The organism is Streptomyces sp. NPDC088157 (assembly GCF_044741545.1).
In the GTDB taxonomy this organism is placed as follows: domain Bacteria; phylum Actinomycetota; class Actinomycetes; order Streptomycetales; family Streptomycetaceae; genus Streptomyces.
Genome location: NZ_JBIUSU010000007.1, coordinates 57,672 through 152,447, shown reverse-complemented (window position 1 = coordinate 152,447; position 94,776 = coordinate 57,672). Strand labels below are relative to the sequence as shown.

Genomic DNA, 94,776 nt, shown 5'->3' with positions numbered 1-94,776 from the left:
GGCCGCCCCGCGGCCCCCCCCCCCCCCGCCCCCCCCCCCCCCCCCCGCCCCGGCCCCGCGGGGGGCCCCCCCGGGGGGCCCCCCCCCCGGGGGCCCCACCCCTTCGTCACGGACACCGCGCGTCGGCAGGCGTTCCACACCGCCCGCTCACCGCCCGCTCACACGGCCAGGAACGTCGCCGTCAGCAACGCGACCCCCGAACCCGCCAGCACCCAGCCCACCCGCACCCGTCCCAGGCCACCCGCGACGACCACCGACGCCAGCAACAGCGCACCACCCAACGGTACCCACGCGTAGAGGACCCCGGCCGGACCCGACCGCACCACCTCGTCACTGCCCGGCTTGATCACCACGGTGTAGATCCCGCCCTTGCGGACCGCCACCGACTTCTCGATCACCACGCGCGCGCGTGCCGTCGACCCCGCTGACAACGGCGTGTAGGGCCCCGCACAGGTGTCCTCACCGCACCGCGTCACCTCGACGGTGCCCTGCTCCCGGCCCTTCGTCAGCATCACGTGCTGCGCGGAACCCCAGGAACCCCACACCCCCGCGACCAGGATCAGCACGGCGATCACACTCATGGCCGCGACCCGCCCGAACCGCAACGCGGCCGCCGAGACCGAGCCCTTGGCCGAGCCCGAGCCCGGTCCCGAGCCTCTGACCGAGCTCTTGGCAGAGCTCTTGGCCGAGCCCTTACGGGAGTGAGCCCGACGGCGGTGGGACGGGGCTGCTGTGGCAGGCATGGCGGGGATCATTGGCCATGCCTGAACGACACGTCAACCTCGGTGGGTGACAAGTCAGGAGTTGTACGTGCTTTGCGCCCGCTCCAGGCCGTCCAGCACCAGGCCCTCCACCGCGTCCGCCGCGCGGTCCACGAAGTAGTCCAGCTCCTTGCGCTCGGCCGAGGAGAAGTCCTTCAGCACGAAGTCCGCCACCTGCATCCGCCCCGGCGGCCGACCGATCCCGAACCGCACCCGGTGGTAGTCCGCGCCCATCACCTTCGTCATCGACTTCAGACCGTTGTGGCCGTTGTCGCCACCGCCGAGCTTCAACCGCAGCACGCCGTAGTCGATGTCCAGCTCGTCGTGCACCGCGACGATGTTCGCCACCGGCACCTTGTAGAAGTCCCGCAACGCGTTCACCGGACCACCCGAGACGTTCATGAACGACATCGGCTTCACCAGCACCACCCGCCGGCTCCCCGTACCCGGCGGGCCCAGCCGCCCCTCGACGACCTGGGCCTGCGCCTTGCCCGCCCGCTTGAACCTCCCGCCGATCCGCTCGGCCAGCAGGTCCGCCACCATGAAACCGACGTTGTGCCGGTTCATGGCGTACTCGGGACCGGGATTGCCCAGACCCGCGATCAGCCAGGGGGCACTGGCATCGGTCGTCACGTCCATGTCTCCTTGACTCCACGGTGGGACTGCTCGCTGGGACTTCCGGCAGGCACTACACGCAGGCCGCCGCTCCCCGGAGGAAGCGGCGGCCGACGGGATGGGACTTCGGGGATCAGGCCTCGGTGGCCTCGGCCTCGGCGTCCGCCGGGGCCTCCTCCGCCTGGGCGGCCAGGACCTGGAGGACGACCGCGTCCTCGTCGATCGCCAGCGTGGTGCCCTCGGGCAGCGGGATGTCCTTCGCGAGGATGGCGGCACCGGCCGCCAGGCCCTCGATGGAGACGGTGACCGACTCGGGGATGTGAGTGGCCTCGGCCTCGACCGTCAGCGTGCTCAGCACGTGCTCGAGCAGGTAGGCGCCCGGGGCCAGGTCGCCCTCGGTGTGGACGTAGACCTCGACGTTGACCTTCTCGCCGCGCGTCACGAGCAGGAGGTCGACGTGGTCCAGGAAGCCCTTGATCGCGTCGCGCTGCACGGCCTTCGGGATGGCCAGCTGGGTCTTGCCTTCGATGTCCAGGCTGAGCAGGACGTTCGGGGTGCGCAGGGCGAGCTGGAGCTCGTGGCCCGGCAGCGTGATGTGCACCGGGTCGGCACCGTGGCCGTAGACCACGGCGGGGACCTTGGAGGCACGACGGATACGGCGGGCGGCGCCCTTGCCGAACTCGGTACGGGTCTCGGCTGCGAGCTTGACCTCGGCCATGTTCACTCCTCGTAGAACTGGGGAAAGGTGGTCACCCGGCCAAACCATCGGCCTGCTACGAAGAGCGCGTCGATAACGGACCACCGGCACACGCGCGGAACACGTGTACGGCCTCCCTCGCCGAGCAACTGGAGCAGTTTACGCAGCGGGAAGGCCGTACAGGAAATCGATCTAGAGGAGAACCGTCACTGCTCGTCGAAGAGGCTCGTCACCGAACCGTCCTCGAACACCTCACGCACCGCGTTCGCGATGGTCGGCGCGATCGACAGCACCGTGATCTTGTCGACCTCCAGCTCACCCGGCGTCGGCAGGGTGTTGGTGAAGATGAACTCGCTCACCTTGGAGTTCTTCAGGCGATCGGCCGCCGGACCCGACAGCACGCCGTGCGTCGCCGTCACGATGACATCCTCCGCACCGTGCGCGAACAGCGCGTCGGCGGCGGCGCAGATCGTGCCACCCGTGTCGATCATGTCGTCGACGAGGACACAGACGCGGCCCTTGACCTCACCCACGACCTCGTGGACGGTCACCTGGTTCGCCACGTCCTTGTCGCGCCGCTTGTGCACGATCGCCAGCGGCGCGCCCAGCCGGTCGCACCAGCGGTCCGCCACGCGCACCCGGCCCGCGTCCGGCGACACGACGGTCAGCTTCTCGCGGTCCACCTTGCTGCCCACGTAGTCGGCGAGCAGTGGTAGCGCGAAGAGGTGGTCCACCGGGCCGTCGAAGAAGCCCTGGATCTGGTCCGTGTGGAGATCGACGGTCAGGATCCGGTGCGCGCCGGCCGTCTTCATCATGTCCGCGATCAGACGGGCCGAGATCGGCTCCCGACCGCGGTGCTTCTTGTCCTGGCGGGCGTAGCCGTAGAACGGCACGATCACGGTGATCGAACGCGCCGACGCGCGCTTCAGCGCGTCGATCATGATCAGCTGCTCCATGATCCACTTGTTGATCGGAGCCGTGTGGCTCTGGATCAGGAAGCAGTCCGCACCGCGCGCCGACTCCTGGTAGCGCACGTAGATCTCGCCGTTGGCGAAATCGAAGGCCTTGGTCGGGACGACCTCGACCCCCAGCTGGTGGGCGACCTCCTCGGCAAGCTCGGGGTGGGCGCGGCCGGAGAAGAACATCATCTTCTTCTCGCCGGTCGTCTTGATCCCGGTCACAGCACTGTCTCCTCAGAGGTGTCTCAGCTGGGTGTCGAGAAACCTCGCCGCTGGGCGCGACGGGGCCGTCTCAGCTGGTGGGGTGCGGGTGTGCACTTATCACGGTACGCCGTGTTCGACGTGCCCGTTTCCGGTCAGCTTTCGCTTTCGGCCTGGCGGGAGGCCGTCTCGGCCGCCTTCGCCGCCGCGCTGCCCGGACGCTTGCGGGCCACCCAACCCTCGATATTCCGCTGCTGACCACGGGCCACGGCCAGCGAGCCGGGCGGCACGTCCTTCGTGATCACGGACCCGGCGGCGGTGTACGCGCCGTCCCCGACCGTGACGGGAGCCACAAACATGTTGTCCGAACCCGTACGGCAGTGCGAGCCGATCGTGGTGTGGTGCTTGTCCTGCCCGTCGTAGTTCACGAACACGCTCGCCGCGCCGATGTTGCTGAACTCACCGATCGTCGCGTCGCCCACGTAGGAGAGGTGAGGGATCTTCGTCCCCTCGCCGATGGAGGCGTTCTTGGTCTCCACGTACGTGCCGATCTTGCCCTTCGCCCCCAGCCGCGTGCCGGGACGGAGATACGCGTACGGCCCCACGGACGCGTCCGCGCCGATGCGGGCGCCGTCGGACACCGTGTTGATCACCCGCGCTCCCGCGCCGACCACCGTGTCCTTCAGCCGGCTGTTCGGGCCGACCTCGGCGCCCTCGCCGAGGTGGGTCGCGCCGAGCAGCTGCGTACCCGGATGCACGACCGCGTCCTGCTCGAACGTGACGGTGACGTCGACCCAGGTCGTCGCCGGGTCGATGACGGTCACCCCCGACAGCATCGCGGCGGTCAGCAGCCGGTCGTTGAGGATCCGACGGGCCTCGCTCAGCTGCACCCGGTTGTTGATCCCGGCGATCTCCCGGTGATCGGCGGCGACGGACGCGCCGACCCGGTGACCGGCCTCCCGCAGGATCCCGAGGACGTCGGTGAGGTACTCCTCGCCCTGGCTGTTGTCCGTACGGACCTTCTTCAGGGCGTCGGCCAGCAGCTGCCCGTCGAACGCGAACACCCCGGAGTTGATCTCGCGGATCGCCAGCACCGCCGCGGAGGCGTCCTTGTGCTCGACGATGGCGGTGACGGCGCCCGAGGCGTCGTCGCGCACGATCCGCCCGTAGCCGGTCGCGTCCGGCACCTCGGCGGTCAGCACGGTGACGGCGTTGCCGTCCGCGTGGTGGGTGGCGGCGAGCTCCGCGAGGGTCGCGCCGGTGAGCAGCGGGGTGTCACCGCAGACGACGACCACCGTCCCGTCGACACCGCCACCGAGCTGCTCCAGCCCCATCCGGACGGCGTGCCCGGTGCCGTTCTGCTCCTCCTGCACGGCGGTACGCGCCTGCGGGTCGACCTCGTTCAGATGCGCGGTGACCTTCTCGCGCGCGTGCCCTACGACGACGACCAGGTTCTCGGGGTCCAACTCACGGGCCGCGGCCAGCACATGGCCCACGAGTGAGCGGCCGCTGATCTCGTGCAGGACCTTCGGTATGGCCGACTTCATACGGGTGCCCTCACCCGCTGCGAGAACGACGACGGCTGCCGGGCGATTGGCGCTCACGGAAGTTGCCCTTCGGCTGTGGAGTGGGGTGGGACATCCGAAGGATACCGGGGCGTTTCCGGGGGGACATGAGAGTGGGCCCCGACAGTGCTGTCAGGGCCCGAATCGTGTATGGCTCCCCCGCCAGGACTCGAACCCGGACATATGGCACCAAAAGCCACAGTGCTGCCAATTACACCACAGGGGAATGATCCCGACTGAACCGGACAATTGACCCGGCCGCCGAGTGGCGCCTTCTACTATGCCGTACCACCAGCCCCCGATGCGACGGTGTAGGCCGGTGCTCCGGGGTGCGGCTCCCGGAGGCAATCGTGGTGGCCCTCGCCGAGGTTGACGGACTCCTTCCGCCGTGCCGGGAGCGCGGGCGGAATGCACGGTTCCGGACTCGAACGGGCGTGGTTCGGCAGTTCGAGGGATACCGGTGGGTTTCGATGCTGTTCGGTTACGGAGTGTGGTGTGGGCCGGTCGGTGAAACTCGCCGGAAAAGCCGGGGGTCGCGCCCGTAGGCTGGGGGCATGACCACGACGGGGGAAGAGGACACGGCGGCCCGGGGAGGGCCGCTGTGGTGGGCCAGACGGCGGAGCGCGGCGTTCGACTGGAGCCTGGGGTTCGTGTCCGCCGTGGAGTGCGCGGTGGAGGGTGTTCCGTTCGCGCGGGACGCCGGGATCCCGGTGGCGGCGGGGGTGGTGTTCGGGCTGCTCGCCGGTTCGGTGCTGGTGGTGCGGCGGAAGTGGCCCATCGCCGTGGTGCTGGTGGCGATCGCGATCACGCCGGCCCAGATGGGTTACCTGATGGGCATCGTGGGGCTGTACACGCTGGCCGCCTCGGAGCTGCCCCGGCGGATCATCGCCTCGCTCGCGGGGATGCAGTTGGTGGGCACGCTGATCGTGACGTTCGTGCGGGTGCGCCAGAGCATGGACCAGGGCCGGCTGACCATCGGCGACTGGTTCATCCCGTTCGCCGCCATCACGACCTCGCTGGGGCTCACCGCGCCACCGCTGCTGCTCGGGTTGTACGTCGGCGCCCGGCGGCGGCTCATGGAGAGCCTGCGGGAGCGGGCGGACAGCCTCGAGCGGGAGTTGCAGCTGCTCGCGGAGCGGGCGGAGGAGCGGGCGGAATGGGCGCGTGGCGAGGAACGGACCCGCATCGCGCGGGAGATGCATGACGTGGTCGCGCACCGGGTGAGTCTGATGGTCGTCCATGCCGCGGCGTTGCAGGCCGTCGCGCGAAAGGATCCCGAGAAGGCGGTGCGCAACGCGGCGCTGGTGGGGGACATGGGCCGACAGGCGTTGACCGAGCTGCGGGAGATGCTCGGAGTGCTGCGCAGTGGCGGCGCGGGGGAGCGGGCGGTCCCGGCGCCGTTGGTGGCGGTGGGAGTGGCCGCGGCCGTGGTGGTGGAGGAGGGCGAGGGGCCGTGTCTGTCGGAGCTGGAGGAGTTGGTGGGCCAGTCGGCGGCTGCGGGGATGGTGGTGGAGCTGCTGGTGGAGGGGGAAGCGCGGTCGTATGCGCCGGATGTGGAGCAGACGGCGTACCGGGTGGTGCAGGAGGCGCTGACGAACGTGCACAAGCACGCGGGGGGCGCGAAGACGCATGTGCGGCTGGCGCATCGGGTGGGGGAGATCGCGATGCAGGTGGAGAACGGGGCGCCGCCGGAGGTGGGGTCGGTGCTGTCGGCGGGGCTGCCGTCGGGGGGCAACGGGCTGGTGGGGATGAAGGAACGGGTGGTGGCGCTGGGCGGGGTGTTCGTGTCGGGGCCGACCGAAGCGGGGGGTTTCCGGGTGTCGGCGGTCATTCCGGCGTCGTAGGCACTGGAGGGGTGGGGGCTGGGGCTGGGGTTCGGGGGTGGGGCTCTGTGGCCGGTCAGCCGGCGGCGAGGCGGACGGGTTCGATGCCGGCGGTGAGGGCGCCGAGGGCCTGGTCGATGTCGGGGCCGAGGTACCAGTCGCCGGTGTGGTCGAGGGCGTAGACGCGGCCTTCGGCGTCGATGGCGAGGAGGCCCTGGGTGTCGGTCTCGGTGCCGAGCGGGGCGACGTCGGTGTCGAGGGCTCGGCCGAGGTCGGCGAGGGTGCGGGCGAGGTGGAGGCCGTGGAGGGGGTCGAGGTGCAGGGTGGTGGGGGCGACCTGGCGGCCGGGGCCGGTGGGGGTGATCGTGAGGCCGCCGAATTCGGCCCAGGCTTCGACGGCGGCGGGGAACACGGCGTGGCGGTGGCCGGCGGGGGAGGTGTATTCCCGGAGGGTGTCGGCCCAGATCTCGGCCTGCTTGATGTCCCAGCGTCCGGGTTGCCAGCCGGCGGCGCGCAGGGCGGCGTCGACGGGGACGGGGAAGCGGGTGGTGGAGGTGCGGTCGGGGTGCATCGGCCCTTCGTTCGTCGAGCAGGTGGTGCCGGGCCCCGGTGGGGCCGTTGTGCCGTCCTGTGCGGAGGGTGGGGTGGGGGTCAGTCGTCTGCGGTCGACGGGTCGACGACGCGGACGCCGAAGTGGGCGCTGAGGGCGGTGCAGGCGCGGCAGGGGGTGGCGAAGCTGCCGTGCAGCGGGTCGCCGTCCTCGCGGATGCGGCGGGTGGTGAGTTTGGCCTGTCTGAGGGTTTTGCGGGCTTCGCCGTTGGTCATGGGGCGGCGGGCGGCGCGTCTGCTGCGGGCGGCGTCGGCGGCGGTGAGATGGCGGGAGATGAGAAGCGCCTCGGCGCAGCGGCCCGTGAAGCGGTCGCGCTGGGCGCTGGTGAGGGTGTCGAGGAAGTCCTGGACGAGGGGGTGCAGCGGCGGGGCCTGGTCGCCGCGTGCGGCGGTGCTGGTGAGGGTGGCGCCGCGGACGGAGAGGGCGGCGGCGACGGTGGGGAGTATGCCGTCGCGGCGGTGGCGGAGGACCGGGGCGTGGGGGGTCTCGTTGGCGGACCAGCCGATGCGAGGGTCGCCGGACGGACCGGTGTACGGACCGGTCCGCGGATCGCCGGTCCGGCCGGTGTCGTGGGCCGCCGTGTTGCCGGTGCGCAGGTTGTCCGACCTGCCGGTGTGTGACCCCGTCTGTGTCGCGTTCATGATCGTTTCCCCTCCGTGCATCCCCCCGGACGTCACAGAGTGCCAAATGGCGTGGCGGGTGCGGAAGCTGGGGCGGTGCGACACGCCCGGGTTTGGGCGGGCAGTCACGGCGGGGTGACGGCTGGTCACGGAAGCGGAGGCCCGGTGACCGCCGTCGTCGTACCGCATAGGCTGTCGGCACCGTCGGCGCGCGGTTGACGCGCGTTGGAGATTGTTGGAGACAGTCGATACGGGGCGTGGTGGGTGGATCCGGAAGCGGAACCGGCCGCTGCGGGCCGTACAGAGTGCCGCAGGGGGCAACCGCCATGACGACAGGTCGGCTCGGGCAGCAAGCCGCGCCGCCGAACGCGGCCTATGCCGGGCAGGTCGTGCATTTCCCGGATCCGGTCCGGGCGGCACGGCACCCGAGGGGCGTTCGGATGGACGAGCGGGGCTACCCGGACTTCTCGCCGTATGCGCGGGCCGCCGCGGAGATCGCGGATCCGCCGGAGGGCTTCGGCGTCGACGAACTGCGGCTCACGGACTACGTGTCCGCGAACGCGGTCCTGGCGGCTTCGGGGCACGCGTTGTGGGACACCGTGCCGAGTGTGGCGACGCCGCACGGCTGGACGTGGCACCACGTGGTGGGCTCGCGGCGGCTGGAGCTGGTTCCGGTCGAGGTGAAGGCGTTGCTGCGGCATCACGGTGGGGTGTCGTCGGCGGTGGTGGACCAGTCGAAGCGGGGGACGCGGCCGTTGCAGGAGACGCGTCCGGCCCACTTCGGGCTGCCGAAGTCGGGCGTGGCGGTGACGGAACAGCAGGTCCAGGGGGTCGAGGAGGACCTGGGGTACCGGCTGCCGGGGGCGTACCGGTCGTTCGTGAAGGCGGCGGGCGGTTGTGCGCCGGTGGGCGCGGCGCTGGACGCGGAACTGGGGCTGCTGGTCGACCAGCCGTTCTTCACGGTGCGGGACGAGGCCGCGGTCAACGACCTGGTCTACGTGAACAAGTGCCTGCGCGACCATCTGACGAAGGATTATCTGGGCGTCGGGTTCGTGCAGGGCGGGCTGCTGGCCGTGAAGGTGCGCGGCGAGCGGGTCGGTTCGGTGTGGTTCTGCGCCTACGACGATGTGCGGGACGTGGATCCGGGGTGGTCGCCCGCGGAGCGCATGGAGCGGTTGTTGCTGCCGTGCGGCGAGGACTTCGACGCCTTCCTGTCGAGGCTGGCCGGTAATCCGCCGGAGCTGGAGACGGTGGCGAATCTGATGGTGGACGGCGGGTTCGCACGCGCGGTGCCGGCGGCCGCGGCGTCTTCGGCGTCTTCGGTGGGGGAGTGAGCTGGACGATGGTGACGTTCGCGCAGGCGCAGGAGCGCGCCGAAGAGTGGATCAACGGGGACATGCCGGCGTACCAGCACCGTGAGGTGCGGGTGCGGGAGTTCGAGCTCGGGTTCGTGGTGTGGGCCGAGGACCGTGCCGAGGGGCCCCGTTCGGACGGGGGCGCGCAGCGGTTGGTGATCGCCCGGGACAGCGGGGAGGCCACGTTGTGGCCGGCGGTGCCGGTGGGTGAGGTGATCCGCCGGTACGAGGAGGAGTACGGCCGTCCGGACACCCCCGCCGACGCGGTGCCGGCACCCGCGGCGCGGGTGGATCTGAACCAGACGTCGTTCCTGTTGTCGCCGCCGGAGTGGTTGCAGGAGGCGGCGGACAGGTTGGGGGTCGCGGATCGGCGGGGAGCCGATCCGGGGAACGGCGAGGCGTCCGCGGGGGCGGGATCGGGTGCGGGGTCGCGGATCGGGACGGGTCCGGGGTCCGGCGCGGCGTCGGGTCCGGCGTCGGGTCCGGCGTCGGGTTCGAGCGTCTCTGCCGGTGGTGTGCCCGGGGGTGGTGGTCCCTCGCTTCCCCGTACCCAGGGTGGCGTGCCGGGGAGTGGCCTGCCCGAGACGCAGGCGGGGGTGCCCACGGGCCCGGGTGCCCGGCCGGCGCCGGGTACCGGCAGGCCGACGGCTCCTGCCGCCCCCGTCGGGGCGACGCCGTGGGCCGGGACGGACACCAATGCCGACGCCGGTGACGATCGTTCCGTGCCGCTGCCCGCGACCGTGTTCGCCCCGCCGCTGAGCGGCTCCGACGACGAGGCGGCGCCGCCGACGACCGCGCCTGACGCCAAGACGGCGCTGATCTCGGGCGGCAGCCGGCTCCCGCCGACGGCGGTCTCGCCCGCGCTCGACGCTCCGGCGCCGGGTGGTGCGGCGGGGAACACTCCGCCCCCGGCGGCTTCTCCCACTCCCGCGGCTTCTCCGCCGTCCGGCCCGGGTGGCCCGGGCGCTTCGTCCGGTCCGGCCGGTTCGTCGTACGGCTATCCGCAGGGGCCGGGCGCGCCCGGTGGCCCGGGTACGCCGCCCCCGCCCGGCGGGTCCTCCTACGGCTATCCGCAGGGTGCGGGGGCTCCGCCGCCGCCGGCCGGTCCGGGTGCGCCGGCGCGACCGCTCGCGCCGAACGCCGGTGACATCGCCGACGCCGCGACCAGCAAGGCGGCGCCGCCTCCGCGTCGCAACCGGAGCGGAGGGGCGCAGCCGCCGCCTCCGCCGGGTGCGCCGGGAACGCCGGGTGCGCGGCCGGGGAACACTCCCCCGCCGCCGCCTTCCGGCCCGGGTGCGCCCGGTGCTCCGGCGGGCGGTTACGTGCCCACGCAGCTCGTGTCGGCCCTGGGCCCCGACGGACTCGCGGGTCCGGCGGGTCCGGCCGGACCGGGCGCGGGGGGCGCGCCGCAGCCTCCCGGTGCTCCCGGTGCTCCCGGTGGGCCGAACGCGCCCGGCGGTACGCCTCCCGGTGGCGTTCACCATGCCGCGACGATGCTTGCCGACCCCGGTCGGATGGGGCCGGGTGCGCCGCAGTCTCCGGGCGCTCCGGGTGCCCATGGGGCTCCGGGAGTTCCGGGTGGGCCCCATGTGCCCGGTGGTCCGGGCGCTCCCGGTGCTCCGGGTGGCCCCGGTGCACCTCAGGCTCCTGGTGCTCCCGGCTTTCCGGGTGCCCAGGGCGGGCCTGGCGGGCCTGGCGCGCAGGGCCCGGGTGGGGGCGGGCAGGGTGCCGTTCACCACGCCCAGACCATGTTGGCCGGGCCCCCTGCGGGTGGCCCCGGCGCGCCTCCACCGCCGCAGGCCCCTGGTGCTCCCGGTGGCCCCGGCTACCAGGGCGGCCCCGGCGGTCCCGGTTTCCCGAGCGCTCCCGGTGCGCCCGGCGTCGCGCCTCCCGGTTTCCCCGGTGCCCCGGGCATGGCTCCGGCCGGCCCCGGGATGGCTCCGGGTGCTCCCCAGCCTCCGATGCCGCCTCCCGGTGGGCCGGTGCCGGGGCAGCCGCCCGCGTACGGGTATCCGCAGCAGCAGGGGCTGCCGACGGTGGGCCCCGGCTACCAGGCCGTGCTGCGGTTCCGCGCGCAGGACGGCTCGGAGCAGCAGCTGATCCGGCGTTCGGCGCCGGGGACGCCGCACCCGGAGTGGCAGATCTTCCACGAGCTGCGGGCGATGAACGTGCCGCCGGACCAGGTGCTGGAGCTGCACACGGAGCTGGAGTCGTGCGAGCTGCCGGGCGCGTACTGCGCGCGGATGATCCGGGAGCAGTGGCCGCAGGCGCGGATCACGAGCATCGCGGCGTACGGCACGGATCACGCGAGCCGGCAGCAGGGCATGCAGCAGTTGCTGGCGCACCAGGGCGAGTTGCACCAGGTGGCGGACGGGCCGGCGCGTCCGGCGCCCGTTCGTGCGCCGTTGCCGCCGGTCCAGGCGGCGCCGCCGATCCCGCCGGAGGCGATCGGGCAGGAACTGGCGGCGGTGTTCGGGCCGGCGGTGTTCCGCTTCGAGCAGGCCGCGGTGTCCCGGCAGGGAGTGCCGCCGGTCGTGGCGCACATGCTGGTGGTGGCGGGTCTGCCCGCGGACATGGGGCCGTTCTTCTGGGCGCAGGCCCAGCCGGGCAGGCCGGTGCCGACGCTGGCGGAGCTGGCGGCCGAGCGGGGTGTGCAGCCGGCGTCGGACGCGGGCTCCTACCTCGTCATGGGCACCGACTTCGGCAAGGCGATCTGTGTGCAGTACGGGACGGCGAACATCGTCGCCGTGCCCGTGGAGGCGGGGCCGGGCGGTGCGCCCGTACCGCCGCAGTTCGTGAACACCGGACTGCCGGAGTTCGCGCGCTGCCTGGCGTTGCTCGGGCGGATGTGGCGACTGCGGTTCGGTCTGAACCAGGAACAGGCGGGTCGCTGGACCGTCGACTTCCAGGCCCAGTTGGCCTCGCTCGACCCGGCGGCGCTCGGTTCGCCCGAGAGCTGGTGGTCGGTGCTGCTGGAGCAGATGTGGGACGGACTGCTGTGACACGTTTGCCACGCTGACACCCTGTGTGTCGAGGCCGGGCCGGGTTTGTATGACCGGGCCCGGCCTTTTGTGTACTCAAGTGCCCGTGACGTGCGCCCGGAGTGTCGCTTTATGAACACTTAAGCCCGATACATCAAGATATGCCCGAAGTCATCATTTCGCGTCTGTCTGGTGGAGAGGGGCTACAGGATGAGCAGTGCACGGGTGTCACCGCCGGGGTTCGTGACCGTTCTCGGGCGCGGCTATCGGCCCAAAGAGGTCGAGACGTATACCGCCTCGCTCTCCGCCGAACGCGACGCCGCCTGGGAGAGGGTGGCCCGGCTCACCGTGCTCGCCAAGGAGATGGCGGTGGAGGCCGAGCGGTTGCGTGAGGCCGTGAAAGGGATCGCGCCGCAGGCGTACGGCGCCCTCGGGGAGCGCGCACGGCGCGTTTTCGAGCTCGTGCAGGAAGAGGCGGCGGAGGTGCGCGAGCACGCCCGGCACGAAGCGCAGGAGCAGGTCGCGCAAGCCGAGGCGCGGGCTGTCGCCGTGCGCAGGGTGGCACAGGAACAGGCGGACGCGATCCGCACGGAGGCCAAGGAATACGCCCATCGGCGACTGCTCGCCGCGCGTGCCGAGGCGCACGGGATCCGTGTCGGCGCCCGGCGCAAGGTGAAGGAGTTCCGCGCCGAGGCGCTCGCGGCGCTGCGCGAGGTGCGGCAGACCACTGCCGGCCTGCTCGTCGAACCGAAGAGGCAGCAGGCCGAGCAGTGGGCCGCGGCGGAGCGTGAGGAGGTCGAGCGCGCCGCCGCCCTCGACGCGCACCATGCCCGGTTGATGGCCCGTGCCGAGGAGGCCGTGGCCGAGGCGCAGAGGGAGGTCGCCGAGGCCGGGGAGCTGTCCCGTCGGCGCGACGAGGAGGCACGCGTGCGTGCCGCCCAGATCGTCGCCGAGGCTCGCCTCAGGGGAGACCGCATCGCCCAGGAGACGGAACGGGTGCTGCGTAAACACAGCGAACGCTCGGACGAGGTGAAGGCACACATGGACCAGGTACAGGAAAGCCTGGCGGGGCTTACGGGGCGCGCGGTGGAGCAATGAGCTCGTCGGTGACCCACCGTGCGGCGCCGGCCGGGTAGGGCGCCGGCAGGCCGAGGACGATGTGCCGGAAGCCGGCGTCGATCGCGCCGCCGATCGCGTCCCGGGTGACGTCGGGCCGGTCGTAGGAGACGGACACATGCATCGAGCGGGTGATCGAGGCGGGGTCGCGACCGGCCTCGGCGCAGTAACGGTCCAGCAGTGCGCTGCGCCGGACGGCGTCGTCGAGGCCGCCGCCCGGGATGTTCCACAGGTCGGCGTGTTCGGCGACCACGCGCAGGGTCGCCGACGAACGTCCGCCGATGAGGATCGGCGGGTGAGGGCGCTGCACGGGTTTGGGGTTGCCGAACGCTCCGGTGAGGCGGTGGTGGGTGCCGTGGAAGTCGAACGGTTTCTCCTCGGTCCACAACCGCCGGATCACCGTGCAGGCTTCGGCGAGGCTTTCCACGGCGTGCGCGGGGTCGTGGAAGGGCAGACCGTGCGCCTCGTATTCGCGCCGGGCCAGTGGATGGCCGGGGCGTGAGCCGACGCCGATGCCGAAGTCGAGCCGTCCACCGGAGACGATGTCCACGGTCGTGGCGATCTTGGCCAGCATCGCGGGCGGTCGGAAGCGGTTGCTGGTCACCATGACGCCGAGCCGCAGGCGTCGGGTGTGGGCGGCGAGCGCCGCGAGCAGCGTCCAGCCCTCGTGGGCCGGTCCGTCCGGGTCACCGCCGATCGGCATGAGGTGATCGAACAGCCAGGCGTGCTCGATCTGCGGGATCGCGTCCGCCTCGTGCCAGACCCGTAAGACGTCGTGGTAGTCGACCTGCATGGGGGCCGTCATGATCCCGAAACTGGTCCCGGGTGCGGATGACATGAAGCCGTTGCTCCTTTCGGTGGGTTCGGTGGGTTCGGTGGGTTCGGTGGGTTCGGTGGGTTCGGTGGGTGAGCTCGGTGAGCTCGGTGAGTCCGATGAGTCGGGTGAGCTCGGTGAAGCCGCTCAGTCGGTGCGGTCGCCGAGTCGGTGGAGTCGCCGAGTTCCGTGAGGGTCTGTCCCGGGCGGTCAGCGGCGTCGCAGTGACGGGTCCAGCAGCGCCGGCGGCGTGTCGAACTTCTCGTGCGGGGCCAGGTCGGTGCCCGGGGTGACGACCGCGTCGATCGCGTCCAGCACGTCGGCGGAGAGCACGGTGTCCGCGGCGGCGAGCTGCGCGCGCAGGTGGTCCGGTGTCCGGGGGCCGATGAGCGCGCTGGTCACGGCGGGGTGCGCGGTCACGAACCCGAGCGCGAGCTGGATCATCGTCAGCCCGGCCTCGTCGGCGACCGCGGCCAGGTGCTCGACGGCGTCGAGCCGGGCCCGGTTGGCGGGGACGGCGGTGTCGAAGCGCTGCGGCATGAACGTGGAGCGGCTGGTCGTGATGGGCCGGCCCTCGCGGATCGCGCCCGACAGCCAGCCCGAGGCCAGCGGGCTCCACGCCAGGACACCGAGCCCGTACTGCTCGGTCACCGGAAGGACATGGGTCTCGATGCCGCGTTGCAGGATCGAGTAACTGGGCTGTTCGGTGACGTAACGGCTCAGGTGATGCTCGCGGGCGGCCCACTGGGCCTGCACGATGCGGTGGGCCGGGAAGGTGGAGGAGCCGAAGTAGCGGATCTTCCCGGCGCGTTGCAGGTCGGTCAGCGCCGACAGGGTCTCCTCGTCGCCGGTGCTCGGGTCCCACCGGTGGATCTGGTAGAGATCGACGTGGTCGACGCCGAGCCGACGCAGGCTGTTGTCCAGTTCGGTGACCAGCCAGCGGCGCGAGCTGCCCCGGTGATTGCGCTCGTCGCCCATGGGCATGCCCGCCTTCGTGGCCAGCACGATGTCTTCGCGCCGGCCGACGATGGCCTTGCCGACCATCTCCTCCGACTCGCCGTCGCCGTACATGTCGGCGGTGTCGATGAGGTTGATCCCGCCTTCGAGGGCGGCGTCGACGAGGGCGGTGGCCTCGTCCTGCGTGGTGCGCCCGATCCTGCCGAAGTTCATCGCGCCGAGCGCGAGGGAGCTGACCTGCACACCGGTGCGGCCCAAGGTGCGGTACTGCATGAGTTTGTTCCTCCATGGCGGATGGGGTGTGGTGGTGGCGTTGCCTTGTGATGCGCTGCGCTGCGCTGTCCGGCCTGGCTGTGTCATGGCATGGCTGTGTCATGGCCTGGCATGGCCGTCGGCCCGCCGCTCTGACATGATGTTCAAACGGAACACTGTCCCGTTTGAACATACGGAACGTTGTCCCGTTTAGCAACAGACGGCCAGACGGCCAGACGGCCAGACGGCCAGACGGCCGGGTGGCAGTGCAGACAGGCAGCAGGCAGACAGGCAGCAGGCGGACAGCTGGGCAGGCAGTGGCAGGCCGAGCAGCGGAGGAGGCGCCATGACCGACGGCGACCAGGGGGCGGGGCCCGCGGCCCGGCCCAAGCGGGCGGACGCCCGGCGCAACAAGGAGAACCTGCTCGACGCGGCCGCCGCGATCTTCGTCACGGCGGGCGTGGAGGCGCCGGTGCGCGACATCGCGGCCGAGGCCGGTGTCGGGACGGCCACCATCTACCGTCACTTCCCGACGCGGGCGGACCTCATCATCGCCGTCTACCGGCACCAGGTCGACGCCTGCGCCGAGGCCGGGCCGGCCCTGCTGGCGGAGGGCCCGACCCCGCACGCCGCACTGGGGCGGTGGATCGACCTCTTCGTCGACTTCCTGGTCACCAAGCACGGGCTCGCCGCCGTGCTCCAGTCCGACAACGCGGGCTTCGAGGCGCTGCACGCCTACTTCCTCGACCGCCTAGTGCCCGTGTGCACGCAACTGCTCGACGCCGCGGCCGCCTCCGGTGAGATCCGGTCCGATCTCCAGGCCTACGAGCTCATGCGCGGCGTCGGCAACCTCTGCATCGGCGCGGACAGCGATCCCCGCTACGACCCGCGCCGCCTGGTCGGGCTTCTCGTGGCGGGGCTGCGCCGGCCGCGCTGACCGCCGTCGGGCGGGCGGCGCGGGCCGCCCGCGCGGCCCCGCTGACTTCCTCCCGCCCTACTTCTCCCCGCGCACCGCGCCTGCCAGGATCCAGCCCTCCACCGCTTCGTACTGGCGGCGCTGTTCCTCCGCCTTGTGGCGTCCCGAGACGACCGTGCCCAGCCAGCCGAGGGCGAAGCCGAGGGGGACGGTGACGATGCCCGTGGTGGTGAAGGGGAACCAGTTGAAGTCGGCCTCGGGGAAGGCGGAGACGGGCGAGCCCGAGACCAGATTCGTGCCCGGCATGAGGAGCAGGACGGACAGGGTGCCGCCGATGAGCGTGGCGAGGAGGCCCGTGCGGGTGTAGCGGCGCCAGAAGAGGCTGTAGACGAGTGCGGGGGCGAGGGCCGAGGCGCCGAGGCAGAAGGAGAGGGTGACCAGGGGCTGGAGGCTGCGGTGCTGGACCTGGGCGGCGAGCAGGATCGTCGGAACCCCGACGGCCAGCGCGGACAGCCGGGCCAGGAGCATCTCGCGGCGCGGGGCCATCTTCGGGTCGCGTGCGGCGAAGACGTCGTGGGCGAGGGAGTTGGCGCAGGCGAGGATCATGCCGGCCACCGAGGCGAGCACGGTGAGGAAGATCGCCGTCGTGACCGCCGTGAAGAGGAGGGTCTCCGCCGTGGACACCTCGCGGCCGAAGGCGGCCCGGGAGCCGAGCAGGTAGGCGGTGTTGCCCTGCGGGTCCGCCTGCGCGATCACCGCGCGGCCGACGATCGCCGTCGCGCCGAAGCCGACGACCGTCATGACCAGCACGAACAGGGCGACGCCGGACACCGCCCAGGACATCGACCGGCGTACCTGGCGGGCGCTGGAGGCGGTGTACATGCGCATGGTGATGTGCGGCAGACAGGCGCCGCCCAGGACGACCGACAGCTGAGCGGTGATCATGTCGACGCGGGGAAAGGGGCCGTCGGCGAACTCCAGCCCCGAGTGCAGGAAGGCGTCGCCGACACCGCTGCCCTCGGCCGCCGCGTCGAAGAGGGTGCCCGGGTTCCAGTCGAAGCGGTACAGGACGAGCACGGCGATGACGGCGCCGGAACCGAGCAGCATCACGATCTTCATCATCTGGATGAGGGCGGTGCCCTTCATGCCGCCGATCGCCGCGTAGCTGATCATCAGCACGCCCATGCAGATGACACAGCCCGTCTTCACCGAGGCGCCGGAGAACCCGAGGATGAAGGCGAGGAGCTGGCCGGTGCCGGCGAGCTGCACGAGCATCATCGGCAGCAGCGTGGCGAGCGTCACCGCGCACGCCGTGACCCGCACGGCGCGCCCCGGCATCCGGCGGGCCAGCGCGTCGCCCATGGTGAACCGGCCCGCGTTGCGCAGCGGTTCGGCCAGCAGGAACATCAGCAGCATCAGGGAGAGGGCCGTGCTGAGGGCGAGGACGACACCGTCGTAGCCGCACAGGGCGATCACGCCGCCGGTGCCCAGGACGGTGGCCGCCGAGATGTAGTCCCCCGCGATGGCCAGGCCGTTGCGCAGTGGGGAGAGGGAGCGGTAGCCGGTGTAGAACTCGTCGAGGTCGTCGCGGTCGGGTCCGGTCATCACGCACAGCAGCAGCGTGATGGTGGCGATCGCGGTGAACGCCACGAGCGACATCGTCTGCGCGTCGTCGGTGAACTCCGTCATCGTCCGGCCTCCTTGGGGCGGCTTTCGCGCGCGTCCCGCTTCGCGTCGATCTCGGAGAGCTTGCGGATGCGGTCCGCGAGGGGGTCCACCTGGCGGCGGGCGGTCCGCTCGTACAGGACGACCGCCAGCAGGGTGACCGGGAGCTGGATCAGGGCGAGCAGCAGTCCCGCGGGGAGTCCGGTGGCGACCGTGCCGGCCATCAGGGACGGTGCGAACGCCGACAGGACCAGGAAGACGACGAAGTAGCCGAGTGCGGTGAGCGTGGCCACCCGCCGCTGGCGGCGGTAGGCGCCGCGCAGGACCCGCAGGTCGCTGTGTCGGCCCAGCGGGGTGTGGTCGGCCGGGCGGCGCCGTGGCGGCTCGGGCGGCCCGGGTGGCGGCTGCCATGGGTAGGTGGGGGTGGGGCGTGACGGGTCGTGGGACATCCCGTGCTCCTTGCGTGGCTCGGGTCCGTGGCGGCGGACCGCAGGGAGTGGGGGGTGCGGTGGCGCGAGGGACGCACGTTACTCGGGAGTACGTCGACTGCGAAGGGTTTTCACCAAACTGAGTGGTCGGTATGCGCTTACTGCGCGAAATGCCCGCTGACCTGGGGTGTTACCCGGGTTAACAGAACAGCTGTGCGGGTACTGCGTGGCATCGAACACTCCCTGTGACCATGCCGCTCCCTTGCCCCTCGGGGTCCGTCGGCCTCTCGGGGTCCGTCGGCCTCTCGGCCTCTCGGCCTCTCGGCCCGTGAGGGCGTCAGGCCGGCAGGCCGTCATTCCGGCACGCCGTCATTCCGTCAGTACGGGGAACCGCCGTGGTGCCACGCACAGCAGGACCAGGAAGGCGAGTGCCGCCGCGCAGGCCGCGCCGAGGTAGACGGCGTGCACGGCGCTCGCGATGGCGTGCCGGGTGGCGTCGGGTGCGGTGCCGGCGTCGAGGGCGCGGGTGACGGAGTCCAGATCGCCCGCGCCGCCCAGCCGCGCCGCCAGTACCCCGTTGGCGACCGCGCCGAACACCGACGCGCCGATCGTCTGCCCGGTCTGGCGGCAGAACAGTACGGACGCGGTCGTGGTCCCGCGTTCCGACCACCCCACCGTCGACTGCACTCCGACCAGGAGCGGGAGTTGGAAGAGGCCCAGCGCCGCGCCCAGCAGCAGCATCAGCAGAGCCGGCTGCCAGGCGGCGCCGGGGTAGGGCAGGAACGGGAACGCGAACAGGATCAGCGTCGCCGTGCCGATGCCCAGCAGCGCGGTGTCGCGGAACCCGATGCGCCGGTAGACGTGCTGGCTGAGGGCCGCGGAGAGCGGCCAGCTCAGGGTCCAGACGGAGAGCACGAACCCGGCGGCCACCGGCCCCAGGCCCAGCACCGACTGGGCGTACGTCGGCAGGAACACCGTCGGGGCCACCATCAGCAGACCCAGCGCGCCCAGCGCGAGGTTGACCGCCGCGATCGTGCGGCGCCGCCACACCCAGCCGGGGATGATCGGTTCCGTGGCCCGGCGCTCGATGACGACGACGAGCCCGGCCAGGGCCAGCCCGCCGGCGAACAGGGTGAGTGACGGCCCCGACAGCCAGGGCCACGCCACCCCGCCCTGCACCAGCGCGACCAGCAGCACGCCGCCGCACACGAACACCGCCAGCGCGCCCGCCCAGTCGACACGCGCGCGTGGACGCGACCCGCCACGCGCGCTCGGGCGGCGCGATCCGCCACGCGCGCGTGGACGCGACCCGGCACGCGCGCGTGGGGGCGATTCGGCACGCGCGCGTGGGCGCGGATCCTGTTCGGCCTGCGACGACTTCCGCTGCGGCTCGTGCAGGTGACGGACGATCAGCCACAACGCGACAGCCCCGATGGGCAGGTTGACGAGGAAGATCCAGCGCCAGTCCGCGTAGGCGGCCAGGATCCCGCCCAGGCCGGGTCCCGCGACCGCCGAGACCGCCCACACCGTGGACAGCTTCGCCTGGATCTTCGGCCGCTCCTTCAGCGGGTACAGATCGGCGGCGAGTGTCTGCACCGTGCCCTGCAAGGCCCCGCCGCCCAGGCCCTGCACGACGCGGAAGGCGATCAGCGCCCCCATGTTCCAGGCCAGGGCGCACAGCAGCGAGCCGAGCAGGAAGAGGGCCGCCCCGGCGATCAGCACCGGCTTGCGGCCGAAGGTGTCGGACAGCTTGCCGTAGACGGGCAGGGTGACCGTCACGGCGAGCAGATAGCCGGAGAACAGCCAGGAGAAGACGGAGAACCCGCCCAGGTCGCCGACGATCTGCGGAACGGCCGTGGAGACGACGGTGGAGTCGAGAGCCGCCAGCGCCATGGAGAGCATCAGGGCGGCGACGACCGCTCCCCGTCCGCGCGGTGCGGTCGCCCGCGCGGCCTCGCGTGTCGCCGGCTGGATGTCCCCCATCTGATGCCCTTCCCCTAGCTCCCGTGCCCCTTGCACCTAACTGGCGGAAGTCAGCTTCCCACTTGCCCCTCACGTGGCGGGAGGGTGAAGCATGGCCGGGCCGGAGGGAGCCGGCGGGGGCCGCAGGGTGGAGGGAACCCCGAAGAAGACTCCACCCGGCGGTGGACAGCCCCTAGGGGTATCTCCGTACTACGGCTGGGGGAGGGTTCGTACCGTCGGAGGAGGAGAAGGGCCGGGTCCCGTCCTTAACCTGGCTTTATGCCGCTGGGGGGGCGGCAGGCACCACTTCCGGGGGGTGGGGTTAACCCCCCGGGAAGACGGGCCCGAGCACCAGCGCGCGGGACCACCTCCCGCCGACAGACTCTTCGACGTGGCGCCTCGCACCATCCCTTGCTCATCCGATGCGCTGCTCATCCGTTTCTGACGTCCGACATAGACATAGGAGATTCACCGTGACTTCGGCTGTGACCATTCCCAGGCACGGGGGCACTGGAGGGCGTACGGCCGTAGCCGCGCGGGCGCGGCAGGTCGTCAAGGCGTACGGGTCCGGTGAGACCCGTGTCGTCGCCCTCGACCACGTCGACGTGGACATCGCCCGCGGACAGTTCACCGCGATCATGGGCCCCTCAGGGTCCGGCAAGTCCACGCTGATGCACTGCCTCGCCGGTCTCGACACCGTCTCGTCCGGGCAGATCTACCTGGACGAGACCGAGATCACCGGGCTGAAGGACAAGAAGCTCACCAAGCTGCGCCGGGACCGGATCGGGTTCATCTTCCAGGCGTTCAACCTGCTGCCCACGCTGAACGCGCTCGAGAACATCACGCTGCCGATGGACATCGCCGGCCGCAAGCCGGACAAGGCGTGGCTGAACCAGGTCGTGGAGACCGTCGGACTCGCCGACCGCCTCAGGCACCGGCCCACCCAGCTCTCCGGCGGTCAGCAGCAGCGCGTCGCCGTGGCCCGCGCCCTCGCCGCCCGCCCCGAGATCATCTTCGGGGACGAGCCGACCGGAAACCTCGACTCGCGCGCGGGCGCCGAGGTCCTGGGCTTCCTGCGCCGCTCGGTGGACGACCTGGGCCAGACCATCGTCATGGTCACGCACGACCCGGTGGCCGCCTCGTACGCGGACCGGGTGCTGTATCTCGCGGACGGCCGGATCGTCGACGAGATGTTCAAGCCGACCGCCGAGACCGTCCTGGACCGGATGAAGGACTTCGACGCGCGGGGGCGTACGTCATGACCGTCATGAAGACCTCGATGCGCAACTTCTATGCGCACAAGGGACGCATGGCCCTCTCGGCCGTGGCGGTCCTGCTGTCGGTGGCGTTCGTCTGCGGGACGCTCGTCTTCACCGACACGATGAACACGACCTTCGACAAGCTCTTCGCCGCCACCTCCTCCGATGTGACGGTGAGCGCGAAGGGCGCCTCGGACACCGGTGAGACGACCTCCGACAACGGAAAGCCCCCGGTCATGCCGGCCTCCGTGCTCGGTCAGGTCCGCAAGGCGGACGGGGTGAAGTCGGCGGAGGGGACCGTCTTCTCGACCTCCGTGACGGTGGTCGACGCCGACAAGGACAGCCTGTCGCCCTCCAGCGGCGCGCCCACCATCGTCGGCAACTGGAACGCCAACGAAGCCCGCACCATGAAGATCACCGACGGAGCGGCGCCCAAGAGCTCCGACCAGGTCATGGTCGACGAGGACACCGCCGACAAGCACCACCTGAAGCTCGGCGACGAGATCGGCGTGATCAGCGCGGTCGGCACGCACACCGCGAAGATCTCCGGCATCGCCGCCTTCCAGGTCACCAACCCCGGCGCGGCGATCTTCTACCTGGACACGAAGACCGCCCAGGAGACCCTGGTCGGCGAGTCGAACGTCTACACGAACGTCAACGTCACGGCCGCGTCCGGGGTGAGCGACGCTCAGCTGAAGCAGAACGTGGCGGCCACGATCGGCGCCGACTACAAGGTGCAGACCGCCAAGGAGACCGCGGACGCCAACCGCCAGGACGTCGGGAGCTTCCTGGACGTGATGAAGTACGCGATGCTCGGCTTCGCCGGGATCGCCTTCCTCGTCGGCATCTTCCTGATCATCAACACCTTCTCCATGCTGGTCGCCCAGCGCACCCGCGAGATCGGCCTGATGCGGGCCATCGGCTCCAGCCGCAAGCAGGTCAACCGGTCCGTGCTCGCGGAAGCCCTGCTCCTGGGCGTGGTCGGCTCGCTGCTCGGCGTCGGCGCGGGCGTCGGCATCGCGGTCGGTCTGATGAAACTCATGGGCATGACCGGCATGAACCTGTCCACGGACGACCTGACGGTCGCCTGGACGACCCCGGTGGTCGGCATGGTCCTCGGCATCGTCGTCACGGTGCTGGCGGCCTACCTCCCGGCCCGCCGTGCGGGCAAGGTCTCCCCGATGGCCGCGCTGCGCGACGCCGGCGCCCCGGCCGACGCCAGGGCCGGCGCGGTACGGGCCGTCATCGGTCTCCTCCTCACCGGTGCCGGCGGCGCGGGCCTCTACCTCGCCTCCGCCGCCGACAAGGCCGCGGAGGGCTCGCTCTGGCTGGGACTGGGCGTGGTGCTGAGCCTGATCGGCTTCGTGGTGATCGGCCCGCTGCTGGCGGGCGGGGTGGTCCGGGTGCTGGGCGCGATCGTGCTCAGGGCCTTCGGTCCGGTCGGACGGATGGCGGAGCGCAACGCGCTGCGCAACCCGCGCCGTACCGGCGCCACGGGCGCGGCCCTGATGATCGGCCTCGCGCTGGTCGCCTGTCTGTCGGTGGTCGGCTCCTCCATGGTCGCCTCCGCGACGGAGGAGCTCGACAAAAGCGTCGGTACGGACTTCATCATCCAGAGCGACAGCGGTCAGCTGATGACCTCGCAGGCGGTGCAGGCCATCAAGTCGACGCCGGGCCTGGAGCGGGTCACGGAGTACAAGTGGACCGAGGCCGACTTCACCACCCCCGACGGCAAGAAGCTCGACAAGACGGCGATCACGGCGGCCGACCCGACCTACGCGACCGACCTGCGCGTCGAGACCGTCGCCGGCGACCTCGCCGACGCCTACCGTCCCGACTCGATGTCCGTCCACGACGAGTTCGCGAAGGACCACGGGATCACCGTCGGCTCCAAGATCTCCGTCGCCTTCAAGGGCGGTTCCACGGCCGGCCTGACGGTCCGCGCGATCACCAGCAGTGACGCCGTCATCGACCAGGGCGCGATGTACACCTCCATCGACACCCTCAAGAGGTACGTCCCGGCCGACAAGCTGCCGCTGGACCAACTGGTCTTCGCCACGGCGAAGGACGGACAGCAGGACGCCGCGTACACGGCCCTCAAGTCCGCGCTGCACGACTACCCGCAGTACAGCGTCCGCGACCAGACCGACTACAAGCAGCAGCTGAAGGACCAGATCGGACAGTTGCTGAACCTGATCTACGGCCTGCTCGCCCTCGCGATCATCGTCGCGGTCCTCGGTGTGGTGAACACCCTCGCCCTGTCGGTGGTGGAGCGCACCAGGGAGATCGGCCTGATGCGGGCGATCGGCCTCTCCCGCCGCCAGCTGCGCCGCATGATCCGCATGGAGTCGGTCGTCATCGCCCTCTTCGGCGCCCTCCTCGGCCTCGGACTCGGCATGGGCTGGGGCGCCACCGCCCAGCAACTCCTCGCACTCCAGGGCCTGGACGTCCTCGAGATCCCGTGGCCGACGATCATCGGCGTGTTCATCGGCTCCGCGTTCGTGGGCCTGTTCGCCGCACTGGTCCCGGCGTTCCGCGCGGGCCGCATGAACGTCCTCAACGCGATCGCGACGGACTAGCACCGCGGAACCAACGGGGGCACACGGCCCGGCATCGAGGAGGACGGGGGTCTTCTCGATGCCGGGCTCATCGGCGCTCTCAGCCCGTCCGGCGCTTGAGGACGCGGCCCTTTCAGGGCCGAAACGGGGGGGGTGCGGGCGGCAGCCCCGGGGACGGGAAGGGAAGGGGCGGCGGGGGCGAGGACCGCGGCGGAAGCCACGTCCACCCCGGGGGTTGTCCACAGCCCCCGGCGAACGTCACCGCCCCGACGTACTCTGGACACCCCCGGCCCGTGAGACGCGTCGGGCCCTTCGCGTTGCCCACCCCGGACCCCGGTACGCCGCACCCCGGACGCACCCCGGCCCCTCGGACGGAAAGCCCAAGCCCTCCATGAGTCTGCACGGTCTGCTCGACGCCGTCGTCAAGGACACCGCCCTCGCGGAAGCGATCCCCGCGGCCGCCGACGGCAACCGCATGCACATCGATCTGGTCGGCCCCCCGGCGGCCCGCCCCTTCGCCATCGCGGCCCTCGCCCGGGAGACCGCCCGCACGGTCCTCGCTGTGACGGCCACCGGCCGCGAGGCCGAGGACCTCGCCGCCGCGCTGCGCTCGCTGCTCCCGCCGGACGGCGTGGTGGAGTACCCCTCCTGGGAGACGCTCCCGCACGAGCGGCTCAGCCCGCGCAGCGACACCGTCGGCCGTCGCCTCGCCGTGCTGCGCCGACTGGCCCACCCGCGCCCCGACGACCCGGAGACCGGCCCGGTGTCGGTAGTCGTGGCACCGGTCCGCTCAGTGCTCCAACCGCAGGTCAAGGGCCTCGGCGACTTGGAACCGGTGGCCCTGCGGACCGGCCGGACGGCCGACCTGAACGAGATCGTCGAAGCCCTCGCCGCAGCCGCCTACGCGCGCGTGGAGCTCGTCGAGAGGCGTGGCGAGTTCGCCGTACGGGGCGGCATCCTGGACGTGTTCCCGCCCACCGAGGAACACCCCCTGCGCGTCGAGTTCTGGGGCGACGACGTGGAGGAGATCCGCTACTTCAAGGTCGCCGACCAGCGTTCCCTGGAGGTGGCCGAGCACGGCCTGTGGGCCCCGCCCTGCCGCGAACTCCTCCTCACCGACGACGTACGCGCACGCGCGCGCGCCCTCGCCGAGCAGCACCCCGAGCTCGGCGAACTGCTCGGCAAGATCGCCGAGGGGATCGCGGTCGAGGGCATGGAGTCCCTGGCCCCGGTGCTGGTCGACGACATGGAGCTGTTGATCGACGTCCTGCCCAAGGGCGCGATGGCCGTCGTCTGCGATCCGGAGCGGGTACGCACGCGTGCCGCCGACCTCGTGGCGACGTCCCAGGAGTTCCTCCAGGCGTCGTGGGCGGCCACCGCAGGCGGCGGGGAGGCGCCCATCGACGTCGGCGCGGCCTCCCTGTGGTCCATCGCGGACGTCCGTGACCACGCGCGCGAGCTGGACATGATGTGGTGGTCGGTGTCGCCGTTCGCGGCCGACGAGGAACTGGACGCCGGCACGCTGAAACTCGGCATGCACGCCCCCGAGACCTACCGGGGCGACACCGCGAAGGCGCTGGCCGACACCAAGGGCTGGCTGGCCGACGGCTGGCGCGTCGCCTTCGTCACCGAGGCGCACGGCCCGGCGGCCCGCACGGTCGAGGTGCTCGGCGGCGAGGGCGTCGCGGCCCGCCTGGACGCCGACCTGAGCGAGCTCAGCCCCTCCGTCGTCCACGTCTCCTGCGGCTCGATCGACTACGGCTTCGTCGACCCGGCGCTCCGCCTGGCCGTCCTCACGGAGACCGACCTGTCCGGCCAGAAGGCGGCCGGCAAGGACGGCGCCCGGATGCCCGCGCGCCGCCGGAAGACCATCGACCCGCTCACCCTGGAGGCGGGCGACTACATCGTCCACGAGCAGCACGGCGTGGGCCGCTACATCGAGATGGTGCAGCGCACGGTCCAGGGCGCCACGCGCGAGTACCTGGTGGTGGAGTACGCCCCCGCCAAGCGCGGACAGCCCGGCGACCGCCTCTACATCCCCACCGACCAACTGGAGCAGATCACCAAGTACGTCGGCGGCGAGGCCCCCACGCTGCACCGGCTCGGCGGAGCCGACTGGACGAAGACCAAGGCGCGCGCGAAGAAGGCGGTCAAGGAGATCGCCGCCGACCTGATCAAGCTGTACAGCGCCCGGATGGCGGCCCCCGGGCACGCCTTCGGCACGGACACCCCCTGGCAGCGCGAACTGGAGGACGCCTTCCCCTACGCGGAGACGCCCGACCAGCTCACCACCATCGCCGAGGTCAAGGACGACATGGAGAAGACGGTCCCGATGGACCGCCTGATCTGCGGCGACGTCGGCTACGGCAAGACGGAGATCGCCGTCCGGGCCGCCTTCAAGGCCGTCCAGGACGGCAAGCAGGTCGCCGTGCTCGTGCCCACGACCCTCCTCGTGCAGCAGCACTTCGGCACGTTCAGCGAGCGGTACGCGCAATTCCCGGTGAACGTCAGGGCGCTGTCCCGCTTCCAGACGGACACGGAGGCGAAGGCCACGCTGGAGGGGCTGCGCGAGGGCGCGGTGGACATCGTCATCGGCACCCACCGGCTGTTCTCCTCCGAGACGAAGTTCAAGGACCTGGGCCTGGTCGTCGTCGACGAGGAGCAGCGCTTCGGCGTCGAGCACAAGGAGCAGCTGAAGAAGCTCCGCGCGAACGTCGACGTCCTGACGATGTCGGCGACCCCGATCCCCAGGACCCTGGAGATGGCGGTGACGGGCATCCGTGAGATGTCGACGATCACCACGCCCCCGGAGGAGCGCCACCCGGTGCTCACCTTCGTCGGCCCCTACGAGCAGAAGCAGATCGGCGCCGCCATCCGCCGCGAACTGCTGCGCGAGGGCCAGGTCTTCTACATCCACAACCGGGTCGAGTCGATCGACCGCGCGGCGGCGAAACTGCGCGAGATCGTGCCCGAGGCGCGCATCGCAACCGCCCACGGCCAGATGTCGGAGACGGCGCTGGAGCAGGTCGTCGTCGACTTCTGGGAGAAGAAGTTCGACGTGCTCGTCTCGACGACGATCGTCGAGTCCGGCATCGACATCTCCAACGCGAACACGCTGATCGTGGAGCGGGGAGACACCTTCGGCCTGTCCCAGCTGCACCAGCTGCGCGGCCGGGTGGGCCGGGGCAGGGAACGCGGCTACGCCTACTTCCTCTACCCCCCGGAGAAGCCCCTCACCGAGACCGCCCACGAGCGGCTCGCCACCATCGCCCAGCACACCGAGATGGGCGCGGGCATGTACGTGGCCATGAAGGACCTGGAGATCCGGGGCGCCGGAAACCTGCTCGGCGGCGAACAGTCCGGCCACATCGCGGGCGTGGGCTTCGACCTGTACGTCCGTATGGTCGGCGAGGCCGTCGCGGACTACCGGCGCCAGCTGGAGTCCGGCGGGATCGAGGAGGAGCCGCCGCTCGAGGTCAAGATCGAGCTGCCCGTCGACGCGCACGTCCCGCACGACTACGCGCCCGGCGAGCGGCTGCGCCTCCAGGCCTACCGGGCCATCGCCTCCGCCAACTCGGAGGAGGACGTCAAGGCCGTCCGCGAGGAACTCGTCGACCGCTACGGCAAGTTGCCCGAACCGGTGGAGAACCTGCTGCTGGTGGCGGGGCTGCGGATGCTGGCACGCGCGTGTGACGTCGGCGAGATCGTGCTCCAGGGCCCCAACATCCGCTTCGCGCCGGTGGAGTTGCGCGAGTCGCAGGAGCTGCGCCTGAAGCGGCTGTACCCCGGGTCCGTCATCAAGCCGGCCGCGCACCAGATCCTCGTACCCCGCCCGAAGACCGCGAAGGTCGGCGGCAAGCCGCTGGTCGGGCGGGAACTGCTGGGCTGGGTGGGCGAGTTCCTGGCGACGATCCTGGGGTCGTAGCCGGGTTGGCCGTCCGGGGGCCTGCGGCCATGCGCGGGTCCTCGGGCGGCGTATGCCCTCGGGGCAGTTCCGTACCGGCGCCGGCCGACGTGGCCGCAGTTGCCTACGGGCGACGGCCGCCCTGGCCGCGGTTGCTTACGGCCGACGGCCGACGGCCGACGTGGCCGCAGTTGCGCACGGGCGACGGCCTCACGACCTGGCCCGCAGCGCCGTATCGGAGACGGCCGCCGGCCGCCTCGGCGAGCAGGGCGAAGCCGTCCGCGGCGGGCTCGCTCTTCCGCGGACGGTCTCATGTGCCGGGTGGTGTCGGTGGCTCGCCCCGTGACTCTCCGGGGGTCGGGCTGCGGCCGAACCAGATGCCGAATCCGGGGGTCGGGCTGCGGCCGAATCCGATGCCGAATTCGCGGCCGGGGTGAGCCGAGGGGCGGCTATGGCTGTTCGGGCGGCCGGTCCTCGTCCATGCCCATCCGCTCGTGCATCTTCTGCTGTGCGGAGTCGACCTGGGACTCGTACTTGTTGCCCGTCTTCTCGTTCGCCTTGCGCTCCGCGACGTCGGACATGTCCCTGGCCTTGTCCTGTGCCGCCTTGTTGCTCTTGAACCTGTCGAAGATGCCCATCCAGAGCTCCTTCCGGGGATGACTCTCCACCGACGATATTCCCGTGATGTGCGAAATGCCCACTTGAGTCGGTTGTGGTCTGGACCTCCCGGTCGCTCCCGAACGCCCCCTCGCTACGGTGTGTGCCAGTCCCCGTCAGGGGAAACCGCCCTGTGCGGGGTGGGCAGCGGCCAGGCGAGGGGAGGGGCGCGTGAGGCGTCCGAGGGGTGGGGCGGCGGTCGCCGTCGTGCTGATGTGTGCCGTGACGGTGGCGGGCTGCAAGGAGCAGACCACCGGCTCGGGTTCCGACGCGGGTTCCGGCGGGGCGGGGGCGACGGCGGGCGGTGGAGCGGGGAGTGGCGGAGCGGCGCTCGCGGCGGCCGAGTCGCTGAGCGTGAAGGGGCGGGCCCCCAAGACCGGTTACGACCGGGAGAAGTTCGGCTCCGCGTGGGCGGACACGGACTCCAACTCCTGTGACACCCGGGACGACATCCTCAAGCGCGATCTTGAGGAGGTGAAGTTCACCGGCGGCGTCTGCAAGGTGTCCTACGGGGTGCTGGAGTCGGACCCGTACTCCGGGAAGGACGTGACGTACCGGCGTGGCAGCAGCAAGGTCGACATCGACCACGTCGTCGCCCTGTCCGACGCCTGGCAGAAGGGCGCCAAGTACTGGGACGCGGGCAAGCGGATAGCTCTCGCCAACGATCCGCTGAACCTGCTGGCCGTCGACGCGAGCACCAACCGTTCCAAGGGGGACGGCGACACGGCGACCTGGCTGCCGCCCAACAAGGCCTACCGGTGCACGTACGTCGCGGCACAGGTCGCCGTGAAGAAGAAGTACGAACTGTGGGTCACCGCGGCGGAGAAGTCCGCGATGGAGAAGGTGCTCGAGACCTGCCCCGACCAGAAACTCCCCACCGGGGGCAACCCCACGAAGGCGCCGGGGCGATTCCACGCGGGGTAAAGGAGGGGCGGGGGCGGGGGCTCCTCGCCTACCGTGACCCCATGGAACTGAAGGTGTCCAGCCTCGCCGACCGTCCCGACATGCTCGGCCCGGTCCAGGACATGCCCGACACCTGGCCGGAGTTCGCCGCACAGGACCTGGTGGGCAACGCGCACTACGGCCGGATCCCCGTCGAGTTCCCGGAGCATGTTCTGTTCGCGCAGGACGAGCGGGGGCAGGTCGTCGCCCATGCCTACAGCGTGCCGTTCGCCCTGCACGCCGACGGCCGTGGCGTGTTGCCCGCGCGGGGCTGGGACCAGGTGCTCGTCTGGGCCTTCGCCGACCGGCGCGGCGGGGTGCGGCCGGACACGGTGAGCGCGATCTCGATCGTGGTCGCCCCGCACGCCCAGGGCCTCGGCCTGTCAGGGCGGATGCTCGCGGCGATGCGGGACGGCGCCCGGGCGATGGACTTCGCCGAGGTCGTGGCCCCGGTCCGGCCGAACGCCAAGCATCTCGAACCGCGCACCCCCATCGAGGAGTACACGTACCGGGTGCGGAAGGACGGGCTGCCGTACGACCCGTGGCTGCGGGTGCACGTCCGGGCGGGTGCGAGCATCGAGGGGGTCGCGCCGGCGTCGATGACGATGGCGGGCTCACTGGCGGAGTGGCGCCGCTGGACCGGGCTGCCCTTCGACACCCGGGGCGACATCGAGGTGCCCGGTGCGCTGGTACCGGTGAGGTGCGAGCCGGAGCGGGACCACGCGGTGTACGTCGAGCCCAACGTGTGGATGCGGCACTCTCTCTGACGGGGCCCGGGCATCGTCTCACCGCCGTGACCCGGGTGACCGCATGGAGCGCGGTGAGCGCCGTGATCGAGATGTTCCGTCCATGACATCACCCGAAGTGTGAAGTCCCGGTCCGGTTCGACCGATGTGTTCGCAAAGATCCACACCGGCCCTTAACGGATGTGCGGCGGCAAATCGGTCGGATTCAAAAACGGCTGGTCAAGGCGGCTACAAGAACTCACCGGGAAACTTTTCACGGGTGATTCACAGCAGGCAGGATCGGCGGGCTTCTGTGTCGCTTTCCGATTCGTTGGAGTCCTGCCGTGCTGCCTCCCCGGCCGCTGAGCCGTCGCCCGCGCCGTGCGTCCCGCGCCGGCCGTACGTCCCGCCTGCGCGGCACGCTCCGACGTCGCCCTGTCAGACGGTCGAGCGGGGCGTTCCGTTCCCGCGGAACCCTGCGCGGACTCGCCGCGCTCCTGCTGACCGCGCTCGCGCTCATGCTGACGACCGACCAGGCCGTGGCGGAGGGACTGGAATTCGGCAGCGTCGATCTGCCGAGCATGAGCCTGGCCTCCCTCGCCTCCTGGTTCACGGACCCGCAGTGGGGCAAGCTGCCGCACCAGCAGTCCGGCACCGCCGCCGGTCACCGGCACCAGGTCGACGCCGACGCCACCACCGCCCACCGCGGCGCGGGCCACGCCCCCGGCAAGGGCAAGGGCGAACTCCCCGCCTACCAGGCGCACAAGCCGGCCACGCAGGCAGGCCGCAGCGCCGGCGGCGCCGGCTTCGACGCTAAGACCAGCAAGCGCAGCGCCACCCAGTCCACGCGCACCGAGACCGTCTTCGACAACGCCGACGGATCCATCACCCGCCGGATGTCCCCGAACCCTGTCAACTATCAGGTCGGCAAGGGTAGATGGGCGCCCATCGACGTGGATGTGCGGGCCGGGCCGGACGGGCGCTGGTACGAGGCGGCCAACTCCGTCGACGTCGACTTCGCCGCCCGGGCCACCGACCCCGCGCTGACCTCCCTCGCGACCGACACGAAGCACCGCGTCGCCTACGGCCTGAAGGGCGCCGCCCCGGTCAAGGGCACCGCCGACGGCTCGACCGTCACGTACGACCAGGTTCTCCCCGGCACCGATCTGAAGCTTGCGCCGACCGCCACCGGCGTGAAGGAGTCCGTCGTCCTCGACTCCGCCGACGCGGTCAACACCTGGACCTTCCCCCTCACCCTCCAGGGCCTCACCCCGGTCCGGAGCACCGCCAACGGCTGGATCGATTTGCGGGACTCCTCCGGCAGGACCGTCGAGAGCATCCCCCCTTCGTACGCCTACGACTCCAAGGTGGACCCGCGCTCCGGCGACCCGGCCACCACCCACGCCGTCACCACGGAACTCGTCAGGAACGGTGACGGCTACGCGCTCGAGATCACCCTCGACAGCGCCTGGCTGCACAGCGCCGACCGCGTCTTCCCCGTCACCGTCGACCCCACCGTCACGGACGGCTGGACCACCACGTACGCCGAGTCCGGTACAGGCAACAACATCGACCACTCCTACGAGCAGACCATCAAGGTCGGCTCCTACGACTCCGGCGCCCACGCCGCCAACAGCTTCGTCAACCACTGGGACACCGCCTGGGACGGCAGCGGCGCCACGGTCACCGCCGCGAGCCTGCACCTGTTCGACACCTGGGCCTCCACCTGCACGGCGGAACGTTTCGACGTCGCGCTCGTCACCGGCGCCTGGACCCCCGAGGGTGTCACCAGCTACCCGGGCCCGGCCATGGGCGCCTCGATCGGCAGCGCGACCCCGACCGTCCCCAACGCCTGCGCCAACACGAACGCCGACCGGACCGTGGGCGACTCGGTGACCGTCCCGCTGTCCACCTCCGCGATCCAGGGCTGGCTCAGCGGCACCACCGCCGACCACGGTCTCGCCGTCTACGCCTCCACCTCGGACGCGCTGCACTGGAAGCAGTTCGGTTCGTTCAACGACCCGGGCAAGGGCCCGTACATCACGGTCACCTACACCGGCAACACCGCCCCGCAGCTCTACGAGCAGTTCCCGGCGGACAACGCGGTCGTCGGCACCACCACACCGGAGTTCACGGCGTGGGCGGGCGGCGCCAACTCCACCTCCGGCAGCACCAACAAGTACCTCTTCCAGGTCTTCGACGCCGCCGGCACCAAGGTCGCCGACTCGGGCCTGGTCGCGACGGGTGACTGGACGGTCCCGGCCGGCAAGCTCGCCTGGGGGAAGAACTACAGCTGGACCGTCCAGGCGTACGACGCGACCACGGCGCTCTACTCGCCCGCCGACCCCTACGAGATATCCATCCAGGTCCCGCAGACCGTCATCACCTCGGGGCTCTCGCAGAACAGCAGCGACCACGGCTTCGACGCGTCCATCGGCAACTACACCACCTCCGACACCGACGCCTCCATCTCCACCGTCGGCCCGTCCCTCGACGTCGACCGCGACTACAACTCCCGTGACCCGCGCTGGACGGGCGCGTTCGGCTCGGGCTGGTCGAGCATCTTCGACGCGAGGGCGACCGAGCAGTACACGGCGGCCGGCGCGGTCGCGAGCGTGCAGGTCACCTACCCCGACGGCTCCCAGGCGGGCTACGGCAGGAACAGCGACGGCACCTTCACCCCGGGCAACGGACGGTTCGCCTCCTTCAAGACGGTCACCGGCGGCTACACGCTCACCGACAAGGACGACACGCTCTACACCTTCACCCAGTCCCTGGGCTCCGGCGCCTACGGACTGACCTCGGTGACGGACGCCAACGGCCGGGCGCTGAACCTCACCTGGACCGGCACCCCCGCCCACATCACCAAGATGACCTCGGCGGTCTCCGGCCGCACGCTGAGCCTCACCTGGTCCACCCCGCCCGGCGCGCTCGCCGCGCACGTGACGACCGTGGTCACCGACCCGGCCACGGCCGGGGACTCGGCCACGGTCCAGACCTGGACGTACGGCTACACCGGTGACCAGCTCACCAAGGTCTGCACGCCGCTGTCGACCACCAAGTGCACGGTCTACGGCTACACCACCGGCTCCGGCTACCAGAACGCGGCGCTCGACCTCGACCCGCACACCTTCTGGCCGCTGTCGGAGACCTCCGGCACCAGCGCCAAGGACGCCGTCCTCGCCAACGAGGGTACGACGAACGCGACGTACGAGAACGTCACCGTCGGCCAGAGCGGCGGTCCGCTGACCGGCTCCTCGTCCAAGGTGGCCACGTTCAACGGGACGACCTCCGACGTCTCCCTGCCGAAGAACCTCGGCAACGACACCGTCTCCGGCGCGCTCTCGCTCTGGTTCAAGACGTCCGCCGGGCCCGGTGTCCTCTACTCCTACGCCTCCCAGCCCATCGGCTCCGGGCAGGCGGCGGGCTTCTACACGCCGTCGATCTACGTCGGCAGCGACGGCAAACTGAACGCCGAGTTCTGGTACAGCGGCGGCATCAACCCGATCGTGTCGGCCGCGTCCGTCGCCGACGGCAAGTGGCACCACGTCGTGCTGTCCGCGGCCGGCAACTCCCAGAGCCTGTACCTGGACAGCGCCAAGGTCGGCTCGCGCACCGGCACCGTCTCCATCAAGAGCGCGACCGCCTTCGGCAAGAACCAGTCCTTCAACTACCTCGGCACCGGCTTCCTCGGCGGCGACTGGCCCGACCACCCGTCGTACACCGACGACGCCGGCCATGCCACGTACTTCAACGGCTCCATCGCGGACGTGGGCTGGTACAGCCGCCCGCTCGTTGCCGCGGACGTGAGCGCGCTCTACACGTACGGCACGCACAGCGAGTCCCTGCTGACCTCGGTCAAGCGGCCCTCCGGCAAGACGTACGCGGCCATGACGTACGACATCAACTCCACCGTGCTCACGCAGATGACGGACGAGAACGGCGGGACCTGGGCGCTGGGCACCCCCACCGTCTCCGGATCGAGCGACACCTACCGGGGCGCGGTCCTCGGCGGGGCGCCGAGCGAGTACTTCCGGCTCGGCGAGGCGGCGGGCGCGGCCACGGCCGTGGACCAGGTGCGGGGCGGGAACGCCACGTACAGCGCCGTCACCCTCGGCGCCGCGGGCCCGTTCACCGACCAGAAGGCCGCGACCTTCGACGGGTCCACCTCCTCGCTGACCCTGCCCAGCGGTTCGCTGCCCGGCTCGGGCGCGGAGTCGACGAGCATGTGGTTCAAGACGACCACGGCCAACGGTGTGCTGCTCGGCGCGAGCAAGGACCCGCTGAGCGCGGGCACCACCGCCACCAGCTACACACCCGTCCTCTACGTCGGCACCAGCGGCAAGCTGCACGGCGAGTTCTACTTCTCCGGCGGCTCCACCAAGCCGCTCGTCTCGGCCGCCGCCGTCACCGACGGCAAGTGGCACCAGGCCGTCCTCTCCACCGGCGCCACCAGCCAGTCCCTCTACCTCGACGGCGTTCTCGTCGGCACCCAGACCGGCACCGCCGCGATGACCGGACAGCCGTACACCTACGTCGGCGCGGGCTTCAACGGCGGCAACTGGCCGGACGAGGCCCACACCAGCTCCACCTCCAACACCGGGTACGCGACCTACTTCAAGGGCTCCATGGCCGAGGTCGCCCTCTTCCGCTCGCAGCTCTCCGCCGCGGACGTGGCCCAGAGTTACGAGGCCGCGAAGAACTCCACCGGCCTGCTCCCGGTCGAGACGGTGTCCGTCACCTCCCCGACCACCGCGACGCTGAAGTACACATACGACGTCACCAACGGCAACCGCGCTCTCACCGAGATCGACGGCCTCGGCAACAAGACCAGCTTCGGCTACGACTCGGCCGGTTTCGAGCACACCGTGACCGACCCGAACGGCGCGATGACCATCACCGGTCACGACGTGCGCGGCAACGTGGTGTCGTCCACGTCCTGCCAGGACCAGGCCGCCAACAAGTGCAACACCGAGTACTACGCCTACTACCCCGACGACACGACGGAGCAGCTGACCACCGCCGACCCGCGCAACGACCAGCTCCTGACCGAGCGCGACGGCCGCTCGGCGTCGGCCACCGACAACACGTACCTCACCTCGTACACCTACGACACGGCCGGCAACCAGACCGCGATCACCGGTCCGGCCGTCCCCGGCTTCCCGGGCGGGCGCTTTACGACCACCGTCTACAGCGACGGCACCAGCACCTACCCGTCCGCCGACGGCGGCGTGGTCCCCAAGGGACTGCCGGTGCGGACCGTCTCACCGGGCGGCGCCGTCAACCAGGTGTCGTACCTCAAGAACGGTGACGTGGCCGCCACGACGGACGCCGCCGGGCTCGTCACCTCGTACACCTTCGACGGTCTCGGCCAGGTCCTCACCGAGAAGGTCGTCTCCGACGCCTACCCGGCCGGCCTGGTGACGTCGTACGAGTACGACACCGCGGGCCAGGTGCTCGAGGAGCATGACCCGCAGCTCACCGACCGGGTCACCGGCGCCACCCACGCCGCCGTCACCACCTCCGTGTACGACGACGACGGCGACGTCACCTCGCAGACGGTCGCCGACGGCAGGGGCGGTGACCACTCCCGCGCCCAGGACTGGACCTACGACGCCTACGACCGGGTCCTGACCGAGTCCGACGCCAACGCGGCCGAGGGCGCGGGCAACGGCAACACGACGACGTACACGTACGACACGTCCGGCAACAAGACCAAGGAGGTGACGACCGCCGGCACCGAGACCCGGTACACGTACAACGACAACGGCGACCTGCTCACCCAGGGCCTGATGTACACGGGCGACCCGGTGAACCCGCAGCCGGCGGCGCTCCTCACCGAGTCCTCGCGGGCCTACGACCCCGCCGGACGGCTCGCCTCCATCACCGACGCGATGGGCAACACCACCGCGTACACCTACACCGACGACGGTCTGACCTCGACGGTGAAGCGGACCAGCGCCGACGGCAACAGCACCTACACGCTGGAGTCGGACGTCTACGACGCGGCCGGCGACCTCACCCAGTCGACCACCGACAACGGCGAGACGGTCACCAAGTACACCGTCGACGCGGCCTCCCGGACCACGTCCACCGAGCTGGACCCGAGCGGTGTGGACCGGGTGACGACGGTGTCGTACACCCCGGACGACCAGGTCGCCTCCGAGAACGACCACGACTCCTCCGGCTACGACCGCACCACCACCAACAGCTACGACGACATGGGTAACCTGCTCGCCGAGACGCTGTACGGGGACGCCTCCGGCCACCCGGCGGGCTGGTGGAGGCTGAACCAGACGTCCGGCCGCTCGGTGACGGACTCCTCCGGCACCGGCAACACGGCCACCGCCGGCCCGGGGGTCACCTGGGCGGACGACGCGGCCAGGTTCGCGGGCACGACGACCGGTACGGGTGACGTCGTCGCCACCAACAGCCCGGTCCTGGACACCACCGCCTCCTACACGGTCTCCGCGTGGGTGAACCTCGCCGACGCCTCCACCTTCCGGACCTTCGTCGCCCAGGGCGGCACCAACCGGGCCTCCTTCTACCTCCAGTACAACAAGACCGCCAACGCCTTCCGCTTTCACGCGGCCAACGCGGACGTGGCCTCCCCGTCCGCGTACTACGACGCCCAGGCCACCACGGCCGCCCCGCTCAACACCTGGACCCACCTGGTCGGCGTCTTCGACGCGAGCAACGGCGCCATGAAGCTGTACGTCAACGGCGCACAGGCGGGCTCCGCGACCGACACCTCGCCGTGGACCGGCACCGGGCCGCTGTCCGTCGGCGGCACGAAGACGGCGGACAGCACGACGTCCGACGTCGTCAACGGCGAGGTCGGGGACGTACAGGTCTACCAGCGGGCGCTCTCCGCGACCGACGTGACCTCCCTCTACGGCAAGGGCCGCAGCGGCGGCACGGTCGGCTCGTCCGACGCCCAGACCACCAAGTACACCTACGACCAGCGCGGCCTGCCGACGTCCATGACGGACGCCGAGCAGCACACCACGGACTACGCCTACGACGAGGCCGGCAACCTCGCGGTCACCACCGCGCCGGCCGTCCAGGCGGAGCCCGACGGCATCACCGCGTCCACCGTCCGCCCGGTCACGACCAGCGGCTTCAACACCTTCGGCGAGGCCGTCGAGGAGCAGGACCCCGACGGCCTGGTCACGACGACCGTCTACGACGCCGAGGGCAACAAGGTCTCCGAGACGCTCCCCTCGTACACCCCGGCCGGCGCGTCGAGCCCGAACGCGGGCACGACCGTGTGGACCTACGACAGCGACGGCAACCAGACGTCGGTCACCTCGCCCGGCGGGAAGACCTCCTCCTACCTCTACGACCAGCTCGGCGACATCGCCCAGGTCACGGACCCCGACGGCACCACCACGCACGCCGTCTACGACGCCGACGGCGACCAGCTCTCCGCGACCGACGGCACCGGCGCCCAGGCGCAGGCCACATACGACTACCTGGGCCGCCAGGTCACCTCGACGACGATGGAGCGCCGCCCGTCGACGAGGACCCTGACGAGCACCACGTCCTACGCGGTCACCACCGGCAACCCCTACGGGGCGCACGCCTCCTCGACCACCTCGCCGGGCGGGGTGACGTCGTCCTTTGGCTACAACCGGGCCGGTGACGTCACCTCGGCCACCGATGGGGCGGGCAACACCACCCGCTACACCTACGACTTCGAGGGCAACCAGCAGAAGACGATCCTCCCCGACAACACCTGGACCCAGACCGACTACAACGCCGCCGGCGACCCGACGACCACGCGCGCGTACGACGCGAACAGCGTCCAGCTCTGGTCGACCTCGCAGCAGTACGACGGCGTCGGCAACATGACCGCCGCCACCGACGCACGCCAGCACACCAGCCACTTCACCTACGACGCGGCCGGGACGGTCACCCAGGAGATCCAGCCGGTCGACGCCTCGACGTCGATCACCACGACCTTCGGCTACGACGCGGCCGGCAACCGCACCCGCTTCACCGACGGCCGCGGCAACTCCTGGCGCTACGCGTACACCCCGTGGGGCCAACAGGAGAAGGTCACCGAACCGACCACGGCCCAGTACGGCTCGGCCGCCGACTCGACGACGACGTTCGCCTACGACGCCGACGGGCAGCTGACGAACGCCACCCTCCCGGGCGGCACGACGACGTCGATGACGTACGACAACGTGGGCCAACTGAAGTCGATGTCCGGCACGGGCGCCGACGCGGCGACCGCGAAGCGCAGCTTCACCTACGACGCCGACGGCCGCGTCCTGTCGGCCGACACCGACGAGGCCGGGATCGCCGGCGCTGTCGACCACCAGGACGCCACGCACGACGCGTTCACCTACGACGACCGCGGCGACCTGCTGACGACGTCGGGTTCGGCGGGCACGTCGAGCTTCGCCTACAACGACGACGCGAACGTCACCTCCCGCACCGACGCCGCCGGCACGACGACGTACGGCTACGACACGGCGGGCCGCCTGGCCTCCCTGAACGACCCGGCCACGGGCAACCAGCTGACGTACACCTACGACCAGCTGAACGACCTGAAGACCGTCAAGTACGGCTCGACGGGCCAGACCCGCACCTTCAGCTACAACAGCGCGCACCAGCTGACCAACGACGTTCTCGTCCAGGGCGCCTCGACGATGGCGAGCTTCGCCTACGGCTACGACGAGAACGGCAACCTGACGTCGAAGACGACGACAGGCGTCTCGGGCGCGTCGTCGAACACCTACGGCTACGACTGGGCCAACCGCCTGACCTCGTGGAACAACGGCACGAACACCACCTCGTACGCCTACGACGCGGCGGGCAACCGCATCCGCAACGGCGCCGACGTCTACACCTACGACGAGCGCGACGAACTCACCTCGGACGGCACGCACACCTACTCCTACTCGGCGCGCGGCACGATGAGCCAGGAGTCGTCGACGGCAGGCGGCACGGTCGCGTACAGGACGGACGCGTTCGGCGGGCAGATCGTCGCGGGCGAGCAGTCCTACACGCTGGACGCGACGGGCCGCAACATCACGGACCGCGTCACCTCGACGGGGGCGACGCGCACCTTCGCCTACTCGGGCGCGGGCAACACGATCGCCTCCGACGGCGACGACACCTACACCTACGACCCGGGCGGCGGCCTCGTGGGCGTCAAGGACACCGGCGGTTCTGCGGTCCTGGCCCTCACCGACCAGCACAACGACGTGGTCGGCTCCTTCACCTCGGGTGCGACGACCCTGACCGGCTCGGCGTCGTACGACCCGCTGGGCAAGGTGGTCTCCCCGACGGACACCGTCGTCGGTCACCTCGGCTTCCAGTCGGGCTGGACCGAACCCGGCACGGGTGACGTGGGGACGGCGTCCCGCTGGTACGACCCGGACACGGGCGTGTTCCTCAACAAGGACAGCGTGTCGCTGAACCCGGTCCCGAACTCGGTGTCGGCGAACCCGTTCGCGTACGTCGACGACAATCCGATGGCGGGCACGGACGAGTCGGGCAACTGCTCGATGTGGGACCTCGTCTGCGGCGCGAAGAAGGCCGTCCACAAGGTCAGCCACGCGGTGAAGCACGCGGCGCACAAGGTCTACCACGCGGTCAAGCACGTGGCCCGCAAGGTCGTCCACGCGGTGAAGCACGCGGCGCACAAGGTGGTCCACCACGTGCGGGACGTGTACCACGCGACGGTGCGGGTGGTGCGGCGCGTCTACCACTACACGGCACGGAAGGTGAAACGCGCGGTCCACCGGGTGGTCCACGCGGTCCATACCGCCTATCACAAGGCGTCGAAGGTGGTGCACCGCGTCGTCCACACCGTCAAGAAGGCGGCGAAGAAGGTCACGCACGCGGTGAAGAAGGCGGCGCACGCGGTCGCCTCCGCGTCGAGGACGGCGTACCACGCCACGGTGAAGGCGGCGAAGGCCACCGCGACCTACGCGAAGCACCACGCGGCGGCGATCACCTCGTTCGTGGTCTCGACGGCGGTCTTCGCGGGGTGCGAGGCGTTGACGGCCGGTGTCGGTTCGATCGGCTGCGCGGCCGTGGCGGGCGCGGTGGGCTCCCTGGTGGAGCAGGGCTTCGCGTGCGCGCAGAACGGCGGCGACGACTGCGACGCGGGCGCCTTCGCGGGCGCGGCGGTGACGGGCGCGATAGCCGGCGCGCTGGGCGGCGCCCTGGGCAAGATCGGCGGCAAGCTCCTCGCCAAGGCGGCCCCGAAGGCGATGAAGGTCGTCGGCGGCCTCTTCGGCAAGGGCGCGACGGAGGCCGAGGAGACAGCGGCGACGGACGCGACGGAGGCGGCGGCTTCGCGGGCGGACTCGGAGGGGGCGGGGTCACGGTCGCAGTCGCATTCGGACGAGCCCGGCGGGGCGGCCGGAGAGGAGCCGACCGGCTGCCCGATCCCGCACAGCTTCACGGGTTCGACCCGGGTGCTGATGGCCGACGGCACGACGAAGGCGATCGACCGGGTGAAGGCCGGCGACAAGATCGCCAACTCGGTGCCGGGAACGACAGGTACGCAGACCCACAAGGTCACCGCTGTCATCGTGACGCACACGGACCACGACTTCGTGGACGTGACGGTGAAGGCCACGGCGGGGCAGACGGCTGAGAAGTCGGGTGTGAAGGCCGGGGTGAAGGCGGTCGCCAAGAAGGCGGCGCGCAAGGCGGCGTTCGGCCTGGCGGCGTCCGCAGCGGTACTGGGCGCGCTGTCGGCCGGTCACGGCCACAGTGACAGCCAGGCGCCGACGACCCAACCGGTGGCAGCGGTCAGCGCGGCATCTGCGGCGACTGCGCAGGACGCGCACCTCCAGACGACCTTCCACCACCCCTTCTACGACGAGACCCGATCCGCCTTCGTCGACGCCAAGGACCTCAACCCCGGCGACGTCCTCCAGACACCGACCGGCACGGCCGAGGTCACGGGCGTCCGGCTGTACCACGCGGATACGACGACGTACGACCTCACCATTGGTGACCTCCACACGTACTACGTGGAGGCCGGTGCCACTCCGGTCCTCGTGCACAACGCCAACGCGGTCGCGAAGTGCGGTACTGCGCCGCCCGGTCACGCATATCGAGGGGCTGCGAGGCATAAGGATCTCAAGGACCCCTTGACCAAAAGGAATGTGCCCGGTACCGAGATCAACCACATGCCCGCCAACCAGGCCTCTCCGCTTGGGTTGAGTACAGGCCCGTCGATTCAAATGGATGAGATGGACCATGTGGCGACCTCTAGCTGGGGGCGAGGGCCGGGGCCCGAAACCTGGCGGGCAGATCAGAAGGACCTGATCGCTAATGGCAGGATTGATGAGGCGATGCAGATGGACATCGATGACGTCGTTGCAAGATTCCCCGGCAAATACAACAACGCAATCGGTGAGATGATCGATGACCTGCCGAATAATCCGGCCTTCCAGGCGCTACGGGGCGTGAAGACGGGTGTGCACGTTCAGCTGACACTGTTCTGACCGGGCACGAGGCGGATGCATCCTTGGGTGGAACGGTAGGTTGTGTGCGGTGAAGTCACCGCTTCGGACCCGGGAGCCCCAAGTCCGAGGCTCCCGGGGAGCGGGCCCGAGGGGCGTGCCCGCTCGTGCGGCACCCAGGTGCGCGCGAACTGTCCAAAAATTCTGACAGGGAGTGAGTGAGCCATGAGTCAGGTGGTTCCGTGGAGTGGGTTGGATTCTGCTCGTTTCGGGGAGAAAAGGGAGGTGCTGCGAGAGCGACTCGGAGTACACGCTTCTTTCGTCCGCGTCCCGGGCAGTCCGCCTATCGATCACTACATCGAAGCGGGGCTGCTGCTCACCTTCGATGCGTCGGACAGGCTGGTGTTTATCGAGGCGACCGGCAGAGCAGACCTCACGTTTTCGAATGTTCGCCTTTTGCGGCGCCCTTTCGGTGAGGTTGTGGATGATCTCTCGAGAAACGGAGTAAACGTCGAGATTGATGATTCTGGAGGCGTCCTAGAAGGAACCGGTATTGCTCTCTACACGCCAGCGCCGGATGAGCCCGAACTCGAAGTTGAAGGGGTCTCGATCTTCAGCTCGGGTCGCCCTGATTCTGAGGATGTAACGATTTCTGTGGAGTCTGCGGATCCACGACACTCTGCTGGTGATATCGATGGTGAGACCCTGTTTTAATCCGGTTCGTGCGATCGGTCCTTGGCACCTCTGCCCGCCCGGGGGGCGTGGACCGCGCCGAGGTGGACGAGATCTCGGGTCGCTTGTACACCTTGGCGGAGCAGGACCCGGTGATCGGGACTGCTTCGCTGGTGGCGGCCTTGTCACTGCTCTTCGACTGCGCGGCCACAGACTTCGACGCGGACTCGGTCCTGGAGATTCTGTCCGCCTGCTACGAGGCTGTACTTCACACCGAAGGCCTCTCGCAGGAGGTGCTCGAATCCGACACGGACAACGACAACTGTTCCCGGTTCATCGATTTCCAATGGGCAGTTATCACGCGGTCCGCCTGATGCACCAGGGACTCCGCGCAGGGTGGCGTACTGCGGGGACGTGGCAGAGCGTCGCTTGAAGAACGCTTGCTGCACTCGCGCTGCGGAACGCGTCGTGTTCGCGGTCAGGCCGGGGATTCGTGGCCCGCCCTGGTTTGGGTTCGCTGGGGAACCAGGGAATGGCAGGTGCCTGGAGTGAGGGCCGCTCGTCTGCTGAAGCCGCCACGGCCGCTCCGTGGGCGGGCGCGGCAGGGAGCGGGTCGTGGACGTCGGGCACCCGGGGCATCCCGCCGCAGGGCGCTCGGCGTTCGGCGGCCGTCCCTACCTCCCGTACGGATAACCCTGTTGGTACGACTGGCCCTGCGGGGGCATGAGCGTGCCGTAGGCCGGCTGGGGGGTCGGGAGCCTCTTGTCGAACATCGCGAACAGGAGCAGGCCCGTCGCCGTCAGCAGGCTCACCATGATGGCGATGCCGAGGAACGGGTCCCCGTCGCCCTCGGCCGTGATCACCGCCCATGGCAGGGTCACGCACTCGTACAGCGCGAACGAGGCGAAGGCCACCCAGTCCGAGGAGTGTCCGCGGCGGATCGCCACGTAGAGGAAGGGGACCCAGACCAGCAGGCCCAGCGAACCCCACACCAGAAATCCCCAGGCGAGCCGCTGGATCCAGCCGCCCGGCAGCCGTCTCTCCGCGCCCGCCGCCGCCGTCGACGTCGTCGGCATCGTCATGTCGCCCCCCAAGTCACCAGGGGCTAAGGGTAGGACACGGACGGGCCGCTCCAGGGCGTCGCTTCTTTACTGTGACATGAGCGAATCTTGTGGCTATGGGGGACCTGTGTTTCCCGATCGGTGGGACGCCGCGGGTTACGGTGCGATCCGTCCGGTGCGGACGTCGGGTCGACACCGTATCGTCGCATCGGATCAGGGGACTTCGGCCTGACACAGGCATATGCGGCGACAGCGCCGTACGCAGAGACGAACGATGGGGTGGGGATGGCCGAGCACCGGCAGTCCAGGAAGCGCAGATACATCACGTGGGGCGTGGCCGGCGCGGCCGTCCTCGCGGGGGCCGGGATAGCGGCACAGACCTCGATGGCGGCCACCACCTGGCCCGCCCAGAAGACGTACACCGGGCGTGCCTTCGACGCCTGCACCGCGCCGTCGCTGGCCGCGATGAAGGCATGGAAGACCGACGGGTACTACGGCGGCGCGGCCGTCTACGTCGGTGGCAAGAACCGTGGCTGCGCGCAGCCCAACCTGACCGCCTCCTGGGTGAAGTCGGTCAACACCGTCGGCTGGAAGCTGATCCCGCTCTACGTCGGCGCCCAGCCGCCCTGCCAGACCGGCTCCAGCCCCGAGAAGATCACCGCCGCCACGGCCACCTCGCTCGGCGCGACGGACGGCGCGGACGCGGTCGCCAAGGCCTCGGCGCTCGGCATGAAGGCCGGCAGTCCGATCTACCTCGACATGGAGGCGTACGACATCACCAACAAGGCGTGCAACGACGCCGTGTTGGCATACGTGCGCTCCTTCACCAAGACCCTGCGCGCCAAGATCTACCGGGCCGGCTACTACGGCTTCAGCAGCTCCAGCGCCAAGGCCATCGCCACCGCGACGAACAAGACGGACCTGCCGGGCAACCTCTGGTACGCCCTGTGGGACAAGAAGGACACCACGACCACCGACTGGCCGTGGGGCGCCACCCAGTTCACCAACCACAGCCGCGGCCACCAGTACCAGGTCAACAGCAAGGAGACCCGCGGCGGCTACACGATCACCGTGGACCGCGACACGTGGGACGCCCCGGTCGCCATCGTCGGCTGATCCGGATCACACGAGCAGCGACGCGCGCGACGCGCGAGGGAGGGGCGGGACATGAGGGTCGTCTTCGCGGGGGCGGTGGCCGGCGCCGTGCTGCGCACGCCCGTAGCCCGGGTGGGCTTCACGGTGCTGCCCGTCCTCAGCCTGGGGCTGCTGTGCCCCCTCCCGTCCCTCGTCCTCGCCCTGCGCCGACGCTCCCGGGCCGACTGGTCGGCCTTCGTCGCCTTCAGCGCGGTGCTGGCGGCCTGGCTCACCGAGCTCGCTCTGACCCCGGTCGACACCCACGGCGCGCTGTTCGCGCTCGACGTGCTGCTGATCGCCCTGTCGACGGGCGGCGCCGCCACGCACGCGTGGCGCGCCTGGCCGCAGCGACCGACCGGGACATGAAGGTTGCAGGGAGTGCGGGAGCAGGCACAGGGGCGTAGAGGAGCAGGGGAGGGGTGGCGGTGAGCAAGCAGGTCAGGCAGGTGTCCCGGACGCGGGCGGCCCGGGCAGAGCAGAGGCCGGACGGGACGCGCGCGGGGCGGGCGTTCCGTTTCGGGCGCGCGGCCGTCCTGTGGCTGCGCGCGCTGCGCGGGCGCACCCTCGCCCTCGTGGCCGGCGCGCTCGTGGCGGCGGCGGCCCTCAGCGTGGCCGCCGTCCTCCTCTTCTCCCACGACGACCGTCCCCCCGTTCCCGACACCCGCGCCCGCGCCTACACCGACGTCGACGCCTGCCTCCTCACCGATGACAAGGGCATCACCGCCGACACCACCGCGGCCACCGTCTGGCAGGGCATGCAGGACGCGTCCCTGAAGACGCACGCGCGCGTGAGCTACGCGCCGGTGACCGGCGAACAGAGCACCGGCAACGCGCGCCCGTTCCTCAACGGGCTCCTCCAGCGCTCCTGCGACGTCGTCCTGGCCGTCGGGAAACCCGAGGTCAGTGCGGTGGAAGGGACGGCGCCGGCGTACAAGAAGGTCGACTTCGTCCTCGTGGGCGGCGACCCGCACGCGACCGTGAACGTGCGCACGGTCGCCGCGGGTGACGCTCTGCGCGCGGACATCGCGGACGCCGTCGAGGACGCGGTGGACGCGCGGGGCTGAGCCCTCGCACCGACGAGCGGACGAGGAGCGGGCGCGGCGGTGCCCGAAGTCCTGGTGAATCGTTGGTCGAATGGGTTGGCCCCAGCCGCCCCACTGCCTAACATCGATCACCGCAAGACTTTGTGCACCGTCGCACAATCTCCTCGGGAGGTTTCCTTGCACCGCCGTCGTCGCACCGCGCTCCTGCTGTCCGCCGCGATCGTGGCGGCCCCTCTCCTCGCCGCCTGCGGGAACGACGCGCATCCGGGCGCGGCGGCCGTCGTCGGAGATCAGCGGATCACCGTCGCACAGCTGGAGAGCCGGGTGAAGGAGGTGCGCACGGCCCAGCGTGCCGCGGTCACCGACGACGCCCAGTACAAGCAGGCCGTCGCCCAGACCGGCAGCCTCGCCCGCGACACCCTGCACGGCATGGTGCTCGACAAGGTGCTGCACCGCGCCGCCGAGGACGCGGGCATCACCGTCAGCCGCCGTGAGGTCCAGGAGATGCGGGCCGGCCTGGAGCAGCAGGCGGGCGGCGCGAAGGGCCTGGAGACGGCGTGGCTCCAGCAGTACGGCATCCCGCCGCAGCGCCTCGACGAGAACCTGCACCTCCAGCTGGAGGCCCAGAAACTCGCCGCCGAGCTCGGCACGAACACCAGTCAGCCCGCCTTCTGGAACGCCCTGTCCAAGGCGTCCAAGGCGCTCGACGTCGACCTCAACCCGCGCTACGGGAACTGGGACGCGCAGAAGGTCGCCCGCGTCGACGCGAAGACGCCCTGGGTACGGGAGATCTCGGCGGCGGGGACGCAGCAGACGACGTGACCGTGATGTGATCATATGACCGGTGGGCCGGCCCTGTGGACAACTCGCGGGGCTGCCGACGGGCGTGGGTTACGTTCGGGGTGTGAACGCAATCAGCTCCGCCGATGCCGACGCCGCAGTCACCGCCCCGGGCCGCGTCGTCCTGCTCACCACCAGCCACCGGGTCGCCCCCGGCCTGCTGTCCTGGCCCGCCTGGCAGGCTCTGCGCACGGCGGACCGGGTGCTGTGCGCGGACGGCGCGCATCCGCAGCTGCCCTATCTGAAGGACGCGGGCATCACGGTCGAGGAGACCTCCCCGACCGCCGAGGAACTGCTCGCCGCCTGCGCCGGCGGCCGCACGGTCGTGGTCGTGGCCACCGGCGAGGGTGAACCGGCCCTCACGGACGGGCTGGCCCGCCTGGCCGGCTCCGGGCGGGTGTCGATGCCCGAGCTGGAACTGCTCCCCGCCTCCTACGACCTCCCCGGCGCCCGGCTCCTCGACCTCGTCCAGGTCATGGACCGTATCCGCGCCGAGTGCCCGTGGTCCTCCCGGCAGACCCACAGGGGACTGGCGAAGTACGCGGTCGAGGAGTCGTACGAACTGGTCGAGGCGATCGAGGACGGCGACCGCGACGAACTCCGCGAGGAGCTGGGCGACGTCCTGCTCCAGGTCGTCTTCCACGCCCGTATCGCCGAGGAGGACGAGGAGTCGCCCTTCTCGGTCGACGACGTCGCGGGCACGATCGTCGCCAAGCTCATCCACCGCCACCCCCATGTCTTCGGCGACGCCACGGCCACGACGCCGGAGGAGGTGAAGGAGCACTGGCTCCGCACGAAGGCGGCGGAGAAGCGGCGGGAGTCCGTGACGGACGGCGTCCCCCTGCACCAGCCCGCACTGGCCCTCGCGGCGAAACTGGTGTCCCGGGCCCGGACGGCGCGGCTGGAGGTGCCGATGCCCGCGGCCGAGGGCATCGGGTACGACCTGCTGGCCCTGGCGGCGCGCGCCGAATCGGAGGGCATAGACCCGGAGGCGGCACTCCGGGCAGCGGCCCGGACGTACCGGGACGCCATCCGGACCGCGGAGGGGGGCGAGGGGCAGTAGGGCAAGCCCCTGGTCAGACCGTCGGACCCCCTGCCCGGCCGGAGGCCGCGCGGGGCCCCTCGGGCACCCTGTCCGGCCGGAGGCGCGCGGGGCCTCTCTGGCACCCCTCCCGGCCGGAGGCCGAGCGGGGCCTCTCGGACCCCCTGTCCAGTCGAAGGCCGAGCGGGGGCTCTCGGGCATCCCGTCCGGCCGGAGGCCGTCTCGCAGCCTGCGCCTGTCGTGCCTCCGTCCCGCCAGAGCCTGTCGTGACTCCGCCCCGCCTGCGCCCGTCCGGCCCCGCCGCGCCTGCGCCCGTCCGGCCCCGCCGCGCCTGCGCCCGTCCGGCCCCGCCGCGTCAGAGCCCGTCCGGCTCCGCCCCGCCAGTCCCTCGTGGAGCTCGGAGGTCGCCGTGTCGGTGTTGCCGGGGAGCCCGCTACCGTTCGGGGAGTGACCAACCAGCCCCGCCCCTCGACCGATGTCCCGCCCGCCCCCGACCTCTTCACCTGGGAATTCGCCACCGACCCCTACCCCGCCTACGCCTGGCTGCGTGAGCACGCCCCCGTGCACCGCACCGTGCTGCCCAGCGGTGTGGAGGCCTGGCTGGTCACCCGTCACGCCGACGCGAAACAGGCCCTCGCCGACCAGCGACTCTCCAAGAACCCCGCTCACCACGACGAACCGGCGCACGCCAAGGGCAAGACCGGCATCCCCGGCGAGCGCAAGGCCGAGCTGATGACGCATCTGCTCAACATCGACCCGCCGGACCACACCCGACTGCGACGGCTCGTCAGCAAGGCCTTCACGCCCCGCCGGGTCGCCGAGTTCTCGTCCCGGGTCCAGGAACTGACGGACGACCTCATCGACCGGTTCGCCGAGGAGGGCGAGGCCGACCTCATTCACGACTTCGCCTTTCCGCTCCCCATCTACGCGATCTGCGACCTGCTGGGCGTCCCCCGCGAGGACCAGGACGACTTCCGCGACTGGGCCGGGATGATGATCCGGCACGGCGGGGGCCCCAGGGGCGGAGTCGCGCGGTCGGTGAAGAAGATGCGCGGATATCTGCTGGAGCTCATCCACCGCAAGCGCGAGGAGCTCCCGGCCGAGCCGGTTCCCGGCGAGGACCTCATCTCCGGCCTGATCCGCGCCTCCGACCACGGCGAGCACCTCACCGAGAACGAGGCCGCCGCCATGGCCTTCATCCTGCTGTTCGCCGGCTTCGAGACCACCGTCAATCTCATCGGCAACGGCACGTACGCCCTCCTCACCCACCCCGAGCAGCGTGAACGCCTCCAGCGGTCGCTCACCGAGGACGGCGGCGACCGCACCCTCCTGGAGACCGGAGTCGAGGAACTCCTGCGCTACGACGGCCCCGTGGAGCTCGCCACGTGGCGGTTCGCCACCGAGCCGCTCAGCATCGGCGGACAGGACATCGCGCCCGGCGACCCGGTCCTCGTCGTCCTGGCGGCCGCCGACCGTGACCCGGCCCGCTTCCCGGACCCCGACACCCTCGACCTCTCCCGCCGCGACAACCAGCACCTCGGCTACGGCCACGGTATCCACTACTGCCTGGGAGCCCCGTTGGCCCGGCTGGAGGGCCAGACCGCGCTGGCCACTCTCCTCACCCGTCTGCCCGACCTCCGACTGGCCGTGGATCCGGCCGAGTTGAGATGGCGCGGCGGGCTCATCATGCGCGGGCTGCGGACGCTGCCGGTGGAGTTCACTCCGGTGCATTCCAGGTCATAACCGATGAGACTCTGACTGAATGTCAGCCGGAGTGTGACCGTTCGGCGGAGTAAAGGTGACCAGCCCTCAACTCTGTGATCTTCACGTGATCTGCGCGGCATTAACTTGTGACAAGTGATCGTCTGCCTATACGTTCTCTCGTCAGCGCGACGCATCGGTCCAACCCGCCGCGCCGGTCAGTGCTGTCCAGAGAAAGGCCCCTCGCATGCTCTCCGGGAACGGTCGTCACCGTCGCCCCCGCCAGGCCCCGGCCCTCCTTGTCGCGGCCGGAGTGACGGGTTCCGCCATCGCCATCCCGCTGCTCGCCGCCTCCGGCGCGAGCGCCGCCGACGGCACGGTGTGGGACAAGGTGGCGCAGTGCGAGACCGGCGGCTCGTGGAGTGCCGACCAGGGTGACGGCGAGTACGGCGGTCTGAGCCTGTCCCAGAAGGACTGGGAGACGTACGGCGGCCTCGACTACGCGGCGAGCCCCGATCTGGCCAGCCGCAACCAGCAGATCGCCGTCGCGCAGAAGGTGCTCGCGGCCGAGGGGATCGGCGCGTGGGGTACCTGCGGGCTGACTTCCGGGCTCACCAAGGAGAACGGCGCGCTGAGCGTGGACACCGGCGTGGCGGGCGGCTCGTCCGACTCGTCCGACTCATCCGGGTCTTCCGGATTGTCCGACCTGTCCAGGGGGTTGTCCGGATCTTCGGGCTCCTCGGGCTCGTCGAGCGGCGATGGCACCTCGACCGGGTCGTCCGACTCATCCGACTCGTCCGCCGATTCCTCCAGTTCACCCTCGGCGTCCGCTTCATCCCCTTCGTCCTCTTCCTCCGCCGCCACCGATGACTCCGGGGCGTCCGGCGGTTCTGGCAAGCAGGGTGACGGGCAGGCGGGCGACGGTTCGGCCACCACATCCCCGAAAGTGGATGACTCGGACAATTCGGAGCAAGAGGCGGGCTCTTGGAGCCTCGTCGACACCAGCTCCCTGGGTTCCGGCCGCCATCGCGGTGCGACCGCCGACGAGGCCGCGCCCAAGAGCGCGACCGACACCGCCGTGGACGGCGCCACCGCCGCGTCCGCCGGTCGGCACGCCGCGGCCACCTACCTCGTCCAGCAGGGCGACTCCCTGGAGTCCATCGCCGACTCCCTTGGCCTCGACGGCGGATGGCGCGCCCTCTACGCCGAGAACAGGGACCTCATCGGTGCCGACCCGAGCAACATCACCCCCGGTCAGACCCTCGACACAGGGGTGGAATAGGGCGCAAAGCCCAAGAAAAACAGCGGGAGTTCACGTCACGCTTCGCACCGAATGTCCGCTTTGGTGAAAGTGTGGGATGAGTCTCAGAAGCCCTGATCGTCTTTGAAATTCCGTCGATCGCGTGTCTACGGTCGAGGCCGCTCGGCAACCCGAGCCCCGGCCGTCGCAACGCCGAATCCTGCCAGCGACAGCCCGGGAACAGTCGTCGCGTCAAGCGCCGCAGGCAGGAGCGGGGGACCCAAGGTAAGTGCCGCGCCGGGGTGGTCGACCGGAACGGCTTGGGGTGAAGCCACGCCCTCCCACGGAGCAGTTCTCCGGTGGGTGAGGAGTGGCCGGGCAACTCACACGGCCCGAACCCGACAGCTCACCTCGCAGGCGTCGGTGAGGGGATCCACCATGCTGTTTTCCGGTAAGGGCAAGCACCGCCGTCCCTCCAAGGCCACCCGCGTCGCCACGCTCGCCGGCGTCACCGGTGTCGCCATCGCCGCCCCGCTGATGGCGGCCGGCAACGCCTCCGCCGCCACCACCTCCGAGTGGGACGCCGTCGCCCAGTGCGAGTCCGGCGGGAACTGGTCCATCAACACCGGCAACGGCTACTACGGCGGCCTTCAGTTCTCGGCCTCGACCTGGGCCGCGTACGGCGGCACGCAGTACGCCGGGCAGGCCAACGAGGCCTCCAAGTCCCAGCAGATAGCCATCGGCGAGAAGGTCCTCGCGGGCCAGGGCAAGGGTGCCTGGCCGGTCTGCGGCACCGGCCTGTCCGGCGCGGCCTACAACGGCGGCGACGCCGGCTCCTCGAGCTCCGGTTCGTCCGACTCCTCCGGCTCCTCCGGCTCGTCGAACAGCGGCAGCACCAGCACCCGCTCGACCGAGGAGCAGGGCGCCTCCCGCTCGACCGACCGCCCGGCCGCCTCCAAGACGGTCACCACGCCGACCGGCAAGAAGGTCAAGAAGGGCGACGGCGAGTACAAGGTCGTCAAGGGCGACACCCTCAGCTCCATCGCCGAGAAGCACGAGGTCAAGGGTGGCTGGCAGAAGCTGTTCCAGCTGAACAAGGACATCGTCACGGACGCGGACCTGATCTACCCGGGCCAGCAGCTGCACCTGAAGTGACACCCGGCCCCCAGAGAAGCCACAGCGCCCTCATGTCCGAGGTCGGCACACTGAAGACCTCGTGAGGGTGACCCCCCGTCCCCACGGGCTCCCCGCTCCGGTACGTGTTCCCCCGTACGCACCGGAGCGGGGTTTCTCTTTGCCCCTTCGCCACTTTCCGTCGGTCTTTCTCGGCCACCCCCTTTGTTCCGGACGGAAACAATAGGTACCGTCTGTCTGTCCACGGGACGGTCGGTCGGCTGCCGACGGCCCCGGGGCGGTTAGGCTCTAGTCGCAAGGCTCGGCAAGGACTCGTCAAGATCCCCTGAGCCCCGCACAACCAGCGTCACATCCCAAGAAGGAGATGCTCGTGCCGTCCATCGACGTCGTCGTAGCCCGGGAAATCCTGGACTCCCGAGGCAACCCCACGGTCGAGGTCGAGGTCGGCCTCGACGACGGCAGCACGGGTCGTGCCGCCGTTCCGTCCGGCGCCTCCACCGGTGCCTTCGAGGCCATCGAGCTCCGCGACGGTGACCCCAACCGTTACCACGGCAAGGGTGTCGAGAAGGCCGTCCTCGCCGTCATCGAGCAGATCGGCCCGGAGCTCGTCGGCTACGACGCCACCGAGCAGCGCCTGATCGACCAGGCCATGTTCGACCTGGACGCCACCGACAACAAGGGCTCGCTCGGCGCCAACGCCATCCTCGGCGTCTCGCTCGCCGTCGCCCACGCCGCCTCCGAGGCCAGCGACCTGCCGCTGTTCCGCTACCTGGGCGGCCCGAACGCGCACCTGCTGCCCGTTCCGATGATGAACATCCTGAACGGCGGCTCGCACGCCGACTCCAACGTGGACATCCAGGAGTTCATGATCGCCCCGATCGGCGCGGAGTCCTTCTCCGAGGCCCTGCGCTGGGGCGCCGAGGTCTACCACACCCTCAAGAAGGTGCTGAAGACCAAGGGTCTGTCCACCGGCCTCGGCGACGAGGGCGGCTTCGCCCCGAACCTGGAGTCCAACCGCGCCGCGCTCGACCTCATCATCGAGGCCATCCAGCAGGCCGGTTACATCCCCGGCGAGCAGATCGCGCTCGCGCTCGACGTCGCCGCGTCCGAGTTCTACAAGGACGGCAAGTACGAGTTCGAGGGCAAGTCCCGCTCGGCCGCCGAGATGACCGAGTACTACGAGGAGCTCGTCTCCGCGTACCCGCTCGTCTCCATCGAGGACCCGCTGTACGAGGACGACTGGGCCGGCTGGAAGGTCATCACCGACAAGCTGGGCGACAAGGTCCAGATCGTCGGCGACGACCTCTTCGTCACCAACCCCGAGCGTCTGGCCCGCGGCATCGAGGAGGGCTCCGCCAACGCCCTGCTCGTCAAGGTCAACCAGATCGGTTCGCTGACCGAGACCCTGGACGCCGTCGAGATGGCCCAGCGCAACGGCTTCAAGTGCATGATGTCCCACCGCTCCGGCGAGACCGAGGACGTCACCATCGCCGACCTCGCCGTCGCGGTGAACTGCGGTCAGATCAAGACCGGCGCCCCGGCCCGCTCGGACCGCGTCGCCAAGTACAACCAGCTGCTGCGCATCGAGGAGATCCTCGACGACGCCGCGGTGTACGCCGGCCGCTCCGCCTTCCCGCGGTTTCGCTCCGCGAACTGATCAGCACGGCAAGGGCTGATCCGGCCCTGCTGGTCGACCCCTACCGGGTCAAGCCCTAGCCAGTCGTACGTACGTCCCCGTACCCGGTCCCGTACCGTGTGCGGGGACGTACGCACGTGTGAGACGGGAGGCGGAAACAGTGGCCGTGAAGGACCGGGACCGTTTCTCCACCGCGACCAGGATCAAGCTGCTCGGCGAGCAGACCGCGGCCCGGGTCTACCGCTCCCAGACGAAGCGCCAGGCGCGCCGCTCCCGGCTCACCGGTCGCGCCGCGCTCCTCGCGATGGTCCTGTGCACGCTGATCGTGGCCCTGGCGTACCCGATGCGCCAGTACGTCTCCCAGCGCGCCCGGATCGCCGACCTGGAGCGCGAGAAGCGACAGGCCAGCGAGCGCGTCGAGCAGCTGCGCGACCTCAAGGCGCGCTGGCAGGACGACGCCTACGCCGAGCAGCAGATCCGGGAGCGGCTGCATTACGTGTTGCCGGGGGAGACCGGCTTCGTGGTGATCGACCCGGACGCGGCGAAGAAGTCCCGGGTCGACCTCGGGGCGGCCGACCGCCCCTGGTACTCGAACGTCTGGGACGGTGTGGACAAGTCCGACGCCTCCGACCGGTGAACCGACGGACGGACGGAACCGATGGACGGAACCGTTAGCCGAAACCGGCAGACACGAAGCTGGACGGAACCGCCAGTCGGAACCGGCAGACACGAAGATGGACAGAACCGCCAGTCGGAACCGACAGACGGAACCGACAGAACCGACAGAACCGACAGTCGGAACCGGCAGACAGAGCCGACAGCCAGAACCGATAGAAAGACAGGCATGGAAACGCCCCCGCCGACCACCCCGCGCACCGAGCCCACCGACGCGGACGTCGAGGCCTTCAAGCAGCAGCTCGGACGGCCGCCGCGCGGTCTGCGCGCGATCGCGCACCGCTGCCCGTGCGGCCGGCCGGACGTCGTGGAGACGGCCCCCCGCCTGCCCGACGGCACGCCCTTCCCGACGCTGTACTACCTGACGTGCCCGAAGGCCAACTCGGCCATCGGCACGCTCGAGGCGAACGGCGTGATGAAGGAGATGACGGAGCGGCTGCGCACCGATCCGGAACTGGCCGCCTCCTACCGGGCCGCGCACGAGGACTACATCCGGCGCCGGGACGAGATCGAGGAACTGAAGAACTTCCCCAGCGCGGGCGGTATGCCGGACCGAGTGAAGTGCCTGCACGTGCTCGTGGCGCACTCCCTGGCCGCCGGCCCGGGCGTGAACCCGCTCGGCGACGAGGCCCTGGAGATGCTCCCGGAGTGGTGGCGCAAGGGCAGCTGCGTGACGTCGGTCCAGCAGGACGACGCGAAGGCGGCCGCTCGGTGACCCGCGTCGCCGCCGTCGACTGCGGTACGAACTCGATCCGCCTCCTGGTCGCCGACGCGGACCCGGAGACCGGCGAGCTGGTCGACCTGGACCGCCGGATGACGATCGTCCGCCTCGGTCAGGGCGTCGACCGCACCGGACGGCTCGCCCCCGAGGCGCTCGAGCGGACCTTCGCGGCCTGCCGGGAGTACGCGGCCGTCATCAAGGAGTACGGCGCGCAGCGGCTGCGCTTCGTCGCCACCTCCGCCTCCCGGGACGCGGAGAACCGGGACGAGTTCGTGCGCGGGGTGCTGGACATCCTCGGCGTCGAGCCCGAGGTCATCACCGGCGACCAGGAGGCCGAGTTCTCCTTCATGGGCGCCACGAAGGAACTCGAGGGACGCGAGGACCTCGCCAAGCCCTTCCTGGTGGTGGACATCGGCGGCGGCTCGACCGAGTTCGTGGTCGGCGACGACCGGGTGCGCTCCGCGCGCTCCGTCGACGTGGGCTGCGTACGGATGACCGAGCGGCACCTGGTCGTGGACGGGAAGGTCACCGACCCGCCCACCGCCGAGCAGATCGCGGCGATGCGTGCCGACATCGAGGCCGCCCTCGACCTCGCCGAGCGGAGCGTCCCGCTGCGCGAGGCGCACACCCTGGTCGGCCTGGCCGGCTCGGTCACGACGGTCGCGGCGATCGCGCTGGGACTGGACGAGTACGACTCCGCGAGGATCCACCACTCGCGGATCGGCCTCGACCGGGTCAGGGGCATCAGCGACGCCCTTCTCCGGGCCACCCACGAGGAGCGCGCGGCACAGCCGGCGATGCACCCGGGCCGGGTGGACGTGATCGGGGCGGGCGCGCTCGTACTGCTGGCGATCATGGAGCGGATCGGCGCGGAGGAGGTCGTCGTGAGTGAGCACGACATCCTCGACGGCATCGCCTGGTCGATCTCGTAGCCGTCGGACGACCCGGTACTTGCACTCTGCTGAGCAGGCAGGATGCCCGTATGAGCAGAGCCGAGGGGCCCTTCGTGGCCCCTCGGACGCGTTCCGGAGACACCCCGCCGGGAAAGTTCGTGAAGTTCTTCACAAGGAATTCGGCCCCGTCGGAGGACAGAGGTGTCCCTGTTGACCCTTCCGGGGGCCCAACCCCCGTGTGAACGTGTTCAAAAGAGGCGGGCGCGGACGTTTCGCGGAGGCGCCGCGAGAGGGTTCCGAGTGGCCCTCACGGAGGCCTTACGAGCCCGGAGAGGCAGCTCACGCGGCATTGACAACGCCATGCCCTACACGGTGGTTCCGGCTCCGCGCCATGACGTGGATCACGCGGGCCGCGGAGGATAGCACACACCCCCGGGAAGCTTGTGAAGGGGCGCACGAGCGACCCCCCTGAAGCGGGTGGATACTCGATGGCATGAGCACCACGGAGCGTCCCAGGATCCTCGTAGTAGGCGGTGGGTACGTAGGCCTGTACGCAGCTCGGCGCATCATGAAGAAGATGCGCTACGGCGAGGCGACCGTCACGGTCGTCGACCCCCGGTCGTACATGACCTACCAGCCCTTCCTTCCCGAAACCGCCGCCGGCAACATCTCCCCGCGCCACGTCGTCGTCCCGCTGCGACGCGTGCTGCCCAAGGCGGAGGTTCTCACCGGCCGGGTCACCACCATCGACCAGGACCGCAAGGTCGCCACGATCGCCCCGCTGGTCGGCGAGGCGTACGAGCTGCCCTTCGACTACCTGGTGATCGCGCTCGGCGCGGTCTCCCGCACCTTCCCGATCCCCGGCCTCGCCGAACAGGGCATCGGTATGAAGGGCGTCGAGGAGGCCATCGGCCTGCGCAACCACGTCCTCGAGCAGCTGGACAAGGCCGACTCCACGACCGACGAGGAGATCCGCCGCAAGGCGCTCACCTTCGTCTTCATCGGCGGCGGTTTCGCCGGCGCGGAGACCATCGGTGAGGTCGAGGACCTGGCCCGGGACGCGGCCAAGTACTACAAGACGGTGTCCCGCGAGGACATGCGCTTCATCCTCGTCGACGCCGCCGACAAGATCCTTCCCGAGGTCGGCCCCAAGCTGGGCCAGTACGGCAAGGAGCACCTCGAGGGCCGCGGTGTGGAGATCTACCTCTCCACCTCCATGGACTCCTGCGTCGACGGCCACGTGGTCCTGAAGAACGGGCTCGAGGTCGACTCCAACACCATCGTGTGGACCGCCGGCGTCAAGCCCAACCCGGTCCTGGCCCGCTACGGCCTGCCGCTGGGCCCCCGCGGTCACGTGGACACGGCCCCCACCCTCCAGGTCCAGGGCACCGACTACATCTGGGCCGCGGGCGACAACGCCCAGGTCCCGGACGTCGCGGCCCGCAAGGCCGGCGTCGAGAACGCCTGGTGCCCGCCCAACGCGCAGCACGCGCTGCGTCAGGCGAAGGTCCTCGGCGACAACGTGATCTCCGGTATGCGGGGCTTCCCGCAGAAGGAGTACTCGCACTCCAACAAGGGTGCGGTGGCGGGTCTCGGCCTCCACAAGGGCGTCGCGATGATCGTCATGGGCAAGGTGAAGATCAAGGTCAAGGGCCGCCTCGCCTGGTACATGCACCGTGGCTACCACGGCATGGCGATGCCGACGTGGAACCGTAAGATCCGCGTCTTCGCCGACTGGACGCTCGGCATGTTCCTCAAGCGCGAGGTCGTGGCGCTGGGTGCGCTGGAGTCCCCGCGCGAGGAGTTCTACGAGGCCGCGAAGCCGGCGCCGGTCGCCGCCAAGCCGGCCGCCGAGAAGACCGAGAACGAGAAGGCCAAGGCCTCCTGACCTCCGGTCACCGAAACACCCCTGAAGGGGCCGTCCGCCATCCGTGGTGCGGGCGGCCCCTTCGGCGTCCACCCCGCCGCCGCCGAAGCATGCGGTGTGCATGTATTTTGCCGAGCCGTGACGGCCGCGCGGGACTGGACCGCGCGCTCTTCCGTGTTTACGTGGTGTCAGGACATCGCGGGATCACCGTCACGGAGGTTGCATCATGGCTGACGCCGCGCCGCGGCTCCATGCCCTCGTCGAACAGTTGCTGGGATCCCCCTTCCCGGTGCGCGTCCGCGCCTGGGACGGTTCGCAGGCGGGCCCGCCCGGCGCGCCGACGCTGGTCGTACGCAATCGCAGGGCCCTGCGCCGCCTCCTCTTCAAGCCGGGCGAACTCGGCCTCGCCCGCGCCTGGGTGGCGGGCGACCTGGACGTCGAGGGGGACCTCTACACCGCGCTCGATCTGCTCTCCGGCCTCCTCTGGGAGCGGGGCGAGGACGCCCGTACGCTCTCCCAGGCCCTGCGCGACCCCCAGTTCCGTACGGCGGTCCGAGGCCTGCTGCGACTCGCCGGACCGCCGCTGCCGCCCGCCCCGCCCCGCGAGGAGGTCCGCCGGACCGGCCATCTCCACACCCGCCACACCGACCGACGCGCGATCAGCCACCACTACGACGTCGGCAACGACTTCTACGCGCTCGTCCTCGGCCCGTCCATGGTCTACTCGTGCGCCTACTGGGAGTCCGGGGACAGCACCCTCGAACTCGCCCAGCACGACAAGCTCGAGCTCGTCTGCCGCAAGCTGGACCTGAGACCGGGTTCGCGCCTGCTGGACGTCGGCTGCGGCTGGGGTTCCCTCGCCGTCCACGCGGCCCGCGAGCACGGCGCGACCGTCGTCGGGATCACCCTCTCCCGGGAGCAGGCGACGTTCGCCCGCAAGCGCGTCGCCGAAGCCGGACTCACCGACAAGGTCGACATCCGCGTCCAGGACTACCGGGACGTCACGGACGGCCCGTTCGACGCGATCTCCTCCATCGGTATGGCCGAACACGTCGGCTCCGACAAGTACCTGGAGTACGCGCAGGTCCTGTTCGCGCTGCTGCGGCCCGGCGGCCGGCTGCTCAACCACCAGATCGCCCGCCGCCCGCAGCGCGACGAGTCGGCCTACGGCGTGGACGCGTTCATCGACGCCTATGTCTTCCCGGACGGCGAACTCGCCCCCGTGGGCACCACCGTCACCCAGCTGGAACGCGCGGGTCTCGAGGTCCGTGACGTCGAGTCGATCCGCGAGCACTACGCCCGCACCCTGCGCGGCTGGGTCGCCCGCCTGGAGGCCGACTGGGACCGGGCCGTCCACCTCACCAGTCCCGGCCGCGCCCGGGTCTGGCTGCTCTACATGGCCGCCTCCGCCGTCGCTTTCGAGCGCAACCAGATCGGCGTCAACCAGGTCCTGGCCGTCCGGACCCCCGAGTCGGGCGATTCCGGAATGCCGCTGCGCGCCCGCACCTGGAACTGACGGCGATCGGCGCCCCGGAACCGACGTCGGCCGGACACGGCCTGAGTCGACCGTCGGCCGGACGGGGCCTGGACGGAGTCGGCCGGGTGCGGCCTGAGTCGACCGTCGGCCGGGCGCGGCCTGGACTGAAGTCCGCCGGATGCGGCCTGGGCCGACCGTCGGCCGGACGGGGCCTGGACGGAAGTCGGCCGGGCGCGGCCTGGGCCGACCGTCGGCCGGACGGGGACTGAAACGACGGCCGTTCATGCGCGAGGGGCCCCGTCGCATCGCGCGACGGGGCCCCGACCGTGCTGCCGCCGCTACTCGGACTTGATCGCGGCCAGCATGTTCAGGCGGGATGCCCGCCGGGCCGGCCACAGCGCGGCCAGGATGCCCACCCCGGCGGCCAGCAGCAGGAAGACGGCCATCCGGGCCCACGGCACGACCAGTTCGTACGTCGGCATGCTGGTGCCGAGCAGCTCACCGGCCGCCCACCCGAAGAACACGCCCAGGCCGATGCCGAGCACGCCGCCGAAGAGCGAGATCACCAGGGACTCCAGCCGGACCATCCGCTTGACCGAGCGCCGGTCAAGGCCGATGGCCCGCAGCATGCCGATCTCCTGGGAGCGCTCGAAGACCGACATCGCCAGGGTGTTGATGACGCCGAGGACCGCGACGATGACGGCCATCGCCAGCAGCCCGTAGAGCATGTTCAGCATCAGCGTGAACATCTGCGCGACCTCGTTGGAGAGGTCCTTCTTGCTCTGCACCTTGATGGCGGGGTTGGAGCCGAGAGCCTTCTCCAGCCTGTCCTTCGTGCCGTCCGAGACGCCGTCGGAGGTCTTGACCATGACCCGCATGTCGGTCGGGTCCGCCAGGTGCGGGGTGAGGGCGGCGTTGTCCAGCAGGATGCCCTCGATCAGCTCGTTGCCCTCGTAGACCGCGGACACCGTCAGCTGCTGCTTCCGGCCGTCCTCGTAGTTCACCGTGAAGGCCGAACCCGCCTTCCAGCCATGGGACTCGGCGGTCGCGTCGTCGACGACGACCTGCCCGTCGGCCACCTTGAAGGTGCCGTCGTCGACCTTGAGGTCGGTCAGCTCGCCGATGGTGGAGCCGGTGACGCCGGTGAGGTACTCGGTCGTGCCGTCGATCCGGCCCGGCGCGTTGCGCATGGGGCTGGTGGCGGTCACGCCCTCGGTGGTCCTCAGCTTCTCGGCGATGCCCGCGGAGAGCTCGTTGCCGTTGGCCATCGACACGACGTAGTCGGCCCTGATCGCGGAGGACGCCATCTTGTCGATGGACTTCTGGAGGCTGCCCGCCATCACCGTCATGCCGGTGATCAGGGTCAGGCCGATCATCAGCGCGGAGGCCGTGGCCGCCGTACGGCGCGGGTTGCGCACCGAGTTCTGCCGGGCCAGCTTGCCGGACACCCCGAAGATCCGCAGGACGGGCGCGGCGGCCGCGATCAGCGGGCGGGACAGCAGCGGGGTCAGGATGAAGACGCCGATGATCAGCAGGACCGCGCCGAGGCCCATGGGGGCCTGGCCGTCGGAGCCGCTCATCGTCGTCGCGGCCAGGACCACGGCGACGCCCGCCGCCGAGAACAGGGCGCCCAGCGTGTTGCGCAGCACCAGCGACTTGGTGCTCGCGGTGGCGTGCACGCTGCTCATCGCGGCGACCGGCGGGATCTTCGCGGCCCGGCGGCCGGGCAGCCAGGCCGCCAGCATGGTGATGACGACACCGACGACGAGGGCGGCGGCGACCGTGCCGGCCGAGACGACGAGCGGCCCGTCCGGGACGGTCGCGCCCAGCGTCCCCATCAGCGAGCGCAGTCCGGCCCCGATGCCGATACCGGCGACCAGGCCGGTCACCCCGGCGATCACGCCGACCACGAACGCCTCGATCAGCACCGACCGCGTGACCTGCCGGCGGGAGGCGCCGACGGCCCGCATCAGCGCGAGTTCCTTGGTGCGCTGGGCGACCAGCATGGTGAAGGTGTTGGCGATGATGAAGGTGCCGACGAACAGCGCGATTCCGGCGAAGACCAGCAGCCCCTGCTTCAGCCCGCTCATCGAAGCGGAGATCATCTCGGCCTGGTCGTCGGCGAGTTGCCGACCGGTGACGGTCTCGACCTTGCCCTTCGGCAGGGCGGTGTCCAGCGCGGACTTCAGTGCGCTCTGCGAGGTCCCGGCGGCCGCCTTCACGTCGATCTCGTCGTAGGTGCCGGTCTTGCCGAAGAGCTTCTGCGCGGTCGCCGTGTCGAACAGGGCGAGGCTGCCGCCGGCGGCGACGTTGCCGTCGTCGGTGGTGAAGATGCCGGTCACCTTCGGGGTGAGGACGGGACCGTCGACGGAGATCCGTATGGTGTCGCCGACCTCGTACCCGGCCCGCTCGGCGGTCCTGGAGTCGATGACGACCTCGCCGGCGCCGCTCGGGGCGTGCCCGGAGGCGAGCGGGTACCGGGTGTCCTTGTCGCCCCAGTAGTTCCCGCCCTGGGACTGGAAGCCACCGCCGATGAGCTTGCCGTCCTTGTCGGCGATGGCGGTGAAGCCGCTGACGACGCCGACGGCGGACGCGGCGCCCGGAACCTTCGCGCTCCGGTCCAGCAGGGCCTGGGTCAGCTCGGGCGTCTTGGCGATGCGGTCGCCGACGTCGTCCGGGGACTCGGCGGTGACGGCGACGTCGACCTGGTCGAAGCCCTTGGCGGAGCTGTTCTGGAGGGCACCGGAGAGGGTGTTGGTGAAGACCAGGGTCCCCGACACGAAGGCCACGCCGAGCATCACGGCGAGCACGGTCATCAGGAGCCGGGCCTTGTGCGCGAGCACGTTGCGCAAGGCGGTACGGAACATGGGTGTTGTCTTCTCAGTCCTGCTCGTCGTCGAGCGGTCGGTCCCGGTCGGGGATCGGCTGGTCGGGGATCAGCTGGTACGGCCCTTGGCGTCGAACTTCTTCATGCGGTCGAGCACCGAGTCGGCCGTCGGGCCGTACACCTCGTCGACGATCCGGCCGTCCGCGAGGAAGATCACCCGGTCCGCGTAGGCCGCCGCCACCGGGTCGTGGGTCACCATCACCACCGTCTGGCCCAGTTCGCGCACCGAGTTGCGCAGGAAGCCCAGCACCTCGGCGCCGGAGCGCGAGTCGAGGTTTCCGGTCGGCTCGTCGCCGAAGATGATGTCCGGCCGGGAGGCGAGCGCGCGGGCGACGGCCACCCGCTGCTGCTGACCGCCGGAGAGCTGCGAGGGCCGGTGGGCCAGCCGGTCGGCGAGCCCCACCATCCGGATGACCTTCTCCAGCCACTCCTTGTCGGGTTTGCGGCCCGCGATGTCCATCGGAAGCGTGATGTTCTCGATCGCCGTCAGCGTCGGCAGCAGGTTGAACGCCTGGAAGATGAACCCGATCTTGTCCCGGCGCAGCTTGGTGAGCTGTTTGTCCTTCAGGGAGCCGAGCTCGGTGTCGCCGATGCGCACGGATCCGGAGGAGAAGCTGTCGAGGCCCGCCACGCAGTGCATCAGCGTGGACTTGCCGGAGCCGGAGGGCCCCATGATCGCGGTGAACTCGGCCTGCCGGAAGTCGACCGAGACCCGGTCCAGGGCGACCACCTGGGTCTCGCCCTGTCCGTAGATCTTCGACAGGTCCGTGGCGCGGGCGGCCGCGGCGGTGGTCCGCTCGGCGAGGGGGCTGGTGGTCACGGGCGTGGCTCCTGACGGGACGACGGCATCTCTTGGGGACATGAACCATCGTCCCGGCCGCCGGCTGCCGTGTAGTCAGCCGCTGTTCCGGTTCCGGAGGCAGACTCGGGGCGGACGGTGGGCCGCCGTGTCATACCTGGGGATGACCCGCGTCCCCTACCCGCTCCCGGACGCGTCCGTCTGTCGGACGTTCGTCAAGAACCGGTGGGGCACCCTCGTTCGGACGGTGAAATTCCGTCATTCCGCGTACGTAAGCGGTTGCCGCCCGCCAGGCTACTGGCAAGTGCGGATGGCCAGTTCCTGGTGCTGATGCACCCTCAGACGTCAATAAAATAAGACAACATCGGTCCGCTGTTCCGCTGTTCGAGGGACGGATCCCGATAGGGTCTGAAGCTCAAGTGGAGCCCTCGGCCTGCCCAGATGGTGGAATGCAGACACGGCGAGCTTAAACCTCGCTGCCCCTTCGCGGGCGTGCCGGTTCAAGTCCGGCTCTGGGCACTTCCGACGTCCCGGCGATCGCTGCGTCCTCCATCGAGGCATTGACCGCCGCGGCGGTCGGCCCCCTCTCCGTCCCGACCGTTGACACCCGATGAGCAGGGGGCGCAGACTCACGTCCCAAGATAGTGAAGAAAACTTCACTGTGCGAACATCGAAGGGAACGCCGGATGCGCACCACTGTCGGCATCGTCGGCGCCGGCCCCGCCGGCCTCCTCCTCGCCCGTCTGCTGCACAACGCCGGTATCGACTCCGTCGTGCTGGAGAGCCGCGACCGGGCCTACGTCGAGCAGCGGCAGCGCGCCGGGATCCTGGAGCAGGGCACGGTGGACGTCCTGCGGGCCGCCGGGGCGGGCGGACGCATGGACCGGGAGGGGCTGCCGCACGACGGCATCGAGCTGCGGTTCGCCAGGCGGCGTCACCGCGTGGACTTCCCCGCCCTCACCGGCGGCCGCTCCGTGATGGTCTACGCGCAGACCGAGGTGTGCAAGGACCTCATCGCCCTCCAGCTGGAGGCGGGGGGCCCGCTGCTGTTCGAGGCGGAGGCGCTGGCCGTCGAGGACGCCGGCACCGACCACCCGCGGGTCCGCTTCCGTCACCAGGGCGTCGAGGACGTCCTGGAGTGCGACTACGTGGTGGGCTGCGACGGCTCCTGGGGCGTCGCCCGCCGGGCGATCCCGGCCGCGGCGACCCGCGTCTTCGAGCGGACGTACCCGTTCGGCTGGCTCGGCATCCTCGCCGACGTGCCGCCCTCGCACGACGAGCTCGTCTACGCCCGCCACGACCGCGGCTTCGCGCTGCTGTCCATGCGCTCGCCGGCCGTCTCCCGCCTCTACCTCCAGGTGCCCGAGGGCACGGACGCGCAGGCATGGGGGGACGAGGAGATCTGGGACGAGCTGGAGCGGCGCTTCGAGACCGACGACGGCTGGAAACTGGAGCGCGGGCCGATCACCCAGAAGTCGGTCACCCCGATGCGCTCCCACGTCCACGAGCCCATGCGGCACGGCCGGCTCTTCCTCGCCGGGGACGCGGCCCACATCGTGCCGCCGACCGGAGCGAAGGGACTGAACCTCGCCGTCGGGGACGTCGTCACCTTCGCGCGGGCCCTGACCCACCAGCGGGACACGGGGTCCGCCGCTCTCCTGGAGGCCTACTCCGAGACCTGTCTGCGCCGCGTGTGGCAGGCCGAGCGGTTCTCGTACGACATGACGACCCTGCTTCACCCCGCCCCCGACGCCACCCCCTTCGAGGACCGCCTCCAGCTGGCCCGTCTGGAGCGGATCGCCTCCTCCCGCGCGGCCGAGACCGACCTGGCCGAGGGGTACACCGGGTTCCCGTTCGAGTGATCGAACGGCGGGTCCGGGCCCGGCCCGTTCGGCCCGCGCGCGGGCCGAACGGGCCGGTGCGGTCTCCGTGCGGTACCGGCCAGGTCCCGGCTTGGTCATGAACACAACCCTCCTGTGCTGGGAATCACCGCGCCGCGTAGCGTGTTGCGCAGCAGCACGAGGGAAAGATCCTCCCCAAGCACTAGGGTCAATCCTTTGCCTACCCATTACCCTTGAGCTCAAGGCCGCGCAGTGCGGCCACGGAGGAGTGCAATGAGGAGCAGAAACCCGGTCTTCTCGCGACGGGGGTTCAGCCGCGACAACGGCTACGCGGGCTTCAACGCCGCGCCGCAGGCCGGGGGACCCGCAGTCGGCACACAGCCGGGCAACCCGTACGCCCAGCAGGCCGGCAACCCGTACGCGCAGAACCCTTACGCCCAGCAGGACCTCTCGCACGGCGCCCCGCCGCAGGCCCCGGCCGCCACCGGCCGGATGACCATGGACGACGTCGTCGCGCGCACCGCGACCACGCTCGGCCTGGTGGTCCTCACCGCGGTGCTGTCCTGGGTGCTGCTGCCCGTCGACGAGGCCAACATCGGCAAGTCGTACGGCATCGCCGTCGGCGCCGGTCTCGTCGCGATGGTGCTGGCCCTGATCCAGTCGTTCAAGCGCCGCGCGGCCCCCGCGCTGATCCTGTCGTACGCCGCCCTCGAGGGCGTCTTCCTCGGCGTGATCTCCAGCGCGGTGTCCACGTACATCGCGGACGGTGTCGTCGCCCAGGCGGTGCTGGGCACCATGGCGGTCTTCGCCGGTGTGCTCGTGGCGTACAAGGCGGGCTGGATCCGCGTCAACCGCCGCTTCTACGGCTTCGTGATGGCCGCCGCGCTCGGCTTCGTCCTGCTGATGGCCGTGAACCTGCTGTTCACCGTCTTCGGCGGCGGCGACGGGCTCGGCTTCCGCAGCGGTCCTCTCGGCATCGTGTTCGGCGTCATCGGCATCCTGCTCGGCGCCTGCTTCCTGGCCCTCGACTTCAAGCAGGTCGAGGACGGGATCGCGTACGGCGCCCCGCGCGAGGAGGCCTGGCTCGCGGCCTTCGGTCTCACGCTGACGCTGGTGTGGATCTATATGGAGTTCCTGCGACTCCTCTCGATCCTCAACAGCGACTGAGCGACTGAGCGGCTGAGTGAACGAGTGACCGCGCGACGGCGGTAGGCACGCCGTGGCAGGACAGCGGGAAGGGCCCCGGATCTCTGATCCCGGGGCCCTTCTCCGTGGCCGTGCAGTGGTGTGTCGCGTGCGCGCTAGAGGAGTTTGCGCGCGGCCCTCCTCAGGTCGTACTCGTGGATGATCGCCTTGGCGTGGCCGTACGCGAGATTGTGCTCGGCGCGCAGCCAGCTGACCTTCTCCTCGAAGCGGAGAGCGGGGCCTTCGTCGACGGTGCGCAGCCAGTCGGAGACCTCACGACCGGTGCAATGGGGGATGCGGGCCAGTATGTTGCGGTGGGTCTCCTCGGAGAGGACATGGGACATCGGCGCCTCCGGTAGCAAAGGGGATGTAAGCCGGTCCTCAGGTCACCGTGCCTGAGTGTTCGCCCGTTGGCAACAGTCCCGGTGCGACGCGTAGTCTCGCGGCGTGGCTGATACGACGTCCTTGACCCGTGCGGTGGACCACTTCGCCGATCGTCTGCGGGCCGCTCCGCAGAGCCGGCTGCAGAGAAGCGCGGCCGCGGAGGCGCTGGCACTGGCCAGGGAGTTGGCCCGGCGCGCGCAGCTCATCGAGGAGCCCGGAGCGGTGCCCCGCGAGATGCCGGACGTCGGGATGTTCGCCGCCGCCGACCAGATCACCGTCGCCGTGCACGACCTGGCCCTCGTGCTCACGGACGAGGGCCAGGTTCAGGAAGCCGTGGAGTTGGTGGCGCAGGCGCAGAAGCGGGCGGGCGTGTGAGCCTCACAGGCTCGCGATGACCCGGTCGGCCAGGATGTAGACGTTCTCCGCGCCGCACTGGAACGTCAGGGTGTACGCGCCCGAGATGCCCGAGCCGCCCAGGAGGAACGGGGTCTCACCCGCGGTGAGGGCGGCGGCGAGCCGTTCCGCCGTCTCCCGGTGGCCCGGCGTCATGCACAGGGTGGTGCCGTCGGCGAAGACGTAGACGTCGAGGGTGCCGAGCGGGCCCGGGCGGACGTCGGTCAGTTCGATCCGGGACGAGGCGAGTTCCTCGAGGGTCGCCACCGTGCGCTCGTGGTCGTTCACGACCGGTGACTGGACCGGTACGAAGTCGGGGTGGGACGGGTGCCGCCGGCGGGCCGCGGCCAGTTCGGCGGAGTCGCCGGCGAACTCGTCGGCGTCCGAGCCCTGTTCGGACACCGGCTCCAGGGGCTCCAGGCCCACGAAGTCGGCCTGCCGGGGCAGGAACAGCTCGCTGTCCGGGAGACCGAGCAGGGAGGGGGCGTCGGAGGCGTCACGGGCCTCCTGGGCGGCCCAGAACGCGCGTGCCTCGGCAAGCTCCCGCTCCCGCTCCTCCGCCAGCGCCTCGGCGACGGCGGCGCGTATCTCAGCCGCGTCGGCCGTGGTGCGGGCGGCCGGGACGAAGCCGCGCAGCTCGGCGGCCGCCTCCTCGGCGTTCCTGGCGTCCCTCGTGAGCTGGGTGTGCAGGGCGGCGACCTGCCGCCGCAGCTGCAAGAGGGTGCGCAGGACGGCGACGCCCACGGCGCCCGTGGCGGCCGTGGTGACCAGCAAGGCGATCGGCATGGCGCTCACTGACGTACTCCCGGTTCAAAGTCGACCCCCGACTTCCTACATCAGCTTGAAGGGCGGACTATCCAGCTGTCAGTGCGTAACGTCACGAATCGGGCAGGACTTTGAGCCTGGGGTCCGGTGACGAGCGCCACTGAGCTGCGTAAATCCCTCCGAGAGGGAGATAGGTCACATCCTGGAGGAGATTGAATCACCAAACGGCCCGGAGTCCGGGGGCTTTCCGGAGTCCGGGCCGATCCGTCACATCAGGTGCTGAAACGGTTACGCAGAGGGCTCGTTCAGCTCAGGCGCTCGATGACCATCGCCATGCCCTGGCCGCCGCCGACGCACATCGTCTCCAGGCCGAACTGCTTGTCGTGGAACTGGAGGGAATTGATGAGCGTGCCGGTGATGCGGGCGCCCGTCATGCCGAAGGGGTGGCCGACGGCGATGGCGCCGCCGTTGACGTTCAGCTTGTCGAGGTCGATGCCGAGCTCGCGGTAGGAGGGGATCACCTGCGCGGCGAACGCCTCGTTGATCTCGACCAGGTCGATGTCGTCGATGGTGAGGCCGGCGCGGCGCAGGGCCTGGTTGCTCGCCTCGACCGGGCCCAGGCCCATGATCTCGGGGGACAGGCCGGAGACGCCGGTCGACACGATGCGGGCGAGCGGGGTGAGGCCGAGCTCGCGGGCCTTGGTGTCGCTCATGACGACGACCGCGGCGGCGCCGTCGTTCAGCGGGCAGCAGTTGGCGGCGGTGACCATGCCGTCGGGGCGGAACACCGGCTTCAGGCCCTGGACGCCCTCCAGCGTGACGCCGGCGCGCGGGCCGTCGTCCTTGCTGACGACCGTGCCGTCGGGAAGCGTCACCGGGGTGATCTCCCGCTCCCAGAAGCCGTTCTTGATGGCTTCCTCGGCGAGGTTCTGCGAGCGGACGCCGAACTCGTCCATGTCCTGGCGGGTGACGCCCTTGAGGCGGGCGAGGTTCTCGGCGGTCTGGCCCATCGCGATGTAGGCGTCCGGGACGACGCCGTCCTCGCGCGGGTCGTGCCAGGTGGTGCCCTCCTGGGCCGCGACGGCCGCGGTGCGGGCCTCGGCCTCGGCGAAGAACGGGTTGTGCGTGTCGGGCAGGCTGTCGGAGTTGCCCTTGGTGAACCGGGAGACCAGCTCGACGCCGGCCGAGATGAAGACGTCGCCCTCGCCGGCCTTGATGGCGTGCAGGGCCATGCGGCTGGTCTGGAGGGACGAGGAACAGTAACGGGTGACCGTGCAGCCGGGGAGGTGGTCCATCCCCATCTGCACCGCCACGATGCGACCGAGGTTGTGGCCCTGCTCACCGCCGGGCAGGCCGCAGCCGAGCATCAGGTCGTCGATGTCCCTCGGGTCCAGCTCGGGGACCTTGGCGAGGGCCGCCTGGATGATCGTGGCGGTGAGGTCGTCCGGACGCAGATCCTTCAGGGAGCCCTTGAAGGCGCGGCCGATGGGCGAGCGGGCGGTCGAGACGATGACGGCTTCGGGCATCACGGCTCCAGGCAGGAAGGGTGGCGCGTAGCGCCGCCTTGAGGGGTGGTGGTCGGGCGACGGGTGGGCGGTTCGTACGGGCACGGCTGTCTGGGAAGTTACCCGTACGTATGGCCTGGGTCACGGGGATGGCGGTGTGACCCTGACCGCAATTTACTAAGCGCTTGCTTGGGCCTCCGGCGGTCGGCCGGGAGGCGTGCGGGTGGGAGGCGTGCGGGCGGGGCGCACAGGGTCCGAGGGCTGCCCGCCCCCGGACCCCCGCTTCGGCCCTGGACAGGCCCCCTCCTCAGACGCCGGACTGGCTGATGGGGGACGTCGGTTCCGTTTCCGAGACCCGGCGCCGGCGGCGGCGCTTCAGCAGGGCCCAGGGACCCCGTGGGCCGGTCGGCATCGCCGCGGTGACTTCCGTGCCGGCCTCCGAGGCCGCTTCCGCCGCTGCCCGGGCCACCGGCAGGAAACCCTCGCGGCGGGAGACGTCCGGGCGTTCCTCCTCCGGCCAGAGGCCGAGGGTCGCGCAGACCGTGGGGAGGATCGCCATCGCCGCCGTCGCGTACCCCTCCGCCGAGGGGTGGTAGTGGTCGGGGCCGAACAGCTCGCGCGGGTTGGCCTCGAACTCGGGGCCCAGCAGGTCGCCCAGGGAGACCGTGCGGCCGCCCTGCTCGACGGCGCCGATCGTCTGGGCGGCCGCCAGCTGACGGGACGCCCGGCGGGCCAGCCAGCGCAGCGGCTGCTGGACCGGCTCGATCGTGCCCAGGTCGGGACAGGTGCCGACGACGACCTCCGCGCCGGCCGTGCGCAGCCGTCGTACCGCCGAGGACAGGTGGCGGACCGACCGGGTGGCCGGCATGCGATGGGTCACGTCGTTCGCGCCGATCATGATCACGCAGACGTCGGGCACCCGGTCGGAGTCGCCGAGGACCAGCGCGACCTGACGGTCGAGGTCGTCGGACTGGGCGCCGGGAAGCGCCACGTTGCGCAGTTCCACCGGGCGCTCGGCGACCGCCGCCAGACCCGAGGCCAGCAGGGCGCCAGGGGTCTGACCTGAGCGGTGAACGCCCTGGCCCGCCGCCGTGGAGTCGCCCAGCATCGTCAGGCGCAGGGGTTCCTTGCCGGGCCCGGGGGCGTCGTAGGCGACGCCGTAGCGGCCGTCCGCGTGGGGGACGTGCGGATGCGCCCCGTTGTTCACCTGGCGCCGGGCCAGGTGCACCTCCGCCACCACCAGCCCGACCGCGGCCGCCCCGGCCAGTCCGATGCCGCCGCCGCCATAGGCCGCGCCGGCCGCGATGCGCCGGGCCACTCTCGCCCTCGACATGCTCGTCATGCCTCGACGCCACCTCCTCGTATCCGTACACCCACTCCTTGCCCCGTACGGACCGTCGTCCAATCTCAACCAGGAGTGAACCTGCCGACCCGGCCGTCGCCCGGGCCGTACCCTGGCGTAACCACTACGACCACTGTTTTTGCAAGCAACCGGAGACAACGGTGCAATTCCACGACTCGATGATCAGCCTCGTCGGCAACACCCCGCTGGTGAAGCTCAACAGCGTGACCAAGGGCATCCGGGCGACCGTCCTGGCCAAGGTGGAGTACTTCAACCCGGGCGGTTCCGTGAAGGACCGCATCGCCCTGCGCATGATCGAGGCGGCGGAGAAGAGCGGGGAGCTCCGGCCGGGGGGCACGATCGTCGAGCCGACCAGCGGAAACACCGGGGTCGGGCTCGCCATCGTGGCGCAGCAGAAGGGGTACAAGTGCATCTTCGTGTGCCCCGACAAGGTGAGCACCGACAAGATCAACGTGCTGCGGGCCTACGGGGCCGAGGTCGTCGTCTGCCCGACCGCCGTGGATCCCGAGCACCCGGACTCCTACTACAACGTCTCCGACCGGCTGGTGCGTGAGACGCCGGACGCCTGGAAGCCGGACCAGTACTCCAACCCCCACAACCCGCTCTCCCACTACCACTCCACCGGCCCCGAACTGTGGGAGCAGACGGAGGGGCGGATCACCCACTTCGTCACCGGCGTCGGCACCGGCGGCACCATCTCCGGCACCGGCCGCTACCTGAAGGACGCCAGCGAGGGCCGCGTCCAGGTCGTCGGCGCCGACCCCGAGGGTTCCGTGTACTCCGGCGGTTCCGGGCGGCCGTACCTCGTCGAGGGCGTCGGTGAGGACTTCTGGCCGAGCGCCTACGACCGGACCGTCGCCGACGAGATCGTCCCGGTGTCCGACAAGGACTCCTTCCAGATGACCCGCCGGCTCGCGAAGGAGGAGGGCCTGCTGGTCGGCGGCTCCTGCGGGATGGCCGTCGTGGCCGCCCTGCGCGTCGCCGAGCGGCTGGGCCCGGACGACGTCGTCGTCGTCCTCCTGCCCGACAGCGGTCGCGGCTACCTCAGCAAGATCTTCAACGACGAGTGGATGGCCGACTACGGCTTCCTCGAGGACGAGGGCCCCAGCGCCCGCGTCGCCGACGTCCTCAACGACAAGGTGCACGGCGCCATCCCGTCCCTCGTCCACATGCACCCGGACGAGACCGTCGGCCAGGCCATCGAGGTGCTGCGCGAGTACGGCGTCTCCCAGATGCCGATCGTGAAGCCGGGCGCCGGTCACCCGGACGTCATGGCCGCCGAGGTCGTCGGGTCGGTCGTGGAGCGGGAGCTGCTGGACGCGCTGTTCACCCAGCGGGCCTCGCTCGACGACCCGCTGGAGAAGCACATGTCCGCCCCGCTGCCCCAGGTCGGCTCCGGTGAGCCGGTCGGCGATCTGATGTCGGTGCTGGGCACCGCGGACGCGGCGATCGTCCTCGTCGAGGGCAAGCCCACCGGCGTCGTCAGCCGCCAGGACCTGCTGGCCTTCCTGGCCAAGGGCGGGAAGTAACTTCCGGGGGACGGGAGCCGCAACCTCCGGGAAACCTGCGGTGAACGGCCCCCTCGGGCGCCGAACTTCCGTTTGCCTACCGAAGTGGTGGACTTCGCGGAAGTGGTACGAGTGTGTCACGTGCACGCAGCACCCGGTTAACACGCGTCCGGCATATTTGTGGATGTCGGCAGGGCGGGAGCGGCTCCCCGCCCGACCGGCACCAAAACGGCGTCACGGACCTCCGGAGCGGCTCCCGGACCTCCACCGACGCCACGGACGCGCAAGCCCGGCCTGACCCGGCCCGCGTCCCTCGCGGGGACCGCCGTCGTCCCGCCCCCCGGTAACGGGGGTGCGGCGGTCCCCGCGCAAGCTTTCGTCACTCAGGGCCTGTCCACCGGACAGGCCCTGAGTCGTGTCCGCCGGACTTGGGTCAGGACGACGTCTCGACCGGCGTCGCCCTCCAGCTGCCCAGGAGCCGCAGCCGCTCCTCCGTCTCGGAGCCCGCTTCCGGGGTGTAGACCAGCAGGTTCTGGTCCGGGTCCGCCGAGACCGCCAGCGTCTCGTACGGGAAGGTCAGCAGGCCCGCGACCGGGTGCTGGATCCGCTTCACCCCGTACGCGCACTCCCGGACCGGGTGATCGGCCCACAGCCGGCGGAAGTCGTCGCTCTTCAGCGAGAGTTCCCCGACGAGCGCGGTCAGCCGGCGGTCGTCCTGGTGGTGGCCGGCCAGCATCCGCAGATGCGCGACGCACTGGACGGCCACCGCGGACCATTCCGGGTAGAAGTCGTGGGAGCCGGGGTCGAGGAAGACGTGCCGCGGGATGCTGCGGCCCTCCGGCCCGGTGCGGCTGTAGCCGAAGACCGCGTCGGCGAGGGTGTTCCACGCCAGCACGTCCATCCGCTGGTCCAGCACGAAGGCCGGGGTGCGCTCCATGCTGTCGAGCAGCGACCGGACGCCCGCGCGGACGCGGGGCGCGGCCGGACGCGCGACCGGCCTGCGGGGGCGTGCGACGGCGCGCAGATAGGCCTGTTCGGTGTCGTCCAGGCGCAGCACGCGCCCCACGGCGTCCAGGACCGCGTCGCTGACTCCCCCAGACTTCGTCCTGGAGGGACCCCCAGGGCCCCTGCCCTGTTCCAAGCGGATGTAGTAGTCGACGCTCACTCCGGCCAGCTGCGCCACCTCCTCGCGACGCAGACCGGGTACCCGCCGGCGCCCGTGCGAGGGCAGTCCGACCTCCTCCGGCTGGATGCGAGCGCGGCGTGAGCGCAGAAAGTCTCCAAGGTCCCCGTCCATGGGTTCGATCGTAGGGGAGGAGCGGACGGCGAACCTGGTACTGGCAGACCCAGGAAAAGCTCATCCCTGGGTAGGGCCGTGGCGGGCGGTGAGAGTGGTGTCTGCCACCGGGGAGACGCCCCGGCCCGCCTTTCCAGGAGCAGCAGATGTCGTACGAGAACCAGAACGGGAACCAGTACGCGAGCCTCGTCGGTCGAACCGCCGTCGTCACCGGTGCCGCCAGTGGGATCGGGGAGGCGGTGGCCGTGGCGCTCGCCGGTTCGGGGGCCCGGGTGGCGCTGCTGGCCCGGCGCGGGGACCGGCTGGAGGCGGTCGTCGAGAAGATCCGCGCCGACGGGGGCGAGGCCCTCGCGGTCGTCGCCGACGTCACCGACGACGCGTCGGTGGCCGCGGCCGCCGACCGGATCCGGGAGGCCTACGGGAACGTCGACCTGGTCGTCAACAACGCCGGCGTCATGCTGCCGAACCCCGTCGACGACGGCCGGATCGACGAGTGGCAGCGGATGCTCGACACCAACGTCACCGGAGTGCTGCGGGTCATCCGCGCCTTCACCGGGGACCTGGTGGGCGCCGCCGCCGAGGGGCGCAGCGCCGACCTGGTGAACGTCTCGTCCATCGGCGCGCACATCACGTTCCCGAACTACGCGGTGTACGGCGCGACCAAGGCCGCCGTCACCTATCTCTCCCAGTCCCTGCGCACCGAGTTCGGGCCCCGGGACGTGCGCGTCACCAACGTCGAGCCGGGGCTGACGGAGACCGAACTGGCTACGCACCTCGACAACGACGAGCTGGCCGGGCAGCTGGACGGCATGCTCGACGCGATCGGCGCGCTGTCCTCGGCCGAGATCGCCGATGTCGTCGCCTACGCGACCAGCCGCCCCCGGCACGTCAACCTGCGGCAGATCATGGTGCTGCCGACCCGGCAGGCGTGATGCCGGGGCCGGGGGTCACTCCTCCCAGTCGCCGTCCTTCGAGGGGCGCCGCCGACCGCCGAAGAGACCGGGGTTGCTGCGGGCGGCCTGGACCACGTTGACGCCGACGATGCCCACCCAGGAGACGATCAGGCCCGGCAGGTGCGCGGTACCCGCGCCGATCGCGGACAGCGGGACCGCCAGCACCAGCGAGACGATGCCGAAGCCGAAGCGCTCGCCCCACGAGTCCGTCGCCTTCGGCGAGCGGGCGTCCCGGGCCGCCACCATCTGCTGCTCCGCGAACTGCCGCCGCACCCGGCGCTCCACCGCGCCGTCGATGCGCAGGTCGACCTTCTCCAGGAACGAGTCCACCAGCGCGGACTCGTACTCCTCGCCCAGTTCCCTGCGGGTCTGCAGGGTGGCGTCGAGGTCCTTCTTCAGGTCCGTGTCCCGCGCTTCCATCGTGGTCTCCCATCCCGTCATGGAGACCAGGCTAGGCAGCGGGGACGCCCACCGCACTGGGGATAGCCCCCCTGTCCAGGGTCGGGTCCGGCCCCCGGGGAGGACGGCGGGGAGGACGGTGGCGGGGGGGACAGGGAGGGGTGGCGACGGGGGGTGGCGACGGGGACGGGCGCGGCTACTTCGCCAGTCCGTGTTGCTCGGCGTACGCGTTCGCCACGTCCTCCGGGTCCTTCTTGTCCTTGTCCACCTGACGGTTGAGCTCGGTCAGCTGCTCGGTGGTGAGGACGTTGCCGAGCCTGGCGAGGGCCTTGCGGACGGTGTCGTCGGCCTTGCGGTCGGCGATGAGCGGCACGATGTGCTGACTCGGGATCAGGTTCTCGGGATCGGCCAGCACTACCCAGTCGTTGGCCTCGATGTCCGTGTCGGTGGTGAAGAGGTTCGCCACGTCGACGTCGCCCTTCTTCAGGGCGCCCTTGACGAGTGGACCGTCGGAGTCCAGCGACTTGAACTCCTTGAACTCGACGCCGTACACGTCCTTCAGCCCGACCACACCCACCTGGCGCTTCTTCACCTCGGGGGCCGCGCCGACGACCAGCCTGCCGTTCTGCTTCTTCAGGTCCGCGAGGGAGGTGAGGCCGTACTTCTTCGCCGTCTCGCGGGTGACGACGAACGCGTCGGAGTCCTCGGCCGTGCCGTACGGCAGCACCTGCAGGCCGCTGGGCAGGGCGAGGGTGAGGGCGTTCTGCATCGCGCCCTCCTCGGCGGCCGTGGCCTTCGGGTCGAGGTAGTTGAGGAGGGCGCCCTGGTACTCGGGCAGCAGGTCGATGTCGCCGCCCCTGAGCGCGGGGATCACGATCTCGCGGGTGCCGAGGTTGGGGCGGACCTTCACCTTCACGCCGGCCTGTTCCAGGACGGCCGCGTAGAGGTAGCCGAGTACCTGGTTCTCGGTGAAGTTGGCGGTGCCGATGGTGATTCCGCCCTTGCTGGAGCCGCCGCCGGCGGAGGTGGCACCCTCGTTGTCGAGGGAGGTGATGCCGCTCGCGCAGGCGGTCAGGGCGGGGACGGTCGCGGCCGCGAACAGGCCGCCGAGGATCGTGCGTCGGTTCATTTCGCTGACTTCCCTAGGCGGTCTGAGCGGGGCGGTGCCGGAAGAGGAGGCGCTGGAGGCCGGAGAGCGCCAGGTCCAGGGCGATGGCGACGGCGGCGACCAGGACCGCGCCGCCGAGCACCTGGACGAGGTCGCGCTGGGCGAGGCCGTCGAAGACGTAACGGCCGAGGCCGCCGAAGGAGACGTACGCGGCGATGGTGGCCGTGGCGACGACCTGGATGAGCGCGAGGCGCAGGCCGGTCATGATCAGCGGGAGCGCCAGCGGCAGCTCCACCTGGAACAGGACCTGGTGGCCCCGCATGCCCTGGCCGCGTGCCGCGTCCTTCACGTCCGGGTCGACGGCCGTCATCCCGGCGTAGGTGTTGGTGACGATGGACGGGACCGCGAGGGCGACCAGCGCGACGTACACCGGCCACATGGACAGGCCGCTGGCGAGGAAGACCAGGACGACCAGGCCGACGGTGGGCAGGGCCCGGCCGAACGAGGCCAGGTTGATCGCGAGGAAGGCGCCCCGGCCGGTGTGGCCGATCAGCAGGCCGACCGGGAGGGCGATCACGGTCGCGACGAGGGTGGCCAGCAGCGAGTACTGGAGATGTTCGGCGAGGCGGTGCGCGATGCCGTCCGGGCCGGACCACTGGGCGCCGCTGGTCAGCCAGTCGCCGAGGTTCTTGAACAGTTCGAACATCAGGCTCGCCGCCTCTTCCAGGGGGTGAGGAGGTACTGGACGCCGACCAGCGACGCGTCGGCGACGACCGCCAGGAGGATCGTGAGGACCACTCCCGCGATCACCGGAGTCGGGAAGTTGCGCTGGAAGCCGTCGGTGAAGAGCTGGCCGAGGCCGCCGTCGCCGATGTAGGTGGCGACGGAGACCAGGGAGATCGACATGACCGTCGCGATGCGGACGCCCGCCATGATCACGGGCAGTGCGAGCGGGAACTCGACGGTGAGGAGCGTGCGCAGGGGGCGTGTGCCCATCGCCTTGGCCGCCTCCTTGGTCTTCGCGGGCACCGAGTCGAGCCCTTCGACCGTGTTCCGCAGCAGCACGACCAGGGTGTAGACGGTCAGGCCGATGACGGTCGTGGTGCGGGTGAGACCGCTGACCGGCAGCAGCAGAACGAAGATCGCTATCGACGGGATCGTGAACAGGACGTTGGAGAGGCCGAGCAGGAAGCCGCGCAGGGGGCGGACCCGGTGGGCGATCACCGCGAGGGGGAGGCTGATCAGCAGGCCGAGGAGGACGGCGGTCAGCGCGGCCTCGAGGTGGGAGACCGCGAGGGTGGTCAGGTCGTCTGTGTGGCCCGATACCCAGGACCAGTCGATGCTCATGCGGCCACCCGTGCCTCGGTGTGGGCCCGGCCGGCGTGGGTGTGGATGTCGTCGCGGGAGGTGACGCCGGTGAGGACGCCGCCCGCGTCGACGCGGGCGACGAGCCCGGTGGGGGAGGCGACCGACTCGTTGAGCGCGGACAGCAGGGAGTCGGCGTCCCTGAGCGGGCGCACGGGTACGGCGGTGCCGGCGGCGTCCTTCGTCGCCCAGTGCAGCGGCCTGCGCGCCTCGTCGAGTACGAGGGTCCAGGCGCCGCCTTCGGGGGCGGGGCCCTGGGGGACGTCCGCGAGGGTCGTCAGCGAGAGCAGCTTCAGGCCCCGCTCGGCGCCGAGGAAGTCGGCCACGAAGTCGTCGGCCGGGCGCGCGAGCAGCTCGGCGGGCGAGGCGCACTGGACCAGGTGGCCGCCCGTGCGGAACACGGCGATCTGGTCGCCGAGGCGGACGGCCTCGTCGATGTCGTGCGTGACGAAGACGATGGTCTTGCTCAACTCCTTCTGGAGCCGGAGCAGTTCGTCCTGAAGCTGGGTGCGGACCACCGGGTCGACCGCGCCGAAGGGCTCGTCCATGAGGAGCACCGGCGGGTCGGCGGCGAGCGCGCGGGCCACCCCGACGCGCTGTTGCTGGCCGCCGGACAGCTGGTGCGGGTAGCGCTTCCCGGCGTCGGCGGACAGGCCGACGGTCTCCAGCAGTTCGGCCGCGCGGGCGCGGGCCCTGCGCCGGCCGTGGCCCAGCAGCAGCGGCACGGTGGCGACGTTGTCGAGCACCGTGCGGTGCGGGAAGAGCCCGGACTGCTGGATGACGTACCCGATGGAGCGGCGCAGTTCGGCCGCGTCCTGGCGGGTGACGTCCTTGCCGTTGACGTTGATGGTCCCGGAGGTCGGATCGACCATCCGGTTGATCATCCGCAGGGTGGTCGTCTTGCCGCAACCGGAGGAACCGACCAGTACGGTCACGCCCCCCTCCGGCATGTGGAGGGAGAGATCGTGGACTGCTGTCGTGCCGTTGGGGAAGCGCTTGTGGACCGCGTCGAACTGGATCATGAGTTGTCCCTTGCCCGGCTGTATAACGTCATGCAGAGTTCTCGGTAGGTGAATAACTTGTCAACGGTTCCGTGTTAATCCGAGGTAACGGATGACCGTTGGGCAAGATCGAGTGTCCGGATCGAGGGGAGTTTGTGGCCTTATGTCGTCTCGGATGGTGGACGCCCTTCCAGGGGTGGGCCTCGGTCTCGTCGTCCTCGACGGGATCGCCCTGGGTGTCGCGGACGTCGCGCGCCTCGCCGACCGGGCCGCCCGGCCGGTCCCCGGCACCGACGCGACACAGCGGATGACCGAGTCGTGGGACGCCGCCCGCCGGATCGCCGCCACCGGTCGCGTCTACGGCCGCTCCACCGGAGTCGGCGCCAACCGGAACGAGGACGTACCCACCGAGGCGGCCGCCGAGCACGGCCTGCGCCTGCTGCGCAGTCATGCCGGCGCCATCGGCGAGGAACTGCCCGCACGGCAGGTCCGGGCCATGCTCGCCGTCCGCGCCAACCAACTGCTCGCCGGAGGCGCCGGCCTGCGGCCCGGCATCGTCACGGCACTGTGCGAGGCACTGGAGAACGGGGCGTACCCGGTCGTCAACGAGTTCGGCTCGGTGGGCACCGGAGACCTCGCGGCGCTGGCACAGGTCGGGCTCGCGCTGGTGGGGGAGCACCCGTGGCACGGCACCGGAGCCCCCGAGCCGCAGCAGCTCGACAACAACGACGCCCTCGCGCTCATCAGCAGCAACGCCCTCACCCTCGGCCAGTCCGCCCTCGCCCTGCACGAACTGCGCGGGCTCCTGGAGGCCACCCAGGTCGTCGCCGCGCTCTCCCTGCTCGCCGTGGACGGCTCGCACGAGGCGTACGCCGCCCCTGTGCACGCCGCCCGCCCGCACCGCGGGTCCGCCGAAGTCGCCCGCCGCATGCGGGAGCTGATCGGCGCGCAGGACCGGCCCACGCCGCCCCTCGGCAGGATCCAGGACCCCTACGGCTTCCGCTGTCTGCCCCAGATCCACGGGCCGGCGCACGACGCCGCCGACGCCCTGGAGGACGTGATCGGCATCGAGATCAACGCGGCCGCCGAGAACCCGCTCATCTCCCCCGAGGACATGGCCGCCTACCACCACGGCGGCTTCTACCAAGCCCAACTCGCCCTCGCCCTGGACCACTTCAGGCTGGCGCTGACCCAGGTGGCCCGGCTGTCCACCTCACGCCTGTCGACCCTGAACGAACCGGCCTACACCCGCCTGCGCCCCTTCCTCGCCGATCCCGAGCCCGCCTCCTCCGGCGTGATGATCCTGGAGTACGCCGCCGCGGCCGCCCTGGGTGACCTGCGGGCCTTCTCCGCGCCCGCCTCGCTCGGCCACGCTGTACTCTCCCGGGGCGTCGAGGAACAGGCCAGTTTCGCCTCGCTCGCCGCCCGGCAGACACTGCGCGCCTGTGCCGCGTACCGTCTCGTCGTCGGCTGCGAACTCGTCGCCGCCGTACGGGCGCTGCGTCAGCGCGAGCTGCGGCCCGAGCCGGGACTTCCGGTGGCGCGGGCGCTGGAGCTGGCCGAGGCGGTGCTCGACGCGGAACAGGCCGACCGGCCGCTCACGGACGACGTGCGCGGGGCGGCCGCACTGCTGGACCGGTTCACGGACATCTGGAGGGGGAGCGGGGCATGAGCGCGGATACGGAGACCGGTGGGGGAGAGCCGGGGCCAGGGGGGCCGGGCGCCGAGGCGCCGGGTGCCGGTGTGCCGGACAGTCCCGCCGCTCGGCTGCAGGCGCTCTTCGAGGGGCACCGGCTGACGCCGACCCAGCGGCGCATCGCGCACAGCATGGTGCGGCGCGCCGCCGACGTGCCGTTCCTGTCCAGCGTGGAGCTGGCCGAGCTCGCGGGCGTCAGTCAGCCGTCCGTGACCCGCTTCGCGGTCGCCCTCGGCTTCGACGGCTACCCCGCCCTGCGCAAGCACCTGCGCGAGGTCGCTCCCGCCGAACAGACGGCGGGCTCGGCCTCGTACAACGAGTACCAGCAGGCGGTCGAGGCCGAGATCGAGAACCTGAAGCACCTCGCCGAACTCCTCGCCGATCCCCGGCCGGTGCAGCGGGCGGGCCGGCTGCTGGCGGCCTCGCGTCCGCTCCCCGTGCTCGGACTGCGGGCCGCCGCCTCCCAGGCGTACGGGTTCGCGTACTTCGCCGCCAAGGTCCATCCGGACGTACGCCTGCTGAACGAGGGCGGCACGATGATCCACGACCGGATCGACGCCGCCGTCCGGGCGGGCGCCTCGGCCCTGCTCTGCTTCGCGCTGCCCCGGCATCCGCGCGAGGTCGTCGACACCCTCGCCTACGCCCGGGCGGCGGGGCTGAGCGTGGTGACGGTCGCCGACTCCGCGTTCGCGCCGGTCGCCAAGGTCTCCGACCTGCTGCTGCCCGCCGCCGTCGGCACCGGTCTGGCCTTCGACACGGCGTGCGCGCCGATGCTGCTCGGGCGGGTGCTGCTGGAGGCGATGTGCGACGACCTGCCCGACGCCCAGGCCCGGCTGGAGGAGTTCGACGCGCGGGCGGCGGCACGAGGGCTCTTCGTCGAGTAGGCCGCCACTCCCGACGGGCGCGACTTTCCGGGGCGTTCTCTCAGACTCGTCTCACGTTCGCTCACTACTCTGGACGGCCACGGAACTGTGCCGGAGAGACCAGGAGGCGGACGTGGCGCGCGGAGGGCAGGGGCTGGCTCGGGTGGCCGTCGTCGTACGGGCCGGAGCCGCGCCGTTGTGGTGGTGCGGGGTGTTCGCGGCGGGGGTCGGGGTTCTGGTGCCCGGCCTCACCGGGCGGCGGATCGGGGTGCTGGCCGGGGCCGCGCTGTTCGTCGTCGCCGTCGCCGTGGTCGCGTCGCGCGGCCGCAGGCGAATCACCGGACTTGGCCGCGGGGCCGCCCGGGCCGGCAAGAACGATGTGCTCCAGGACCGGGCGGTCACCGTCCGCACCTGGAGGCGTGGACACCGCTGGTGGCTGCTGCTCGCCTTCGTGGCCGCGCTCGGCAGTTCCTTCGCGGTGCCCGCGGCCGCCGGCCTGCTGCTCGCCGGCTGCGGAACCGGGCTGCGGCTGAAGGCCGCCTGGCTCGGGCACCGCGAACGGGCCGAGGACGCGCTGCTGTGGGTGCGCGTCGACTGGCTGGACCGGCACGGCGGACGCCCGGCCGGCAAGGCCGTCAAGGCGTACCGCAGCACCGGCATCGCGGCCGGCGACGCGGCCCCGGGCGGGGCCCGCCGCCGCACCGCGGCGCTGGTCTAGCCGTACTGCGCAGGGACCGGGCCCGGCCGGTGCGGCCGGGCCCGCTATACCTCCAGGTCCTCCTCGATCCTCTTCAGCTGGTGGCGGGCCATCGCCAGGTTGGCCCGCTTGGCGTCCAGGACCAGGTACATGAAGAGCCCGTTGCCGCCGCGGCCGCTGATCAGCCGGATCAGGTGGTACTGGTCGTTCAGCGTGATCAGGATGTCCTCGATCTGGCCCTTGAGCCCGAGGTGCTCCATGGTGCGCATCTTGGCGCGCACCACGTCGGTGTTGCCGGCGGCGGCGACGTTCAGGTCGAATGTCTTGCTGCCGCCCAGGGTGCCCAGCGCCATGCCGCTGGTGTAGTCGACGAGCGCGACGCCGGTCGCGCCCTCGATCGAGGCGAGACACTCTTTCAGTGTGGTTTCGGTGTTGGCCATGACAGTGCTCCTCGGTTCCTTCTCAACTTTCCGTGGTGGTGCGCGCGTTGGTGGTCCCTGAGCCGCGCGCCGATCTGGTCCGTACGATGGGGGGCTTGGCGGGCGTCCGGACGGGCGCCTTCGCGGGTGTCTTCGCCGGCGCCCTGGCCGGTGTACTGGCGGAGGCGGCCTTCGCCTCCCGCGCCTTCGCCTCCCACGCGTCGACGAGCTCCCCGATGCGGGCCCCGGCCCGGCGGCCCTCCAGGTGCAGCCGCCCGACGTTGACGCGGTCCTGGGCGAGCAGGGTCAGGACCGCGCTCTCACCGGCCGCGTAGGTCGCGACGTAGCCGTAGACCCCGCGCACGAGCAGCTCACGGAAGTCGCCCTGGCCCGTCGTGTCCGCCATCCGCACCGCGACGCCGAGGGCGGCGGCCGTCAGCGCGGCCACCACCTCCGGCTCCACGCCGGGCGTGTCGTGGGCGAGGACGAGACCGTCCACGCCGGCTGTCAGGGCGCCGGTCAACTGGGGCACACGGGCCCGCAGCCGCCGGAGTTCGTCGAGTATCTCGGGCTCGGACACCATCAGCTCGCTCCTCTCGGCGCGCGGTCGCTGCCGTTCAAAGGGCCTCCAGCGCATCCCTGAGCCTCTTCAGCAAGGTGATGTCGGGGTCGTTGACACGGGGCAGGGTGACGCCCGGTGCCGGGTTCGGGGCCGGTGCCACGGGGCTCGTGGCCAGACCGGGGTGGGGCGGTGGAGCGGCCTGCGGGCGCTGCGGCCGGGGTGGCGGGAAGAGACCGGTCAGCAGGCCCGCCGCCGCCAGCCGCCGGACGTCCACCAGGGTGTGGAAGGCCTGTCGGCCCAGCTCCCGGGCGATGTCCGACGCGGTGCGTACACCGTCCACCAGGGCCAGCACCGCGCTCTGCCGGGCGGTCGGCGCGGGCGCCGCGACGGTCTCGGCCCGCCGCAGCGGCGCCCCGTCGGTCAGCGGGTCGGGCCACAGACGGTGCAGCAGCTCACGCCGGCGCAGCGTCTCGCGCTCGACCGCCTCGACCGGGACCGGCCGCAGCGTGCCGAGCCAGTGCCCGGCGCCGTACCGGAAATGGCCCGGGGTGCTGCTGGGGGTGAGCGCGAAGTACGCCGCGTCGTACACCGCCTCCAGGTGGCACAGCTCCAGCGCGCCGCGCGGGACGCGGCCGGCGTCGAGCAGCAGACGGGCGACGCCGTACTCCTCGTCGGCCCGGTCCACCGCGTCCTGCCAGACGGCCGGGGCGAGGGTGCCGTGGGCCAGGAGGAGCACGTCGAGGCCCGGGGCGAGCGGGCTCTCGGCGTGCACCACACGGCCCTCGGCGAGGTAGAGCGAGCCGCGCTCGCGCTCCAGGACACCGGTGGCCCGTTCGGCCGCGAGCCGGGTCAGCATCGGCGACAGTCCGCTGCCGCGTTCCCGGGCGGCCGACTTCTCCCGCACCGGCAGCCGGGGCGGTGGGGTCGTCCCCTGCGGGGTCGTTCTCACCGCGGTCATCCCAGCACCAGCCGACCGGCCATCTCGCCCAGCCGGATCCGGGCCAGCGCGAGGTTGCCGTCCGGCCGGGCCAGCCACACGTGCAGGAACACGCTGCTGTCGAAGGACGTCGGCACGAAGCGCAGCACGTGGTAGCTGTCCCGGTTGCTGATGATCAGGTCCTCGACCGGAGGATCGGCGGCCCCGGCCCCGGTGGCCGCCGATCCCGTCCCGTCGCCGGCGTAGCCGTCGGGGGCGAACGCCCGCTGCTCCGCCGTGAGCCGGGCGACCTCGGCGGCCTCGGCGGCAGCCGCCTCGTGGTCGCCGCCGGGGAACTCCCCGACCGAGCCCAGGGCCAGTCCGCTCGTCCAGTCGACCAGCGCGGCGCCCCGGGCACCGGGCAGCCGCATGGCCTCCAGTAGACACTCGTCGATTCCGGGCACCGTTGGGCTCCCCTCCCGCCTGCGGTTCGGCTGAGTGATGAAGAAGCTACGCAACGTAGGTGCGAGGAGTGAGTCTTCTGGCATTTTCCAGCGGAACATGCGGCGAGGTGACTAAGGTGGGTCGACTGTCCCTGTTTCGGGCCGTATCGACGCCCCATGCGCCCCTTCCGTACCGTTCAACACCGTGCCCCTCGGCGCGCGTCAACGGCGTGCGCGTGTGTACGGGGTGGTGAACGCGAAGCCGCGCGCCCTCTCGTCGCCGGTGCTGCCGCTGACAGCTTCGCCCGTGCCCGGCTCTCGCCCCGTGCTCCGCTCTCGCTCCGCGCCACGCCCCACCTCGCCCTCGCCTCGCCGTTGCCGTGCCGTCGGCCTTCCGGCGACCCTGCTGCTGACGGTCGGGGGCCCGTCGTGGCGTGGCGCGCCGCGGCACGCTCTGGCCCCGATGTATTGACTAGTTCTATTCATCAAGTCAGGATGTGAATAACAACAGCAACACCGCCGGGATCACCCATCCGCAAGGAGGCAGACCATGTCAGGACCCCGCCCCGTACGAGCGCCACGCGGTACGGAACTGAGCGCCCTGGGATGGCAGCAGGAAGCCGCCCTGCGGATGCTGCAGAACAACCTCGACCCCGAGGTCGCCGAACACCCCGACAAGCTCGTGGTCTACGGCGGCACGGGCAAGGCGGCCCGGGACTGGCGCTCCTTCGACGCCATGGTCCGCACGCTCAGGACCCTCAAGCAGGACGAGACGATGCTCGTGCAGTCCGGCCGCCCGGTCGGCGTCATGCAGACCCACGAGTGGGCCCCGCGTGTCCTCATCGCCAACTCCAACCTCGTCGGCGACTGGGCCAACTGGGAGGAGTTCCGGCGCCTGGAGCACCTCGGGCTCACCATGTACGGCCAGATGACCGCCGGTTCCTGGATCTACATCGGCACCCAGGGCATCCTCCAGGGCACCTACGAGACCTTCGCCGCCGTGGCCGCGAAGAAGTTCGGCGGCACGCTCGCGGGCACCATCACCCTCACCGCCGGCCTCGGCGGCATGGGCGGCGCGCAGCCGCTCGCCGTGACGATGAACGACGGCGTCGCGATCTGCGTCGACGTGGACCCGCGCGCCATCGACCGCCGCATCGAGCACCGCTACCTGGACGTCAGGGCGGACAACCTGGACCACGCGCTCCAGCTGGCCGTCGAGGCCCGCGACCAGCGCAAGCCGCTCTCCATCGGCGTCCTCGGCAACGCCGCCGAGCTCGTCCCGCAGCTGCTCGCGATGGGCGCCCCCATCGACATCGTCACCGACCAGACCTCCGCCCACGACCCGCTGGCCTACCTGCCGACCGGGATCGCCTTCGAGGACATGGCCGACGCCGCCGCGAAGGACCCGGCCGGCTTCACCACCCGGGCCCGCGAGTCGATGGCACGGCACGTCGAGGCGATGGTCGGCTTCATGGACGCCGGCGCCGAGGTCTTCGACTACGGCAACTCCATTCGTGGCGAGGCGCAACTCGCCGGTTACGACCGGGCGTTCGCCTTCCCCGGCTTCGTCCCCGCCTATATCCGCCCGCTGTTCTGCGAGGGCAAGGGCCCCTTCCGCTGGGCCGCTCTGTCGGGCGAGGCGTCCGACATCGCCAAGACCGACAGGGCGATGCTGGAGCTCTTCCCGGAGAACGAGTCCCTGGCCCGCTGGATCAAGCTGGCCGGTGAGCGCGTCCACTTCCAGGGCCTGCCCGCCCGCATCTGCTGGCTCGGCTACGGCGAGCGCGACAAGGCGGGCGAGCGCTTCAACGACATGGTGGCGTCGGGTGAGCTGGCGGCCCCGCTGGCCATCGGCCGCGACCACCTCGACAGCGGTTCCGTCGCCTCTCCGTACCGCGAGACCGAGGCCATGCTCGACGGCTCCGACGCGATCGCCGACTGGCCGCTGCTGAACGCCATGGTGAACGTCGCCTCGGGCGCCTCCTGGGTCTCCATCCACCACGGCGGCGGTGTCGGCATGGGCCGTTCCATCCACGCCGGCCAGGTCTCCGTCGCCGACGGCACGAAGCTCGCCGGCGAGAAGCTGCGCCGCGTGCTCACCAACGACCCCGGCATGGGCGTCATCCGGCACGTCGACGCCGGCTACGACATCGCCGAGACCGCGGCGGACGAGCGCGGCGTGCGGGTCCCCATGCGTGAAGGTGACGACGCGTGACGTTCCACAGCATGTGGGCGGAGCTGCTGCCGGTCGGCCGCAGCTCCGCCTCCGGCGGCTACCGCCGCTACGCCTGGACCGCCGCCGACGCCGACTGCCGGGCCTGGTTCAGGGAGCAGGCCGAGGCACGGGGACTGACGTACGAGGTCGACCGCAACGGCAACCAGTGGGCGTGGCTCGGGGATCCGGCGGCCGGGGACGCCGTCGTCACCGGGTCGCACCTCGACTCCGTGCCGGACGGCGGCGCCTTCGACGGGCCCCTGGGCGTGGTGTCCTCCTTCGCCGCCCTCGACGAACTCCGGGCACGCGACGTCCGGCTCGCCAAGCCGCTCGCTCTCGTCAACTTCGGTGACGAGGAGGGCGCCCGCTTCGGGCTCGCCTGCGTGGGCTCCCGGCTCACCGCCGGCCGCCTCACCGTCGAACAGGCCCACCGGCTCACCGACGGCGACGGGATCACCCTCCCGCAGGCCATGGAGGCCGCCGGGCAGGACCCCGACGCTATCGGCCCCGACCCGGAGCGGCTCGCCCGTATCGGCGCCTTCGTCGAACTCCACGTGGAGCAGGGGCGCGCTCTCGACCTGAGCGGGGACCCGGTCGGCCTCGCCAGCGCCATCTGGCCGCACGGGCGCTGGCGGTTCGACTTCCGGGGCGAGGCCAACCACGCCGGAACCACCCGCCTCGTGGACCGGCGCGACCCGATGCTGCCGTACGCCGAGACCGTGCTGACCGCCCGCCGCGAGGCCCGGCTCGCGGGCGCCGTCGCCACGTTCGGCAAGATCTCCGTGGAGCCGAACGGCGTCAACGCCATCCCCTCCCTGGTGCGCGGCTGGCTCGACTCCCGCGCCGCCGACCAGGCCACCCTCGACACGGTGGTCGGCGGTGTGGAGCAGGCCGCGCGCGAGTACGCCGAGGCCCACGGCGTCGACCTGGACGTCGTGCGCGAGTCGTTCACGCCCGTCGTCGAGTTCGACCACGCCCTGCGCGACGAACTCGGCCGCATCCTCGGCAGCGACACGGACCTCAAGGTCCCCGTCCTGGGCACCGGCGCCGGACACGACGCCGGAATCCTGTCCGGGACCATTCCGACCGCCATGCTGTTCGTGCGCAATCCCACGGGCGTCTCGCACTCCCCGGCCGAGTTCGCCGCCGAGGACGACTGCGTGGCCGGGGTGCACGCCCTCGCCGACGTACTGGAAGGACTGGCCCGCAGGTGACCTCCACGCAGCGGACACGGACGTACTGGCTGGAGCACGCCTGGCTCGACACGAACGTCGAGCCGGGCGTGGCCCTCGAGGTGACGGACGGCCGCATCACCGCCGTCCGGACGGGCGCCGACACCCCGCCGCCCGGCGCCGAGACGCTGCGTGGCCTCACCCTCCCCGGCCTGGCGAACGCCCACAGCCACGCCTTCCACCGTGCCCTGCGCGGCACCGTCCAGGTCGGCTCCGGCACGTTCTGGACCTGGCGCGAGGTCATGTACTCGGTCGCCGACCGGCTCACCCCGGAGACGTACCACCAGCTGGCCCGTGCCGTGTACGCCGAGATGGCGCTGGCCGGCATCACGGCCGTCGGCGAGTTCCACTACCTGCACCACGCCCCCGGCGGCACCCCCTACGCCGACCCGAACGCCATGGGCGAGGCCCTGATCGAGGCCGCCGCCGAAGCCGGTGTCCGGATCACCCTCCTCGACACCGCCTACCTGTCCGCCGGCTTCGGACAGCCCCCCACCGCCCACCAGCTCCGCTTCTCCGACGGCGACGCGGACGCCTGGGCCGAACGCTGTTCACTTCTCAAGGAACGGGATCACGCGAGGATCGGGGCGGCCGTCCACTCCGTACGGGCCGTGCCCGCCGACCAGTTGGCGACCGTGGCGCGCTGGGCCGAGGAGCGCCGGGCACCGCTGCATGTGCACCTGTCCGAGCAGACCGCCGAGAACGACGCCTGCCTCGCCGCCCACGGCCGCACGCCCACCCGGCTCCTCGCCGAGCACGGCGTCCTCGGGCCGCGCACCACCGGCGTCCACAACACCCACCTCACCGACGAGGACATCGCCCTCCTCGGCCGGTCCGGCACCGGCACCTGCATGTGCCCGACGACCGAACGGGACCTCGCCGACGGCATCGGCCCGGCCGTCGCCCTCCAGGCCGCGGGCTCACCGCTCTCCCTCGGCTCCGACAGCCACGCCGTCATCGACCTCCTCGAAGAGGCCCGCGCGATGGAGCTGAACGAGCGGCTGCGCACCCGCACCAGAGGTCACTGGACGGCGGCGGCCCTGCTGCGCGCCGCCTCCGCCGACGGCCACGCCGCCCTCGGAAACCCGGACGCGGGCACCCTGGAGACCGGCGCGGCCGCCGACTTCACGACCATCGCGCTCGACTCGGTCAGGACAGCGGGCCCGGTGCCCAGGCTCGGCGCCGAGACGGCCGTATTCGCGGCGACCGCGGCGGACGTACGGCATACGGTCGTCGCCGGGCGGCACGTCGTACGCGACGGGGCGCACACGCTCGTACCGGATGTGCCGCAGGCCCTCGCGCGGGCCGTCGCGGCCCTGCACGCCTGACCCCGGCGGCCGCCGTCGCCCCCGACCCCACTCCCGTCAGCCACGAGGACACGACGATGAGCAGCAGCACCGGCACGAGCACCGTCATCACGAACATCGCCACGCTGGTCACCAACGACCCCTCTCTCGGTGACGCATCCCCTCTCGGTCCGGTCCGGGACGCGGCCGTCGTCATCGAGGGCGACCGCGTCGTGTGGACCGGTGAATCAAGCAAAGCACCCGCCACTGACAACCGGGTCGACGCCGGTGGCCGGACGGTCCTCCCGGGCTTCGTCGACTCCCACTCCCACCTCGTCTTCGCGGGCGACCGAACCGAGGAGTTCAACGCCCGCATGTCGGGACGCGGCTACACGGCGGGCGGCATCCGCACCACGGTGGCGGCCACCCGGGCGGCCACCGACGGGGAACTGGAGGCGAACCTCACGCGTTTCCTCTCCGAGGCCCTCCGCCAGGGCACCACCACCTTCGAGACCAAGTCCGGCTACGGCCTGACGGTCGCCGACGAGGCCCGCGCCCTGCGCCTCGCCGCCGCCCACACCGACGAGGTCACCTACCTCGGCGCCCACATCGTCTCCCCCGACTACGCCGACGACCCGGCCGGCTACGTGGCCCTGGTCACCGGCGAGATGCTCGACGCCTGCGCCCCGCACGCCCGCTGGATCGACGTCTTCTGCGAGAAGGGCGCCTTCGACGGCGACCAGGCCCGCGCGATCCTCACCGCCGGCAGGGCGAAGGGCCTGCACCCCCGCATCCACGCCAACCAGCTCTCCTACGGCCCCGGCGTGCAACTGGCCGTCGAGCTGGACGCGGCCAGCGCCGACCACTGCACCCACCTCACGGACGCGGACGTGGACGCCCTCGCGAGCGGCGACACGGTCGCCACTCTCCTCCCCGGCGCGGAGTTCTCCACCCGTGCCGAGTGGCCGAACGCCCGCCGCCTGCTGGACGCGGGCGTCACGGTCGCCCTCTCCACGGACTGCAACCCGGGCTCGTCCTTCACGTCGTCCGTCCCGTTCTGCATCGCGCTCGCGGTGCGGGACATGCGGATGACGCCGGACGAGGCGGTGTGGTCGGCGACGGCGGGCGGGGCCGCGGCCCTGCGCCGCACGGACGTGGGACGGGTGGCCCCCGGCGCGTTCGCCGACCTGATCCTCCTGGACGCCCCGAGCCACGTCCACCTGGCCTACCGGCCCGGTGTACCGCTCGTCTCGGAGGTGTGGCGGCGCGGCGTACGGGTCGTCTGAGCGGGCTCCTCGGCGGTTGCCCGAGCGGAGGTGCGAGCGGTCGCCCCGGCGGGGTCGGCCGACGGCTCCCGCCCCCGGTCCGCCACCGTGCGCCCCCATCCGGTGCCGACGAGCACGAGCAGCGCGCCCACGAGGCCGAGCCACCCCGGCCGGTCTCCGGCGAGCGCGATGCCCACGGCCGCCGCCCACACCGGCTCGGTGCCCAGCAGCAGGCTGACCCGGGACGGCGACGTACGGCGGACCGCCCACATCTGCACGAAGAACGCGAACAGCGTGCAGAACACGGAGAGGTAGACCAGCCCCAGCCAGTCCCCGCCGTCGAACTCCGACGCGGCCGCCCACGGCGAGGCGCCCGTCCCCGGCATCGCCACCAGCACCGCGAACACGGCCACCGCTGAGCCCAGTTGCACCGTCGTCAGGGACAGCGCGTCGGCGCCGCGCACCGAGTCCATGCGCGCCATGGCCAGCACGTGCACAGTACGGGCGACGGCGGCCCCCAGCATCAGCAGATCGCCCCCGGACGGCGCGGTGAACCCGGCGCCCTGCGTCAGCAGCGCCACGCCGAGCACCGAAAGCCCCGCCGCCGCCATGAACGCCCCCGGCAGCCGCACCCCGCGCACCCGGCTCTCCGCGAGCGGCGTGAACACCATGGTCAGACTGATGATCAGCCCGGCGTTGGTCGCGGAGGTGTGCACGACGCCGTACGTCTCCAGCAGGAAGATCACGGCCAGGATCAGCCCCAGGATCCCGGCCCCGCGCAGTTGTGCGCCGCTCAGCGCCCGCAGCCGCCGCCACCCCGCCACGACCAGCACCGGCAGCACCACGGAGAACCGCAGCACGAGGACGGCCGGCACGGTGTCCGCGGTGGTGACGCCCTTGGCGGCGAGATAACTGGAGCCCCAGACGACGGCGACGAGCAGCACCGGAACATCGGCGAGCCGCCCGGCACGGGAGGGACCGGCAGGGGAGTCAGGAGAGGTGGGCATGGGTCTCCTCATGAGCAGAGGACGGGGCTGGCCCAGCGGCTCTGCTGGTCAGAGGGCTGGGTCAGAGTAGTCACCCGGAGGACTCCGGCCAATGGGTTTCCACGATGAGGACGACGTGGCTCCCCCGGACAGTCACACGCCCGTCCAACCGGATGCCTCTGACACGGGGGGACGGAAACCGGCTCCCCTTGGTCAGAGGCAGTCGGCGCGTATGGCATGCAGGAGGTGGGTGAGGGGCGTGGTCGTGGTCGTCAGGACCGTGGCGGGGTCGTCGGACTCGCGGAGGTGGAGGGTGGTGGGGGTGGAGGCGAGTTCTACGCAGTCGTTGCCGTTGCCGTCGCCGTCGCCGCCGTCGCCGCCGGAGAAGGACGACTTCTGCCAGTCGTCGGGAGCGGCCGTGCTGCGCCTCACCCGTTCCTTCGCGAGTTGGCGGATGAGGTCACGCGAACGCTCGGCATAGGCGAACGACGCTCACCCCGCGCCCGCCCGCCACAGCTGGTCCCCGTCCTCGTCCAGCGGGTTCAGCGACACTCCGCCGCTCGCGTCCGCCGTCAGCGCCGTCTCTATGGCGATCGCCGGGCGTATCGTCCCGTCGTCGTCGACGGTGAACCGCAGGTTGGCCCCGTTGTCACCCTCCACGGACTCGCACTTCCACACCCCCACCCCCTTGTCCACGGACCCCCGGCTGTCCAGGCAGAAGTCCTGGTCGGCGGAGGACTGGACGACGCCGCGTGCCGCGTCCACCCGCCACCGCTGGCTGGGCGAGGCGGAACACGGCGCCGTCACCACGTCCGTGCCGTTGTCGAAGTCGCCCGCGACCTCCAGGCACCGCCGCGTGGCGACGTTCACGACCTGGGCGTACGCGATGCCGGGCGCGCGGGTCGGGGAGGGGGTGGGGCTCGGTCTCGGCGCGGCGCTCGTGGCGGGCGGGGAAGAACTCGGCGGCCGGGACGGGGACGCGGAGGGCGTAGGGGAGGGCGCGGGCGGTGCGGGGACCGTCGCCGTCACCGTCACCGGCGGGACGCTCGACGGTCCCGTGACGACCGCGCCCGCCGAGTCCCCCGCGTCGCCCGAGGGCCGGAGCAGGAGCACGGCCAGCGGCACCACCGCGACGCCCAGCGCCGCCGAGGCCAGGACGAAGCGGCGCGACGCCTTCCGTGCGGCCGCCGGCACCCTGCCGCCGGACGGCTCGCGCTCCTCCCTCGCGTATGCCGTCCCGCCCCACGCCAGCAACCCCTCCGCCAGCGCCCCGCGCGGGTCGTCGCGCACCGCGCACTGCTCCTCGTAGGCGGTCGCGCAGTGCGGGCAGTGCGCGCGGTGGGCCTCCAGGTCGGGGCTGTGGCGGGCGCCCTGCGCACGCGTGGACTCCTCGATCAGCCGGCGGAAGTCCGCGCAGCGAGGATCGTCGGAGGCGGCGAGGCGCAGTCGCAGCGCGGCCTGGGCGAGGGCGTGGAGGGCGGGGGCCGTTCCGTAGGTGACGTCCTGCGCCGTCAGGCCCAGCAGCGACGCCGTGCGGTCGACCGGCTCCCGCTCCACCACGCCGTACCAGATCAGGCCCTGCGCGTCCGAGGGCAGCGAGCGGAACGCGGGGAGCAGGGGCGGCAGCGGGCCGTTCGGGGCCGGTGCCGTCGTCGTGTTCAGGACGAGGAGAAGTCCCGTGTCCAGCCCGCCGGCCCGGTCGTCCACGGCCCAGCTCGCCGCCACCCGTCCGGTCAGCAGCAGGAGTTGATGCCGCCACGCGCCGCCGGGGTCGTTGCCGCGGGCCGTCTCCCGGGCCGCGAGCGTGAACGCCTCCGCCGCCAGTCGCCGCGCGGCCGGCTCGCTCGTCGTGCACAGGCGGGCGTACGCCAGGACGGCCGGGTCGTGGCGGGCGCGCAGTTCGCGCAGCGCCGGATAGGCCGTGGCGGGAGCCGCGCGCAGCAGCTCGGTGAGGTGCGCGTCGGAATCCATGAGGGTCGCCTCCTCGCCGGATCGTCCGGCTGCTGACGTACTGGTCAGTCTGGGGTGGAGGTGACCTTAGTGGCGACGGGCGTCGCGTGGCGAGGTTTCCGGGGTAAGAGGGTGCGAGACGGTGTCCCGGGGGGCCACTGCCCCCCGGGAGAGGTCTCATTCCTCGACGGTCAGCCCCTTGCGCAGGCGCACCAGCGTCCGCGAGAGCAGCCGCGACACGTGCATCTGCGAGATGCCGAGCTCCTCGCCGATCTCCGACTGGGTCAGGCCGGCGACGAAGCGGAGGGAGAGTATCTGGCGGTCCCGCGAGGGGAGTTCGGCGATCAGCGGCTTCAACGACTCCACGTACTCGATGCCTTCGAGTCCGTGGTCCTCGTAGCCGATCCGGTCGGCGAGGGCGCCTTCGGAGTCGTCCTCCTCCGGCTGCGCGTCCAGCGACGAGGCCGTGTACGCGTTGGATGCCGCCATGCCCTCGACGACCTCCTCGTTGGAGATGCCGAGGCGTTCCGCCAACTCCACCACGGTGGGCGCCCGGTCCAGCTTCTGGGCCAGTTCGTCGCCCGCCTTGGCCAGCTCGAGCCGGAGCTCCTGGAGCCGGCGCGGGACGCGTACCGACCACGAGGTGTCGCGGAAGAAGCGCTTGATCTCGCCGATGATGGTTGGCATCGCGAAGGTCGGGAACTCGACGCCGCGCGACAGTTCGAAACGGTCGATCGCCTTGATCAGGCCGATGGTGCCGACCTGGATGATGTCCTCCATCGGCTCACTGCGGGAGCGGAAGCGGGAGGCGGCGAACTTGACCAGCGCGAGGTTCAGTTCGACGAGGGTGTTGCGGACGTACGAGTACTCGTACGTGCCCTCTTCGAGGGACTCGAGCCGCGCGAACAGGGTCTTGGACAGAGCCCGCGCGTCGACGGCGGTCACCTCGTCGTACGGGGGGATCTCCGGAAAGTCGGCGAGGATGTCGGTGGGGTCGACGTCCGCTGCCGCGTCCTGCGCGATGGGTTCCAGATGTTCTTGTTCCGGAGGGGGTGTCGACGTCGCTCCGCGGGTAGGCGGTGCGTCGAGCCGGGGTGACATGATGTCCTCCATCGTTCTCGGCGTATGGCTGCCGAAGCCAGTGAGCGCACTGCGGTGTGCGGCGCCTCCAAAGCCGGCCGTGTCGGGTACGTGCTCCTACTAGCCCTACCCGCTTTACTTGCCCTGCCGCAAGTGCATTTTGTACGGTTATGTCCGTTTGTGTGCGATTGTTCGGGTGTTGAGGTACGGGTCGAAGGCGTAAGGTGCGAGGGCGTCAGCAAGCAGTCAACGACCCCAGGAGAAGAGACGGCATGGACCGCGGGACGGTCGGCAGCGCACAGTCTGGCCGGCTTCTGGTCGAAGTGCGGCAAGTGGGCGCGAGCGCCGTTGTGACCCCGGCGGGTGAGCTCGATCACCACACCGCCGATCTGTTGCGTGAGCCACTGGACGACTGCCTCTCCAAGGGGCTCAGTCGCCTCGTGGTGGACTGCACCCGTCTGGAGTTCTGCGACTCCACCGGACTCAACGTGCTGCTCGGCGCCCGCCTGAAGGCGGAGGCCGCCGGTGGCGGGGTCCATCTGGCGGGCATGCTCCCCGTGGTGGCGCGGGTCTTCGAGATCACCGGCGCGGACGCGGTGTTCACCGTGCACGACACGGTGGACGCGGCCCTGGCCGACGGGCACGACGGGCGTGACGAGGACGGCTGAGCCTCGCTCGCCGGAAACGGGTGCGAACGGACGTGAACGGGGGGTGTTCCGGCGGTTCCCTCGGGCAGGAGACATCCTGAACCCGAACAAGTCGGTGCCGATGCCGACGCGAACGCCGTCCGTGTACGTACAGAACACGTACAGAAGAGAACTCTGTAGTGATCCGACTCTTGAACTGTGAACTGTGATCTGGTGAATCGGGGAATCGGTGAGGTGAAGCGCTGATGAGCACCACCCGGCCTTGCTCGCCGGGCGACCGCGGCCCGGAGTCCAGCGGCGCTTCCCAGGCGTCCGAGGGGGGCCCGCAGCTGGCTGAGGCGTCCCAGGGAGGCGCACAGGTGGCTGAGGCGTCCCAGGGGGGCGCGGCGACCGTGGCATCCGCATCCGCGTCCGGTTCGCCGGGCGGTCGCCAGGTGCGTCGTCTGAGCTTCGACGACGTCGGCGGGGTGGTCCCGCTCGCCCGGGACTTCGCCCGACAGGCGCTGTACGCGTGGGACTGGCTGCCCGCCGCCACCGCCGACCGGCGGGCCGCCGCCGAGGACGTGCTGCTCGTGGTCTCCGAACTGGTCACCAACGCGTGTCTGCACGCCGAGGGGCCGGACCGGATGGTCCTCAGCTGCGACAACAAGGTGATCCGTGTCGAGATCTCCGACCGCGGCGCGGGTCAGCCGGCCCCGCGCAACCCGCACCGCGCGGGCCGCCCCGGCGGCCACGGCATGTTCATCGTCCAGCGTCTCTGCCTGGACTGGGGCGTAGTGCGCACCCCGGGCGTCACGGGCAAGACGGTCTGGGCGGAACTGGGCGCCCCGGCCTGACGGCCACGGAGCCC

At 71.1% G+C, this 94,776-nt stretch carries 75 protein-coding genes, 2 tRNA genes and 1 riboswitch; of the genes, 42 read left to right on the top strand and 35 right to left on the bottom strand.

The annotated features are described in order from the left end of the window. Positions 1-158 precede the first annotated feature (158 nt). The 6 genes from ACIPFH_RS27580 to ACIPFH_RS27555 form a co-directional block, all read right to left on the bottom strand. The gene (locus tag ACIPFH_RS27580) at positions 159-755 is read right to left on the bottom strand and encodes a hypothetical protein (protein WP_401830451.1); all 597 of its coding nucleotides are present in this window, start codon (positions 753-755) and stop codon (positions 159-161) included. 42 nt (positions 756-797) lie between these two features. Beyond that, complete coding sequence (gene pth / locus ACIPFH_RS27575) at positions 798-1,400, bottom strand: aminoacyl-tRNA hydrolase (RefSeq protein ID WP_356255247.1); 603 nt, start codon at positions 1,398-1,400, stop codon at positions 798-800. A 109-nt stretch (positions 1,401-1,509) separates the two neighbouring features. Beyond that, complete coding sequence (locus tag ACIPFH_RS27570) at positions 1,510-2,094, bottom strand: 50S ribosomal protein L25/general stress protein Ctc (RefSeq protein WP_401830448.1); 585 nt, start codon at positions 2,092-2,094, stop codon at positions 1,510-1,512. A 185-nt stretch (positions 2,095-2,279) separates the two neighbouring features. After that, positions 2,280-3,254: a ribose-phosphate diphosphokinase gene (locus ACIPFH_RS27565; RefSeq protein ID WP_356255253.1), complete on the bottom strand. Its 975-nt coding sequence runs from the start codon at positions 3,252-3,254 to the stop codon at positions 2,280-2,282. Between the two features lie 134 nt (positions 3,255-3,388). After that, positions 3,389-4,837, bottom strand: coding sequence for a bifunctional UDP-N-acetylglucosamine diphosphorylase/glucosamine-1-phosphate N-acetyltransferase GlmU (gene glmU / locus ACIPFH_RS27560; RefSeq protein WP_401830445.1), 1,449 nt, complete (start codon positions 4,835-4,837; stop codon positions 3,389-3,391). 112 nt (positions 4,838-4,949) lie between these two features. Next, positions 4,950-5,024, bottom strand: a tRNA-Gln gene (locus ACIPFH_RS27555). 328 nt (positions 5,025-5,352) lie between these two features. Here ACIPFH_RS27555 and ACIPFH_RS27550 point away from each other — a divergent pair. Continuing rightward, on the top strand, positions 5,353-6,642 hold the full coding sequence (locus ACIPFH_RS27550; protein WP_401830443.1) for a sensor histidine kinase: 1,290 nt from the start codon (positions 5,353-5,355) through the stop codon (positions 6,640-6,642). Between the two features lie 55 nt (positions 6,643-6,697). Here ACIPFH_RS27550 and ACIPFH_RS27545 read toward each other — a convergent pair whose 3' ends face one another. Then, positions 6,698-7,192, bottom strand: a complete 495-nt coding sequence (locus tag ACIPFH_RS27545) for an SUKH-3 domain-containing protein (RefSeq protein ID WP_356255263.1) — start codon at positions 7,190-7,192, stop codon at positions 6,698-6,700. An 80-nt stretch (positions 7,193-7,272) separates the two neighbouring features. Then, positions 7,273-7,872 carry a YwqJ-related putative deaminase gene (locus ACIPFH_RS27540; protein ID WP_401830441.1) on the bottom strand — a complete coding sequence of 200 codons (600 nt, stop codon included), beginning with the start codon at positions 7,870-7,872 and terminating at the stop codon, positions 7,273-7,275. Positions 7,873-8,177: 305 nt separating this feature from the next. Here ACIPFH_RS27540 and ACIPFH_RS27535 point away from each other — a divergent pair, with 305 nt between their 5' ends. From ACIPFH_RS27535 to ACIPFH_RS27525, 3 genes are all read left to right on the top strand, one after another. After that, entirely contained in the window at positions 8,178-9,185 is a 1,008-nt protein-coding gene (locus ACIPFH_RS27535) for an SMI1/KNR4 family protein (protein ID WP_401830439.1), read from the top strand. Between the two features lie 8 nt (positions 9,186-9,193). Then, the gene (locus tag ACIPFH_RS27530) at positions 9,194-12,208 is read left to right on the top strand and encodes an SUKH-4 family immunity protein (protein ID WP_401831126.1); all 3,015 of its coding nucleotides are present in this window, start codon (positions 9,194-9,196) and stop codon (positions 12,206-12,208) included. A gap of 189 nt (positions 12,209-12,397) precedes the next feature. Further along, positions 12,398-13,285: a cellulose-binding protein gene (locus ACIPFH_RS27525; RefSeq protein ID WP_401830438.1), complete on the top strand. Its 888-nt coding sequence runs from the start codon at positions 12,398-12,400 to the stop codon at positions 13,283-13,285. Here ACIPFH_RS27525 and ACIPFH_RS27520 read toward each other — a convergent pair. Both ACIPFH_RS27520 and ACIPFH_RS27515 read right to left on the bottom strand, forming a co-directional pair. Further along, positions 13,260-14,141 carry an LLM class flavin-dependent oxidoreductase gene (locus tag ACIPFH_RS27520; RefSeq protein ID WP_401830436.1) on the bottom strand — a complete coding sequence of 294 codons (882 nt, stop codon included), beginning with the start codon at positions 14,139-14,141 and terminating at the stop codon, positions 13,260-13,262. The two genes, ACIPFH_RS27525 and ACIPFH_RS27520, sit on opposite strands and share 26 nt — an antisense overlap. A 186-nt stretch (positions 14,142-14,327) precedes the next feature. Continuing rightward, positions 14,328-15,347 carry an aldo/keto reductase gene (locus tag ACIPFH_RS27515; RefSeq protein WP_401830434.1) on the bottom strand — a complete coding sequence of 340 codons (1,020 nt, stop codon included), beginning with the start codon at positions 15,345-15,347 and terminating at the stop codon, positions 14,328-14,330. A gap of 325 nt (positions 15,348-15,672) precedes the next feature. Here ACIPFH_RS27515 and ACIPFH_RS27510 point away from each other — a divergent pair, with 325 nt between their 5' ends. Next, entirely contained in the window at positions 15,673-16,263 is a 591-nt protein-coding gene (locus ACIPFH_RS27510) for a TetR/AcrR family transcriptional regulator (protein WP_401830432.1), read from the top strand. 57 nt (positions 16,264-16,320) lie between these two features. On the opposite strand, the gene ACIPFH_RS27505 is transcribed toward ACIPFH_RS27510, so the two are convergent. The 3 genes from ACIPFH_RS27505 to ACIPFH_RS27495 all read right to left on the bottom strand — a co-directional run bounded on the left by ACIPFH_RS27505 (position 16,321) and on the right by ACIPFH_RS27495 (position 20,318). Then, entirely contained in the window at positions 16,321-17,931 is a 1,611-nt protein-coding gene (locus ACIPFH_RS27505; protein ID WP_401830430.1) for a cation acetate symporter, read from the bottom strand. Continuing rightward, positions 17,928-18,356, bottom strand: a complete 429-nt coding sequence (locus tag ACIPFH_RS27500; protein WP_401830427.1) for a DUF485 domain-containing protein — start codon at positions 18,354-18,356, stop codon at positions 17,928-17,930. The genes ACIPFH_RS27505 and ACIPFH_RS27500 overlap by 4 nt, the downstream gene beginning before the upstream one ends. A 348-nt stretch (positions 18,357-18,704) precedes the next feature. Continuing rightward, positions 18,705-20,318 carry an MFS transporter gene (locus ACIPFH_RS27495; protein ID WP_401830426.1) on the bottom strand — a complete coding sequence of 538 codons (1,614 nt, stop codon included), beginning with the start codon at positions 20,316-20,318 and terminating at the stop codon, positions 18,705-18,707. A gap of 452 nt (positions 20,319-20,770) precedes the next feature. Between ACIPFH_RS27495 and ACIPFH_RS27490 the strand changes: the two genes are divergently transcribed. From ACIPFH_RS27490 to mfd, 3 genes are all read left to right on the top strand, one after another. Beyond that, complete coding sequence (locus ACIPFH_RS27490; protein ID WP_401830423.1) at positions 20,771-21,559, top strand: ABC transporter ATP-binding protein; 789 nt, start codon at positions 20,771-20,773, stop codon at positions 21,557-21,559. Next, complete coding sequence (locus ACIPFH_RS27485) at positions 21,556-24,135, top strand: ABC transporter permease (protein ID WP_401830421.1); 2,580 nt, start codon at positions 21,556-21,558, stop codon at positions 24,133-24,135. Before ACIPFH_RS27490 ends, ACIPFH_RS27485 begins: the two co-directional genes overlap by 4 nt. A gap of 370 nt (positions 24,136-24,505) precedes the next feature. After that, entirely contained in the window at positions 24,506-28,039 is a 3,534-nt protein-coding gene (gene mfd / locus ACIPFH_RS27480; RefSeq protein ID WP_401830418.1) for a transcription-repair coupling factor, read from the top strand. A 428-nt stretch (positions 28,040-28,467) separates the two neighbouring features. Here the strand turns inward: mfd and ACIPFH_RS27475 are convergent, their stop codons facing one another. Further along, positions 28,468-28,656, bottom strand: a complete 189-nt coding sequence (locus tag ACIPFH_RS27475; RefSeq protein ID WP_401830417.1) for an antitoxin — start codon at positions 28,654-28,656, stop codon at positions 28,468-28,470. 190 nt (positions 28,657-28,846) lie between these two features. On the opposite strand from ACIPFH_RS27475, the gene ACIPFH_RS27470 reads away from it, so the two are divergent. From ACIPFH_RS27470 to ACIPFH_RS27450, 5 genes are all read left to right on the top strand, one after another. Continuing rightward, complete coding sequence (locus ACIPFH_RS27470; protein WP_401830415.1) at positions 28,847-29,599, top strand: HNH endonuclease family protein; 753 nt, start codon at positions 28,847-28,849, stop codon at positions 29,597-29,599. Between the two features lie 41 nt (positions 29,600-29,640). After that, entirely contained in the window at positions 29,641-30,384 is a 744-nt protein-coding gene (locus tag ACIPFH_RS27465; RefSeq protein ID WP_401830414.1) for an N-acetyltransferase, read from the top strand. A gap of 476 nt (positions 30,385-30,860) precedes the next feature. Further along, positions 30,861-41,822 (top strand): LamG-like jellyroll fold domain-containing protein, encoded by a 10,962-nt coding sequence (locus tag ACIPFH_RS27460; RefSeq protein ID WP_401830411.1) that lies wholly within the window; start codon positions 30,861-30,863, stop codon positions 41,820-41,822. 183 nt (positions 41,823-42,005) lie between these two features. Beyond that, a complete protein-coding gene (locus tag ACIPFH_RS27455) occupies positions 42,006-42,494 on the top strand; it encodes a hypothetical protein (protein WP_401830409.1) in 489 nt (162 codons plus the stop codon). Between the two features lie 47 nt (positions 42,495-42,541). Further along, complete coding sequence (locus ACIPFH_RS27450; RefSeq protein ID WP_401830406.1) at positions 42,542-42,826, top strand: hypothetical protein; 285 nt, start codon at positions 42,542-42,544, stop codon at positions 42,824-42,826. Positions 42,827-43,126: 300 nt separating this feature from the next. On the opposite strand, the gene ACIPFH_RS27445 is transcribed toward ACIPFH_RS27450, so the two are convergent. Further along, positions 43,127-43,534 (bottom strand): hypothetical protein, encoded by a 408-nt coding sequence (locus ACIPFH_RS27445; RefSeq protein WP_401830405.1) that lies wholly within the window; start codon positions 43,532-43,534, stop codon positions 43,127-43,129. A gap of 264 nt (positions 43,535-43,798) precedes the next feature. Here ACIPFH_RS27445 and ACIPFH_RS27440 point away from each other — a divergent pair, with 264 nt between their 5' ends. The 14 genes from ACIPFH_RS27440 (at position 43,799) to ACIPFH_RS27375 (ending at position 58,955) form a co-directional block, all read left to right on the top strand. Continuing rightward, the gene (locus tag ACIPFH_RS27440; protein ID WP_401830403.1) at positions 43,799-44,629 is read left to right on the top strand and encodes a glycoside hydrolase domain-containing protein; all 831 of its coding nucleotides are present in this window, start codon (positions 43,799-43,801) and stop codon (positions 44,627-44,629) included. 51 nt (positions 44,630-44,680) lie between these two features. Next, positions 44,681-45,013 (top strand): hypothetical protein, encoded by a 333-nt coding sequence (locus ACIPFH_RS27435; protein ID WP_401830402.1) that lies wholly within the window; start codon positions 44,681-44,683, stop codon positions 45,011-45,013. 59 nt (positions 45,014-45,072) lie between these two features. After that, on the top strand, positions 45,073-45,711 hold the full coding sequence (locus tag ACIPFH_RS27430) for a hypothetical protein (RefSeq protein ID WP_401830400.1): 639 nt from the start codon (positions 45,073-45,075) through the stop codon (positions 45,709-45,711). Positions 45,712-45,867: 156 nt separating this feature from the next. After that, on the top strand, positions 45,868-46,512 hold the full coding sequence (locus tag ACIPFH_RS27425) for a SurA N-terminal domain-containing protein (RefSeq protein WP_356260604.1): 645 nt from the start codon (positions 45,868-45,870) through the stop codon (positions 46,510-46,512). Between the two features lie 82 nt (positions 46,513-46,594). Next, the gene (locus ACIPFH_RS27420; protein WP_401830397.1) at positions 46,595-47,593 is read left to right on the top strand and encodes a nucleoside triphosphate pyrophosphohydrolase; all 999 of its coding nucleotides are present in this window, start codon (positions 46,595-46,597) and stop codon (positions 47,591-47,593) included. 426 nt (positions 47,594-48,019) lie between these two features. Then, entirely contained in the window at positions 48,020-49,315 is a 1,296-nt protein-coding gene (locus tag ACIPFH_RS27415) for a cytochrome P450 (protein ID WP_401830395.1), read from the top strand. A 205-nt stretch (positions 49,316-49,520) separates the two neighbouring features. Further along, positions 49,521-50,555, top strand: a complete 1,035-nt coding sequence (locus tag ACIPFH_RS27410; RefSeq protein WP_401830393.1) for a transglycosylase family protein — start codon at positions 49,521-49,523, stop codon at positions 50,553-50,555. A gap of 205 nt (positions 50,556-50,760) precedes the next feature. Then, positions 50,761-50,948, top strand: a riboswitch (cyclic di-AMP (ydaO/yuaA leader). A gap of 3 nt (positions 50,949-50,951) precedes the next feature. After that, positions 50,952-51,668, top strand: coding sequence for a transglycosylase family protein (locus tag ACIPFH_RS27405; RefSeq protein ID WP_401830392.1), 717 nt, complete (start codon positions 50,952-50,954; stop codon positions 51,666-51,668). A 343-nt stretch (positions 51,669-52,011) separates the two neighbouring features. Further along, a complete protein-coding gene (eno, locus tag ACIPFH_RS27400) occupies positions 52,012-53,304 on the top strand; it encodes a phosphopyruvate hydratase (protein ID WP_385274553.1) in 1,293 nt (430 codons plus the stop codon). Between the two features lie 139 nt (positions 53,305-53,443). Continuing rightward, positions 53,444-53,920 carry a septum formation initiator family protein gene (locus tag ACIPFH_RS27395; RefSeq protein ID WP_401830390.1) on the top strand — a complete coding sequence of 159 codons (477 nt, stop codon included), beginning with the start codon at positions 53,444-53,446 and terminating at the stop codon, positions 53,918-53,920. Positions 53,921-54,127: 207 nt separating this feature from the next. Next, positions 54,128-54,673: a DUF501 domain-containing protein gene (locus tag ACIPFH_RS27390; protein WP_401830388.1), complete on the top strand. Its 546-nt coding sequence runs from the start codon at positions 54,128-54,130 to the stop codon at positions 54,671-54,673. Next, positions 54,670-55,611 carry an exopolyphosphatase gene (locus ACIPFH_RS27385; protein ID WP_401830385.1) on the top strand — a complete coding sequence of 314 codons (942 nt, stop codon included), beginning with the start codon at positions 54,670-54,672 and terminating at the stop codon, positions 55,609-55,611. The genes ACIPFH_RS27390 and ACIPFH_RS27385 overlap by 4 nt, the downstream gene beginning before the upstream one ends. Positions 55,612-56,065: 454 nt before the next feature. Beyond that, a complete protein-coding gene (locus ACIPFH_RS27380; protein WP_401830383.1) occupies positions 56,066-57,460 on the top strand; it encodes an NAD(P)/FAD-dependent oxidoreductase in 1,395 nt (464 codons plus the stop codon). Between the two features lie 205 nt (positions 57,461-57,665). After that, positions 57,666-58,955, top strand: coding sequence for a class I SAM-dependent methyltransferase (locus ACIPFH_RS27375; protein WP_401830380.1), 1,290 nt, complete (start codon positions 57,666-57,668; stop codon positions 58,953-58,955). A gap of 299 nt (positions 58,956-59,254) precedes the next feature. Here the strand turns inward: ACIPFH_RS27375 and ACIPFH_RS27370 are convergent, their stop codons facing one another. Beyond that, positions 59,255-61,783 carry an ABC transporter permease gene (locus ACIPFH_RS27370; RefSeq protein ID WP_401830377.1) on the bottom strand — a complete coding sequence of 843 codons (2,529 nt, stop codon included), beginning with the start codon at positions 61,781-61,783 and terminating at the stop codon, positions 59,255-59,257. A 69-nt stretch (positions 61,784-61,852) separates the two neighbouring features. Continuing rightward, positions 61,853-62,623, bottom strand: a complete 771-nt coding sequence (locus tag ACIPFH_RS27365; RefSeq protein ID WP_356247282.1) for an ABC transporter ATP-binding protein — start codon at positions 62,621-62,623, stop codon at positions 61,853-61,855. Positions 62,624-63,037: 414 nt separating this feature from the next. Between ACIPFH_RS27365 and ACIPFH_RS27360 the strand changes: the two genes are divergently transcribed. The 3 genes from ACIPFH_RS27360 (at position 63,038) to ACIPFH_RS27350 (ending at position 65,610) form a co-directional block, all read left to right on the top strand. Beyond that, positions 63,038-63,121, top strand: a tRNA-Leu gene (locus ACIPFH_RS27360). Positions 63,122-63,288: 167 nt separating this feature from the next. Then, on the top strand, positions 63,289-64,464 hold the full coding sequence (locus tag ACIPFH_RS27355) for a 4-hydroxybenzoate 3-monooxygenase (RefSeq protein ID WP_401830374.1): 1,176 nt from the start codon (positions 63,289-63,291) through the stop codon (positions 64,462-64,464). A 252-nt stretch (positions 64,465-64,716) separates the two neighbouring features. Then, complete coding sequence (locus ACIPFH_RS27350) at positions 64,717-65,610, top strand: Bax inhibitor-1/YccA family protein (protein ID WP_356247279.1); 894 nt, start codon at positions 64,717-64,719, stop codon at positions 65,608-65,610. A gap of 134 nt (positions 65,611-65,744) precedes the next feature. On the opposite strand, the gene ACIPFH_RS27345 is transcribed toward ACIPFH_RS27350, so the two are convergent. Then, positions 65,745-65,972 (bottom strand): DUF4287 domain-containing protein, encoded by a 228-nt coding sequence (locus ACIPFH_RS27345; RefSeq protein ID WP_069768564.1) that lies wholly within the window; start codon positions 65,970-65,972, stop codon positions 65,745-65,747. A gap of 103 nt (positions 65,973-66,075) precedes the next feature. On the opposite strand from ACIPFH_RS27345, the gene ACIPFH_RS27340 reads away from it, so the two are divergent. Further along, positions 66,076-66,387 carry a hypothetical protein gene (locus ACIPFH_RS27340; protein WP_401830371.1) on the top strand — a complete coding sequence of 104 codons (312 nt, stop codon included), beginning with the start codon at positions 66,076-66,078 and terminating at the stop codon, positions 66,385-66,387. Between the two features lie 3 nt (positions 66,388-66,390). Here the strand turns inward: ACIPFH_RS27340 and ACIPFH_RS27335 are convergent, their stop codons facing one another. The 3 genes from ACIPFH_RS27335 to ACIPFH_RS27325 all read right to left on the bottom strand — a co-directional run bounded on the left by ACIPFH_RS27335 (position 66,391) and on the right by ACIPFH_RS27325 (position 70,017). Beyond that, entirely contained in the window at positions 66,391-67,200 is an 810-nt protein-coding gene (locus ACIPFH_RS27335) for a hypothetical protein (protein WP_359121768.1), read from the bottom strand. A gap of 275 nt (positions 67,201-67,475) precedes the next feature. After that, positions 67,476-68,696 (bottom strand): acetyl-CoA C-acetyltransferase, encoded by a 1,221-nt coding sequence (locus tag ACIPFH_RS27330; RefSeq protein ID WP_356247272.1) that lies wholly within the window; start codon positions 68,694-68,696, stop codon positions 67,476-67,478. 286 nt (positions 68,697-68,982) lie between these two features. Further along, a complete protein-coding gene (locus tag ACIPFH_RS27325) occupies positions 68,983-70,017 on the bottom strand; it encodes an SGNH/GDSL hydrolase family protein (RefSeq protein ID WP_401830367.1) in 1,035 nt (344 codons plus the stop codon). Between the two features lie 161 nt (positions 70,018-70,178). Here ACIPFH_RS27325 and ACIPFH_RS27320 point away from each other — a divergent pair, with 161 nt between their 5' ends. Further along, on the top strand, positions 70,179-71,567 hold the full coding sequence (locus ACIPFH_RS27320; RefSeq protein WP_401830365.1) for a cystathionine beta-synthase: 1,389 nt from the start codon (positions 70,179-70,181) through the stop codon (positions 71,565-71,567). A 412-nt stretch (positions 71,568-71,979) separates the two neighbouring features. Here ACIPFH_RS27320 and ACIPFH_RS27315 read toward each other — a convergent pair whose 3' ends face one another. Continuing rightward, the gene (locus tag ACIPFH_RS27315) at positions 71,980-72,843 is read right to left on the bottom strand and encodes a helix-turn-helix transcriptional regulator (protein WP_401830363.1); all 864 of its coding nucleotides are present in this window, start codon (positions 72,841-72,843) and stop codon (positions 71,980-71,982) included. Positions 72,844-72,989: 146 nt separating this feature from the next. Between ACIPFH_RS27315 and ACIPFH_RS27310 the strand changes: the two genes are divergently transcribed. Continuing rightward, positions 72,990-73,775 carry an SDR family oxidoreductase gene (locus ACIPFH_RS27310; RefSeq protein ID WP_401830362.1) on the top strand — a complete coding sequence of 262 codons (786 nt, stop codon included), beginning with the start codon at positions 72,990-72,992 and terminating at the stop codon, positions 73,773-73,775. Positions 73,776-73,790: 15 nt separating this feature from the next. On the opposite strand, the gene ACIPFH_RS27305 is transcribed toward ACIPFH_RS27310, so the two are convergent. The 5 genes from ACIPFH_RS27305 to ACIPFH_RS27285 form a co-directional block, all read right to left on the bottom strand. Then, positions 73,791-74,216 (bottom strand): hypothetical protein, encoded by a 426-nt coding sequence (locus ACIPFH_RS27305; protein ID WP_401831124.1) that lies wholly within the window; start codon positions 74,214-74,216, stop codon positions 73,791-73,793. Between the two features lie 175 nt (positions 74,217-74,391). Beyond that, positions 74,392-75,324, bottom strand: coding sequence for an ABC transporter substrate-binding protein (locus tag ACIPFH_RS27300; protein ID WP_401830359.1), 933 nt, complete (start codon positions 75,322-75,324; stop codon positions 74,392-74,394). Positions 75,325-75,337: 13 nt separating this feature from the next. Beyond that, positions 75,338-76,009: an ABC transporter permease gene (locus tag ACIPFH_RS27295; RefSeq protein WP_359121762.1), complete on the bottom strand. Its 672-nt coding sequence runs from the start codon at positions 76,007-76,009 to the stop codon at positions 75,338-75,340. Beyond that, a complete protein-coding gene (locus tag ACIPFH_RS27290; RefSeq protein WP_401830357.1) occupies positions 76,009-76,650 on the bottom strand; it encodes an ABC transporter permease in 642 nt (213 codons plus the stop codon). Before ACIPFH_RS27290 ends, ACIPFH_RS27295 begins: the two co-directional genes overlap by 1 nt. Continuing rightward, positions 76,647-77,690 carry an ABC transporter ATP-binding protein gene (locus ACIPFH_RS27285; protein WP_401830354.1) on the bottom strand — a complete coding sequence of 348 codons (1,044 nt, stop codon included), beginning with the start codon at positions 77,688-77,690 and terminating at the stop codon, positions 76,647-76,649. The genes ACIPFH_RS27290 and ACIPFH_RS27285 overlap by 4 nt, the downstream gene beginning before the upstream one ends. Positions 77,691-77,832: 142 nt before the next feature. Between ACIPFH_RS27285 and ACIPFH_RS27280 the strand changes: the two genes are divergently transcribed. The 3 genes from ACIPFH_RS27280 to ACIPFH_RS27270 all read left to right on the top strand — a co-directional run bounded on the left by ACIPFH_RS27280 (position 77,833) and on the right by ACIPFH_RS27270 (position 80,946). Further along, a complete protein-coding gene (locus tag ACIPFH_RS27280) occupies positions 77,833-79,341 on the top strand; it encodes an aromatic amino acid ammonia-lyase (protein ID WP_401830352.1) in 1,509 nt (502 codons plus the stop codon). Further along, a complete protein-coding gene (locus tag ACIPFH_RS27275) occupies positions 79,338-80,249 on the top strand; it encodes a MurR/RpiR family transcriptional regulator (RefSeq protein WP_401830349.1) in 912 nt (303 codons plus the stop codon). The genes ACIPFH_RS27280 and ACIPFH_RS27275 overlap by 4 nt, the downstream gene beginning before the upstream one ends. A 112-nt stretch (positions 80,250-80,361) precedes the next feature. Then, positions 80,362-80,946, top strand: coding sequence for a hypothetical protein (locus tag ACIPFH_RS27270; RefSeq protein WP_401830346.1), 585 nt, complete (start codon positions 80,362-80,364; stop codon positions 80,944-80,946). A gap of 44 nt (positions 80,947-80,990) precedes the next feature. Here ACIPFH_RS27270 and ACIPFH_RS27265 read toward each other — a convergent pair whose 3' ends face one another. The 4 genes from ACIPFH_RS27265 to ACIPFH_RS27250 are packed head-to-tail and all read right to left on the bottom strand — an operon-like array spanning position 80,991 to position 83,286. Continuing rightward, positions 80,991-81,365 carry a hypothetical protein gene (locus ACIPFH_RS27265; RefSeq protein WP_307163715.1) on the bottom strand — a complete coding sequence of 125 codons (375 nt, stop codon included), beginning with the start codon at positions 81,363-81,365 and terminating at the stop codon, positions 80,991-80,993. Between the two features lie 22 nt (positions 81,366-81,387). After that, positions 81,388-81,927, bottom strand: coding sequence for a roadblock/LC7 domain-containing protein (locus ACIPFH_RS27260; protein WP_356247248.1), 540 nt, complete (start codon positions 81,925-81,927; stop codon positions 81,388-81,390). Positions 81,928-81,961: 34 nt separating this feature from the next. Further along, positions 81,962-82,864: a transcriptional regulator gene (locus tag ACIPFH_RS27255; RefSeq protein ID WP_401830343.1), complete on the bottom strand. Its 903-nt coding sequence runs from the start codon at positions 82,862-82,864 to the stop codon at positions 81,962-81,964. Further along, on the bottom strand, positions 82,861-83,286 hold the full coding sequence (locus tag ACIPFH_RS27250) for a hypothetical protein (RefSeq protein ID WP_356247244.1): 426 nt from the start codon (positions 83,284-83,286) through the stop codon (positions 82,861-82,863). The genes ACIPFH_RS27255 and ACIPFH_RS27250 overlap by 4 nt, the downstream gene beginning before the upstream one ends. A 529-nt stretch (positions 83,287-83,815) precedes the next feature. Here ACIPFH_RS27250 and hutU point away from each other — a divergent pair. The 4 genes from hutU to hutI are packed head-to-tail and all read left to right on the top strand — an operon-like array spanning position 83,816 to position 89,284. After that, complete coding sequence (gene hutU / locus ACIPFH_RS27245; protein ID WP_401830340.1) at positions 83,816-85,480, top strand: urocanate hydratase; 1,665 nt, start codon at positions 83,816-83,818, stop codon at positions 85,478-85,480. Next, on the top strand, positions 85,477-86,694 hold the full coding sequence (locus ACIPFH_RS27240) for an allantoate amidohydrolase (protein ID WP_401830337.1): 1,218 nt from the start codon (positions 85,477-85,479) through the stop codon (positions 86,692-86,694). Before hutU ends, ACIPFH_RS27240 begins: the two co-directional genes overlap by 4 nt. Beyond that, positions 86,691-88,040: a formimidoylglutamate deiminase gene (locus ACIPFH_RS27235; protein WP_401830335.1), complete on the top strand. Its 1,350-nt coding sequence runs from the start codon at positions 86,691-86,693 to the stop codon at positions 88,038-88,040. The genes ACIPFH_RS27240 and ACIPFH_RS27235 overlap by 4 nt, the downstream gene beginning before the upstream one ends. Positions 88,041-88,096: 56 nt before the next feature. Further along, positions 88,097-89,284 carry an imidazolonepropionase gene (hutI, locus tag ACIPFH_RS27230; RefSeq protein WP_401830334.1) on the top strand — a complete coding sequence of 396 codons (1,188 nt, stop codon included), beginning with the start codon at positions 88,097-88,099 and terminating at the stop codon, positions 89,282-89,284. On the opposite strand, the gene ACIPFH_RS27225 is transcribed toward hutI, so the two are convergent. From ACIPFH_RS27225 to ACIPFH_RS27210, 4 genes are all read right to left on the bottom strand, one after another. Next, positions 89,224-90,270 carry a DMT family transporter gene (locus ACIPFH_RS27225; protein WP_401830331.1) on the bottom strand — a complete coding sequence of 349 codons (1,047 nt, stop codon included), beginning with the start codon at positions 90,268-90,270 and terminating at the stop codon, positions 89,224-89,226. The two genes, hutI and ACIPFH_RS27225, sit on opposite strands and share 61 nt — an antisense overlap. A 192-nt stretch (positions 90,271-90,462) precedes the next feature. Then, a complete protein-coding gene (locus ACIPFH_RS27220; protein ID WP_401830330.1) occupies positions 90,463-90,681 on the bottom strand; it encodes a DUF397 domain-containing protein in 219 nt (72 codons plus the stop codon). A 60-nt stretch (positions 90,682-90,741) separates the two neighbouring features. After that, positions 90,742-92,220 (bottom strand): ricin-type beta-trefoil lectin domain protein, encoded by a 1,479-nt coding sequence (locus tag ACIPFH_RS27215; RefSeq protein ID WP_401830327.1) that lies wholly within the window; start codon positions 92,218-92,220, stop codon positions 90,742-90,744. A 156-nt stretch (positions 92,221-92,376) separates the two neighbouring features. Then, on the bottom strand, positions 92,377-93,312 hold the full coding sequence (locus ACIPFH_RS27210) for an RNA polymerase sigma factor SigF (protein WP_356247222.1): 936 nt from the start codon (positions 93,310-93,312) through the stop codon (positions 92,377-92,379). A 239-nt stretch (positions 93,313-93,551) separates the two neighbouring features. Between ACIPFH_RS27210 and ACIPFH_RS27205 the strand changes: the two genes are divergently transcribed. Then, positions 93,552-93,947, top strand: a complete 396-nt coding sequence (locus ACIPFH_RS27205) for an STAS domain-containing protein (RefSeq protein WP_401830325.1) — start codon at positions 93,552-93,554, stop codon at positions 93,945-93,947. Positions 93,948-94,171: 224 nt separating this feature from the next. Next, positions 94,172-94,762, top strand: a complete 591-nt coding sequence (locus tag ACIPFH_RS27200) for an ATP-binding protein (RefSeq protein ID WP_401830323.1) — start codon at positions 94,172-94,174, stop codon at positions 94,760-94,762. The last annotated feature ends 14 nt before the right edge of the window (positions 94,763-94,776 follow it).

Excerpts from the sequence above, each read along its gene's own strand:
- ACIPFH_RS27580 (WP_401830451.1), bottom strand. The coding sequence starts at position 755 with ATGATCCCCGCCATGCCTGCCACAGCAGCCCCGTCCCACCGCCGTCGG.
- pth (WP_356255247.1), bottom strand. The coding sequence starts at position 1,400 with ATGGACGTGACGACCGATGCCAGTGCCCCCTGGCTGATCGCGGGTCTG.
- ACIPFH_RS27570 (WP_401830448.1), bottom strand. The coding sequence starts at position 2,094 with ATGGCCGAGGTCAAGCTCGCAGCCGAGACCCGTACCGAGTTCGGCAAG.
- ACIPFH_RS27550 (WP_401830443.1), top strand. The coding sequence starts at position 5,353 with ATGACCACGACGGGGGAAGAGGACACGGCGGCCCGGGGAGGGCCGCTG.
- ACIPFH_RS27545 (WP_356255263.1), bottom strand. The coding sequence starts at position 7,192 with ATGCACCCCGACCGCACCTCCACCACCCGCTTCCCCGTCCCCGTCGAC.
- ACIPFH_RS27540 (WP_401830441.1), bottom strand. The coding sequence starts at position 7,872 with ATGAACGCGACACAGACGGGGTCACACACCGGCAGGTCGGACAACCTG.
- ACIPFH_RS27535 (WP_401830439.1), top strand. The coding sequence starts at position 8,178 with ATGACGACAGGTCGGCTCGGGCAGCAAGCCGCGCCGCCGAACGCGGCC.
- ACIPFH_RS27530 (WP_401831126.1), top strand. The coding sequence starts at position 9,194 with ATGGTGACGTTCGCGCAGGCGCAGGAGCGCGCCGAAGAGTGGATCAAC.
- ACIPFH_RS27525 (WP_401830438.1), top strand. The coding sequence starts at position 12,398 with ATGAGCAGTGCACGGGTGTCACCGCCGGGGTTCGTGACCGTTCTCGGG.
- ACIPFH_RS27520 (WP_401830436.1), bottom strand. The coding sequence starts at position 14,141 with ATGTCATCCGCACCCGGGACCAGTTTCGGGATCATGACGGCCCCCATG.
- ACIPFH_RS27515 (WP_401830434.1), bottom strand. The coding sequence starts at position 15,347 with ATGCAGTACCGCACCTTGGGCCGCACCGGTGTGCAGGTCAGCTCCCTC.
- ACIPFH_RS27510 (WP_401830432.1), top strand. The coding sequence starts at position 15,673 with ATGACCGACGGCGACCAGGGGGCGGGGCCCGCGGCCCGGCCCAAGCGG.
- ACIPFH_RS27505 (WP_401830430.1), bottom strand. The coding sequence starts at position 17,931 with ATGACGGAGTTCACCGACGACGCGCAGACGATGTCGCTCGTGGCGTTC.
- ACIPFH_RS27500 (WP_401830427.1), bottom strand. The coding sequence starts at position 18,356 with ATGTCCCACGACCCGTCACGCCCCACCCCCACCTACCCATGGCAGCCG.
- ACIPFH_RS27495 (WP_401830426.1), bottom strand. The coding sequence starts at position 20,318 with ATGGGGGACATCCAGCCGGCGACACGCGAGGCCGCGCGGGCGACCGCA.
- ACIPFH_RS27485 (WP_401830421.1), top strand. The coding sequence starts at position 21,556 with ATGACCGTCATGAAGACCTCGATGCGCAACTTCTATGCGCACAAGGGA.
- mfd (WP_401830418.1), top strand. The coding sequence starts at position 24,506 with ATGAGTCTGCACGGTCTGCTCGACGCCGTCGTCAAGGACACCGCCCTC.
- ACIPFH_RS27475 (WP_401830417.1), bottom strand. The coding sequence starts at position 28,656 with ATGGGCATCTTCGACAGGTTCAAGAGCAACAAGGCGGCACAGGACAAG.
- ACIPFH_RS27465 (WP_401830414.1), top strand. The coding sequence starts at position 29,641 with ATGGAACTGAAGGTGTCCAGCCTCGCCGACCGTCCCGACATGCTCGGC.
- ACIPFH_RS27460 (WP_401830411.1), top strand. The coding sequence starts at position 30,861 with ATGCTGACGACCGACCAGGCCGTGGCGGAGGGACTGGAATTCGGCAGC.
- ACIPFH_RS27455 (WP_401830409.1), top strand. The coding sequence starts at position 42,006 with ATGAGTCAGGTGGTTCCGTGGAGTGGGTTGGATTCTGCTCGTTTCGGG.
- ACIPFH_RS27445 (WP_401830405.1), bottom strand. The coding sequence starts at position 43,534 with ATGACGATGCCGACGACGTCGACGGCGGCGGCGGGCGCGGAGAGACGG.
- ACIPFH_RS27440 (WP_401830403.1), top strand. The coding sequence starts at position 43,799 with ATGGCCGAGCACCGGCAGTCCAGGAAGCGCAGATACATCACGTGGGGC.
- ACIPFH_RS27435 (WP_401830402.1), top strand. The coding sequence starts at position 44,681 with ATGAGGGTCGTCTTCGCGGGGGCGGTGGCCGGCGCCGTGCTGCGCACG.
- ACIPFH_RS27410 (WP_401830393.1), top strand. The coding sequence starts at position 49,521 with ATGCTCTCCGGGAACGGTCGTCACCGTCGCCCCCGCCAGGCCCCGGCC.
- ACIPFH_RS27405 (WP_401830392.1), top strand. The coding sequence starts at position 50,952 with ATGCTGTTTTCCGGTAAGGGCAAGCACCGCCGTCCCTCCAAGGCCACC.
- eno (WP_385274553.1), top strand. The coding sequence starts at position 52,012 with ATGCTCGTGCCGTCCATCGACGTCGTCGTAGCCCGGGAAATCCTGGAC.
- ACIPFH_RS27390 (WP_401830388.1), top strand. The coding sequence starts at position 54,128 with ATGGAAACGCCCCCGCCGACCACCCCGCGCACCGAGCCCACCGACGCG.
- ACIPFH_RS27380 (WP_401830383.1), top strand. The coding sequence starts at position 56,066 with ATGAGCACCACGGAGCGTCCCAGGATCCTCGTAGTAGGCGGTGGGTAC.
- ACIPFH_RS27375 (WP_401830380.1), top strand. The coding sequence starts at position 57,666 with ATGGCTGACGCCGCGCCGCGGCTCCATGCCCTCGTCGAACAGTTGCTG.
- ACIPFH_RS27370 (WP_401830377.1), bottom strand. The coding sequence starts at position 61,783 with ATGTTCCGTACCGCCTTGCGCAACGTGCTCGCGCACAAGGCCCGGCTC.
- ACIPFH_RS27355 (WP_401830374.1), top strand. The coding sequence starts at position 63,289 with ATGCGCACCACTGTCGGCATCGTCGGCGCCGGCCCCGCCGGCCTCCTC.
- ACIPFH_RS27350 (WP_356247279.1), top strand. The coding sequence starts at position 64,717 with ATGAGGAGCAGAAACCCGGTCTTCTCGCGACGGGGGTTCAGCCGCGAC.
- ACIPFH_RS27345 (WP_069768564.1), bottom strand. The coding sequence starts at position 65,972 with ATGTCCCATGTCCTCTCCGAGGAGACCCACCGCAACATACTGGCCCGC.
- ACIPFH_RS27330 (WP_356247272.1), bottom strand. The coding sequence starts at position 68,696 with ATGCCCGAAGCCGTCATCGTCTCGACCGCCCGCTCGCCCATCGGCCGC.
- ACIPFH_RS27325 (WP_401830367.1), bottom strand. The coding sequence starts at position 70,017 with ATGACGAGCATGTCGAGGGCGAGAGTGGCCCGGCGCATCGCGGCCGGC.
- ACIPFH_RS27315 (WP_401830363.1), bottom strand. The coding sequence starts at position 72,843 with ATGGACGGGGACCTTGGAGACTTTCTGCGCTCACGCCGCGCTCGCATC.
- ACIPFH_RS27310 (WP_401830362.1), top strand. The coding sequence starts at position 72,990 with ATGTCGTACGAGAACCAGAACGGGAACCAGTACGCGAGCCTCGTCGGT.
- ACIPFH_RS27305 (WP_401831124.1), bottom strand. The coding sequence starts at position 74,216 with ATGGAAGCGCGGGACACGGACCTGAAGAAGGACCTCGACGCCACCCTG.
- ACIPFH_RS27300 (WP_401830359.1), bottom strand. The coding sequence starts at position 75,324 with ATGAACCGACGCACGATCCTCGGCGGCCTGTTCGCGGCCGCGACCGTC.
- ACIPFH_RS27295 (WP_359121762.1), bottom strand. The coding sequence starts at position 76,009 with ATGTTCGAACTGTTCAAGAACCTCGGCGACTGGCTGACCAGCGGCGCC.
- ACIPFH_RS27290 (WP_401830357.1), bottom strand. The coding sequence starts at position 76,650 with ATGAGCATCGACTGGTCCTGGGTATCGGGCCACACAGACGACCTGACC.
- ACIPFH_RS27285 (WP_401830354.1), bottom strand. The coding sequence starts at position 77,690 with ATGATCCAGTTCGACGCGGTCCACAAGCGCTTCCCCAACGGCACGACA.
- ACIPFH_RS27280 (WP_401830352.1), top strand. The coding sequence starts at position 77,833 with ATGTCGTCTCGGATGGTGGACGCCCTTCCAGGGGTGGGCCTCGGTCTC.
- ACIPFH_RS27275 (WP_401830349.1), top strand. The coding sequence starts at position 79,338 with ATGAGCGCGGATACGGAGACCGGTGGGGGAGAGCCGGGGCCAGGGGGG.
- ACIPFH_RS27265 (WP_307163715.1), bottom strand. The coding sequence starts at position 81,365 with ATGGCCAACACCGAAACCACACTGAAAGAGTGTCTCGCCTCGATCGAG.
- ACIPFH_RS27260 (WP_356247248.1), bottom strand. The coding sequence starts at position 81,927 with ATGGTGTCCGAGCCCGAGATACTCGACGAACTCCGGCGGCTGCGGGCC.
- ACIPFH_RS27255 (WP_401830343.1), bottom strand. The coding sequence starts at position 82,864 with ATGACCGCGGTGAGAACGACCCCGCAGGGGACGACCCCACCGCCCCGG.
- hutU (WP_401830340.1), top strand. The coding sequence starts at position 83,816 with ATGTCAGGACCCCGCCCCGTACGAGCGCCACGCGGTACGGAACTGAGC.
- hutI (WP_401830334.1), top strand. The coding sequence starts at position 88,097 with ATGAGCAGCAGCACCGGCACGAGCACCGTCATCACGAACATCGCCACG.
- ACIPFH_RS27225 (WP_401830331.1), bottom strand. The coding sequence starts at position 90,270 with ATGCCCACCTCTCCTGACTCCCCTGCCGGTCCCTCCCGTGCCGGGCGG.
- ACIPFH_RS27215 (WP_401830327.1), bottom strand. The coding sequence starts at position 92,220 with ATGGATTCCGACGCGCACCTCACCGAGCTGCTGCGCGCGGCTCCCGCC.
- ACIPFH_RS27210 (WP_356247222.1), bottom strand. The coding sequence starts at position 93,312 with ATGGAGGACATCATGTCACCCCGGCTCGACGCACCGCCTACCCGCGGA.
- ACIPFH_RS27205 (WP_401830325.1), top strand. The coding sequence starts at position 93,552 with ATGGACCGCGGGACGGTCGGCAGCGCACAGTCTGGCCGGCTTCTGGTC.
- ACIPFH_RS27200 (WP_401830323.1), top strand. The coding sequence starts at position 94,172 with ATGAGCACCACCCGGCCTTGCTCGCCGGGCGACCGCGGCCCGGAGTCC.